The organism is Bacillus mexicanus (genome assembly GCF_050445615.1).
GTDB classification, from domain to species: Bacteria; Bacillota; Bacilli; order Bacillales; family Bacillaceae; genus Bacillus; species Bacillus mexicanus.
The window spans coordinates 287333-395700 of record NZ_JBCEYV010000004.1 but is presented as its reverse complement, the minus strand read 5'-3'; the positions used below and the strand labels follow the sequence as shown (position 1 = coordinate 395700).

Sequence of the window (108368 nt, the reverse complement as noted above, 5' to 3'; positions counted from 1 at the left end):
GCCGCCAGCGTTCGTCCTGAGCCAGGATCAAACTCTCCATGAAGTAATGGAGCGCAGATTAAGTTCATCACATCCTGTGAGAACATCTGCATGACCTGCATCGTGCAGGCCCCTGACTACGCACATCACTGTGCGATTTTTTTAAAACTGAATTAACAGGTACGTTTTGTCTTGTTTAGTTTTCAAAGATCATTTCATAAATAATGGAGCGGGTGATGAGAATCGAACTCACGACATCAGCTTGGAAGGCTGAGGTTTTACCACTAAACTACACCCGCGTGGTATCTTTATAATGGCGCGCCCGAGAGGAGTCGAACCCCTAACCTTTTGATCCGTAGTCAAACGCTCTATCCAATTGAGCTACGGGCGCTTATCAAGCGACTCAACTATCATACTATCATTTGATGATGGAGTCAAGAAGTTTTTTTAGATATTTTTTCAGAAGATCAGTGTCTTTCTTTTCGACCTTTCTTATTATACACGTTTTTTAAAACTTGTAAACACCTTAGAAAAACTTTTTGTTTTTCGTTTTGTTTCGTGCTGTTCATCAGCGACGTTTAATAATATACCATGTGCAATTTACTCAGTCAACACTTTTCTATTCTTTTATTTTATTCATTTATGCTTTGCCCCATGCCTATGTACAAATGAGATAAAAATAAAGCATTCGAAAAGAAATACGGCATGCTATGTATGAAGAATTGATCAAATCATTAAGACAGGTCCGGCAGCTGCTAAGATTCTGCCGGAAATACCGAATAAGTACAATCCTTGGTTAGGCGATGTAAATGCTTGAGAAAACTTCTGATAGTTAAAGAAGTCCCATTCCATATCTCTCTAGTCGAGTTTCCAGCTAAAGTGAAGCCCACTTGTTTGCAGCTAGACCTCACAACAAGAAGCTGTTTGCTGATCGCAACTCACAACGGAAATATATGTAAGGTAGGGTGCACCCCTTGTATCAATCGTATAATGTAGAAACTGCTGTTTATAGAGAGATTCTGTCGTCACTCTTTAGATTACATGATGTAAGTATCCATTAAAACCATTCATTAAGGATGACTTATCAACAATTCACATGTTCCTTCTATTAAAAACTCACCAAGATGTGCAGACAAAATAAAGTGTGAGCCTTTATTGCATTTATACCATTATTTATCATCCGTCTTGATTCGCTCAGAACACTCCCAAGCAAATAAGTTTGATGAGAAGGAAACATAGCTTGGCGCTAATCTTCCATTTACAGACTGTGAAGTAGTCCGATTGTACATATACAGTGATCACCGCGTTATCGACTTCATTCACTGCCGGTGCAGGCACTTTATCGATATGTTGCAGGGATCTCTAGTCGGTCAATGATCGTTCCATCTTCATTACCGACGGCACAAACAAACTTTGTGCCGCCTGCCTCAATTCCGCCAAGCATGCAGATGGCCTCCTTGTTATCTCCGCGATCAACGCCGTATGTTTACTGAAGTCACGACAAACTTGTCATGCCGATGACGTGAAAAGGAATATTCAAATGGAATACCGTTATCTAAGAAGCCCACATGTTCGACTTCCAAAATAGGATCATCCTGTTTGCAACCTAAATATTCCTGGTCAATATAATCAGATTTACAGGCCCTGATTTTCCGATGTGATCCGGCAATTTTGAGGTGCAGCACGTTTGAGATGTGGCTGTAGATCGAATCATGAAGAACACTATCATTAATGCCTGATATTAAATGGGTCGGCATATATGTTTTCTCCAATACATAAGGCTCCCCCTCTACAATCCGCAGCCGTACAACATAATAAACCGGTGTTTTCTGATCAATGGACAAATGGGCAGCTACATCCTCTGTGGGGAATTGCACTTCAAACTGTATGACCTTGCTTTTGATATTCTTATCTTTCAGCAGGTTGGTTAATCCGAGAATTTCATTACTCACCACATGGACATGGTCATCCTGTATCGCTGATTTAATAATAAACGTGCCGTGGCCTCGCTTTCTGAACAGCAGCCCTTCGGCAACTAAATTATCCAGAGCCCTTTTCATCGTCATGCGGCTGGAGTCGAACTCTTTTGCGAGCGATACTTCATCAGGAATAGGCTGATCGATCGGATATACGTTATTTTTGATTCTATCTCTCATTTCATTTGCAATGATTTCGTATTTATTCATTAGTATCCTCCGGCAGCTGTTAGAGTTTGATATCGCATAAGCTTCTTTACGGATATCATAAGTGCTTTTCCCTATTTCATCAATATCGCGGCTGATTATCATCTTGTTCACCTTGGTGATTGCCGGAAGATTATGCAGCTTTCGAAAATCTAGAAACCGTATTGTTCAGCAACCTTTTTAAACCATTTGCCGCTCTTTTTAACAGTTCTTTCTCCGTCTTTTTCAAGATTGACTGATACAAATCCGTAGCGGTTTTTATAAGCATTTGTCCAAGACCAGTTGTCCATAAACGTCCATAAGTGATAGCCTTTCACATTAGAGCCTTCCTGTATGGCGCGGTGAATCCATTTGAGATGTTCCCTTATAAACTCGATCCGATAGTCATCTTGAATGATGCCATGATCATCTCTGAAGCGCTCCTCGCCTTCTACCCCCATACCGTTTTCCGAAATGAAGCACTCGATGTTCCCGTAGTTCTCTTTTACGTTGATCAAAATATCATAAACACCTTTTTCGTAAATCTCCCAGCCGCGATGTGGATTCATTTTGCGGCCTGGCATGACGTAAGGATCAAAATACCTATCCGGCAAAAAAGGAGCGTCGGGATTCGGAAGATGTTCTTTTGCTTTTACACGTCTTGGCTGATAATAATTTACTCCCAATAGGTCAACCGTGTTGTGTTTGATGATATCAAGATCTTCTTTTTTATAGTCAGGCATAAAGCCTTCGTTCTTCAAAATGGCAACCAGCTCTTTCGGAAACTCACCTTTGACAGATGGATCTAAAAAGGACCTGTTAAAAAAAGCGTCGGCTATTTCCCCTGCTTTGACATCCGCCGGGTGGCTGCTTCTGGGATACGAAGGTGTCAAATTTAAGATAATGCCGATTTTTCCGTCCTGCTTCATCTCTCTGTAAGCTTGAATGGCTCTGGAACTTGAGAGCATCGTATAAAATCCGACCTGGACAGCCTCTTGAAAATCGAGCTTGTTTGGATAGTGAAAATCATATAAATATCCGCCTTCTATAGGGACGATCGGTTCATTATGCGTGAACCACTTTTTCACCCGATCGCCGAACAAACGGAAGCATGTTTTCGCATAGTTTTCATAAGCGGCAACTGTTTCTCTGTTTACCCAGCCGCCGGTTTTTTGAAGTTCTATCGGCATATCAAAATGAAACAAATTGACAAAAGGCTCAATATCATTCGCGATCAACTCATCAATGACATCGTTATAAAATTCCGTTGCTTTGGCATTAATCTCGCCTGTTCCTCCCGGTATTAAACGCGACCAGGAAATTGACATCCGAAATGAATTGTGCCCAAGCTCCTTCATCAGCCTGATATCTTCTTTATATTTGTCGTAAAATTGAGATGTCGCAGCGGGCCCGACATGATCAAAAAACCGATGCGGCTCTTTTTCAAACCAGTAATCCCATATATTCTGCCCTTTTCCATCTCTATCGGCAGCACCCTCGGTTTGTGTTGCTGAAGCGGATGATCCCCACCAAAAATCTTTTGGAAAGCGATATTGTTCTGCTTGTGCCATGTCTCTCTCTCCTTATCACATTTTGATATTGTTATCGTTTTGCTGTGCAGCCTTTTCCTGAACTGCCTGTTCTTTTTCTTTTGCCAGATTTAATTTATCCATTGCTTTTAGGAATGGAAACCATATCACAAAGACAATCAGCAGATTGACAAGCTGCATGATGCCCCCCATGATTGAGTTCGTCGCCATTATGCCGTTAATAAATAATGGAACCGTCCACGGTACCGTGACACCAGTCGGAGGCGGAACGAACCCTGCTGACATGGCTAGATAGGTGACAAGCGTAACAATCATCGGCGCCAATACCCAAGGCACAAGAATGATTGGATTCATGACAATCGGAAGCCCGAAGATAATTGGTTCGTTTACATTAAAGATACCGGGAGCGAGACCAAGCTTGGATACTTGCTTCATCTGCCTGCTCTTCATGAATATGAGAATTGTCAATACGATCGCAAGCGTCATCCCCGTTCCGCCCATCCCAACTGTATAAATCTCCATAAACGGTTTTGAGATGATATGAGGAACTTCTTTTCCAGCCGTGTAGGCTGAAAGGTTTTCGACCTGCAGTGTATTCCAAATCGGGTCCATCACAGAGTTGATAATGATCTGTCCGTGCAGTCCGAAAAACCAAAGGATTTGAATGAAAAACACGGCAATCAGCGTCGGTATGATACCGCTTCCAAGTCCGACAAGCGGAGCCTGTATCGCATGGTAAATCACGTCATGCATATTTGTTTTAAAAAGCTGTGCCACTAAAACATTAATCAGCAAAAACACAGTCAATGTAATAAATGCCGGAATAAGTGCGGCGAATGATTTTGCTACGGCAGGCGGAACCCCGGCAGGCATTTTGATCGTCAAGTTTTTTTGAACAATTCTTCTGTAAATTTCGCCGGAAAGAAATGCCGTAATCATGCCAAGAAACATGCCTTTTGCACCGAGACGGTCGACCGGGATAACACCTGTGATGGCATCTCCTGTTTCGGGCTGGACGATAAATGGCGTTAAGAGCAAAAAGGAAACCAATGCGATTGCGCCGCCAAATATAGCTTCGACCTGATAGCTTTTTGAGAGGTAGTAGCCTATCCCGAACACAACAAAGACAGACATGATGCCCATTGTCGCCGTGGACGCTATGCCGAACTGAGACTGAAACGACGTAATCATTGTTGCGCTCATCATATTGTTTAAAAACGGCAGGTTCGTTAACACGACAAAAACAGACCCGAATATCGTAAGCGGGAAAGCCAGCATAAATGCATCACGCAGCACTTGCAAATAGCGGTTATTGTTTAACCTCCCTGCAATTGGAACAAGAAATTGGCTGATTTTCTCGAACACCCTATTCACCCCGATTTTTATAGATTCTTTGTTTCAAAGAGATCAAGCAGCTCTTTCACTAATTCTTTCATCGTCAATGTCGACATCAGATGATCCTCGGCATGCATGAGGAGCAAAGAAAAAGCAGCTGCTTCTCCCCCTGATTCTTTCTGTATCATTTGAAAGTGAATGTCATGGGCTGCGGATAAATCTTCATCAGCCTTAGAAATAAGGGCATCCGCCTTCTCCTTGTTCTCTTCCTTGTAGGCGCGCAATGATTGTACGACGCAGCTGCGGGCATTGCCGCTGTGCAGGATAAGCTGAAAACTGATTTGTTCATCTGTTAAATTTGCGATATTGTTCTGTTCCATTATTGATTCTCCATTAAGGACAATGCTTGCTCATATGCTTTTTTGCCATCTGCCATTCCGTAGGCCATCATGTCAATGACCTCCACTCGAATGCTGTATTGATCTGCCTCTTTTTGGAGTTCACTTTTTAAAAAGCTCATTTGTGGGCCGATCAAAACGGCATCCGCTTTTTTCATGTCTTCTTTTGCCTTATCCTGACCGACTGCCCAAATCTCTGTTTCCTCTCCGATGGATTGTGCGTATTCCTTCATTTTCGTCACCAATAAGCTGGTGGACATTCCTGAACTGCACGCAAGTAATATTTTTTTCAACTGATATCCCCCCTTATAATTAAAACGCTTACAAATATTATTATAGACATTAATAATTAAATGTCTATACTTTTAAAATATATATATAATCATATTTTCGTTCTGTTCATTTCTTTGTAAATTTTTCTATGGAAGATTCATTTATAATGTGTTACACTCTTCAACGGAAACTCACCAATTAAATAGCTATTATCTCTTGTATAACCTCAATAATATGGTTTGAGGGTGTCTACCAGGAACCGTAAAATCCTGATTACAAAATTTGTTTATCACATTTTTTGTAATCAGGATTTTTTTATTTGTCAAAACATTTCAGTAAAGGAGTTTGTTATGAATTTTAAAGTTTTCCTGCTTGCAGCTTCGACGATTGCAGTCGGGTTAGTTGAGCTAATTGTGGGAGGAATTCTTCCTCAGATCGCAAATGATTTAGATATTTCTATAGTCTCGGCCGGACAGCTGATCAGTGTGTTTGCGCTGGGGTATGCAGTGTCAGGGCCGCTGCTTTTGGCATTAACTGCGAAGATTGAGCGAAAGCGTTTATATTTAATTGCCTTATTTATTTTCTTCCTAAGTAATCTTGTGGCCTATTTCAGCCCTAATTTTGCAACACTGATGGTATCGCGTGTATTGGCAGCGATGAGTACAGGGCTGATTGTGGTGCTTTCTTTAACGATTGCCCCGAAAATTGTAGCGCCTGAATACAGAGCGCGCGCCATCGGAATTATTTTTATGGGATTCAGTTCTGCTATCGCATTAGGCGTGCCGCTCGGAATCCTAATCAGCAATTCCTTCGGATGGCGGATTTTGTTCCTTGGCATCGGCCTTTTGGCACTCGTCTCCATGCTGATTATCTCAATCTTTTTTGAACAGATACCGACAGAGAAGATGATTCCTTTCCGGGATCAAATCAAGACGATTGGCAACCTGAAAATCGCGAGTTCACATCTTGTCACGATGTTTACTTTAGCGGGGCACTACACGCTGTACGCTTACTTTGCGCCATTTTTGGAAGAAACTCTGCACTTGAACTCTTTCTGGGTCAGCATTTGTTATTTCCTTTTCGGCATCTCCGCTGTATGCGGGGGTCCTTTCGGCGGAGCGCTTTCTGACCGGCTTGGTTCCTTTAAGAGCATTTTGCTGGTGACCGGTTCCTTCGCCATCATTATGTTCTTACTGCCGCTGTCAACATCGTCTATGATTTTCTTTTTGCCTGTCATGGTGATTTGGGGACTTCTGAGCTGGAGCCTCGCCCCTGCTCAGCAAAGCTATTTAATCGAAATTGCGCCAGAATCGTCTGACATTCAGCAAAGCTTTAATACATCTGCCCTCCAAGTCGGAATTGCACTTGGCTCAGCTATCGGCGGTGTCGTTTTGGATCAGACGGGCACTGTAGTCTCGACAGCATGGTGCGGCGGATCAATTGTGATTATCGCGGTTCTCTTTGCCCTCATTTCTTTAACAAGACCTGTTCAGAAAGCAAAAAAATCCTCCTTGTAAAGGAGGATTTTTTGTTATTTAGCTGAAAGCTCGTCTTCGGTAACCCATTTGTGGTTTTTCACTTTTTCACCGGTTGTTGTCGATGTATAGTCAACCATGTATACGGTTGTTTTTTCTGCTGAGTCGATCTCTGCTGTCGCGCCCTTCATGCCTTTCATATGAGCAGCCTCTAAAATCACTTGGTCTCCAGGATTTAATGTTTTGTCTCCTGCATCCTTGATCTCTTCTTGGATCACCCATTTGTGATGATCCACCCGCTGTCCTCCGTTTGTCGGCGTGTATGAGACTTCATACGCGGTTGTATCATAGGCGCCAGTCACTGTAGCTTCGGCGCCTTTCATGCCTTTCATATGAGAAGCATTAATGATGACTTGGCTTCCTACTTTATATTTTGGTTTTTTAGATTCCTGTAATTCCTTTGGAACGTCAGCTGATCCGGAATGTTCCATTTCTTCATGTGATGAGGAACCTGAATGTTTTTCAGGTTTGCTTTCTTTCGCGCTATTGTCAGCGCCGCATGCTGATAACACAAAAACCAGAGATAACATCAGAATTCCCAGTGCTTTTTTAGAGATTTTCATGTTCATTCTCCTTTGCTTCATTTTTTAGTGTAATGTTCACCCGCAGACAGTTAAAGCGGATAACTGCTAGCAATATAACATCTTAATAATACTATACCCCCGAACGGTATGTAAATACGCTGATATTCTCATAAAATGTTCCCGCAATCGTCCTATTCCCCTTGGTTTGTTTAGACAAACATGAAAAAAGCCGCTCTTACGCGGCAATTAATGATGCAACACTTTTATATACACACCTTTTTTTGCTTTTCGATAAGCGATATCCCCCCATTTTCTGACGTTTTCAGATATAGCTGAGGCTTTCATCCATTTGCCATGATGCAAAATGGATGGATCAATGAGACGCATTTTCTTCTTTTGATAGAAATCGTAGTGGATATTGTCCTCTTTTACTTGTATATCGGGATGAATAAATTTAAGCAAGCCCAGCACTTCTTCATTTTTTGATGAATGTAAGATGTCGAGTACCTCTTGATCGGTTTTCAGCAGATCTTCTGTAGAGAGGACATGATACTCCAGCGCTGCCTTCAATGCCCGCGCTACATATACATATCCATATACATTTACAGGATGCAAAAAGAAATCTATCACTTCCTTATAGTACACCTTGACAAACCATTCAGCGGATTCGATATCACCCGGAAACAGCCTTCCGTCACTCACAATGAGATGCTCCAAAAAGGTTTGCGCCTCGTGCAGACTAATATGTCCATATTTATACATGTCACGCAGCGTATAATCTATACGATCAGCACAGAGCTCCGGCGCAGACTGTTCCAGCATTGTCCATCTCGTATCATCCGCTAAAAGTTCTTCAGCATTATAGCCATGTTTTTTTAAGATTCCCGGAATCTTAGAGTGAGCAATGACTTGATGAAAAATGTTTTCATGGTAGTCTTCCGCTTCATTTTCAAAGACAATATCAATGACATGGGAAAAGGCTGTATGGGACACGTCGTGGAGGAGGCCAGCAATCTGCTCTTCTATCGTTCCTCCAAGCTTTTTGATGAGAAGCATCACGCCGATGGAGTGATCATACCGGGTCACATTCCACTTTCGATTGACTAAAAAACTCGCTCCGCCTTGATAGATTCCTTTTAATCTTTGTACAGGCGCACTCTTGATAAGCTCTTCCAGCACCCCATCTATATGGTGCTTCCCGTAAATGTCATCATTGATTTCCATGCTGTCACCCTCTACATCTATTTTCTTTTTATTATAAATTGTATATATTGATAGTACACATTTTCTAGGAGTAGGAACAAGCTGAAAACAGCATTTTGAATCAAAGGTAATCAATGAAGCGAATAGGAGTTTTTTTATGTTCAGTCATTATAAATATCCCCTCATTTACACGGGATCCCTATTATTGGCTTTTTGCTTGATCTTTTTTTCCTATCAGCTGATTCATCATCTGCGATTGGAGTATCCGAACTGGCAGGGAGAAAGCAAGGATCAGAAATGGGAAGCAGTTTTCACAAAAAATGAAGATGCACCGAATGAATACAGCGGCAATCTTTATTGGATCGGTGATACGGACGAAACAGACAATATTTATGTGGAAGCATTAACGATCAAAAAAGATGATGAGATTCTGTTGAGTTCTAACACAGAAACCCCTATGCGCGATTATTCCGGCGGCACGTCTCGCGATGGCAGCGCAAAAGAGAAGTCCGTTTCTTTTTTAGAGCGGTTAGATAAACATGAGCTTGAAGGCCATGATATGACGGTTGAGGTGAAATGGATGCAAGGTAATCATTCTGCTTCCAGTCAGTTTGCCATTCAAGAGAAGACATTATTTGATCATTGAAAAATCAGGGATTTTCGCAAAGATCCCTGATTCCCTGATTTCCCCTTACAAATTGTCCGGTAAATGACATAGATACATCTTTAAGGCGTCTGTATGTTCACTTAATACTGATAATATTTTTAAGTGGGGATTTGTGTAGATCAGCGGCTTATCTTGTTCTCCCAATCTCTCGTTTATCTGAAAAGCCAGCCGCTCTCTCTCAATTGAAAATTGTGCATTGACTCCCTCCTTGTTCCCACGGGCATCCAACCTTATCCATTTTCTAACAGAAGTAAGATATACCGCATTTAACGCATGAATACAATAACCTTTGTCCGATGTATCAAATAGCATTAATCTTTGATAACAGAAGCCTGTTGGGATTCCTTCTCCGCGCAGTAAGGCAGCTAAAAGATTTGATTTGGCATAGCAAATCCCCTCCTTGAATATCAGAACTTTTGAAGCATGGCAAGTAACTCGTTTGCTTTGAATATCCCATGAGTGTGCTATGTCATCCCTGACGAACTCAAAAGCAATTTTTGCTTTTTCTATGTCTGTTTGGGATGAATGAAAAAGTTCATCTGCCTTCTTCTATATTAGCGGGTGAGAATCATCAACTTCTTTCAACTCACAAACATAATCACTCAGCCGATCTGATTCACAAATCATCTTCATATGACTCTCTCCCTTTCCCCACAATTTCTGCAACTCTCTTAATCTTGTAAATCCAATCTTTAAAATCGATTAATACCAGCTTAACAGTTTAAAAATATAATGAGGTTGTCATTCTAGACTTTAGGAGGTTATCCAGTTGAAAAAATTCCCGAAGAAATTACTGTCTATTGCGGTTTTATCATCTATTGCATTCAGCAGCTTCGTCAGCGGAGGTGTGCCTGAAGCCAGCGCCAAGGAGAATCCAGACGAAATTAAGAATGTGATCGTTCTGATTGGTGATGGAATGGGTGTATCTTATACGTCCGCTTATCGCTACTTAAAGGATAATAAAAAGACAAAAACTGTAGAGCCTACGGCATTTGACCAATACCTTGTCGGCCAGCAAATGACTTATCCCGATGATCCTGAGCAAAATGTGACAGACTCTGCAGCTGCAGCAACGGCCATGTCTGCGGGAATCAAAACATACAACAATGCGATTGCAGTGGATAACGGCGGGTCAGAGGTCAAAACGGTGCTTGAAGCGGCGAAAGAAAAAGGGAAATCAACAGGGCTTGTGGCCACGTCAGAAATCACGCACGCCACTCCGGCCTCTTTCGGTGCACATAATCACAGCCGGAAAAATATGAACTCGATCGCCAATGATTATTTTGATGAAATGGTAAACGGCAAACATAAAATCGATGTTCTGCTTGGCGGAGGAAAAAGCAATTTTGATCGTAAGGACCGCAATTTGATTAAGGAATTCAAGAAATCGGGATACAGCTATGTGGATAACAGCAAGGACTTGATGAAAAATAAAGACAGTCAAATTCTCGGCCTATTTGCTGACGGCGGGCTTCCTAAAATGATTGACCGCACGAAGGATATTCCTTCATTAAAAGAGATGACCAACACAGCGATTAAAAAATTAAGCAAAGATAAAGACGGGTTTTTTCTTATGGTTGAAGGGAGCCAGATTGACTGGGCGGGGCATGACAATGATATCGTCGGAGCCATGAGTGAGATGGAGGACTTCGAACACGCTTTTAAGGCGGCAATTGATTTCGCCAAAAAAGACAAACACACATTGGTTGTCGCAACGGCTGATCACTCCACCGGCGGGTATTCTATCGGTGCGGACGGCAACTACAACTGGTTCAGTGAACCAATAAAAGCGGCAAAGCGCACACCTGACTTTATGGCAGAAAAAATCGCTGGCGGTGCGGATGTTGAAAAAACGTTAAAAACATATATTGACCAAAAGAAATTGGCTTTAACCAAAGCAGAAATTCAATCTGTTAAAAAAGCCGCAAAAACGAAAGAAGTGCTTGAAATCGACCATGCGATCGAGGAGATATTCGATAAACGCTCACACACCGGCTGGACAACAGGCGGACATACTGGTGAAGATGTCCCCGTATATGCGTATGGTCCGTCTAGTGAGACATTTGCCGGCCAAATCGATAATACGGAAATCGCCAAAAATATCTTCAAAGCTTTACAATACAATCTGAAAATTATCGATAAATAAAAGAATACAGGGTGTCCCGTTGCTCGTATGAAGTAGCGGGATCTCTTTTTAATGGAGGAATCATAATGAGAAAAATTCTTTCAATTTTCGTTTTCGCTATCATGCTCGCGGGCTGTTCATCGAATGCCAGTTCAGAAAAACCAAGTGCGCGCGGAGAGCAAGGGATAAAAGCCGTACCGCAAAGCACGTCATCGCAAAAAGACAGTTTAGATGAGTATCAGCCTAATTCCCAAGTAACCGATGACCGGTCATTGCTGAAGGTTGGCCAAATGTTTTCTAATGATAAGGGAAAAGCTGTTTTAAAGGATATCAAGCAAGTGAATCAAACTTATAAGATTGGCGACGTCGAGTTAACCGTAAAAGAAATGAAGCTCATCCATTTGCGCCCGGACTACAGCATGATTGATTATTTTCATGTGTTAACACATGATGAAGAGTTTGATTTCGTTAAGGTTTTCGTTGACATCAAAAACACCTCTTCAAAGAAAGTACATGCTGCGCCGATTGCCTTGATGAAAACAAATACAGGGGAAACCTTTGATTGGAACAAAGATATTTATCTTGAAGAGTTGAATGGTGAGTTGGAAAGCGGTGCGGAAAAGTCCGGAAATCTCGGCTTTATTTTGGACGCATCAAGCGACGATGCTGATAAGAAAAAAGCAGAAATCAAGTGGGTCGAAATCACGACAAGTGACGTATTTGACCATAACGATAAAAAAATCAGTGATGCCCAAAAGATCAAAATTAAATTTTAAAAGATGAACTCCCGTATGAAGTACGGGAGTCTTTGCTTATTTGGTTTTTTGATGAATCAATTCATCAATCCGCTTCATCACTTCATCCATATCCATACACTCTTGGAAGCTTTGATTGATTTTTTTTATGCCTGCCGTATACTGATCATTGTGCAAAACCTCATCTGCGGCCTGTTTTAATAGTTGGACATTGACTTCATCTTTAGAGATGACATAGCCCGCATGGAGTTCAGAGAGACGCTGCGCCACCATCGGTTGATCCTTGTCATGAGGCATGACCACCAGCGGCACACTGAAATGAATGCCTTCGTTTACACTGTTCATTCCGCCGTGAGTAATAAAAACATCAGCTTGCTCGAGCACTTCCAGCTGAGGGACATACGGGGTGATGATAAAGTGTTCCGGCGCCTGTTTTAGTTTTGTGAAATCTGCTTTTTCCCCGGCAGCGATGACGACTATTCCGTTAAAGCCGGAAAAGGCATCAATACAAAGGTTGAAGAAATCCTCCGTATGATCCAAAACAGTCCCCATTGAAATATAAATGACCTTTTCATCTATTAACTGTTCAATTGGGAAATCTGTTTTTTCTGCTCTCTTCGGAAAGCTTGGACCGATAAACAGACATTCATCTCCGAAACGATCGCTTTCTGGCTGAAAATAACGGCTTGTATATACTACATTCAATTCCCCTTGGTTATTCATGAATTGAACCAAGTTTTTCGGAGCGACACCGTACGTTTCTTTCATTTTTGCCAAAAGGTCTTCGCACTCTTGATCCAATTCTAGCGGCACTCCTGAATCCGGGTGCAGCGGCAGGATTTTCAGATGTTCTTGACCAAACAGGAAGGACGCTGATGAAGAGACTCCTGGAATATCTAAATAGTCCCTCACCAATTCTCCCGCGCCGAATTTATCATAATACACAAAATCAAATTGAATACTCTTTGATAAGTCTTTGACAATATGTAAAATGTCCAGCGAGGTTTTGATATGAATTTTCAAAAAATCAAGAATGCCAGTGGGCGAGCCGATATGAATCGGTGTTGTTCGCAGTAAATCCCGGTGAAGATGGACGGTTGCTCCCGCCGCTTCTAATCGTTTTTTGTATTTTTCAGTAGAAATGTAATGGACATCATACCCCTTATCGGAAAACGCATTTGTGATGCCTAATGTAGGATTCACATGACCTTCCGCAGGAAAATTCAAAATTAATACTGATTTCATTTTGACAGCTCCCTCTCACATCGAATTCTAATATTTGTTTGGTCAGACTACTACTAATCGTAAAATGGGAACGCACCCCTATGCAAGGAACAAATGATTGAATGATTCTGTTCTGCTGGGAACTGAATCAAAAAAAGACACCGGGCTCTAGTGCCTTTTTTATAGCTTTCTGATCGTAAAAAATTTCCGTAGTAGCCATGGGCCTGGCGTAAATCCCAAGGTTAACTGCCAAGCGCCTATGGCTTGCAATCTATATTCGCGGACGATCTGCATCTTCCGGCTCATACTCCTGACATCTTCAAACCATACCTCATGCGTCCGCCCCTGCTGATCAGTATAGCGGAAAAATGGGGATTGGAACTCGGCTGAATATTGGATCGGAGCTTGATGCCTCATCGCTCTTTCGATTGCGTTTTGATTTGAAATCGCTGAAGCAACTGTCCCCGGCTGGTAAGGGATAATCCAATCGTACCCGTAGAGCGGGACTCCGATAATAATTTTTCTGCTTGGCACCTGCGCAATCGCGAACTCAATGGTTCTCCTAATCTCAGGAATAGGTGCTACGGGTCCCGGTTCACTTCCGGCATGATGCCAATCATAAGCCATGATAAACATATAATTGACAACCGCTCCTATTCCCCCGTAATCATAGCCTCTCAGCCAAGATATGTTATCGCTTGTTTTTGCCGGAACAGCTATCGTCAGCACATACCCTCCCGGCTGAAGACGATCTCTCAGCTGACGCAAAAAACCAGTGAAAAGATCACGATCCGCGGCGCCCACCTGTTCAAAATCGATTGTCACACCGCCATATCCCCTTGTAGAAACTAAGTAATAAATATTGTTGACCAGATTGGTTCTTGCTGTCGGGCTGTTCAGGACTTGGTGAACAAGTGCTGTGCTGAATCCTGTTGATGTAAGGTTTGTAATCGTCGCAAGCGGTGTCACCCGCCTTCGCCATGTTGCCTCAATAGCGGCCGTATCATTCAACTGGTTTGCAATGTCGCCGTTAGGTGCAAAACGGTATTCAAAAATCGAAATCGAAGACGAGTATGGCGCATAATCACTGATCAATTCCCGATCGAGGTCAGGGGTTCGAAGCACGTAAAAACTTAACGTTCCCGCAATGTAATTTGAAATAGAAGGAATCGTTATTTTTGCCCCTGCTTGTAAAGCATTTGGGCTGATGCCCGGGTTTGCTGCCCGCAGACGCTCTATAGGGACAAAGGTTTTCGCTGCAATGGCGTCCAGCGTGTCCCCTGGCTGAACTGTATATACATAAAGAGGGATAAGCAGAGCCTGCCCCGGTACGATATTCGTTTCATCTAATCCATTCACACCCCGGATTTGATCAACTGAAGCACCGTATCTTCTGCCTATAGAAAATAAAGAATCACCAGGCCGGACAATATGGATAAACATGTTTAACCCCCATCATTCGTTAGTCAATCCATCATAAAATGTTATGAACGAAGGCTCTTTTATATGTTTGTGAATACAAAAATACCAAGGGCTGTTCCCCTTGGTACCGAATTATTCCGACTCATTTTCTTTTCCTGCATCAAGCACATGCTTCAAATGCTCACAGTCATGATGAAAATGGGCCATCACATACTGTTTGGCCGCTTCTTTGTTTTTCTTTTTCACTTCTTCAAATATCTTGCGGTGTTCACTCAGTATGGTTTCTGCCCGATGGTCACCAGTATAATTAAGAATTCTGCAAAAGTGAATCAGATCACTGACATGCTCAAGCAAATTCTTCAAATGTCTGTTATGGCTAAAAACTACAAGCAGCTCATGAAACTTTTGGTTCAAATGAATGATTTTCGTATCTTCCATGCCGTTGTGAATGGCTTTTTCTGTTTCTTCAAGCTGCTTTTCAAGTATGGCGAGCTCTTTTTCATCAGCTTCTTCTATGACTAACTCGACTGCCAGCTGCTCCAGCGGTATTCTGATTTTATAAATCTCATCTACATCTTTTGCCGTTAACGATGTGATCGAAAATCCATTTCGGTCATCCGCCTTTAATAAACCATCTTTCTCAAGCAGCCGCATGGCTTCCCTTATCGGAGAGCGGCTGACACCGAAGCTTTTCGCCAGCTGAGTTTCGTTTATCCGTTCCCCCGGCTTAAACGTTCCGTTGAAGATCATTTTTTTCAGCTGGTTATAAAACTGCAGATAGTACGGAGTCGGTTTGTCTAATTTAAAATCGTCCATATATAATACCTCTTTTAAAATATTCAAGGGATTTTCTTTATCAAAATCATATAACAGATGGTATTAGGAAGCAACAAACTGTCTTGTCAGATCCCAAAATTTGAGGTACGATATGTTTACTGAACGACGGTCGACGGACTACTGACAACTAAAAAACGGGATGTTTTTTTATCATCATTAGGACGCTATCCCTCCGCCTATCGCGCACTTATCATTTTTAGATCTTTTTAATGGAGGAAAAAATATGCTTATTGTTTTTGTTATGTTTCTTCTCGGTATTATCTTAGGCTTTATTGGTGCCGGAGGAGCAGGCTTTGTCATTGCTCTTTTAACTCTTCTTTTCCATGTCCCGATTCATACAGCTTTAGGCACTTCTCTCGCCGGCATGGCTTTCACCAGCTTATCTGGAGCGTACAGCCACTATCGTGAAGGCAATATTCAAATGAAAATCGGCTTAACAGTAGGCTGCTTTGCTGCGGTTGGCTCATTTTTCGGCGCAAAGCTGACATCGTTCATTCCGGCTGACTTGCTTCATTACTTGACGGCTGGCATGTTGTTTTTATCAGCGATTCTCATTTTAATCAGATTGTTTATTTTAAAAGAGAAAGCTCAAATGGATCAAAGCTCTCTTTCAACGTATACGAGAGCTGTTATCTTAGGAATTATAGCTGGTATTCTTTCCGGCACATTCGGCATCGGATCAGCGCCTTTTATTCAAATCGGTTTAATGATCATGCTGAACCTGTCGATCCGCCATTCTGTCGGAACGACAATGCTTGTCATCATCCCGCTAGCTGTAGGCGGAGGCATCGGATATATCACAGAAGGATTTGTCGATTATGTCTTGCTGCTCAAAGTTCTGATCGGCACAATGTGCGGTGCCTATGTAGGCGCGAAGTTCACCAATCTTATGCCAAAGGTGGTTTTAAAATCGGCCATCTTCTTGACTCCTGCAATTGCGGGCTTGCTGTTGTTATTCTAAATAAAACAAAAAAACCTGACTCGCGTCAGGTTTTTTTATAAGTTTTTCTCTGCTCGTTCTTTCGTTAATCCAAAAAACGCCAGTGAGCCGATGACCGCTGTCACAAACATAATCGCCCCCATCGGAACGGCTGTTGTCTCATTAATGCCAACAAGCGGCGACACGATCGAACCGAGGAGCAGCGGCAGCATGCCGAGCAGCGCGCTAGCACTTCCGGCACGATGCCCCTGCCTTTGCATCGCCAGCGTAAACGTGCTGGTCAAAACCATACCAATCGTAATCATGTACACAAAAATGGATATGACTAATGTGGCAAGAGGTCCATGAAGAATGGTCATCGTCAAAAGGACAGCAGTCGCAATCATAGCAGTGATAACCGCCATGCGAAGCAGGCTTTTTTCAGGGATGATTCCGCCAAAACGCCCGATGATAAAGCTGCCTGATATAATCGCCAGACCGTTAATGCCGAAAAGAATACTAAACACCTGTGGAGATACACCGTAAATATCCTGGTATACAAAGGGAGTACCGGACACATAGGCGAAGCTTCCCCCATGAATAAATCCGACTGTTAACGCGTACCCCATAAAGGATCGATCCTTCAGCAGGCTGCCCATCGTTTTGACAGAGGTCCCGATTGAGCTTGGAATCCGGTTTTCCGGCGGCAGCGTTTCTTTTAATTTAAAGGCAATCAAAAGAACAAGTAAAAATCCAATGATTGTTAGGACATAAAAAATGGTATGCCACGTTGCAAATGGCAAAAGCAAAATAGCCCCGCCTGTCATCGGCGCAACCATTGGCGCAACAGCGGTAATGACCATTAACAGTGAGAAAAATTTAGAAAGCTCTCGTCCGGTAAACACATCGCGGACAATGGCACGAGACAACACAAGCCCTGCGGAAGCGGTAAATCCCTGCAAGAAACGCGCAGCCACTAATGTTGTAATATTAGGCGACAGCGCACAAAACAGAGACGATAACGCAAATAAAAAAATACAGATTAATAGCGGTTTCCGTCTTCCCTGCGCGTCACTGACCGGTCCGACAATCAGCTGCCCGATCGTAAGCCCGACCAGACAGGCTGTTAAACTTAACTGTACAAGTGAAGCACTTGCTGATAAGTCACCCGCAATGTCAGGAAAACTTGGCAAATACATATCTATATTAAGCGGGCCTAATATGGCAAGCATGCCGAGCAGAAATGCCAATGCCAAGCGCTCTTTTCCAGTTGGATTGTGCAGCATGTTATCAACCCTTCCCTTCAACCTATTGATGCTAACTCCAACGATAAATTGAAGCTGTAAAACATTTGTATATTGTATCATAACTTTCAGGCTGTGAAAGCCGTTTGATGCTCGAACGAAAGACACAAAAATCAGGGTCTGCTGACTTGATTCAGCAAGTGCCGAATCCCTTGTTCTATGCCCGTAATCGCAAATCCGATATAAAAAGAATATCGCTCAACACTGTAATGATAAGCTTTTTGTTTTCATCGTAATGAAAAGAGCCAAAATTAAAATGACATTCACTCGCAGAGTTTTTTCAAATATGCATATGTCTTGCAAGATAAAATCAATCGTAGTATATTAATTGATGTGTCAATCATTGATAAGTCAATTAATTGTGTTGGCAAGAAGGAAGGGATGGGTTTTGGCGTCATTTTGTTCAGAGGAAGCCGAGATTTTATATCAGCTGCAAAGCGTGAACAAGGTGATTGGCATGAAGTTCGAGGCATGCACGGGCATCAGCCAATCTCGCTTGGAATTGCTGACATTGCTATATCATGCAGATGAGATCAGTCAAAGCGATCTTCAAAAGAACGTAAATATAGACAGCGCAGCCGTCACCAGACACCTGAAACAACTGGAAGCCAAAGGCATGGTATCAAGACGGCGCAAACCTGAAGACAACCGCATCACTCTTGTTCGATTAACAGACCAAGGAAGAGAGCGAATCGAGTCTTCCAAGAAAGAAAAAGAGCGTTTCATGAAAGAAATGCTCGCAAATGTAAGTGCAGAAGAACGCAGCCAGCTGATTGATGTACTAGCGCGCATGCGGGACAACATAAACAATATTAAAGCATAAGAGGAGTGTATCAACATGATCAAAACAAATGATTTTATGGAGATTATGAAAGGACGCCGTTCCATTCGCAACTATGATCAGACAGTAAAAATCAGCAAAGAAGAGATGGCAGAAATCTTAGAGGAAGCAACGACAGCGCCATCTTCTGTCAATGCGCAGCCATGGCGTTTTCTCGTCATTGACAGCCCGGAAGGAAAAGAAAAGCTCGCACCGCTTGCAAGCTTTAACCAAACACAGGTTGCAACATCATCTGCCGTCATCGCTGTATTTGCAGACATGAACAATGCAGACTATTTAGAAGAAATCTATTCAAAAGCCGTGGAACTCGGTTACATGCCGCAGGAGGTCAAAGACAGACAAATCGCTGCGCTAACCGCCCATTTTGAAAAGCTTCCGGCACAAGCGAACCGCGAAACAATCCTGATTGACGGTGGCCTTGTTTCCATGCAGCTCATGCTGACTGCACGCGCGCACGGCTACGATACAAACCCGATCGGCGGTTATGATAAAGAAAATATCGCGGAAACGTTTGGACTAGATAAAGAACGTTATGTACCAGTCATGCTTCTTTCTATCGGAAAAGCAGCAGACGAAGGCTATGCTTCCTACCGCCTGCCGATTGATACAATTGCAGAATGGAAATAAAAGAAAAGAGCCTGGGGATATCCCCAGGCTCTTTGTTTTACATAAAGCCGCCGTTTGATCGTCTGGCCTGTTTTTTCGTTAACACGTCTGATGAGATTATTCTTTGACTTTCTTTTTGCCAAACGGCCACCAGTTTCCTTCGCCAAAGGTCGCAATGATTGCCGGAATGAACAGCGGAAGAATGACAAGACCGTAAAGCAGCAGCCCGATAATAATAACACTTGCCACCTGCATCAGCGTATTGACGCCTGAAGGCATCATCGCCGCGAACGTGCCGGCCAAAATAATGGCAGCCGTTATAATGACAGACCCCATTTTGCTCATTGATCGGATGACTCCCTGCTCAATGCCCATGTGCACCTCTTCTTTAAACCGGTCCAGCAGAAAGATCGAATAATCCACGCCTAACGCGATCAAGATAACAAAGCTGAAGAACGGTACTGCCCAGCTGATGCCGGCGTTTCCTAAGCCGTTTACAAAAATTAATTCTGTGATCGATATCGACGTATAGTACGTCAGCAGCAGTGACGCAATCATATAAATCGGCATGATCATGGAGCGGAACAAAATGGTTAACACGATAAACAGGCCAATAATCATGATCATCATTGTTCTAGAGAAGTCCGTTGTGGACAGCTCCTTTAAATCCGCATTCATGCTTGTGACCCCGCCGTATACGATCTGAGCGTCCTTCAGAGGAGTGCCGTCAACTTCGTTTGCTACAGCTTTTTTGATTTGATTTATTGTCGTAATCGCTTGTTCTGAATAAGGGTTGGAATCTAAGACGACGCTTAATTGCACACCTTTTCCGTCTGCGAAGGAATACTGGTCAATGGACTTCTTAAAGTCTTTATCCTTCATGACTTGATCAGGAAGGAATATCCCTGTATCCCTTACAGTTGAGCTTTTGCTCATATCCTCTAGCATATCGCTGGAAACTGTTATTCCGTCAGAGATTTTCGTCAAACCGTTATTTGCACTCTTTACACCATCGGCAAGCTTCTTCAGGTTTTCTGACAAGGTTCCGGCTTGGGCTTGCTGGCCTGAAAGCTGCTGGTTCGCTTGTTCAAGCCCGGTTTGAATCTGGCCTAGCTGTCCGCTGATTGCTGTAAGCTGCTGTGCGGTCTGAGCGGTATTACCGGTTTGAGAAACCTGTTTGCTCACGAGCTGCAGCTGCTGATTGATTTTGCCCAATCCTTCGGCCGCATCGCCCAGTGAACCGCCGGAGCTGCTATTAGAGGCCGTACCGGTTTGCCCTGCGATCTGATTCAATCCGTTTTCAATATCCGTTAAACCGCTTTGGACATCGGCGATTCCTTTTACCGTTTTATCCAGCCCGTCTGAAACTGAGCCCAGCTGCTTATCAATATATAAATCTTTGATTTTTTCACCGGTCGGCTGTGTAATGGTCATGACAGAGTCAACATGATCGACTTTCTCGATCGCTTTGCTGATATTTCCGAGATAAGGAATTGTATCAGCTGTTGTGAGGTCTTTGTCTCCTTTTACGACAACATTGATCGGGAACGCTTTCCCTTCACCGAATCCATCTTTGATGGCCTCGAGCGCTTTTACTGATTTATACTCGCTACTGATTTCCGCAGTCGAATCGAACGAAATCTGGTCATCATAAGTTAAGATGAACGGAAGCGTAATTATGACCGTGATGACAATAAACAGAAACGGACGTGCAACGGAGTGTTTGCCAAGAAACGCCCATAATTTATTGTCACTATGTGATAATACTTTTCTAGAAGGCCAGAATAATTTTTCACCCAGTGTCACCATAAATAATGGCAGCAATGTGTAGAGGATGATCATTAAAATTCCGACACCTACTGCGACTCCCACTGCAGATTGGAAAATCGCAAACTTCGCAAACCCTAAGGCGGAAAATCCGATCAATACCGCAAATCCGCTGATAAATAAGGTTTTTCCCCCTGTACGGTAAGCAATAAGCGCAGCTTCTTTTTTGTCATGCCCGTTTGCCAATTCTTCACGGAATCGAGTAAGAAGCAGGATGCAGTAATCTGTTCCGATACCGAACAAAATGGCGACTAAGAAGGTTTGCGTAAACGTCGAGATCGGAAAATCAACATTGTACACAAGGATCCCCAATATGGATTGACTGATCAAATAAGAAAAACCGACAACCACAATCGGGATAAAAGGCGTCACAACAGATCGGAACACGATCAGCAGTAAACCGATGATTAAGCAGACTGTGATCACTTCCGTCTTCTTAAGCCCTTCCTCTGAGCTGTGGGCGAAATCCTGATTGATGAGAGAAGCTCCCGTAATATATGCCGTCAAATCCTCAGGGACAATTTTATAAATGTCATCCGCGATTTTTTCCGCTTTTTTATCAGAACCTGTGATCGTGACAGGAATAAGGACGGTTTTCTTGTCTTTTGATATCAATTGGTCTCTGACTTCTTTTTCCGCAGTCAGAGGAGACGTGACCTCATCCACACCGTCGATCTTTTTGATTTTACTGATTATTGTGCGGAGCTCGCCCTCTGTTTCTTTCTTCAACGCGTGGTCTAATGTAAAGACTGCACTGATTGAATGATTGTCTTCACCCGCTTGCTTTAAAATGGCATTTGCTCTTTCTGATACAGCATCAGCCGGAAGCTGGGCCTGCCCCTTTTGATTGGCAAGCTCCGTCAAGTTCGGAGAAAACAAACTTAATACGACGGTAAGTGCTAATATAACGGCAAAAATGGCCCATTTAAATGTAATGATCGCTCTCATTTGGCTGGATCTCCTCCTTTAAATTTATTTTTTAGAATTGTAAATATCTCTATGATAGAGTTTAAGTGTTCCTCATCTATATCATCGATCAGCTCTTTAAGAGCGTTAAAGATGGCTGCATCTAATTCTTCTAGTATGTTTTCACCGCTGGCTGTGATGCTAATCAGCTTCGAGCGCTTATCACTTTTTACCTGACAGTCATCCCATTCCACCAATCCCTTATCAAGCAGCTTTTTCAGTCTGTTTGAAATTGCACTCTTATGTACATTTTGATACATGGCGAGGCTGCCGGGAGAGGTTGGGCCCTTAACTTTTAAGATTTTCAACAGGTCAGCCTGTTCCCTTGAGATATGCTTGAAGACATCCTGATTGATTTCATGATGTACAAACTCTGTTCCTTCAAGTAACACTTCCACAAACAGGTTGATCGCCTGACATAGCTTTTGTTCATTCAACATCTTCCCCTCCTCCCTATAGTTTACCCCTCTAAACTTTATGATCAACGTTCATTAGTTTATTCCCCTAAACTATGCCTGTCAACATATTTTATTTATGATCCCCAAAAGAAAGTTTGTTTGTGTAAACTAGGAGTTATAAACGCGAAAGGGGAAATTTACGTGACAGATTTTTTATTAACTTTGTATGAATATAACGTATGGGCCAATCAGCAAATATTCAATCGATTAAAAGAGCTTCCGAAAGAGGTGTACCGTCAAGACATTCAAAGTGTGTTTCCATCGATATCCCATGTACTGTCTCATGTCTACCTTTCTGATCTGGGCTGGATTGAAGTATTTTCCGGCAAAAATATGAGCGATGCTTTGGCTTTAGCTGAACAGCTTAAAGAACAGACAGCCGCAAAAGAAATGGAGGAAATGGAAGCTCTGTTTTTGACGTTATCTAAACGATATACAATATGTTTACAGCAAGAAGAACAGCTTAATAAGCCTCTACAGATTCAAAACCCCTCAGGCGGGATAATGAAAACAGCTGTTTCTGAGCTCGTTCCCCACGTTGTCAATCACGGGACTTATCACCGAGGCAATATCACGGCAATGTTGAGGCAGATCGGATACGCATCCACTTCGACAGATTACGGACTCTACCTATACATGAAAAAAACAGAAATGGCATAAAAACGAAACGGCTCCTAGATTGAGCCGCTTCGTTTTATGATAGATCATTTAAAAAACCTTAAATTTTCTTTTCATATTTCCTATATAGTAAAAAAGATAGAAATTTTAGTGTTATAATAATCATTAAAATATATTGCTGACTCATTAAACAATTTTCAATGGAGGAACACACAAAGTGACAGATGACATGACGAAAAACAATATAAATCAGCAAAAACTGGAGAGAGGCTTGAAAAACAGGCACATTCAGCTCATCGCCATCGGCGGGGCTATTGGGACAGGCTTATTTCTCGGCTCAGGAAAATCAATTCATTTTGCCGGACCGTCGATTCTATTTGCTTACATGTTCACAGGGCTCATTTGCTTCTTAATTATGAGGTCTCTGGGTGAACTGCTGTTATCGAATTTGAACTATCACTCTTTTGTTGATTTTGTACAAGATTATTTAGGAGACATGGCAGCCTTTATCACCGGCTGGACCTATTGGTTCTGCTGGATTTCGATTGCGATGGCTGATCTGACAGCTGTCGGGCTCTACACTCAATATTGGCTCCCGGGTGTGCCGCAATGGGTGCCCGGCTTAATCGCTTTGATTATTTTACTGATCATGAACTTGGCAACCGTCAAGCTTTTTGGAGAATTAGAATTTTGGTTTGCTTTAATCAAAGTTATTGCTATTCTGGCGCTGATCGTCATTGGCCTTGTGATGATTTTCAAAGGTTTTTCCACAAGCTCAGGAGTCTCCAGCTTCTCAAATCTCTGGAGTCACGGGGGGATGTTCCCGAATGGCATACACGGGTTTATCCTCTCATTCCAGATGGTTGTGTTTGCCTTTGTCGGCATTGAGCTGGTCGGACTGACGGCCGGTGAAACAGAAAACCCTGAAAAAGTAATCCCTAAGGCGATCAACAATATCCCTGTCCGGGTACTGCTTTTCTATATCGGGGCACTTCTCGTGATTATGAGCATCTATCCTTGGAATGTCATTAATCCTAACGAGAGCCCGTTCGTGCAGGTGTTTGTCGCGGTTGGCATCGTCGGGGCAGCAAGCATCATCAACTTTGTTGTATTGACATCCGCTGCTTCAGCCTGCAATAGTGCTGTATTCAGTACAAGCCGTATGGTCTATTCCCTTGCAAAAGATCATAATGCGCCTGAATCAATGGCGAAACTGACTCCGCGTAAAGTACCTAGAAATGCGTTGTTCTTTTCAGCTATCGTGATTTTAATCGGTGTTACGTTAAACTACATCATGCCCGAAGGCGTATTCACACTGATTACAAGCATTTCAACCGTCTGCTTTATCTATATTTGGGGGATTACGGTCATTTGTCATTTGAAATACCGTAAAACAAGACCTGAATTAGCAAAGACAAACAAGTTTAAACTTCCGCTTTACCCGTTTACAAATTACCTGATTCTTGCGTTCCTGGCGTTTATCCTTGTTGTGCTGGCATTGGCACAGGATACTCGTGTTTCCTTATTTGTTACACCGGTTTGGTTTATTTTGCTGATTGTGATTTATAAGGTGAGAAAAGCGAAGCTGCAATAAAATCAAAGCTCCTGCCTCAGAAATGAGAGCAGGAGTTTTTTGATGAAAATGACCTTTGCTTTTAAATTTGAAGATATGCTATAGTGTTTGTAATCAAAACAAGAAGGGATGATGGGCGGACAATGATTAACTAATCTTATTTTTACCGTTTGAAATCAATATTTCAAATCAGAAAAAATAGGATTAGTCTGCCCATTTTCTATATATACGATATGGCTATTTATAAAGAATAGCTTATTTGTTCATGCAAGGCGCGGCTAATCCTTCCAACACATTTGGGAGGATTTTTTTGATTCTCCCATTAAAGCGAGGGATATGGATGAAAGAAATCGTAACAGTAACAAACGTCAGCTATGAAGTGAAGGATTTGACTGTTTTTAAAAACGCAAACGCAAGTGTTCAGCAAGGAGATATCATTGGCATTATCGGCAAAAATGGCGCCGGGAAATCCACCCTGCTGCACCTCATATACAATGACTTAGCCCCTGCACACGGGCAAATCGTTCGGCAGGATACAAAGATGACATTGGTTGAACAGGAAACAGCGTCATATTCCTTTACGGATCAGACGCCTGCCGAGAAGAAATTACTGAAGAAATGGCGTGTGCCCGTGCGGGATTTCCAGCAGTTAAGCGGCGGTGAAAAATTGAAAGCGCGTCTGGCGAAAGGACTGTCAGAGGATGCTGATCTTTTACTGTTAGATGAGCCGACAAACCACCTTGATGAAGAAAGCCTCCAGCTTCTCATTCAAGAGCTGAAACATTATAGAGGCACTGTGATCCTTGTTTCCCACGACCGATATTTCTTAGACGAAGTCGCGACAAAGATATGGTCGCTTGAGGATCAAACGCTAATTGAATTCAAGGGGAATTACTCTGGTTATATGAAGCTCCGGGAAAAGAAAAGACTCGCCCAGCAGCGTGCATATGAAAAGCAGCAAAAAACGGTTGAACGGATCGAAGCACAAATGACAGAACTTGCTTCATGGTCGAAAAAAGCCCACGCCCAATCGACGAAACAGGAAGGATTTAAAGAATATCACCGTGTAAAAGCGAAGCGTACGGATGCCCAGATTACATCTAAGCGAAAGCGGCTTGAACAAGAGTTGGAAAAAGCAAAGGCGGAAGCCGTTAAGCCAGAGTATACTGTCCGCTTTTCAATTGATACAACCAAAAAAACAGGAAAACGTTTTTTAGACGTTCAGCATATAACGAAGGCTTTCGGTGAAAGGACTCTCTTTAAAAACGCGCATTTTACGATTCAGCACGGTGAAAAGATTGCGCTCATAGGTCCAAATGGCAGCGGAAAAACGACATTACTGAAAATCATTCTAGGACAGGAAACAGCGGATGGAAGTGTATGGGTGTCGCCGTCTGCACATATCGGTTATTTAACGCAGGAAGTGTTTGATTTACCTTTAGAGCAAACACCGGAAAAGTTATTTGATAATGAAACATACAAAGCTAGAGGACACGTTCAAAGTCTGATGAGGCACTTAGGTTTTACCGCTTCCCAATGGACTGAGCCGATCAAATATATGAGTATGGGTGAGCGTGTAAAGATCAAGCTGATGGCATATATTCTCGAGGAAAAAGACGTGCTCATTTTAGATGAGCCGACAAATCACCTCGACCTGCCGTCACGCGAACAGCTGGAAGAAACACTGGCACAATACAGCGGAACATTGCTGGCGGTGTCACATGACCGCTACTTTCTCGAAAAAACAACCAACAGTAAACTCGTCATCTCGGGCAATGGCATCAAAAAGCAACTGAATGACGTTCCAACAGAAAGAAATGACCAGGAGGACCTTCGCTTAAAGCTTGAGACAGAAAGACAGGAAGTGCTTGGAAAGCTCAGTTTGATGACGCCAAAAGATACCGGGTACAAGGACCTCGATCAAGCTTTCATTAAGCTTACGAAACAGATGAAAGAGCTGGACCAATCATAATTAAGGCATACCAAGGGCTGTTCGTCCTTGGTATTTTTTAAATTCACCAAAATTGGCTATTATCAGCACAGCTGCTTTCGCATACGAATATTAGTCATGGCATAGCCCATCTTCTGATAAAGATGGACGGCCGTCTCGTTGTGTGCAAACACATGAAGCGCAAGCCTTTCCGCGCCAAGTTCCTTTGCTTTTTCATCCAGCGTTTTCAGTGCTAATTGAGCAAGTCCTTTTCTGCGAAAGGCTTCATATATTCCAAAGGAGTAGATAAACGCTTCCTTTTGCGGGTGAAGCGGGTCAGCATACATCCAGAGCCAGCCCATCCTTTCCCCTTGTTCATTTATAATGTTCCAAAAATAATGATTGCTGCTGTTTCGTCCTTCCGGTACCATGTTTCGATAGGCCTGCTCTGATTTTTCCAACGCTTCATCCTTCGTCCACGTTCCCGAGGTAATGTTTTGTTTCGCATAATTTTGCACGGACATCCTGCGAAATGCTTCAAACTCTTCCACAGTCATGTCTTCCAAGGTTAATGTCATCTTGTATCCCTCCTTATAAAAAAGCCCGGCCGGTGCCGGAAAGTCGTTGCGTATAAAAAAGCCGGTTTAAGCCTCTGACTCTCTATCATTCGCTAAGAGAAATAGATTTCCTGCAAATCAAAATAAAACTTATGCGGCGAGGCTTGCCGCATCTTTGCTGGTTAATAAAAACGGCTACATGTCCAATCATGACAAACAAAGCGACGGTATCCATGTCGATGACGGAGTCAAAACAGTCGAGCCGCTGTTCTGCTCTTTCAATGCTAAGGACAATGTAGGAAAAATCGGTTTTTCTGAGCCTAGAAGCAAAAAAATAAAAGCCGACAGCACCCGTTTTGACATATTCCCCGTAGTTTCATCATTTTCTAGAAGAAGTGACTCAGTCAGCAGTGAAAACCGTCTTAAGGATAGCTTCTTTACTTTGAAAGTATGAATACTAGTTCTTTGCACCATTTCACTTTCATGATCAGCAGCTTTTGAATAATCACTCCCATTGTCAATACAGAGACTTTTCCGCCTGTGTGATCCCTTACATCATTCATACGTTCCCAAGGAACAATTGGGTGCCCCGGCGCATACTGTAACTGTACAGAATCATGGAAGGGTGTGATGGGATGCCGTCTACAGTAATCAACCTATATTATTTGAAGATCAACAGCGTTTCGGGCAATGGTTCAATTACAATAGGTGAAGCCGCGCATAACAGCCATACCGCCAATAATAAATCTCAAGGGATTAACTCCTCTTTCGGTGATACATCACCTGCAGAATCAATCATGGAAAACTTCTTAAATGATCCTGATGTAAATGATCAGACAGAAATCGGAAACTCTGATAATTCTTATGTAAATGCTCCTCCGCTTCCAGTACCGCCAATATTAGATTAAAGGGGTTTCGTTTATGCCATACCAAATTAACATCGCAAATATTAAGATAAACGGCGTCACGCAAAACGGAAATATTGATGTCGGTCCAACTGTACACAACAGCCATACAGCAAACAGCAAATACTTTGGGGCAAACTTTTCTCTAGGAGATTTTTCACCTTCTTCTTCTCTATTAAACACTGGAAATCTTGATTCAGACGTTAGTGACCAAGACCAAATTGGCAACCCTTCTGCACCAATTTCAAATCAAATTTAAGGAGGATCTCAGATGGATTTCGAAAAAATCCGAAAGTGGCTTGAGATTACAAATGAATATAAGCAAAGTGACTTTTGGACAAATGTGCTCAAGTATAAAACCCCTGAACAGTTTTTTGATTCCGATGCTTTTACGCTTGTTTATGACTTTTATCAAGATGACGAGTATAATTTTATCATTGTGGAAATGCCCGGTGTATATGAGGAGGAATTAACGATCCGTTTACAATCTAAAACCCAGCTGTTCATCAAAGGAACGATCATGCCTGTTTTCCCCTCTGAAATGGAGGTGCTGCGTAAACGGTATTACGGCGATTTTGAGCAAACCATTCAGCTTCCTGAAGCCGCCGAATCCCATTTACTGCAGGTTCAGCTGTTAAACGGGATTCTTCACATTTCATACCCAAGACAGATTGAAACCATTGCATTCGGTAAAGGAATTTAAAATGGTTCTATTCATTCCTTATCTATAGGAACTGATATATAGTCTTTATATTGATCCACACAAATCTCCCCATTGCCCAGCAGCACTGCGTACACAGTCTCTTCCACCTTTATGTCTCTTTTTTTCAATTCGGCCAGAAGCCAAGATTCCGTCAAACGATTCTGCTTTACATTATTCTCAATGATTTCTCCGTCCATAATAAGCTCGATTGGAAGCCTGTTTTCGCGATGTACCGCAATCATTAAATCCTGTCTGGTGACCTGCCGGAATTGCGGTTTTTTTAACACAGTCAGCTGCCCATTCGTCTCAAGGATCGCATACAAAACTTCTTCAATATTGAGATATCTTTTTCACGTAATTGCTGATTTAAATACTCAAGTGTATAACGCATTTTCCTCATATTTGATTCCAGTATCTTACCGTTCTGAATAAGGACTGTAGGATCTCCGGCAAAAAATTTTCTCAGCTTTCTGTTTTTAATCGACAGAAACGAAATCAGAAAAATGGTTAACACAAAAATGCCAAAGGAAATGGCCATATTGTGTGGTTTTAATGACGTATTGTATGCTAATCCGGCAGCAATCGCTCCTAGTGTGATCGCTGCAATAAAATCAAAAATCGTCATCTGGGAAATCGTCTGCTTCCCCAAAATCCGTTCTGCAATTAACAGTAAGACAACGCTGACAATTGTTCTCATGACAACTTCAATTTCAATCATCTTAAGGCGCTCCCCGCTAAAAAATCTCTGCTCCTGTCATTGTTTAACTTATGGTATCCATTTATACCAGAAACATTTGGTCAGACCAGAATGATCGTGTACATAACAGAATGAACCGTCAGTCTTTCGGATATATTAAATCACGAATGGCTGCAAAGCCGCTTCATGACAAATCCATTACTCATTGGTCAGGTGGTCGCATGAATTTTACTTGGGAAGCTTTTGTTCTCATTATAGCCGGAGTCATTTTATTAAGAATTTCAGGAAGAAAATCAATCGCACAAATGACTTCAACTCAAACCGTTGTCATGATTTCAATCGGAACAATTATCGTTCAGCCGATTATCGAATACAGTCTTTTTAAAACCTTGATCGCTGCCGCTATCTTTACAATGACACTAATTATGATGGAATGGATTCAAATGAGATCGAACATTGCTGAAAAGATGTTAACGGGAAAAGCAAAGATCGTGATTGAAAATGGACAGCTTCATATCGAAAACTTAAAAAAATGAGACTCACAGTTGATCAGCTTGAAATGCAGTTAAGGCTTCATGGGGCGTCATCTATACAAGATGTTAAAAGTGCGACATTAGAAGCAAACGGACAACTGGGAATAGAATTAACTGAGGATGCAAAGCCTTTAACTGTAAGGGACTTAAAAAAACTCATTCACCCGGACTTCATCAGGAAAGATGGACAAGCCCAGCAATCAAGCAATGAAAATATTTTTGATGAAATCGGTAAAAAGAATAAAAAAAATACGCCTAAAAGGCTGTACTAAAAACATGATGTGGTTTTTTGTCTACCATTGTATATTTTTGCCGCTTTGTTTACGCAATTGCTGTCCGCATGCCATATTGTATAAATAATCATGGAGTGAGAGGAGAGATGAATGATGAAATGCCCTGTAAATATTCATTCGTTATCCGGAAACAGCGTTTTCAATAATGGGTCTGCAATTTCGATCAGTCCGTTCTCTGTGACTAAAACAACAGAGGGTGCTGGGGGAAACAATACAGGAATGGTTTTTGAACGCACCTTATTCAGTCAAACAAGCTCCAATCAAGCCCGCAGTCAAAACATCACAAATGCGATACAAGAACTGCTCAACCAGATTTTTGCGTAAACGAACTTTTATTATTTTATGTACTGAGGTGCCGTATGAACTTTCCAATTATTCACACAAACTTTTGGGATGCTGTGATAGCTATTCCGACCATCATCTTCATTACCCAAATCCTCAAAATATTGTTTAAGATTCCCAAAACATTTGTCCCGTCAGCCGCCCTGATGACAGGCCTTATCATATCGGTTTTCATTAGTCATCGACACAGCCTCTTTTCCGGCGTATTTATGGGATGGTTTTACGGCTACGCCGCTATCGGCTCCTATTCCTCATTAAAAACCACAATCATATCCTTTAGGCAAAATCAACATGATACACCAAATTCTTAGATGACAATCATGAGCTGCCGCCTGAACGAATCAGGCGGTTTTTCCAGCGGAATCTAACTGTTCATAAGATATGTTCCCTTTCATCATGATTTTGAGATAATCTATCATTTTTACCGTTAAGTTTATGCTAATACTCAAAATCAAAATATCCTATTTATACCAGATGATAGATTGCCCCCAGCCTCAATGTCATCTACTTTAGAATGAAAGGAGCTTTTAGAGCATGCGTTCTCAAATCAACATCTCGAATTTTACCATAAACGGAATCACACAAAACGCCAATGCCGATATAGGAAAAAACTTACAAAACAGCCATACGGCGAACAGCAAGAATTACGGAGTGAATTTCACATTAGGAGACTGCTCCCCTTCTACTTCGATTATCATTTCGACAAGCTCTGATAATGATATCAGTGATCAAGGGCAGACAGATAATCCATCTTCACCTATTGAAGAATAAAGTGACTATACAAAAAAGAATACATGTATGTTCTCATGCTGCCGGAATTTTCTCGGCAGCATGAACCCTTTAAGGGAGGCTTTTTATTTGAAAGCTGTATCACTTTATTTATCTTCATATAACCGATAAACTCTTTTCAGCTTTTCTTCGAGCTGTTCAAAATGGACAAAACGGGCTTCTCTCAGAAACTCAGTTCCATCAATGAACAAAAGAAGCACAGGAACAGTGAAGACTGAAAATCTGCCGGCAACCTCTCCTACCTCGTCAGCATTGATATGCCCCAATTTAATGTTTGGAAACTGATCCAATACGATTCTAAGCTGCGGCAGAACAGCATGACATACTGTACAGCCGGGTCTTGATATATAGATAAAGCTGAATTGGTGCTGCTTAATAAAATTCTCTATGGCATCTAATGAGTGTAATTCTTCCATCTCTTTCATCAAATTCCTCCTTCAATGGACCCGTCTTTCATGACTTTCAATATGCATATCATTCACTATACACATTTATATTGAACATATCCGCTTTTTTGCTATTCAGAGCATCTGATCGTTGTGCTTGAAAAATAAAAGAACAGTTACCGCTTTGCAGTAACTGTTCTTAAATACTTATATTAAAAATGCAAGGCGTAAGCTCCTGAACCGATGAGTGCAACTCCGATGGAGACTACAATCAGCACCAAGTTATATTCAAAACCGCCAGCGCCGTTGGCAAACCCTTTCGCTCCATGAACTTTTACAATAGCACCTAACATAATGATCGTTATGATTGCAGCTCCGAGCGGCAGGAATACACCTAAAATAAACAGAATTCCGCTTGCCAATTCCCCAAGGCCTGATAAAGCGGCCGCGGCGCTTCCTGGTTTAATCCCAATTGACTCAAACCATTGGCCTGTTCCTTTAATGCCGTATCCTCCAAACCAGCCAAATAATTTTTGTGATCCATAAAACAGAAACACCACACCGATCATGATTCGAATAAGTAATAGTCCTGCATCTTCCATTTTTATCTCTCCTTATTTTTCATATTATATGATGTGCTGCAAAGAGCTTCTTTCCCGACAGCCGCTTCCAGCGATCATCTGTTAAATGTATGTCTTTTTATTTTTCTTCATGCTTCACGTTCATCTATAAATCAATCTAATTCTCTCACTTCAAACGGCAGCAGCCCTTGTTCAATTTGAGCCCGATGTGGTTCATACTGCTCAGGGAGCATCAGTTTGCCGCCCATCGTTTCTTGTGATTCATCATGGGCAAAGCCCGGCGGATCAGTTGCGATCTCAAATAAGATTTCCCCATGTTCTCTGAAGTAAACCGCATTAAAATAGTTTCTATCCTGCACAGGAGTCACACCATATCCGTGCGCAGCAATGAATCTTTGCCAATCTAATTGATCTTCGTCATCCTGAGCCCTCCAAGCGATGTGATGCACTGTGCCAACTCCCATTTGCCCGCGTCCAATAGGCATTAATTTAAGATCAATCACATTTCCAATATCACCGGCAGAACGATAACGAACAAAGTCTCCTTCTTTACCGACTCGCTCAAGCCCCATGATGTTTTCTAGCAGTTCACCTGTTTTTTCAGGCTGAGCTGATAACAATGTGGCGCCTCCAAAACCTTTGATGGCTACGTCAGGTGTGACATCTCCGAACGTCCACGTATTGGCTTCTCCTTCTTCTCTCTCCACGATTTCTAAGTGCAGACCGTGCGGATCATCAAACTCTACATATTGTTCTCCAAAACGCTCGATTTTGGTGTATGGAATGTTGAACTTTTCAAGTCTCTTTTCCCAAAACGCCATGGCACCCTTCGGCACGACGTAAGATGTCACGCCAACCTGTCCGTCTCCAATGATGCCTTGACGGGCGCCCGCCCACGGAAAGAATGTAATGATTGTTCCCGGCTTCCCGCCTTCATCCCCAAAATAAAGGTGATACGTACCCGGATCATCAAAATTGACCGTTTGCTTGACCAATCGGAGTCCCAGCACTCCTGCGTAAAAATCTGTATTCTCTTGAGGGTGACCGACAATTGCTGTAATATGATGGATTCCCATCGTTTTTTTCGCCATTTTTATTCGCTCCTTTACACGTTTACTTAGATATACTCAACAAACTCATTCACAGGCTTTCGGTAGCCGCGCGGCCTTCTGCTCTCTGTTTTTTCTTTACCGATTGTAATCATCATGACAACCTCAAATTGGTCATCTATATTCAAAACCTGCTTTACGGCTTCAGTATCAAAACCGATCATTGGACAAGTGTCCCAGCCTTTTTCTTTAGCGCTAAGCATAAACATCATCGCAGAAAGGGAAGCGTTTCTTATCGCCTCATCTCTCATAAAATGTTCTCCCCTGTTTTCATAAAATGAAACAGTGTCTTGAACCATATGATCATATTCTTGTTTATTGAGTATCCCCAACGCCTTTAACCCTTCATAGATGTCAGCTGCTTGCTGATACGCCTGCTTATCCCCTAAAACCAAAAGAACCGCAGATGAGCTAAACACTTTATATTGTCCGTTTGCGGCCTGCTTCAACTTTTCTTTTACATCCGGATCTAGAACTGTCACATATTTTGTATGCTGCAAATTAAAAGCTGATGGAGCCAATGCAACCAATTCAAATATGTCGTTGAGCTCATCCTTCATGATTGGATGATTTGAAAGGAAGTTGCTTGCAGATCTTCTATCATTCACTAACTGTACAAATTCAGCCATTTCTCATGCACTTCCTTTTTATCTCGAATTCGAGATATTATATTAAAAAAAATCAATTCTCATATGAACAAAAAGTGAAGCCGTCCTCTTCTTTGATCTTTTCCTTGCTCAACAATCAGGTTTGGTTAATTATCTCGAATTAAAATATCTTTAATATGAGATAATCATAAAACATAAATACTTTAATGTCAACAGTTCATTTCAAAATTGTTTTCTTTTTTCTGTTTGTTTAGCCTGGCTCCAACTTTTTTTCTGTCACCTTATTTATTAGTAAATAGGAAACAACGTTGCTATAGACCCACTCGAAATGGAATTGGTATGATAAGCAAAGTGATGACACAAGAAAAAATACGGAGAGCGAATAAGAAGCACTCCTATTTTTTTGTACAATTTTACAGGAGGAAAAAATGGCAAGTGAAAGAGAACAAATAAGCAAAAAGGTCGCTTTGATTGCATTAATAGCGAATCTGATCTTAATGGCAGGAAAGATCTTTTTTGGGCTGATCGGCGATAGTGAAGCCGTTTTTGCAGATGGAATACACTCCGCAGCGGATGTCGTTGCTTCGATTGCTGTTCTGGCGGTGATCGGCATTTCCAATAAACCGCCTGATCAGGATCATCCTTTTGGGCATGGAAAAGCTGAAGTCATTAGTGAAGCAATTGTAGGACTGATCTTAGTGATCGTATCCGTTTATATCCTAATAGAAGCGATTCTGTCCTTTGTTGAAGGACCGAGCGTTCCACAATACAGCGCATTATTTGCCGCTCTCATTTCCTACGTGGCGAAGCAGATCCTATATCGTTATTCCATAAAACAAGGGGAAAAATGGAACAGCAAAGCGATTATAGCGATTGCATACGATCATAAAGGCGATATCGTTGCCTCACTTGCCGCTTTTATCGGCGTCCTATTAGCAATTATCGGAAACTCCCGCGGCTGGTCCTATCTGTTGTACACCGATGCAATTGCCAGCGCCATCGTGGCTTACCTCATTTTTAAGATTTCAATGGAATTAATCAAGCCATCTGTTGATGTGTTGATGGAGAAAAGTGTTGATCCCGAGCTGATCGAGGAATATAAGGCTATTATTTTGCATTTTCCTCAAGTAAAAAGGCTCGATAAAATTCGAGCGAGAGAACATGGCCACTATAAATTGCTTGATGTCCGTTTATCATTAGATCATGATTTAACAATTAAGCAGGGACATGACATTGCCCGCGAAATCCGAAATGAAATCAAAAGACAGTTTGCAGACGTGGAAGAAGTGCTTATTCATGTGAATCCTTATTTTGAAGAATAGAAAGCTCCTTTTTAAGGGAGCTTTTGCTTTATGCTGCAAACTTTACTCTTATAACTCACCGTACTATATAATGCGGATGTATCAAATCATAAGGACAGAAAGGTTGTTAGAATGAAGGGGTTTTTTTCGATCGGAGAAGTTTCAAAGCTATTCAATGTGAAAACCTCAGCACTTAGGTATTATGATGAGATTGGTCTTTTGAAACCGGAATATAAAGACAGGAAAAACAACTATAGATATTATTCTACCCAGCAGTTTGAACGGTAGATACCATCAAATATTTGAGGGCTCTAGGTCTGCCAATTAATAAACTCCTTGATTTTTATAACTCTCAAAATACAAACACGCTGATTGATTTACTAAAAAGCCAGCAAACTGAAATTGATCGCAAAAGGAGAGAATTAGAACGTTTTGAAAAAAAGATCTCCCGCCGGATCATCCAGATAGAAGATGCCGTTCACACGCCATTACATCACATTTCAAAAATCAAACCTCCCGCAATCCGTGTGGCTTTATTTACAGCATGAATATATTCTCGGCCATGATATCGAACATTCATTAGCACAGTTGAGAACTCATCTGAATGTGAACGAAGACATATTCATAGGCAAGATAGGTTTGTCCATTTCAGCCGCAAATGTAAAAGCAAATCAGTTCGACAAATATTCCAGTATATTATGATACTTGAAGATGAAACTGAAAAAACCTCATCAGAAATCACTTTTCCTTCAAGAGAATATCTTCAAATTAGGTTTAGCGGGTCGCATCCGGAAGCCGAACCATTTTACAAACAGCTGCTGGCCTATATAAAAGAACAAAATTATGAAGTAGCCGGGGACTCAATTGAAGTCACACTCATTGATTATGGGATTACGAATAATCCAGAAACTCGTCAGTTTGAAACAAGGTTCCATCCCTATCGAAAATAAGTGATTGCGCCATAAGTTGTCTCCTTTTTCAACTGCCGACTGCAGCTTCTACACACTACACAATGGAAAGGCTATAGAATTCAAGAAATAACTGTTAAGCAAAAAAGCAGATCATGAAAGATCTGCTTTTTCTATTACACACTGATTTGTTTCTGTTGGTTATGTTCGATCTCTGGCTGTATTTCCTGCGTGAGTTGATGCCCTTCTATGTCGACATTCGGAATGATCTTGTCTAGCCATTTCGGTAAATACCAGGCTGCATTCCCCATCAGTTTCATCACACTTGGAATCAGTGTCATTCGCACAATAAATGCGTCAAAGAGCACACCAAAGGAAAGAGCCAATCCATTGGCTTTCACAGTAGCTTCTCCGGCAAAGATAAACCCTGCGAAAACGAATATCATGATCAAACCGGCCGCGGTGACAACAGGCCCGCTGTGTTTTAATCCAGCTTGTATCGCTTGTACTGGGTTCTTTGTTTTCACATATTCTTCTCGCATTCTGCTTACAAGGAATACTTGATAATCCATTGCTAATCCAAACAGAATCCCAATAGATAAAATTGGCAGGAACGCGAGTATCGGCCCTTTTTCAGGTATTTTGAAAAAGTCGATGAGATTCCCGTCTTGTAAAACAAATACACACATTCCAAGAGTGGCTGTCATTGTTAGTACAAAACCAGCAACTGCAATAAGAGGCACCAGCAGCGAACGGAATACGATTGTCAGCAGCACAAATGCAAAACCGACAATGAGTGCAGCAAATACCGGTATCGCATCATTAAGGCGATCTGAGATATCAATATTCACTGCAGTCGATCCAGTCACGAGCAAATCTACTCCGTTTTTATCTGATAAGCTTCGTACTTCCTTTACCAAATCCTTCGTTGCCACATCATTTGGCCCTGTTGCAGGAACTACTGTAATGATAGCAAAGTTCCCTTCTTTATTAGGCATTGCAGGAGTGACACTCGCTACATGGTCTAAGCCCTTTATCTCTTGCACTGCGTCCGCGAAGGCTTCCGCTTTATTTCCTGTGACACTTGCGGCATCCGCTACGATAGTTAATTGGCCATTAAATCCTTCTCCGAAACCTTCGGCCAGCAAGTCATAAGCCCGGCGGTCAGGATTATCCTTCGCTTTCATTCCTGCATCAGGCAAGCCCAGTTCCAAATGCATAGATGGAATACTAATAACGATCAAAATGAGAATGCTGCATACACTTAGCAAGATTGGATGTTTTGTGACAAACCGGCCCCAGACATTTGTGTCAGAGCTTTGGTTTCCTTTTTTCTCGTTTGCTTTCGGAATCATCCGTTTCCCTGCTATTGATATGACGGCAGGCACAAGCGTGATTGAAGCGAGAACAGCCATCAGCACACTTAGCCCTGCTGTCAGCCCCATGGCGGACATAAATGGAATGTTAACGACAGTCAATCCGCAAAGGGCGACGATCACGGTTACTCCGGCAAAAACAACTGCACTCCCTGCTGTTCCTATAGCTCTCGCAATCGATTCATTTTTTTGTATGCCTTCACTTAAAAACTGACGGTGTTTCGTGAAAATAAATAAAGCATAATCAATCCCAACAGCAAGACCAATCATCCCGGCTAATGAAAGACTGACGGAAGCAATATCGAAAACTTGTGTTCCGATCAACACCAGTCCAATGCTTACACCTAAACCAATGAGCGCAGTTATAATCGGCAAACCCGCTATTAATAAAGAGCCAAACGTAATGGCTAACACAACAAAGGCCAAGATGATGCCGACAATTTCAGACACTCCGCCTATCTCCAGCTCGGCACCCGGTATATCACCGCTCAGCTCCGTTTGTAATCCTTCATCATCAGCGATTTTCAAACTGTCTTTTAAGCGTTTGATAGAGTAATCTTTTATATCATCCGCTGAAGATTTATACTTGATATCTGCATAGGCAACTGTGCCATCTTTTGCGATTGTTCCTGTCCCAAAAGGACTCGCGATCGAGTCAACGGAATCATCTTTATTGATTTCCTTCAACGTATTTTCTATTGCTTTTTTCGCTGAATTTGCAGTCAGTTTCCCCCCATCTTCAGCACCGAAAATCACCCGTATACTCCCTTTATCAGGGCCGTGCGGAAATTCTTTTTGAATCACATCCATTGCTTTTTCCGAAGGTGTGTCAGGTATGGACATATCCTCAGAAAAACTTGGTTTTAATGTGATTGCCAGCCCTATCGAAGCAACTAACACAACGATCCACGCATATATGACTTTTAGGCGATGGCGAGCGACCCACCCTCCTAATTTATATAACATTCTTGACATGATAATCTCCTTTCAACACATTGCTTGATCACATTCTTTCTCATTGTAGTTGACATTGAAATAAAAAAAACGTACATGCGGGCATGTACGTTTGGGCAAATTTCAAATATGAAGTTATTTGTCTAATGTCAAAATGCCTCTTTGCATGGCAATCGTCACGGCTTCAGTTCTTGAATTCGCGCCTAATTTATTGTAAATGGACGTTAACCTGGACTTTACTGTTCTCTCTGAGACGCCCAAATCAAAGGCGATCGCTTTGCTTTTAAGGCCCTTGGCAATTGCTTTTAGAACAATGACTTCCTTTTCTGTCAGCTGCGTATCACTTCTCTGCTTTTTCATCCGCTCCAGTTGGATTTCTTGCAGACGTTTTAAGATATCAGGCTGCAGCAGCACATTTCCTCTTATTGCTGCATCCATTGTATGAAAAAGGGTTTCTGAACTCGTATCCTTCAACAGATATCCTTTCGCACCTAATTCAATTCCTTCAATCATTAAGTGATCTTCATTATACGTAGTCAAAATAATGATAGGGATGTCGTGTTTTTCTTTTATTTGTTTAATGGCTTCTAATCCGCTCATCTCCGGCATATACAAATCCATGAGAATGATATCCGGTTTTAATTCATCTGCAAGCCGGACTGCCGTTTTGCCATTTTCGGCCTCTCCTATGATGGTGTAGTGATCATTCGTTTCAATTAAAAGCTTCAGACCTTCCCGCACGACAAGATGGTCATCAACGATTAAAACCTTATTCATCTTGCATCTCTCCCTGAATTGGTACAGTGATCTCAATTTGTGTTCCTTTCAATTTTGTGCTCTTTATATTGAATTGGCCATTCATTGCCCTGACGCGTTCTTGTATGCCAAGAAGCCCATAATGTCCTCTCTTTTTCTTGCTCTTTTCAACATCAAATCCTTTGCCATTGTCTTTGACAGTTAAATGGAGCCTCCCCTTATCATCATCCCAAATGGATACCGAGATCGATTCTGCTTCAGCATGCTTTGCTGCATTCGTTATACATTCTCCAATAATGTAATAACAGCTTTCAGCTGTACGAACGTCTAACACCTGCTGTAATCTGTAATCTAAAAAACCACCCATGCCTGTCGACTCTTGAAAATGATCCATCAGGGAGGTAATTCTTTCTTTTAAAAAACCGATTTCTTCTGATTTGCTGCGCAGATCATCAATCGCTGAACGAGCATCAGCTAATGTGCCTTTCACTCTTTTCATCGATTGTTGAATGATTTCTTTTGCTCTCTCTGTGTTGCCTTTCGTAAGATGAACATGAATAGCATCCAGCTGCATATTTAAACTGACCAGCCCTTGAGCAAGCGTATCGTGTAAGTCCCGGGCCATACGCTGTCTTTCGTTTTGCAGCGTCAGCTGTTCGACCTGCTGATGAGCCAGCTCCAACCTTTCAAGAGTCAGCTGCGCTTTTATCTTTTCATCGACTTGGGCAAATAATGTTGCAGCATAGGTGATGATAACAATCATGATAGGTGCAGCAATAACAATAAAATGCAAATATTCACCTTTTTGAATCTGATGCGGCACATTGATTGACAGCAGAAGCAATAAATAAAGGATGAGGAAAGTCCTTCTTCTGTCGGCCATTCCTGCAATCTGTCCAATCAAAAATGCATAAAGGCCAATGATGACCAGCACTAAGAAGCCAGTCATGACATTAGCAAGTGTAAAAGTGATCAAACCTTGCAGTGCAAAGTATAAAATGACGCTTTTCTTAACCCAGCGATATGAATGCCAGTGCAGAAAAGAAAAAACAGCCATCAATATCGTAAACACATTAAACAATAAAATGGACCAGCTCGCAGTAATAAATTGCAGCACGACAGAGGCTACATAGATCATGAGAATAAAAGCCAGCCCCGGTACTCTGAGCGCAAGCATGTTTAATGCCCGTCTATCATGTGAGTAGTATTTTTCTTTGAATGGATTCCTTATAAGCAAACCCCATCCACTTCCTTTCCATTGGCAGAAGCGATATACACTCGAACCACATACACATGTATCCCATCATTCTATAGGAAGAGAAGGTACTCAACAATACAAAGATACAGTAAAGCATTAGCGTTTCCAACATGTGATGATTGCCCAAACGTACATAAGCGTTCTGCCTTTATGTACGTTTTATCTTTCCGAGCTTATATTTACAATAATGGGTAAGTCACTATTTTGAAGGAATGATCATCATTGAAATCGATTGATCTCACCATTTTATCATTAAAAAGAAAAGGAATCTGGACTGAAAAAGTGTTGAAAAATCAGTGCCCTGATAGATTAAGCAATGAGAAAGACAAAAATACTCAATCAAAAATCACATTTAAGGAAAAAGAGGAATGAACATGTATTGGTTTTTAGGTGCTTTATTATATTTTCTCATCGGGACTTGTATATTCATTGGAATCATTAGAGAGAGTCACTCAGACTCATGGATCCTGCTTGCATTAGCAGCTCCGCTCATCATTGTTGGCTATCCCTATTTTTATTCAAAGCAGTTTATTTCCAAAAGATGGTAAATGTAATACCGTGAAGAGAAAGCTGCGCTCGTACTGTCTGAACACATCACGCTGATCCCAACTAAAAGGATTCCCAACGAGCTATATCATCGAGTGCGAAAACATGATGATGAAAAACGATATGTTGATCTTGTGCTCATCATCAATCAAATAAACAAATGGAGTCAGCTTATCTATAATTTCAGACATTATTTTGGTTTAGGAAGAGAAAGAGGAAAAACCTTTCGTTCAGAAACATAACCTTTCTTACCTTTTCAAAACCAAGCCATCATCAGGCTTGGTCTCTTTTTTAGAACATCTAATTAAGGATAGAGTTACTTACTTGCCAATTCTTTTATCATCAAGCCCAATTCATAAATCCCCTTTTGAAGGTCTTCAAGTGATGCATAGGCATATGATAAGCGAACATAATTCCCTTTTTCCTGAGCATAGATACTGCCTAGATTGAGAAGAATCCCTTTTGACAAAGCTTTCGCATAAAGTAATTTCATTGATATTGAAGGCAATACCTTTATCCAGATAAAGAATCCCCCCTTTGGGATATTCCATGTCGCAACATTCTTCAAATGGGTTTCTACCGCACTCAAGGCCAATTCCCTTCTTACCTTTAATTGCTGTCTAACCTTTTCCACATGCAGCTGGTATTGGCCCGTTGTAAACCACTCTGCCGCTACTCTCTGGGATAACGAACTGGATCCGTAATCTGTTTGCATTTTAATATCGGATAAACGTTCTATCACTGGTTCCGGACCGACGATCCATCCAATCCTCAAGCCCGGGCTTAATGTTTTCGATAAACTGCCTATGTAAAGCACATGCCCATTTTTATCGATTGTTTTAATAGGAAATGGCGGAATTTCATCGATCCATAACTCACGATAAATGTCATCTTCAATAATGGGAAGCTGTGTGTTCTCACTTGCTGCAAGGATTTCTTCCCGCCGCTTTCTTGACATTAAAATACCGGTCGGATTATGAAAACAAGGATTGGTATATAAGATAGACCTTCCCCGTTCCCCTCTTGGCATGTGAATATTTTCCGGCAAAAGCCCGTCCTGATCCATAGGAAGGCCCGTTAGTTTCATATCGGCAGATTGAAACACGTGCAATGAATAAAGGTAGGAAGGCTGATCAAGATATACGGTTGATCCTCTTTGCAAAAGCCCCATTGATATCAGCTGCAGAGCTTGCAACGCTCCCGACACAATCAGAATGGAAGATGGGGAGGCATTGACCCCAATGGTTCTCAAATAGCTGCTTAGTGCCTCTCTTAATGGAAAATAACCTTTTGGTTCCTCATATCCGAATGCTTCCATGTTTTGAGAAACCTGCCCCATCATCTTTTTCATAACATCCAAAGGAAAAATCTCAGCTGAAAGTTCGCCTTTGCTGAGCTGTATAAGATCTGTATTTGATTCTGATTGATTGATCTCTTGAACGATTTTTTGGCTGGGCCGCTGGATTCCTGAGGTTACATATTGATCCCAATTAGGCGCAGAATTCTTAGCCAAAAGTGTCCATGTATTGTTGATAACAACTGTCCCTTTCCCCATTCTGCCTTCTATTAACCCATCTGCCATTAATTCCTCTAAGGCCGTAATGACTGTGCTTCGATTTACCTGAAAGTCTTTTGCAAGCGTGCGCTGGCTTGGAATCTTGCTTCCAATCGGCCACTCTCCATTTCCTATTTTCTCCTTAATAAAATGAACGATTTGTCTGTATTTAGGAAGATTTTTCATCTTTTTTTCTTCTGGGTCGTTCATGAAAGCAGTCTCCTTCAAACTAAATTGGTTGGGTCAAAATCTATTGAACTGGTTGAAGCCATATCACCAAATCTTTATTAGTATAGAAACACATTAAATAACCGGTTGGTTTTTGTAAAGAGGAGAGAGCAAGATGAAAAAGAAAACAGTTCAAATTATCATATCTTACAGTCTGATGATCGGTTTGTGGGCATCAGCTTTTCCGGGAATTCATGCAGGTCTGGAAGGTTATACACCAGAACACCTTGCTTTATTTCGTTTGTTAATCGCATCTATGGCATTATTCCTTTTTGCTGTTTTGACTCAGATGCGCTTACCTGACATGAAAGACATTCCTGCCATTTTTCTTTTAGGGTTTTTAGGTTTTGCACTCTATCACATGTTGCTGAACATCGGTGAAAAAACAGTGAGTGCCGGGGTTGCAAGCTTGCTCGTCACCATGGCACCGATCTTTTCAGCCATGCTATCCCGCCTGTTTTTCAGAGAGCATTTTGGATTTACGAAATGGCTTGGTTCTATGATCAGTTTATTGGGTGTATTATTGATTGCATTTGGGGCAGGAGGCTATACGTATTCAATGAGTGGTATCTTATTCATCCTGCTGGCAGCATTTTCGGAGAGTTTTTATTTCGTTTTTCAAGCCCGCTATATAGAAAAATATGGTTTTATCCCATTTGTTACATTCTCCATTTGGGGTGGAACAATACCTATGCTTGTGTTTCTGCCAGGCTTAGGCGGAGAGATGATAAACGCTTCAACAAGCGCAACTTTGTCTATCGTTTACTTGGGTTTATTGCCCACGGTTATTCCTTACTTCGCACTAGCATATGTCACTTCGCTCGTCGGCGCTTCAGAAGCAACTCTTTCTCTTTATGTAACACCGGCTTTGGCCTTGGTCATTTCATGGGTATGGATAGGCGAAATACCTGCATTTCTTTCTCTGCTGGGCGGGATGGTTACAGTCAGCGGTGTGTGTTTTACCTACCTAAAAGGAAATAAAATGAATAAGATTTCCTTCACCCATTTTTCTGCTAAAAGGGTAAAAAAAATCTAAAACAAAAAAAGATACCAACATCGTTTGGTATCTCCTTTAAGGTTCTTTCATTAAGATTAGCCAGAGTAGTAAATAGAGTATTCAGCTACTGGCTTAAATCCTAGTTTAACTGCTAGTGTCATGGACGAATTGTTGCAAACATCACAATCCCAACTAGGGGTCATCCCATTTTCCAGACAAAATTCGATAAATTTACTTCCCACACAATAAGCTAACCCCATGCCTCTATATTCCTCAAGTGTGTAGATATCCATTTCTGCTCGATTGTTCCCTAAAAAGATAGAAGTACACTCACTCAAAACATGATTGCCATGTAATACAGCAAATCCGAATCCTTTTCCTAAAAAATGCGAGGCAGAATTCCAATACTCCTTGTAGTAAGCGCTGTTAAACTCTGTACTGTTTGCAATAATGTCTTCATCTATTCTTTTTAATGCAAACCCCTTCGGAAGTTCTAAAGCCCTTTTAGAAGGTTTTTGCTGAAAAGAAAACGCCACTCTTTTCATTTGATTCAAATCGTCTTTCAGTATTGTTTTCAATATTTGATCCCATGTATCGTTAGCAGAAAACAGAGTAAATCTTTTTGTTGATTTCGCTTGCTTTTCATAATATTCAGCAATGAAATCATTAAAAACTTGATTCTCTTCTTCTCCCGCAATAAAATAAATTCCTGATTCAGTCCCTATAAAAAACGATCTAGGGGATGTTTGGTCATCTGTATAAACAACTCCCGGAATGGTTTGTTCTAATATTGCATAGACAAATGTGGGACAAAATGATTCAACAAACAATGTTTTTATGCTGTTATATTTTTCTTTTGTTAATTCCCGCAAACCGACAACTCCTCTCAAACAACGTCTCCTTCATCATTCTGTTAACAAAATCAATTTTCCTTTTTCTCAGCTTTTAAGCGGCGGTTCAGAACTCAGGCAAGTAAAATAAAAAACAGGTGCCTGCACTGAGCCCACCTGTTGAACAATAATTGATGGAATCACCAATTTTTTCACAAATACTGAGTATATCTAATATTTTTATTCCCCAGTTTCAGCAAATTGTTTTAAGCGTTCTCCAATTTCATCACGCACTCTTTGGAAAAACGCCCACTTTTCTTCGTCGGTTCCTTTTGCTTTTGCCGGATCATCAAATCCCCAATGCTCGCGTTTTACGTGCGGCGGGGTCACTGGACATTTATCTGCGGCATCACCACAAAGCGTAACGACTAAATCAGCATTGTTTAAAATGCTCGGATCAATGATATCTGAGGTTTGATTGGAAATATCAATCCCCGCTTCTTTCATTGCTTTTACAGCTCGAGGATTTAACCCATGAGCTTCGATTCCTGCGCTGTATACGTTCCACTGATCTCCAAGGCAGTTTTTCCCCCACCCTTCAGCCATTTGACTGCGGCAAGAGTTTCCCGTGCATAAAAAGTAGATTGTCTTCTTTGACATGTGTACCTCCTCCTTTAATGGATGATGATCAGCCAAATATACAAGCCGACAAGTGTAATCAATAATGTTGGGATTGTAAGTACGATTCCAGTTTTAAAATAAGTGCCCCAAGAAATCTTCACACCTTTTTGTGAAAGGACATGTAGCCATAACAATGTCGCCAAGGAACCGATCGGCGTGATTTTAGGCCCTAAATCTGAGCCGATCACATTTGCATAAATGAGCGCTTCTCTCATCGCCCCATGTGTATCTGTGCCGGCAATAGCCAATGCATCAATCATCACAGTCGGCAAATTATTCATAACGGAAGAAAGAATCGCCGCGATAAAGCCCATTCCAATCGTACCGGCAAACAATCCTTGATCGGCCACCGCTTGTATCACACCTGAAAGGACATCTGTCAATCCTGCATTACGGACGCCGTACACAACAACGTACATGCCAATTGAAAAGAACACGATAGCCCATGGTGCTTCTTTTAATACTTTTTTCGTATGAACGGCTGGACTCTTTTGTGCGGCAATTAAGAAAAAGATTGCGATGATACCCGCTACCACTGATACAGGGATCGATAAAAATTCACTTACGAAGTATCCAACTAACAACAGCCCCAAGATATACCATGATAGTTTGAACATGTTTCGATCTTTGATCGCCTCCATAGGCTTTTTCACCTCAGTCAGCTCATAACGTTTTGGTATGCTTTTTCTGAAGAAAAGATAAAGGACAGTGATGCTCGCCAGTAATGAGAACAAGTTCGGCACAATCATCCTGGATGCATAATCAATAAACGTAATATGAAAATAATCTGCCGAAACGATGTTGACCAAATTGCTCACGACTAATGGAAGCGAAGTTGTATCTGCAATAAACCCGCTCGCTATAATAAAAGGAAATACTAATTTTTCATTGAAATGTAATGCCCTGACCATCGCTAATACAATGGGTGTCATGATAAGAGCCGCACCGTCATTTGCAAATAATGCCGCGACGATAGCTCCTAATATAGACACATACACAAACATGCGCACACCGTTTCCTTTTGCAGCCTTAGCCATATGAAGCGCCGCCCATTCAAAGAAACCAATGTTATCAAGGATTAACGAGATAATAATGATAGCTACAAAAGCCAATGTCGCATTCCAGACAATCCCTGTCACGGTTAACACATCATGAAACGTAACAACTCCGGCAATTAGCGCCAAAACTGCGCCACCACAGGCTGACCATCCTATAGACAAGTTTTTCGGCTGCCATATGACTAATACTAACGTTAATAAAAATATAAATACTGCCAAAATGACTGAAGTCATCTTATACCTCCTTACTGCAAGACGTTTGAGTTTCCTTTTGTTTTATGTGCAGAAACAATTCATCCTCCTGATCGATTTGATATAAGAGAAATTGTAGTGCACCAAATTCGGCACATGATTTATTGATAGAATAATAACGCCATTGCCCTCTTCTGTCTTCATTCACAAACCCTGCATTTTTTAATTTTCGTAAATGCTGGCTGATGGCTGGCTGGCTCATGGCGAACATATCAACTAACTGACAAACACAATATTCTTTTTCAAGAAATAATTTCATCATCATGAGCCTTGTTTGGTCACTAAGTGTTTTTAAACAGCGAGTCATCGTTTCAATTCCAATTTTTGAATCAACAGTCAAATGAACTCCTCCAATTCATATATAATTAAATCCTTATATATCGGCTAATTTATGCCGCATTCTCCTTTAGATAGATCAGTTGCTGACGTTTTCATCAAGAAAATAAAACCGCATGTGATTTTATTATATAAGCTTTTGTTTATATAATCCATCCTTTATATGAAGGACATCTAAAAAAAGGATTGAAGAATACAAAAGAAAAAGATGCCCGCGGGCATCGTAAATAGCATGTGAAACAAGATCCTTACTAATTGACAGTTATGTAGGAACGGACACGATTTAAAGCATTCAGATTCAAGTAGCTTGAACCCCTTTAAACGCATTCATCACCAAATCATGCACATAGGAATCATTTACTTCGTCTCCTGTTATAAGCAGCCGATAGAATATCGGTCCGTAAATGAGATCAATGCTTACTCCAATATCAAGATTCTCTCTCAATTCACCTTTCTGAATTCCTTTTTCTAGAAGGCCTTTCGCTTGAAGGCGGCGCGGCTGGAAAAATCGTGTGCGATATTCTTCTGCCAATTTTGCATCCAACTGCCCTGCACCTATTAATTCCTTAATAACGCTTCCTTCCCGGCTTGTCAAAAACCGTGCTAAATTCGTGGCATGGGTTACGATATCATGTATTGACGATCCTGTATCAGGCACAGGTAGTCTGTCCGTAGCAGTCGAAAGAAAGCTGTCCATGATAACGGCAGCTTTGTTAGACCACCATTTATAAATCGTTGCTTTACTCACTTTCGCATGCTCTGCAATTTTATCAACTGTCACCGCATCAAAGCCTTTTTCCAACAATAGCTCATAGGCTGCAGCAAGAATTGCCTTATGCGTTCCTTCATCACGCGGCCGTCCTCGTTTACTCTGCATATGAATCATTCCTTCCCGAAATATAAACGATACGTTCAGTATACGTAACATGATGAAAAAAATAAAACAGAACCTATTTACAAAACTGAACGTTTAGTATATTATTCGCTTATAAATAAAACTAAACGTTTAGTTTACAAAATACCTATAACTTCACAAATCATGAAACAACTATGCAAAGGAGATGAATCAGCCAATCATTGATCAAACATCATAAAACTAATGAAAAAGGAGTTCATTTTTATGTCTACATTAAACAAACAAAAAGCAGATCAAAGAATTTCGCCTAGCTTCACTCTTCTTCTCGCAACTGCATGCGGTATCATTGTCGCTAATCTTTACTATGCACAACCCTTGGTCGGATTAATTAGTGCAGCAATTGGAATTTCTCCAAGCAGTGCTGGATTGATTGTCACACTAACACAAATCGGATATGTTGCCGGCTTACTATTCCTTGTCCCTCTAGGAGATATGATTGAAAACAAGAAACTGGTCGTTGTATCGCTCCTGCTAAGCGCCGCGGCGTTGATTGCCACAGTGTTCGCGAAGGATGGAACACTATTTTTAGCAGCTGCGTTTTTCATCGGATTAGGATCGGTCGCAGCCCAAGTGCTTGTTCCATTTGCATCATACCTTGCATCAGATGCGGAGCGCGGCCGGGTTGTCGGCAATGTCATGAGCGGCCTATTGCTCGGTATCATGCTTGCCCGGCCGATCTCCAGTCTAGTCGCTGATATTTGGGGATGGAATGCAATATTTGCTTTATCCGCCGCGGTAAGTGTTGTCCTGGCAATCGTATTAGCCAAAGTGCTCCCTGCCAGAAAACCAGCAGCTCATACAAACTATACTGCCTTACTCAGTTCAATGTGGAGCCTGCTGCGCACGACTCCAATCTTACGCCGCCGTGCCATTTATCATGCGTTTGTATTTGGAGCTTTCAGCTTGTTCTGGACGACTGTTCCTTTATTATTGTCCGGTCCTGCTTTTCATTTTTCTCAGAAAGCAATAGCACTATACGCATTAGTGGGCATTGCGGGTGCAGCCGCTGCTCCCATTGGCGGCCGTTTAGCTGATCGCGGCTTGACCCGGGTTGCCACTGGAATCGCTCTCGGTGTTGTCATCGTTTCTTTATTGCTGCCGCTCATGATTCAGAGCAACTCCCCCTTCGGAATAGCAGTTCTAGTGGCCGCAGCTATTTTGTTAGATATGGGCGTATCTGCAAATCTTGTGCTCAGTCAACGTGCCATTTTTTCGTTGGCGCCTGACATTCGCAGTCGATTAAACGGATTATTCATGGCGATCTTTTTTCTAGGCGGAGCTATAGGGTCATCTATTGGAGGATGGGCATATGCCTCAGGCGGATGGAGTACAGCATTATGGATTGGAATTGCTTTTCCGGTCATCGCTTTTCTTTATTACACCACAGAAAAATAAGTCGTTCAGCAATATACAAAGGAAACAAAAATACCAAGGGCCTTAAAACCCTTGGTATTTCTATATCTGGTCGACCCTCACTAATGGAAAAAGCCTTTTTTGAGAGTTGCTGTAACTTTTCTCTAATGAGTATTGTGCTTTCTAAAATTGCTGCCTTTCACTTCAGCTACGTCATAGACGGTAACGAAGGCATCTTTGTCAATATCATTAATAATTTCCTTTAGTTTGGTTTCTTCTAATCGGTTGATGACACAAGTGATTTCTTGAAATTTCTCATGGGAAAATCCCCCGTATGCTTCTTTGTATGTGGCGCTTCGCCCTAATTGATCACGTATGGTCTCTACCATTAATGCAGGTTCGGCAGTAATAATTTGAAACGTTTTAGAACCGCTTAAGCCTTCCTCAACGACATGAATGACTTTGGATGCGATGTAGTAAGCAATGACTGAAAGCAATGCCCCTTGCAAACCAAATACGGTAGAAACAAAAATAAATACAAAAAGGTTTAAGAATAGAATAAGATCGCTCGTTCCAAATGGCAGTTTTCGGGATAGCAGCACAGCAAGCATATCAATTCCATCTAACGCGCCGCCATTGCGCAGCGCCAAGCCCATTCCGAATCCGAGGATAATCCCGCCGACAACGGTAATTAACAAGGTATCTCCCTCTAGAATAGCCGGAGTGTGGTGAAAAAAACTTGTCCCCGCGGCTAGCGATATGATCCCGATAATGGATAATAACGCAAACCCCTTCCCAAGTTGTTTATATCCTAACCAGACAAATGGAATATTGATAACGGCAATCAGAATCCCCAGCGGCAAATTAAAAAGCTGTGAACCAACAATGCTGAGGCCTGTCACCCCTCCATCAGAGACACTATTTGGAATAAGCACTGTTTCTAGTCCATATGCTGCTATAATTCCTCCGATAATGACCATGATGACTTGCAGGATCATTTTAGCCTTAGATTTCTTGCGTTTTTTGATTGTATTCATCTCATTCCCCATTCCTTGAATGTTTCGTTATATTTAACTATACCATAATACATTTTTTCAGTTAAAAAGATGCTTATAAAAAGAGCCAGCAAATATTAATGATGCCTTACTCCCCCTTTTTAAAATCAGCTCACATCTTTTACTGCATTGACTAATTATTGAGTGGAAATCAAAACCGACAGCTCTCCTTCATCCACAGATTATTTATCAGCCCGTCCCAAACATACTCGCATTTTCGTGGTACCTTCTTCTACTTCCTTTTCTCTATTACACACATGCAGGAAAAAGAGACAATTTGTGAAACTAACCAAAAATCATTTCCTCTTTTAAACAAATTTCAAACCATCACGTCTATCTCATGGTAATATTTAGATGAACAAATGTTTATATGTTCAGTAACCGAGTTAATGGAGAGGATTGAAAGAATGAAGAAATGTAGCAAGATATGTTATTGGAGTGCCGTCCTGCTGCTTGCCTTATCGCTTGCTGGGTGTACGGACGGTAAGAACGAAGAATCGAAGCAGCCTTCAAACCATGATGCCGCTGCAAAATCAGACGAACATCATGAAGCCAATAAAACAAGCAAGGCTGAAACGGAGCCGGCAACAGGATCAGACGAATCCGAATCAAAAGCTTCAACTGAAAAGTCTTCAAAAGAAACTTCCACGGCCGCATCAAGTGAAGCCTCTTCAGGGGAAGTAAAAAAAGAGAAGAAAAGTGAAGGCAATGGATTGACCTCGTATTCTTCCGAGAAAATCGAATATGCCCGCGTTTGGCTCCAGCTTGCGCCAAATCAAGAAATAGATGAATTGAATGTTCGCCATATTTCAGCCGGCGAACCGATCAATCCTAATGATGACACCAGTGCCAGCTATCCAGAAGATGTGATCCAGCTGGCAGGTTCCCGGTTAGTGGATGGATCTGTAACTTACAGCGGCAATGGAGATGGCACGATCAATGTATACAATGTTCCTTTACGCTGGGATTCCGCTGATGATTTAGATCCGGGCGTCATGCGGAAAGAGACTGAGAAGATCATAAAAAACAAAGAAAAAGTGTACGTTAATACAGGCGATGACAAAAAAATCAAGCACCTCATTGACCTAATGATTATTCATTAATCAGAAGAAAAACAAGCAAGTAACATCATGCTTGTTTTTCTTCTATAATTAACAGTTCCCTCCAATCACTATCCTTTTTCCCACAGTTAAGATTGAATGTGGCAACGTGTCATCACATAAAAGAAAACCAACGATTGCTGATACTTCCCCTGACTAACTTCAAAGGAACCCTAACCAAATTTTAATGGCGGTCGCTGCTATTAATAGCGCTAAAATCCATTGAAGAATTGTTGTATTTACCTTTTGTCCAACTTTTGCGCCAATAGGCGAAGCAATTAAACTAGCGATCATCAGAACGAGAGCTGGTCCAAAAAGCACCTGGCCTGTGATTACCTTTCCAACTGTTGCGCCAATAGAGGATAGAAATGTAATCGCAAGAGATGAGGCGACAGTGATTCTCACCGGAATATTTAAAATCGACAACATAATAGGAACAAGGATAAAGGCTCCGCCAGCTCCTAAAATGCCTGATACACCGCCAATGATAAAGGCTAAGGATGAGGCTAACCACTTATGAAATATGACCTCCTCGCCTTCCCTATGTTCTCGCCCTTTTTTAGGGATAAACATTAAAATAACAGCTATAATGGCTAGTATTCCGTATATGAAGTTAATCCCTTTTTCAGATATGAAATGAGAAAAGTAACTCCCCAATACACTCCCTATCAGAATACTGCTTCCCATATAAATGATTAATGCCTTATTTAATAACCCGCTTTTGCGATAAGCCCACACACCGCCAAGTGTCGCAAAAAAAACTTGAATCGCTCCTATCCCAGAAACTTGATGGGCTGTTAATGACATCACTCCTACTAAAGAAGGAATGTACAATAGCATTGGATAATTAATAACAGATCCGCCAATACCAATCATTCCGGAAATAAAAGCACCAATACACCCTATAATGAAAAGAGTGATCATAAAGGCAAGATCCATTTCGGTTTCCTCCTTTTCAAAGGAAAAGGGTATCTTTTTTATTCGATACCCTTTCACATCTATTAGCCTTTTTTAATCCAGAATTTCAGTACATCGCCTTCTTCAATTTGCTCTAAAAGGTCATGCCCGCCTGATTTTGACCAAGCCGCAAGATCACTTTTAGCTCCTTTATCTGTTGCATGCACTTCTAATACTTGGCCTGATTCCAGTTCATTCATCGCTTTCTTCGTTCTCACGATTGGCATAGGGCATGCCAGCCCTTTTGCGTCTAATACTTTATCTGATTTCATGTTCATCTCTCCTCTTTTTAATAGAAACTCTTGTGTTACCGAATTGCGCAACGGTTTGGCCCAATCTCCATTTCACGCTGTTTCTCTTCATCCGGACTGATTTTCCCCATGTTTGTTTCACGAATCTCTTGATAGGCATTTGGCTGCGGAGGCAAATGATCTGTCACTAAGTGTCTGAATTCTGTTTCATCCGTAATGTTCAAACCATGGTTTTCGGTAAATAATGTACTTAGTTTTTTACCAACACTTCCATCCTCATTTAGCTCATCAATGATCATAAAGTGTGCTGGTAATACAATTAAATCCTTTGATAACGCTTTGTAACGGCTATAAAGAGTTTTTCTTAAATCTCCCACCCAATCTTCTGCCATGCCGGCTAAGTCTGGTCTGCCAATTGAATCAATAAACAAGATATCACCTGAAAGAAGATACTGATCATCGACAATAAAAGAAGTGGAGCCAATGGTATGCCCCGGTGAATAAATCGGTTGAATTTTTATCTTTATATTTCCAATGATAATATCGTTGCCTTCTTCCAGCGGCTGATAATCAAATACCACTTCTTCTGCATCCTTCGGCGGTAACCAGTAGGTTGCTTTTGTTTTTTCAGCTATGACTCTGCCGCCTGAGATATGGTCTGCGTGAAGATGTGTATCAAATACGTGAGTAATCTCCGCACCCTTCTCCCTCGCAAAATCGATAAAGATATCTGCCATACGTGTTGCATCAATAATCGCCGCTTCACCATTGGAAATGACCATATATGACAGGCAGCCTTTCCCGATGCGAACAAACTGATACATCTCGCCGCCATCTTTTAAATCCCCGACTTTTACTGGCTCTAAATGTTCGCTCCACGCTTTCATCCCACCTTTAAGGTAGGATACAGAAAGACCTGCTTCAGAAAGCATTTCGGATACCATGACAGATGAACCTTCTTTGGCACAAACGACCAGCACTTCTTTATCAGACGGAATTTTCTCCAAGATATCTTCTACGCCATCTAAAAGATCGAAATACGGTACATTTAAATGGTCAAAATAATGCCCTTCAATCTTCCAATCGCTAAAATCATTTTCATTACGTACATCCAAAACAAATAAAGGTTCTTTGTTAAAGATTTTTTGTGTGACTTCTTTTGCGGTAAGTGCTTGCAAGGTCATGTTTACATACCTCCTTTTTCTGTTTTACCTGTCCAATCACGCATACCGGGGATGACATTGATTACTTTTTGAAACCCTTGTTTTTTCATAGTGCGAGCTGCCATTTCACTTCTTCTTCCTGAATGGCAAATAATATAAATGTCATCATCTTTGTTTAACTCGTTAGAGCGCTTTTCTACTTCGCCAAGAGGGATATGCACCACTCCGGGGATATGAGCTTCTTCATACTCCTCTATCTCGCGGACATCTAAAATGTGAAGAGACTCGTCATGATCCACTTTCTGTTTGAAAGCTTCTAAGGAAATCTCAGGAATTGAAGATGCATTTTCTGATGAATGCTCTCCTCCTTTTCGAAGAAAGTGACGAAGGACTTCTCCTTCTGTTTCAGTACCTAAATATTCATGGCCTGTGCTCTTGGCCCATGCTTGCAGATCTGCTGTAGAACCTTTGTCTGTCGCTTGAATCTCCAATACTTCACCAGCTTTTATATCCTTCATTCTCTTCTTTGTTTTTACGATAGGCATTGGGCACGCCAAGCCTTTAGCGTCTAGGACAATATTTGCTTTCATCATTTTTCCTCCTTTTCTTACATAGGGGTGGGGGTATATGAACAGATAAAAATCGGTGTTAATGCCATGTATTCATTCCCCCCTTTATATTTGTGATATGTTTAAATCCTTGTTTCTTCAATACTTTACTTGCCTTTACACTTCTCATTCCACTTTGACAGATCACAAAGACGTCTTTGTCTTTCGAAAGCTGATGTGTTTGACGAGGCAAGTTAGACAAGGGAATATTGTTGAACTCTTTAATATGTCTTGTACGGAACTCATGGGGGGTTCGTACATCAATAAACTGTTTATCCTTATTTTTCAGCTCTGACTTTAATTCAGCAGTTGTTATTTGTTTAACGCCCTGCAGTGGTAAAAAACGTCGAAATACGACCCAAAGTAAAAATAAAATGAGTAAAGTATTGATCATCACGCCACTACCCATAGTGATTCATAGCCTCCCTTGCAATGAATAACATTAGATAAATAAGTTGACATTGCCTTCTTCAGCATCTGCCAAATAAGCTGCTACACCAGCATAGTCGATATCGTCTAATAATTCTTTTTCTTGTAAACCAAGAAGATCCATTGTCATCGTACAAGCTACAAGCTTTACATCCTGTTCTTGAGCCATCTCAATTAACTGAGGCAATGTCAGTGCATTATGCTTTTTCATCACATTTTTAATCATTTTGGGTCCCATACCTGCAAAGTTCATTTTAGATAAACCCATCTTATCAGCGCCGCGAGGCATCATCTTTCCGAACATGTTTTCAAGGAACCCTTTTTTCACTGGAACAAGCTCTTCTTTACGCAAAGCGTTTAAACCCCAAAAGGTGTGAAAAATCGTCACTTCATGGTCGTAAGCAGCAGCACCGTTTGCAATAATATAGGCTGCCATTGCTTTATCGTAATCTCCGCTAAATAAAACAATTGTTGTACGTTTGGTTTGTTCTGTCATGGTAACCTCCTATCCTAATTACCCTATGGGGTATATCGGAAACAAAAATTTTTAATGTTATGAATCAAATTGTAAATACCAGCAGGGGTATATTATAACGCAGATAAAAATTCGTCAACCTTAAAGTGATAGGCTGATGAATATTTTATCGGCTTTTGACCAATAAGTCGACCGCTTCTTTCACTAAGCTGGATGTGTCTTCCCCCTGTTCCAAGCTTTCTCGAACACAATGTTCAAGGTTTGTACTCACAATAACACCTAATGCTCTATCCATTGCATTACGAGATGCAGCCAATTGAGTGACAACTTCTCTACAGTCTTTTCCTTGCTCCATCATCGTCAATACACCTTTAATCTGTCCTTCTATTCGGCGCAAGCGATTTTTAACCTTTTGATCATACTCCATATGAGTAATCTCCTTTCTTTTATTAATTGGTGCATTTGCAAGCTGCCAATTCATAACTATTCACAAGAATACCTTTTTGTGCTTTAGAAAGCGCACGCCTAAATGCAGCTCTACTCGATCACGAGCTATTATGTGTATTCTATCACGGGGAATCTCTAAATAAAAACGTTTTAAATACGCATATGGGATGTGTAAAGTCATGTCATCTGAGCGATTGGTTACATCGTTATAATGACGAATATCTAGTATTGTCATGTCTAATGCTTCTATTTCCTCTTTATTGACACAAAAAATACCTTTTACAGGATAATAACGTCTGTATATGGTATAAATCAATATTAGAACAAGCAGGATTGCGACTACCAAATAAGAAATTTGTTCACACCGCCTTTTTAACTGTTTCTGATTCTTATGTTATACCCCCACCGGTATAATGTCAAGTGCATGAGAATTTGTTTGGGCGCTATTTGGAAACTGTACATTGACGAGCCGCAAAAAAACAAGCCGATTTTACATATCGACTTGTTTCATCAAACACTTTAGCTCTTTTCTTTAGAACAATTGAGTTCCAAGCCTTCGTTTTTCATCGTACTTGACCGGGTTTTCCCTAGCTTAAAAAGTTTGTTTTATCTATGCTCCTCTTTCGCAGCATCCGCTTTTGTCACATGAACTGTGCCAAATGGATGGTTGGGAGGAGCATAAATAGAGTAAAGCTTTAACGGCGTATGGCCTGTATTGATTATATTGTGCCACGTGCCCGCAGGTATCATAATAGCCGAATCATCATAAACGTTTCTTTGAAACTGTAATAGATTTTTGCTTTTGCCCATTTTAACAATTCCTCGTCCCTGCTCAATTCGTAAGAACTGATCGACATGAGGATGAATTTCAAGACCGATATCCTCTCCAACATTGAGGCTCATTAACGTAACTTGTAAATGTTTCCCTGTCCATAGCGCAGTACGGAACGTATTGTTTTGTTTTGCTGCTTGATTAATATTTACCACAAATGGTTTTGGTCCATAATCAGTTAAGGAAAGCTGACGGTTTTCACATGAAGATCGCAAGTCTTCAGACCTGTTTACATAGCTTACCTCTTGCGGGTAAGCCGGATAAACAGACCTTACGTCGTAATACATCGGCACAGTAACAAAATAAGGATATTGTAAATAGTACATTTCTCGTCCCCACAATTTTAATTTTATGAAATATCCTATGCAAATGCTGTGGGAATGTGCCATCATTTCAGTAGCAACAATCTAGGACTTCCCCATTAAAATTGATAGACAATGATCGTTCAGGAAAAGCAACAATTTTATGATGGTGTGACTCCTCGATTCTTACCAATTAATAAGGTTATTGCAATACTTGTTATACTGACTAAAGTTCCTGCAACAGAAACAAAGATGATCAAAAACCCATCGGGAATAAGAAAACCAATTGGTATAAGCCACAAAAAAGCGAAAACGATAAAGCATTGATATATTCCAGATATTATCCTCACAATCCAATTGCCAAAAAAGGACATGGCTAGCGGAGGAATGAATAAAAACACAATGATTCCAATTGATATCAATAAGATAGCAGGCTCATCAAATGAAATAGCGTTATCCCCAAGGGAATCTTTAGCAGCTACTAGTACAGCAACAATAGACATCATTAGCGTAAGAAAAACCAAAGAAAATCTTTTTAACAATGTGATAGCTCCTTTTTAAATATTCCGTCATTTCAACAATCAACTTATATTATTCAACGACAAGGTGCTACGTGATATAACACCCTCTTTACCAATTTTTATTAAGTTTTTTTCATTTTATAACTTTTCATTTGCTTGCTGTGTTTGTTTTGCTGGTTCTTTGCTAAAAAGTCCAATAATGTTCCATAAAACAATGGCAGAAGCTATGATGAAACGAGCAGTACTGACTTCTTGGTTAGTAAATAATTTATAACCATATATTGATCCCAATGCTGCTATGCAAAAAATATTAAACCCTTTACTCCAACGCAATTAGAAAACCCCTTTTACCTTCATTACAATTTTCAAACAATCTATTCACGTATACAATATTATCAGTATTTTATTGAAAATATATAAATTTTTTCAATTTTCGACCTTAAATCTTTCTTAACTGGTTATTTCAAGAAACAAAAAAGGATGCTACACGATGTAACATCCTTTTCATGCTTTGATTCTCCATATAAACTAGTCTCAGTACCTTGTTAATCCGCTTTGTCCTGATTCTTAGGTGTAGTGAACGTTGTGGAATACCCAGCAGCTAATAAAAAGATAATAGCAAAACCATACGCTAATATACCTTGATGAAACATGAATATAAAAACCAAATGAAACGCTGCAGAAAGAATGATCAAAATAATTGTATACATGTTTAATCGCAAAGGGAAACCTCCCATACGAATTATTTACTTAATTTTACCATTCGCAATGATAAAATCCAATCAGATGAGGAATTTTGATAACTCTGTGATTTCTAATGCCTTACAATGTTCTTTCTAATTCCCAAAAACCATCCAATAACCCGCAAGAACAAAAAGTTAGTTAAAAAAGAAAGAAAAACAAATAATTTATATACATTCCGCCTATTGTTAATCCATTATGTTATACTGTAAACAAACCTTTGAAGTTTTAACCTTTTTCTATACCTTGTATCATCTCCCTACTCGAACGTTGAGTAGGGTTTTTTGTTGACGAAAACAAAGTAAAAAAAACAGGCCCTCTATAAAGAGCCTGTTTTTATATATACGATCAAAGATTAAGCATCTTTTTGAACGTTAGCAGCTTGAGGTCCGCGAGCACCTTGCTCAACGTCAAATGTTACTTTTTGACCTTCGTCTAAAGATTTGAATCCGTCACCTTGGATAGCAGAGAAGTGTACGAATACGTCGTCTCCGTTTTCACGTTCGATAAATCCAAAACCTTTTTCTGCATTAAACCATTTAACTGTACCTTGTTCCATGTTTGTTGCCTCCTAGTGCGTTTGCACACAATGTATTACTATCCTTGCCCCAAGTATCATCAAGACGAAAAGTTAATATTCATACTATCCTTTACACGAACAAAAATAATTCTTCTTTATCATAGCACGCCTCGTAAATAATTGCAAAGTAATATTGCGTTTTTCACGCTCCAATATTTGTTAAAATCAAAAAATGCCCAGTCGGACTTTACACTGATTTAAAACTTTTCATTTATTCTGGGCATTAGATGGGCACTGCTACCGCGGCCATCACATTCCACTCTCCCATTTTCTTTTGTCATGCGACAACTACATTCCACGTTCTAAATCTGCTATTTCAAAACGTATGAAGACTTGGAGCATCTCTACAAGACCATTACTTCATTAAAACGCTTTTCCAGCTCCTCCTAAAAGCATCTATGTTTAGTAAGTGAAATCTTAATATATCATTGCTGGTCTTTTCGTTTGTAAAAAAACTCCATATCTATTACAGTAAACTTAAGTAGATTTTTATACTAAAGTTATTAAACCCTTCCTAAAATATCCACATCTTGTTTCAAAAAGGATATTTCATTTCACAATCTTGATTTAAATATGTTAATAACCAATTTATCCAACTGGTACTTAAAGGAACTAAGGTGACAAAAAGTAACTAAAAAAATCGATATCAACCTTTTTAATTCAAAGGACCCAAATAATTTTTCGTTTTTTTTGTTACAATAAATGCATAAGTTATTTTTCATCCATATTGAATGAAGGAGGACATATCATATGGGCGAGTCAAAAGATTTACAACCTAAAGTAGAAAAAAGCTTCGAGATAATTGGGAAAAAGTGGACCGGATTAATTATTTATGTGCTAATGAGTGGGCCTAAGCGCTTCAGTCAGTTAAGCGAGAGCATGCCTTCCTTAAGTAGAAGGATATTAACTGAACGGATTAAAGAATTAGAAGAACAGGGAATTATTGTACGAAATGTAATCCCCGATCGTCCGATACGTTCTGAGTACTCTTTAACCCAAAAAGGAACAGAATTAGGTAAAATACTAGGACCGATTAGTCAATGGGCGGAAAGCTGGGTCAAGGATTGACCGTTCTTTTAGTACCTGCTATGCCAATAAATAAAACACTATTTCACATTATCTAATAAGGAAGGAAGATCTCCATGTCTAATGTTCTCTATATAACAGCACATCCTCTATCTGAAAATGAATCACTCAGCCTGACCGTAGGAAAAGAATTCATTGAAAGTTATAAACAAACACATCCTGAAGATGATGTAGTCCATTTAGATTTATATAAAGCTGATATTCCTTATCTAGACGCAGATGTATTTAATGGTTGGAAAAAACTTCGCTCTCAATCTTCACTTCAAGATTTATCAACGGATGAACGATTAAAAGTAGCCCGTTTAGTTGAATTAGGCGGACAGTTTTTGTTAGCTGATAAATATATTTTTGTAACCCCTATGTGGAATTTATCCGTTCCAGCTATCATGAAGACCTATATTGATGCAATCGCGGTGTCAGGCAAAACCTTCACGTATACAAAAGAAGGCTTAAAAGGCTTACTAAAAGGAAAAAAAGCTCTCCATATACAATCACGGGGAGACATCTACTCACATGGACCTGAAATGGAAAGAGAGATGGGAAACCGGTACTTAGAAGTTATGATGGATTTTTTCGGTATAAAATCTTTTGAAAATATTATTATTGAAGGACAAATGAAATTTCCAGAACAAACTCCTCAAATTAAAGATAAAGCAATTCAACAAGCCAAAGAGCTGGCTAAACAATTCTAATCCCAAACATCACAAGGCCTTGAACCCTATCAAGGCCTTTTTGTTTTACACATCTTCATATACTTAGCTCCCTCATAACTCTAACCTGCTTGATTGATACGACCCTATATCATCTTTTGGTTTTACTTCATTTATATATTAGTTGAAAAGCATCCATAACTTGTGCGATAAACAAACCTAAGTTACTATTAATAACTTAGGTTTGTTTTTTTTATTGCGACTACTTTTTCTTTTAAAATCAGATTTCACGGGGTAAACCCTTATTATAAAGGGCTATCTTAATATGATAGAGAAAGATCGTTTCAAAGAACTAACCAAAAAAAGAAATACAAAATAAAACCGTTGACTATTTTAGTTACCTAGGTTACTATTAGTAACGTAAAGTGACGAAATAAAACTAGCCACTTTAATTAAAATACATCAAGGGTTTGGGAAAGAAGGTTTGGATCAAATGGATATTTTCTTAGCCATTCTTCCTGCAATATTTTGGGGAAGTATTGTCCTCTTCAATGTCAAGTTAGGCGGAGGACCTTATAGTCAAACACTTGGAACAACAATTGGAGCACTGATCTTTTCAGCTGTTATCTATCTTGTTATTCATCCAGTTTTGACGCCTGTTATCTTTATTGTAGGAATCGTTTCAGGTTTGTTTTGGGCTGTTGGGCAAAGCAATCAGTTAAAAACCATTGAATATATTGGTGTTTCTAAAACGATGCCTATTTCAACAGGTATGCAGCTCGTATCAACAGCTTTGTTTGGGGTGATTGTTTTTCATGAGTGGTCAACAGTCACTACAGTTATATTGGGAATACTAGCCCTCATTTTTATCGTGATCGGGATTGTGTTAACCTCTCTTGAAAGCAAAAAAAGCAAAGAACAATCTGGGCAATTTAAGAAGGGCATTGTCACACTGATTATATCCACGATTGGATATTTAGTATATGTTGTCGTTGCACGTTTGTTTAACGTCGATGGTTGGGTAGCTTTATTCCCTCAAGCTATCGGTATGTTTATTGGCGGACTCATTCTCACTTATAAACATAAACCTTTTAATAAATACGCAATCCGCAACATTATCCCTGGTCTTATATGGGCTGCGGGTAACATGTTCTTATTTATTTCCCAACCTAAGGTAGGGGTAGCGACAAGTTTTTCACTATCACAAATGGGAATCGTCGTTTCAACGCTTGGAGGTATCTTCTTACTAGGCGAAAAGAAAACAAAGCGTCAGCTTATTTCGATTTCAATTGGCATTGTGCTCATTATTTTGGGCGGAGTGCTGCTAGGGATAGCAAAAAGCTAAAATACATTTCAAAACTAACAGTAAGAATATCTATAAAAAAATAATTGTGAGAACTAGGAGGAACTTATCATGTACACAGATTTAAAAGATAAAGTAGTCGTAATTACAGGCGGATCAACAGGTCTAGGACGTGCAATGGCTGTTCGCTTCGGTCAAGAACAAGCAAAAGTGGTCATTAACTATCGCAATAATGAAAATGAAGCGCTAGAAGCTAAAAAAGAAGTTGAAGAAGCAGGCGGACAAGCTATTATTGTAAATGGTGATGTAACAGTAGAAGAAGATGTCATCAACCTTGTACAAACAGCTGTAAAAGAATTTGGCACATTGAATGTAATGATTAACAATGCAGGTGTTGAAAACCCTGTACCATCTCATGAACTTTCTTTAGACAATTGGAACAAGGTAATCGACACAAACTTAACAGGAGCATTCCTTGGCAGCCGTGAAGCGATTAAATACTTTGTAGAAAATGATATTAAAGGAAATGTCATTAACATGTCTAGTGTACATGAAATGATTCCTTGGCCGCTATTTGTTCACTATGCAGCTAGTAAAGGTGGTATGAAGCTAATGACAGAAACATTGGCGCTTGAATATGCACCAAAAGGAATTCGTGTGAACAATATTGGACCAGGAGCAATGAACACACCAATCAACGCTGAAAAGTTTGCAGATCCAGTACAACGTGCAGATGTTGAAAGCATGATTCCAATGGGCTACATCGGTAAACCAGAAGAAGTAGCGTCTGTAGCAGCATTCTTAGCATCTTCTGAAGCGAGTTATGTAACAGGTATTACACTCTTTGCAGATGGCGGTATGACGAAATACCCTTCTTTCCAAGCTGGAAGAGGTTAATAAGAATAAGGCCTTAAGGCTTTAGAGAAATAAAAAATAGAAGTCTGCGGACACCGAACTTATAGCACTAGTGCTGTTTGTTTGGTGTCCTTTTTCTTTTTTATTTTCAGCTATTTCATACGATTATAACCCTCTTCGGCAAGAAAACTGGTTCCTCCTAGAGAGATTTTATGCTAATTGGATTGAACAAATAAGTTCATTATATCCGTCTTTACGTTTTTGGTTATAGCAATACTCTGGTGACTTGACGTCAAATTCATGACGAGCTCCAAAATATCCTTTCCTCAATGGCAGGTGAAATTACTGTAAGAAGCGGACAGTGATTGCAAAAAAAGTGCTAAGAGCGTCAAAACCCTTGGTATCATTGATGCGGCCAGATTGTTTTAATGTTGTTTTTTACTTGATTTGTTTTTTCAAAAAAGTTATTGACAATTAAAAAAGGCTCATGTTATCATTAAAATTTTGACATTCCCTCCATGTATGGTAATCTTAAGTTAAGTTACCATACATGGAGGTGGATAATATGTTTCAAATCGGCGATAACATTGTTTATCCAATGCACGGAGCAGGTATAATTGAAGCCATAGAAGAAAAAGAATTTTTAGAGAAAAAACAACACTATTATGTCATAAAAATGTCAATCAATAATATGACAGTAATGATTCCAACGGGTAAAATATTGAGTTTAAATATACGACCAGTTACTGACATACTTGCGTTAAAACACATTATACACATTTTTCAGCATGGAGAATCAGATAGCTTACTGCCGTGGAAACAAAGGTATAAAGTAAACACAGACAAAATAAAAACGGGTAAAATCCAAGAAGGTGCGGAAGTTGTACGTGATTTAATGCGTATGAAGAAAGAAAAAGCACTCAATACAAGCGAAAAAAAAATGTTGGATAATGCATATGAATTTTTGATTAGTGAACTGGAAGTTATTAAAGGGATCACTGAAAATCAAATCAAAAGTTTCTGTTAAGATTAATGTTTTGCTTTCCAAAAAGCTTCCTTAAACTTTCGGAATATTACGATCAAACGCAAACTATTTCAAAATCGTATAACTTCTTCAACTTACTTTTAGAACATTAACCTCTTTATTATTCCTACACTCTAATCTATTTTTATTATTTAAATTTCTTCAACGAACATTTGGAGTTTTATCAAAAAACTCAATGAGATAGTCACTTGACTTTTGTACCTGATTCACACTGGCACGGACAAGGAACCGTAAGGATGAAAGAGAGGCAGGGCTTTCATCGTTTTAGGTCTAAGTACCAGAGAAAAACAATCAATCGCCTCTCTATCTTTAAAAAGTTTCTTACATCTGCTGCGGCAGTGAATAGCAGTCGTTTACTTCTTTTCATAACAGAGATATGTGAGTTGTACCGTCTAAATATATGGTCAACAATTAAAAAATGACGGAATTTCCAGATGCAATTGATCTAACCTTGTGTTTAAATGAACGGTCAGGTTAGTGAAAGAAGACAGAATAACATGCAGTTGTATTGAGAACAGAAAAAACAAATAATTTGTATACATTCCGCATATTGTAAACCCAGTATGTTATACTGTAAACAAACCTTTAAAGTTTTAAACCTTTTTCCATTACCTTGTACCATATCTCCCTACTCGAACGTTGAGTAGGGTTTTTTTGTTGACAAAAATATAGTGAACATAAAAAAACAGGCCCTCTATAAAGAGCCTGTTTTTATAAACGATTGAAAATTAAGCATCTTTTTGAACGTTAGCAGCTTGAGCTCCACGAGAACCTTGCTCAACGTCAAACGTTACTTTTTGACCTTCGTCTAAAGATTTGAAGCCATCACTTTGGATAGCAGAGAAGTGTACGAATACATCGTCTCCATTTTCACGTTCGATAAATCCAAAACCTTTTTCTGCATTAAACCATTTAACTGTACCTTGTTCCATGTTTGTTGCCTCCTAGTGCGTTTGCACACATTCTATTACTATCCTTGCCCCAAGTATCATCAAGACGAAAAGTCAATATTCATACTATCCTTTACACGAACAAAAATAATTCTCCTTTATCATAGCACGAAACGGAAATAACTGCAAATTATTTTTATTAGTGGTATTATTTGTTAAATACGTGAATGTCAATGCCAAATAAGATGTCTCTTGAAAACACCGTGAAAATGAATCACGAGTGTCTTCAAACCTTTTTCACTATTGATTGTTAAAGATTTATTAAAAAAAGCTTTATCCTGCATTTCTAAACGGGCACTCATGATATCCCCGTTTTCAAAGGTACTCATAAAAAATAGAACTTGAACATAAATATCCTCTTTCTAAAGCCTTTTTCATTAAGAAACGAGGAAATTCAAGCTGAACAGTAAATGTGCTTCTAGCCCTCTTTATCTTGCCCCTCAAAAAGCAATCAATATTTTCGGTAGTTGTCGCTCCTCAAACAATCAATGTTCACAGTCTCATTCAACCTCCCATAGAGATCAAGGAGAGAGTTTAACCCGATAAAAAGCTGGGTATAATTTTCGTACGCTTTGTATTCCGGTTGACCCTGATTTGAGCTGGGAATCAGTTTTGCAGTTCCAATCATTTTTATAGAGAGATTGGAAAACCGATTCATTTAACAGCTTTTAAAAAGGATCCAGAACAGGAAATTATAAAAAAAACCATGATACTTATCATATATGAAGTATGGCAACTGGGACTTCAAAGGCAATAAAACGTTTTCTATACTTAAATTAAGAACAGCAAGGAAGGGAAAGCTCTTAAAAATGCATACTAAACAAAACCTGAGGACTTTGAGAAAACTGGTTATCCCTTATGAAAAGTCCGATTTACAAAAAAGTATTTATCAAATCGTTAACACATTAGTGCCATTTTTCTTGTTATGGTGTTTGGCATATAAGAGCTTATCGATTTCTTATATCCTTACATTAGCGATTTCTATCGTTGCGGCAGGTTTCTTAGTGAGAACCTTTATTATCTTTCATGATTGCTGCCACTATTCCTTTTTTAAGAACAGAAAGGCGAATCGAATTCTTGGAACAATAACAGGAATTCTTACTCTGCATCCTTTTGATCATTGGGCACACGATCATTCTGTCCATCATGCGACAAGCAGCAACCTGGACAAACGCGGTACAGGTGACATTTGGGTACTGACCGTTCAAGAATATAAGGAAGCCTCAACTAAGACAAAAATAATGTACCGATTGTATAGAAATCCGTTTGTTATGTTTATTATCGGACCGATTTATGTCTTTGGGATTACCAATCGTTTTAATCGTAAAGGGGCAAAACGCAAAGAACGGATGAATACGTATGTAACGAACCTTGGGATCGTTGCTTTGGCAGCACTTTTATGTTGGGCGATCGGCTGGAAAAACTTTCTGCTGGTCCAGACGCCAATTTTTATGATATCGGGATCCCTCGGAATTTGGATGTTTTATATTCAGCATACATTTGAAGATTCATATTTTGAAGAAGATGAGCAGTGGGAATATGTAAAAGCAGCAGTTGAAGGAAGCTCTTTTTATAAGCTTCCAAAAGTCATGCAATGGGTAACAGGCAATATCGGTTTTCATCATGTTCATCATTTAAGCCCAAGAGTCCCAAACTATAAGCTTGAAATCGTACATAACAATACTGAACCATTGCAAAACGTTCCGACCATCACACTGGCAACAAGTCTTAAGTCGTTAAAGTTCCGCCTATGGGATGAAGAAAGCAAAAAGTTTGTTGGTTTTAAACACTTAAAAAAAACTTCTAAAAGCCAAGTATCAGATCGGCTAAGAACGGATTAAATAAACTCCATAATCGATGATAATAGGCAATGTACCTTACAGAATAAAAGTGCAGACTCGCGCAAAGGTTTTGTGCAGAGGTCAGCACTTTTTTTATGCCACATTCACCTGCAACAATTAATAATACAAAAGGTGGTTGAACCCTTGTATCATTGATGCGGCCGAGAGGACTTGAACCTCCACGGGTTATTCACCCACTAGGCCCTCAACATAGTAAATCCTTATTATTGGTTATGAAAGCTTATTTTCATTACACTATCTAACTTCACTTTACTTCATTTCTATAGGTTTGTATGAATTATGGTTAATATTTGGTGAGCAAAAAACACCCTATACTCCCCCACTTCTTCAATCTCACTAGGATCAAATGTTTTAACACTCGTTACTTCTTCTTAAACAACAATTTTTAAAACTTTCACATCCATTCCATGGTAATATTTAGATATAAAATCACTGAAAGGACTGGACAATGAAGGTATTTGAAGCTAAGTCTTTGTTATCTGAAGCTGAAAACCGAGCAAAAGATTATAAAGAATTGAAAAATCAATTGATTAAGCTAAGAAAAGCATTTAAGGCTGTTGCTGATCTTGATGATAGTGAGTTCTCTGGCAAGGGAGCAAACAATATCAAAGCATTTTATCACGATCATGTGAGTGTCACTGATCAATGGATTGATTTAATTGAAATGAAAATCGCTTTCCTTACTAGTATCTCCGGTGTTTTAGAAGATGCCAGCTTATCTGATGCATATATCGAGGAATCCTTCTTAGAACATGAATTAGCAAACGCATATAAAAAATCAAAATCAATTATGTCTGAGCAGAAGAAAGCAATGAAAGATATTCTGAATGACATCGATGACATTCTTCCACTTGATTTATTTTCAACTGAGACTTTTAAGGATGAGCTCTCTTCTGCCGAAAACAAACGGAAAAAGACTGTTGATAAAATAGGCGATGTGGACGAAAACTTAAAAACTGAATATGCAATAACTGAACCTAACGAACAATTCATTAAAGCAGATTTTCAAAAGTTACAGGAATCAACAGGTAAAGGCAAGAATGCTACACCCCTTCACTATAATGCCAAGGCATATCGTGAGAGCGATATACATAAGAAAAAAGGCGATATCGAAAAGCAATCTGAAGCATATTTAAAGATCAAAAAAGAGGAAGCTAACAAACGTGAAATAAAAGATTTGAAAAAGCAGCTTGTAAAGGTAACAGATCCAGACGAGTATTTAAAAATTGCGAAGAAAATAGGATACGAGAATTTGGAACCTGAGCAGCAAGTTTATTTCCGCCAACTCGAAGAACTCCAACAAAAAGCTGAAATTGGAAAAGGTATTGCAGTGGGAATATATGAAGCAGGTAAAGATACAGTGATGGGTCTCTATCAACTTGCAAGACACCCGATTGAATCGCTTTCTGGAACTGTGAACGCAGCCTTACATCCAATCGATACTTATAAGATCATAGCAAAAGACATAGAAGACACATTTCAACGTGATATGATTAATGGAGATAGCTACAGCAGAGCAAAATGGGTTTCCTATGTAGGCAGTACTGTTGTTCTTGCAATAGTTGGTCCGAAGGGTATTGATAAAGTATCCAAAGTTGCAAAAGCCGGTTCAAAAGTTGCTGCAATTAAGACACTTGAAGCTTCAAAAGCAGGAATAAAAAAAGGTATTGAATATGTTAAAATACCAAATGTTTTTGAACAACAGTATGCAATGGCTGGTGATTCAGGGACTTTTCCATTTAACACAATAGATGGGGAGAGTTATAAAAAATCATTTCATCAGTTTTCCGAGAAGGTAGCTGATGTAACTCGAAAGCCTTTTACGGGGAAATACATTGATGTTCCTTGGTTAAATAAAGAAAAATATACTGCTGCTGAAATAGAAGGAAAAGTGAAAGCTAAAGGAAATATAAAAGACGTAAGCCGAAAAGTGTATATGTTAAAAGATATAGACCTAAATCAAAAAAATCGTAAAGGCCAAACAAATTTTCAATTAATGAAACTTGGCAATGCACCTTTTGCAAAGGATGGAACACAAATAAACCTACACCATTTAATCCAAGAAGAACCTGGTACAATGGTTGAAGTTCCTGAAAGCCTGCACAAAAAATATCACAATATTCTCCATGGTTTAAAGGAAAACGGGCAAAGTTTTAGAAACAATCCCGAACTTTCTGCTCAATACGACAGTTTTAGAAAGAGATATTGGAAATGGAGAGCACAACAATTTGAAAAACAACAGTAAGAGGTGAATTTTATGGATTACTCAACAATACAAAAGTTTTTAGAAGAAAACAAAGAATTCTCTATTATCACTGGAGGAGTTAGCGAGAAAGAGATTCATGAGATAGAAGAAGAGCTTGAAGTTTCTCTCCCCGAAAGTTATAAATGGTTTTTGAAAGAGTATGGTTCTGGTGGTGCATACGGAACAATGATCCTTGGCTATGACTCTGAAGGCGCTGAAGTTGTAGAGCAAACAAAAGAATACAGAACATTTTACGATCTTATACCAGGTCTTGTTGTTATTGAGTATATTGATGAATTCTCTTATTGTCTTGATACAAACAGAATGGTAGATGGAGAGTGTCCGGTTATTCTTTGGGATAACCATGAAGGATATGGTTATACTGCTGCAAGTAATTTTCTTGAATTTTTTCTTCAGCGACTTGAAAAAGGTAAAGAGGACTTAGATGAAGATGAAGATGAGGATTGGGAAGATTAATTTATGATTATCAATAAAGATGTTTATCAAAATTAAATAATCCAACATAATAAACCATACCAAAACATTTTGGTATGGTTTTCTTATGTAGACCCTATTAACAATGGATAAAAATTTATAGACATTCAATTGACTAAATATAAAAATTCAGATTCTTTTGCTGTTGTTATACCATATTTATTTGTCCTTAGTGTACTTGTACATAGGATACAAACCTCTTTTGCACGTGTTACACCTACATAATGTAGATTTAAACACTGACTATAATCAACAAATTCCCAAACACCGTTAGTTTTCCTTTGCTGTGGCATAACGTAAGAATATAAGTCTAAATGAAAAACAATATCAAATTCTAACCCTTTAGATTTATGCAAAGTCATTATTTGTATTTGATCTTTTTTAGCTGGAACATATGATTCAATGTATGATTTTACACTTAATACATTTTGAAGTTTTTGAACCGCTCTATCATTTTTTGCTTTGGGATAAATTAAATTAGCTATTTTAATAAATAGATTTAAATCTAAACTTCCTAATTGCTCTTTCAGGGTATTTAAAGTTTTTATAACTTCTTCGGCCTTATTCACATCATTATCGATATCAAAATACTCTTCTGCAAACTCATAAGCAGTTTGACTAGGATCGAATAAATTATGTAAGGTCTTCTTAAAAACACCTGCCCATAAACTTGAATCAGAATCTAAAGGCGTACTCCTAAAAAACTTATGTCCTAACATCATGTTTTGATCTATTATACTTCCGGTTCTTTCAGACCTTACAAGTACTCCTATAGAATTTAGATTTAAAATATTATATTTCTTTAATATGATCTTTGCTTTTGCATCAATAAATTTAGCTATATCACTCTCAGATCCATTTACCTTTTTTTTGAATACTCTCTTCTCGATACTACTATCCCTTTGAACATTATAAGAAGATTCGAACAGAGAAAGTGAATAATTAGTTATATCTTCATGACATCTATAATTTTTTGTTAAATTAAATGTCCTAAACTCCTTATTACTAACTAGTTCTAATAAATATTTTGCACTTTTATTTGAAAAACCAAATATTGATTGATTAGGATCTCCTACAGCCACTCCATTCAATCCTAGTTTCTGTAAATTGATAAAAATCTCATGTTGTTCCTCTCCACAATCCTGATATTCATCAATAAAAATATGTGTGTATTTAGCTTTCATATATTTTTGACAAACAATTGAATTTTGCAAAACATAAACAGCGAATGAACCGATAGTATCGATTAAAATTTCTCCTCTTTCATAAAAATACCTTAATTTTTCAATATATTCCTTCTTCTTCAAGCGTTGTTTTAAACCTATATCTTTGAATTTTTCTTTAAATTTGGTTATTTTATGTTCATTCGAGTCATCTATAATTTCAAAATCATTAGTATTTTTAGTGAATAAATGGCTTGCAAATGGGTAAATTATTTCATTTAGAAAAAACTTATCAATTGTTCCAAAAAATGAGCTTTTTTTATTCATTGTGTTGCTTTTTAGTGTCCTACTTTTTAATTCATCACTAGCTTTGTTCGTATACGAAATTGCTATTATACCTTGGTATTCTGGTAATTCAGGTAGTATACTTCTTATCTTACTTGATATGGTAAATGTCTTTCCGCTCCCTGGATTGGCCAAAACAACTAAACTATCCGGACAGGATAGTATATCGACCTGCTCTTCACTATACTTCAACATTACTCACCTGCTAATTCAATGCATTTTTGCAATGGTTTTGCTAGCGAATCTCCATCTAGACAATTAAGACCTGTGGATTTTTCTTTTAAAAAACTATACATAAACAGAGCTTTTCTATTCTGCATTTTATTTATTATTTCCTCTTTATCATCTGTGTTATTAAAGTATTCGGTCAATATTTCAAATAAAGGTGAATCAGCTAAATCGGTTTCTAAATCAACCTTTGATATAAAAATCCCAATAGTTTCAAACTCTTTTTTAAAATCATTAATTAGTTTCGATATTTCAGGAGATAGACTAATACTAGGCATTCCAATTAGATCTGATTCTTTTTCCAAAAGATTTTCTATACTAGGTAATTCATTAAAAAATGACCTGTATAAATTAATACATCTACGAACCCCAGCACACTGGTAATAAGACTTTTTTGGAACTTTACTAATATCATTATCAGTTCTTACTACACTTGGTATATTCAACTCTTTAAATATTGCCATATATACATCAAAACCCACGCCATCAACCATTAGTATACTTATATTATGCTTATCTATATCTAGATCTAACGCTTTTGCTAGTGACTTATAGAACAAAAGTTCAGAAGGCCCTTCTACTAATAAAACAGCTTTTGCAAAATAGGCCTCTGCTGGTATTATATTAAGCCTATAAGCAAAATCGTCTACAACATCAGCAAACCTAGTAGAGCAACCATTGTTTGCTGCTTTAGTATCAGGGGTATTGTTATACAATCTAACTATAGAGTCAGGCTTGAACTCACAAGCTATTTGTGGAGAGTGAGAAGTAATTATTACTTGGCTATCCAAGTTATTTATTAAATACTCAGCTAATTTTCTTTGCTGTTGGGGATGCAAATGGATTTCAGGCTCCTCTATACAGTATAAAGTTACCCGTGTAGTAGGACTATCTATACTTTTACTATTGGCTTGTGCCCATAATGATAAAAATATTTGATTATTTCGACCATCACCACCTACTTTTAAACCTTTCCCATTAACTTCTGAAAATAGCTCTAGACTATTTATAAAGTCATCAGAAGAAACCGGGCCAACATTAAAAGCTAGCTTATTACTTTCATGATGAGTAGACAACTTCCCCAATTCATTGTTTATAGAGCTAGTTGCATTTTTCACAAAATGCAGATTTCTTATTTGCTCATTCGTAAACTCCAAGTTACTATTTATTTCTTTAAGATTTTTTTCATCACTTTCTTCCTCGCTTAGTTTTCTAGATGCTTTCGATTCTTTAATTAAGTTTAATTTTTCTTTTTTTATATAATTCTTCAAATCCCTTTTGGTACTTACATAAAGTAAGTTTATAACACGTAGGTAATACCTTCCTTCAAATTCCTCTAAAGAATCCTCATCTTTCCCTTGTTTTAGAATATAGTTTTTAGTTTCCTTATCTGCTTCATATTGAAGAATAAGTTCATTTTCCGAACTTATATTCCCTTTGAATTTTGATCTAATGCAATCTTCTGTTACATCCGAAAACTTTATTTGTACAACAATTTTTGTTACCTCTTCGTGAACATAGAAATCACTATCTTTAGGTTCCAAATCGTTTTCAGATAGACTTTTATCCAACAATAATCTTAAAGCATGTATTAAATTGGATTTACCAATATCGTTTTGACCTATTATAAGTGTTTTGTCATTAAAGTTTATAGTATCAGATTTAAAGTTTCTAAAGCCCTGTAATTTTACCTGACTTATCCTCATTTATACTCCTCCTATGTAATAAAGTTCCAACTTTAATATAACATAAGATAATGAAGTTGAATAAAAAGAATAAAAAAAGGTTTGAAGCTACTTGGCCTCTAACCTTTCATTCGCATTAAGCTGCAACTCTGTCTGAAGCAAGCCTTATTTGTGACCAAGATAAATCTTCACTTTGTGAACAAGCACAAGTTACAAGCCCACTCAACAAAATCACTGTCAACAGAACCCGACTAATTTTCACTAATTATCTCTCCTTTTTTATTTTTCGTCTCGCCTCAATGCTCATACGATAATATTCATTAGAAAGCAATAAATTTCCTTGTTCATGAAAATAATCACCAACTTCAATTGCATAATTTTCAACATCAGCAAACATCTTTCTAGATTCAAGATAAGCAAATGCATCTTTTATGAGTTGATATTCACCATTAGAAAAGTAAAGTCCTTCTAAGATTTGAAATTTTGCAGTGTATTCATAATCATTATTTATCCTAGAAAAATTTTGACCTTTTTTAAAAAGTGATAAGGCTGAATTAATATCGTGCTGTTTTGCCTTCACATGTGTCAAAATAAACAATGCCTTAGATAAAAATGAATTATTTGTCTTTTCAAGGTATTCTAAGGATCTTTCTAAATGGGTCGCTGCATCTTCATATAGCTTTAACTCATCAAAACAGATACCAATATTTATATGAGACATTCCAATTAGATGATCACTCTTTATGCTTCTTGCAATGTCGAGGGAATTAAAAAATACATCGAGTGCCTTTTCAAATTCCAATGAATCAATATAATTGCCTGCAACAATAAACTGACACCGAATTGTTTGAACAGCATATTCATCATAGTCTTTAAATATGTTAAGTGCTCGATTTGCATAATTCATTGAGAAGTATGTTTGCTTCATATAATAGTAAACATAAGACACTTTGAAGAAAAATTCAGCTTTCTCTATTTCATCCTCTATCTCAGATAATTTAGATTCAGCTACTCTGTAAGCACTAATCGCTGTAGTTAACTCTTTTCTCCTGAACTCATACATCCCCTTAAAAAAATAAAAATAATATTCAAGCATACCGGTTAATTGCCCTTGCTCTTCTATCTCTTTAATCGTTTCATAAGTACTTGTCAGATTTTCAATTCCTTTTGACTCCATATAACTCAACATTATTTCATGTCTAAATTCTAATAACCGATAGTACAAAAAAACATCTTGATTTTCTTCCATATTTTCGAGTTCCATTTCTACTTCTTGTTTAATATTCTCCGCTTGTTCTACACAATCATTTTTGATAGCTGTATACCAAGCATTTAATTTTTTAGTAACAAGATCATATGGAATTTTCCCCTTCATCAAGAAAACCGGATCCACTTGTACAATTCCCCCATCTTTATTTGAATTATATGAATATTTACATTAATTATGTCAGAACATCCTTTATTTTACAAAGGTGATTTACAAAAAGGTACATCTTATCTAGTCTTTTGCGGTTTTTTTGCGGTTATAGCAATACTTTTGCGACTTGACGCCAACCACGCACCCATCAAATACAAAAAGAGGAGTAAACACAATGTGTTTATTCCTCTAATTTTGTCTCTTGACCTTTTACTTCTTCATAATCTGGTGTTTTCTTTGATAAACCTAGTCTATCATTCTCTCCGTTTCCAGGCATGCTATCCATTTCTTCATATTTATCACCTAGTTTTTCAAAGTAATCATATGGTGAAAGTTCACGGGAATGATCTTTTGGAAGATAAAAAGCAACTTGAATATACTTTCCCCCATCATACAAACGTATTAAAGCATTTTCTCTTGTATATATACTGGTATCAGCGCCCGATTCTTTTGCGCTTTTTTTGTCTAGATCAATAACTTCATTAATCGCATCATCATACTTATTGCCACCACATGCAGTTAAAACGAACATCATCATCAAACTAAGAAAAATAAAAAGGTTTTTCAAAATAAACATTCCCTCCTTTTTCAATTTTTAGTATAAACAAACAATTTAATCTTTTCCACCTTTTATCCATTTCCCTTTACCTGTACATTATCGACTAACCAACCATCTTTTTCTTTTTTCATAGTCGTTTGAACAATCAACACTTGATTCGTAGTAACTGAATTCGCAGTTGTGGCAATTTCAACAACGTTTAAAAACAATTCATGGGATTCATCTAACGGTTTTGAATAACTCTCTAGTGAAAGTAATTCACTTTGCACGCTGACTGTGTGCTTTTCATCTGAACGTAAAGGGAATGCATAATCAAACCCTTTTTCGGTTGTATACTTCTTAACTGTTTCATATCGCTTATCTATGTCCGAGTAATTAAAAAATGCTTCAAAAAATGCTTTATTTTCCGAAGCGCTGCTTGTTGATTCTATATGGTTCAATTCCTTGATTTTTTCTGTCAGAACTTCATTTTTATCCTTTAACTTTTCAATCTTATACGTTTGCTGTCCATTCGTAAAAAATCCGGTCAGCAATATCAATAATAAACAAGCTGAAGCCCATGCAATATGTGTTTTCATGTTTTCACTCCTAGTTATTTAATTCGCCCAAAAGATACAAGGTGATCTCTCCAATAACCTGATTTCAGATCAGAATATTCGATTCCACTGTCATTTGAATTAAACATTCTGCCATTGCCTACATAGATGCCGACGTGAGTAATGGCTTTCCCTTCATATGTGCCACCAAAGAACACTAAGTCACCCGCAGTCGCTTCTTTTTCACTTATTTTCTTTGTTGCCCCATGTTGTTCTTGCGCTGTTCTAGGAAGAGTGATTCCAGCTTTCGCAAAAGACCACTGAACAAGGCCCGAACAATCAAATCCAGTTTTCGGGTTTGAACCACCCCAGGCATACGGTTGCCCTTCATATTTCAAAGCTTCCTTCATGACCGTTTCATAGAAATCCATAGAGCCATTCACTGGCTTTACATTTTTATCTGAGCCTTTTACATACCTCATGACATGATCCACATAACTAGGGTCACCATAGCTTTTCCAGCCCATTTTAAAAGCTTGCAAACGGCTGAAATCAAGTGCCATTTTCTTTGTGTACTTCCCGCCATTTTTTTTGACATAGTCTATAAATCCAGAACCAAAGTTGTATGCCTGTAAGGTTAAACGAACATCACCGCCAGCCTGTTTAAAAACCTTTTTAAAATGTTTAATGCCGACTTCAATCGAACGTTCTGGGTCAGTTATGGAGTTGGGAGGTAAGCCGATACTTTCGGAGCTTTGCATGATATCTAAAGAACGCCCACCACTTTCTTGCATGGTGAGCGCCATAATAATATTCACTTGATCGAAAACGCCTTCTTGACGGGCGTACTTTTCAAATACAGCCCTAAATCGTTCGACCTCCGGTGCAATGCCAACCGTTTCATATTCGCCATCCCCACCGCCTATAAAATCGTCCCCGACTGAATTTTCTCTTGAAATCGTCATAATCACTGCGATACATAAAACAAAAAAGAAGATAAAAGGAGCCGAGAACACCAAAGGAAGAACTACCTTTTTACTTATCATCTTGTTCTTTCATCCCTTCTCAGTCGATCTTCTACTTTTGATGTAGTGCGTCTTGCAATTTCATTTAACGAGACTTGTTCAAATGTATTAACGTTTTGTTCAGTTCGCTTAATGGTTTGTGATGAAGGCTGTTTCTCTCTTAATACAGTCTTACTTTCAGCAGGTGCATCCGTCTGTTTTTTCTCAGCACGAATACCATCTGAATGAACTTTTGCGGGTTCAGATGGTCTGATTATTCGTTCATTATTGGCAATAGGTTGATTTTCTACTTTTGTAGATTGGGGACTTTCAATACCGAGCTGTGGTTCAGGTTGATTCGTCATGACTTTTTGGTCAGATCGTTTGAGGTCTGCTGTTTTCTCTTGTGCTACAGACTCACTCTTTGAAACAGAATCATCTTTCTGGACTTCAAAATCTTGTTGCTGATCTGTTTCAGGATTCTGATTTTGTTCTTCATAAACATACGCTTTCTGATCAGTACGTTCTGTATCTTTTTCATTCTCTTGTAAGACTGGTGCTCTATTAGAAGTAGTTTCATCTTCAAGTTGTAATGATGCATCGTCAGTTTGTTGCTGATTATCTGGCTGTTTAAGAAGCTGTTCAACATATTCTTTTTGATCTGTTCTAGCTGATTCATCCTTTTTATCCTGCAAGATAGGTGCTCGTTTGGATAAATCCTCATTTCCTTCATTCAAAACATCTTTCAGCATAGGAGAGTTTATTCCTTCTTTTCTCAATCTGTCTAAATGGGATTGCTGTTTATTTTCTTTTGCATTTGCAAAGGCTTCTTTTTGTTTTTGTTGTTCTTTCAATAGAGTTTGAGGATTTCGCTTCAAGTTACGGTTGTTATGGCTAGATATTCCGTTAGCAGTCTCTTTTTGCGGTGTTCTGGAAATAGCATGAGTATTATCATATCCCATAGCAGCCCCACTCGGAGAATTACCGCCGCCACTTGGAGCACCAGTTACGCCATCAGTATTTGAACTATCTTTCCTCCCCCTAAAATTCTTAGCAAAGTCAGTAAATACGCCCCCTCCGTTACCCAATGTGCTTCCTATTTTCTTAGCATTTTCCCAAGCTGGTTGAACAACATTTTGTCTCATGTTTTCCATCAAATTATTATCAACTGAAACAACTTTTCCAGCAGTCACAAACTTGATAATGGCATCCCTCTTGTAAAAAGCAATCCACAAGATTGAGGCAAGGACAGCAACATTTAAAAGATACATTCCAAAACCATTTGGCGGTATTAACTTGTCAACGATAAAACAAGTCACGTACACAAACAAAACGATTACCCCTAACATTGCTTTCAGCAGGTAAACACTCCCTAAGCGTCCAAGCGTAACAAATCCCGAATAAGCTAATTGGGGAACATACGCTAAGATGAAAGCAAATGGCACAAAGAATACAATCACTAAAGCGATAATTTGAAGCAAGAAATTAAAGAACGCTAATGCTAAAAATGGTATCCCAATGACAATAGAAGCGACTACAGCGATAAAAGACTCTCCAAGTTGAGTAAAAGCACTTCCAGCAGTCATAGGCTCATTATCATATTTTTCAATTTCAGTGTCCTTTATATATTTCTTTTTTGCTTTTTCTCCGTCTTCTGACAGCTTGTATGAAAGCAATTTATCGACCCTTGATAATTTCTCTTTCGAATCACCTCTTTCATTAATTTTTGCTTCACTTGTTTCTCCAAAGTTCACGATTAGAAATGGCTTCATCAAAGCAATGTCAAAGTAAAGATTACGCATAACCGCAACTGTGCCTTCCATTTCTTTTCCTTTTTCAATTGCAGAACTGTCTGCAAAATTGCCTTCATCATGCACAATGCCAACCAAACCATTTCCCGCAGTTAAAAGTTTTCCTTGTACTTCAACAGACAAAGCATTCAACGCTTTCATGTAATAACCAGCGTTTGACATCCAAAGCCCGCCGATCACCATGACACAAATAAATAGAATACTTCGCCGCATTGCTTCTTTTACGCTACCTCTCACACAGAACAGGTAGACAACATAGGCACACGTGAAAATAAATAAAGCTTCACCGAAATTCTTTTTCAGTGTTTTATAAACTGTTTTAGAGACGTTTGTAATAGAATTTGCGAACTCGTCAATTGGTTGCAAGTTATACAAAATATCCATTCCCGCATCAACCACACGGACAAAGTTTCCCGCAAAAGAAAAAGTGACGTTTGCCATCCCCACAAACGCCCCCTTGATTAAATCGTCAGATGCTTCATTATTCGCTTGATAACGTGATATAGGAAATCTTTTCACCTTCAATTCCACACCACCAGCCTTTTCGACTTTTGGCTGCGTTGTGGTATCTCCGTCAGCCGAAAATACTGTTATAGCTGATGCGACAGTTAAAAACAGCAACACGATAGCCGATACAATCAGAATCCTTTTTTTCTTCATCACAGCCACCTCCTAATCTAATCGAGTTAATAAATAAAATTGGTATCTAGCTTTCTCTAAATCTTTTTTCGATAGCACAACATTTTCAGGATAACGTTCATTCAGAGAAAAACAGATTGCCTTCTGATACTTCATATGTCTAAAAATCTTTCGATTCTGTTCAACTTTAATGCCTAATAATTCTTGAAGAAACTGTGCCGTTGATTTATGACCTATAAAGCTTTTGTATCGTCCTTCATAACACTTAAGCCACTGCTGTGCGTCTTCTAATGTGATTTTCTCAGCTTTATAAAATCCTGGAACTGTTACGACAAGAGAATTTAATAAAGCAATTTCCATGTACGTCTTAACCCCTTTTACAAATATTTTTCTTCCGCATATGCGACAGCTTTTTTCTCAACCGTTTTCAGAGCACCTTGCCATTCTTCGAATAAGCATTCAATCGAAATTTTGGAGGTACGGCCATAGTAATCTTTAAATAGACATTGACCTTGAAACATGGATTCCATCATTTTTTTGTTTTCTTTTGTGACCTCCATGTTCATCCATTTCAACACTTCTTCACGTTCGTTTGGTTCATCAAAGGCGAAGGCAACGCCAAAGTTTCCGGAATCCTCTTCTTTCAAAGCGTCTTTTGTGGATTGGGAAATGAAGTATTCCGCATTGTTGTATGAGCGACCAATCCGGCGCATTTGTCTTTCTACTTTTTTTCCTTGTTGTGACGTGGTAAATATCCACGCTTCATCTATAAATTCAACAGTCTGTTCATCTTGATTCATGCCGAATAGTTCGCAGAACTTACCGAGTGCAAACATGACCGCACTAGACTTTAGTTGTGATATGGTGTAGTTTTCAAGTCGCTCAGCATGATCAGGCAAATCCATATTTTCAACCTCTAAAATGGTGATTCGTTTTTCAAGTGACAATGCAGGGTTTGAACCATCATGAATACAAAGTTTCAAAATAGAATCTGACACAACCTCATTTAAATAGTCGCCAGCTTTTTGTACAGCTTCTTCCGGATGGTTCTGCATCCTCCGAATAATATCAAGTGAGCCGACCTGTTCACCTTTTTGTTTCAACTCAATTACTTCTGACGTAGCACGAAGGAAGGCTGTGTTCACATCGTCTTTCCCTTTAAAGTCATATACTTGTTCAAAAATGACTTGAACCAGCTCTTTTGCTTTCATAGGAGGGAGGAAGGAAATAGGATCAAGCGCTCCCCAGTTGTGCGTGTTTTCATGATCTAACGTGATATAGTTGTATTTCTCTAAATGAGCAATATATAAGGGGAAATTCTCTCTAATGTACTCATCATTCAAGACTCTTTGAATCCACTTTCTCATTTCCTTTTTAGGGTCTATATACAGAGATTTGATGTTTAACATGCTGATATAGTTAAAGATCAATTTCGCTAGATATGACTTGCCGTTTCCTGTGTCTCCTGTGATTAAGCAGTGAGGAGAACGTGTCTTTGAACCTTTTAACTGCTGATTCGCTAAGAAAGGGTGGAATAAGACAAAATCACGGCTGGACATAATGGCACTTTCTAAGTCGGTGTGCTCTTGGAAACGATCAACCCAACCGAGAAAGAACCCGATTTTCGAACCAATATCAGAGTTAACAGCAAACAGACTTTCTGCCACACCGTCTTGCGTTGTTTTTTGAATCCAGTTCTTATCGGTTATGTCTAACTTTTCACCAGGAAGCATTTTATAAAAAAGGTTCAGTTGATCAGCCACCGGAAGCCGACAAGTAATGCCAGCGCCTTTTAAATGCCTTTTCACAATCGTTGCTTTTCCCACACATTCTTTTTTTGTCTTTCCATGAACGACTATCACTGACAGCCAGTTCATCACATGCACATCTTCTTTCTTTATTTCATCTTGTAAATGCCTTATCATTGTGGCACTTGTGACAGTTGAAACATCACTTCGATCGCCTGTGCTTTGTTGTTCTTTTTGTTCTTCTTTCAATTGCTGTCTTTTGAGGTTGAGGGCAGGCTTGGTAATGGACTTTGATTCCGTTTGAATTTTCATCTGAACTTCAACAGGGAAGGGAAGAGACTGTGCTTCATAAAACAAATCACTTTCCGACATATTGTGAAGAAATTCGTCAATCACGACAAAAGCTGAATAGCCTTCATCTTGGTCACTATGCAGATGTAAAACTGATGGGTCAGTGGGGTCTATGATCGTGTTTGTAATAGAGCGAACATCCTTTATCTCACTTTCTTCATTCGTTTGGTGCTTTAACCCACGTACAAAGTGATAACGGTTAATGTATGTCATTTCTGTTTCTGAAAGCCGTTCTCCGCGAACAGAAGCCATGATATTCGCTAGTGTTTCTTCGACTTCCTCATATTTTTCAAAAAAAGAGGTGGAAACATTTTGTTCCCACCCGAGCATTTTCACGACTGTATCAGTCGCCGTATTGAAAAAAGATAGGATATTGTCTTTAAGTTCGACACTAATATTTACAAGACTGCTTTTCAGTTTTACACCTAATATGAAGTCATACTTTGTCAGCCTTCCTAATCGCTGTTCTAACAGCCTTACCGTTTCTTCATTGTAGTAACGTGCCACATCCATTGCATCTGCCGCAATATCTGTTTCTAAATCCTTAAATCGTTTTTCTAATTCATACTCACTTGGATACATCATCAAGTGAAAATCCTCATAAGATGTAATTTCTTCAAAAAGATGCTGCCACTTCTTCTTATACGATTCAACTTTTTCTCTATTTTGCATAGGAATCGAATTGCTTTTTATTCGGTAGTACGCCCACACGTCGCCCGTTCTTGTTAACAGTAAATTCTTGTGTATTGCCTTCATAGGCGTTTTTAATCTCATTTGAATAATCCACCACCTTCACAAGTTTTTGAAACTCAATTTGTTTTTCGTTACTTAAATCAACCTTTCGGTCATTGCAATACTTCTTTTGTGGAAGCTTTATGAAGAAGTAATATTTTGCGAAATCAAAGAAATATAAATAGATGTTTTTTCCTTCCGGCTTTATTTTCGTCACAAGCATCGTTAAAAAAAATGGTATTCCAAAAATCACGATGACGTAACTATTATCAAAAGCGTGAGGAAAAATCATCCTCACGCCGTACCAGAACCCAAAGCATAGGCCAACAAAAATGAAATAGTTAATAGCCGGTATTAACTCAACTGCAAAGGGTAACGAATAATTTTCGGTTAATTGCTGAATTTTTTTCGGCTCTCTCATTGCTTTCCGGTAGTTGAACACCAGACGCCCCATTCAGATGCCCCCTTACAATTTTTCCATTAGCGCATTGATCCAGCCGGAGAATTCTGACCAATGTTTAATAACCCACGTTACCGCACTGCCAATACAGCAAACAAAGATGATGCCGCCCATTTTTAATTTCATCAGATTTTTTGCGGCTATGAACATGACCACGATCGTAATGAATTGGATAACAACATCTGATGCCCAACCTTTTACCCCTCCAAGCGTTGGAAGGTCTGCGCCAAGAATAAAGAAATTCATGAAATCCATATTTAAACCTCCTATTGATGTTTGAGTTTATTTACATAAAACTGACCGCTGTTTTCCGTAATCTCTAAACTAAATTTTTCATTTACGGGAATATCATTTTCTTTTTCCTTAAATCGAACAGCACAAAAAACCTCGAAACCTTTTTTCGTCTCGAAGATTTTCATTGACTGCACTTCCCCAAATAACAAGTTTCCTTCCAACGCTTCCGGCTTTTTCATCATATAAACCATTTCTTCTTTCTTTTCAGAAGCGTATTTCTCGAAGAAAGTATGAAGAAATGATTCGATAGATTCTTTTTTCTCGCCTGCATATTCGTCTCTAGTGTCTTCTTTGCCCTCAGAAGCAATATTGCCTTTCAGATCATAAATCTGTGTAAAGTAAGGAACAGCAGACACCGCAAAGGAATCACCTTTATTTGTGACTGGAATATTCAGCAACATTTGTTTTTCAGATTTCTCGTTTGTTTTAACCTTTTCTTTTACCTTCTTTTTTTTCTTTCCGTCTTTAACTTCTTTTTCAACTTCCTTCTCTACAGGGTAGAAATTTTCATATGTGACCTTATATTGAAAAAGGCTGTTTTTATCACCTTCTTTCACGTTATATAAGCTGTAACCCTTTAACTCTCGATCACCTTTTAAGCCATCCACATTAAAACGATCTTCATCCTCAAAATGGTTATCTTCCTGTTTCACCATGTAGCTTTCAAGGCTCTGCATGCGTTTTTCAATAGATTCTTGATCGTTCTTCACATTCACATATTCATTGATGAACCCTGACAGAAAGTTTTCAGCAGCAGCCACCGAAATTTTTTGTTTATCTTCATTTGTTGGCTTATTCGCTTCGTCTTTCATGTCATTAAGTTGGGATCGAGTATTAATTGAAAGGAGCACAGCAAGCATACAGATAAACAGCAAGCCCCCAACACAAGACCATAATGTAACTGCGATCAGCTTTGACCTGTCACGAGGTACTTTTTGTTTGTCTTTTTCCGGTCTTTCAATTCGTTTCAGCTTTTGAAAAGCAGACCGAAAAAAGGATTCTTCTTTTTTATCCAAGTCAATTTCTTTATGAAGCAATTCGATTCACTCTCCTTTCATAGATTTCTAAGCACTTTCCTCCTGGTTAACTTTGATGTTTTTTGTCATTTTCAAAATGGCTCTCGCCATTTTTTCATAGTTTGGTTCGTTTAACTCCGTCACGATCACTTCCACTGGTTTACCTTTAATCTCAACGACCTCAACACTCTGTTTCATGAAAGACCTCGCTTTCTTCAAACCTGTTTTGTTTTTTTAAGGAATAATAAAAAGGATGCTACACGATGTAACACCCTTTTTATGCTTTGATTCTCTATATAAACTTTTAAACTAGTCATTCGACCGTCCGGCAAATATTTTGTTTTATAAAATGTATAACGGTATTCAGCAAACCCTTTTACTCGTTCTCCTTCAACAACCAACATGCAATCTCTGCTTAAACTCCTTACAAAAACTAAAGAGGGAATACCAACATTAAAGCCCATTCTTTTGAAGTGATTATCTACCGCTGACATCCAACCACCTCATTTTGGAAAGCTATCATAAGACCTCAAAATTTCAAACTCAACATTAACTTCCTCTGTTTCTTCCTCTTCATCTTCACTTTCAGGAATGAAAAAGACAGCAGATACAAAACGTATAATATCATCCTTTAAAGGAGATTCAGATTCAAGTAAAATCCTTTGACCTTGTTCATAATAAGGTACTGTTTCTAGCAATTTTTCAATAAATGTCTCAGCTAATCGCAATAAACCAACCTTCTCTAACTCACTTTCTAAATATGCACGATTTAACAAATTTACGTTCAACATTTAAGCACCTCTTTTTAAATTTCTTGGGCTTTGCCCAAACCCACCAACGTATGCACGTTGGATTGCTGTTAATCTAGCCCCCTATTCCCCCGAATCATCGGGGGACTCCCTCGCCGGTAGGCAGGAACAAACGGTTGTTTGTTCAATGCCAAGAGGGTTTGGTTGGCGCTGAATATGTCAACTCCTTATCCTCACTTTGTTCCGGTACCGTTGACACATACGTTTAATCGCATCACTTATGTTCATAAAGGTTTAGCAGCTTGTTTTTTCAAACGACCATATCAGCAACATCAGCTATAAACACATTCAACATTTGTTCATGTTTTTTCGCCAGTTCAGCTTCTACGATCATATCTGACAGATCAGTTTGCCCTAGATGCTTATCAGCTTCAAGCACCATTTTCATAGTGGGCGCGCAAGAGTTACGAAGCCAGTTTCTTGATTTTTGGTAGAAGTCTTTTTGTGGTTTGACGTACAAATGGAGTCTCCCAACATCACCTATAAATTCAGACCAAAAAAGGCTCGTTTTCCAATGCTCTCTAGTGATGTTTTCATCAGCATCAACGAACCTTACATAGTTATTAATAATTTGCATTGCGATTAAGGTTAAATCCTTTGTTTTCAATAAAGCATCTATGGCAACTTGTGCACGTTCATTTTTAAGCCGCAGTTCATAACGATTCCAATCGCCTAGTTCTTTCAACGGAATGTTATACTTTTCTGCTTGTTCATAATTTTTTTCGTAAAAGCAAAGGTACGCTTCTGACTTTTTAGAACCAAAATATATTGTCGTTCCACCTGTATTGCCATCAGATAGATCAAAGGAGCCATTGAAATCCGATTTTCTAAATCGTGAAATACATTCGCCCTTTTGGGCTTTCTTCAATAATTCCGGTATAGAGAAGTACGTCTTTTTATCATCAATCGCCAAATCAAAGCGAGTAAATGAACCACCTTGCGCCATGCAATCTTGAAAGAAGTCATACCATGTTTTCTTCCGACATTCCAAGAAGGATTCAAACTGACGACAACCTTGACCGGACATTTCTATCAAAACACCTCTGTTATCATCCGGCGCAGAATAAAAGACTTTGATATAGTCCAGTTCGTACGTACCAACGTAGCCATAGAAACCAGACGATTTTTCAGTCATAAAGTCTTTGTTAAGGTGAAGAATTCCTTCAATAATTCGGTCAACATCATGAGTTTTAAAAGAGACTCGAATATAGTCAACCATTGATACCAAAGGACTTTCAACGGTTTCATTTTCTTCTTTTACGATTACTACCCCCCTGTTAGCGTGGGGGGGTTGTTTTAGCTCATCCATTCGCTTCGCTCACTCCTTCGCCGCTGGCCGTCTGGTCGCTTACGCTGCCGCTGGCCGTCTGGTCGCTTACGCTGCCGCTGGCGACTGCCGTCGCCTGCGCTCCCGCGACTCCAACTAGCGCATTTTTAATAGATGACATAAAATCATATCTTTTCGGCACGATAGGGCTGTAAAACTCCAACACTGAACCTGTGCCCACATCGGCATAGCCTCGCCCTGTCTCTTTTTTATTTACGTATGCTTTATCAACATCGCCAAACATCATTCCGTAACCCGTATCAGACATTAAACCTAATGACACACGGAAGCTAAACTGATCACGAATACCGTCAGCTAAATATTTTGCATCTGGACGTTGTGCGCCTAAAACGAGAAAATACCCCGCCTGTCTCCCCAACATGACCAACTGTTTCATGTAAGAAAGGGCTTCGTTTCTTTCTTTCATATCTAATAAATCCATAAACGCCACATATTCATCAAAGAAGATAAAAACAGGTTTTAAGCCTAAATAGGCATAATTTTCACCTGTCTTATAGTTAGACATTCGCTTCATTTCATCCATTCGTTCCATCATGCCATCTACAGACTTTCTCAGGCACATAAGAATACCGTTCTTTTGGGAATAGACCTTTTTCGGAAGTATTTCTTCCAAGTCTGCTAAATCTGCATTTTTAGGGTCTAGTATTCTTACATCTGCCCCCAGTCCAACACATGCCTTAATGATCGTTAGCATGAAGTATGTTTTCCCTCCACCTGTACCACCCGCAATAAGCATGTGCGGCAACTTATCAAATTGCCATGAGATATGCTTCATTAACGGAAGGACTCCATTCTCAGCTACTGCATCATCAATGGAAATACGATTCTTTTTGACATCGTAAAGAAGTTTAAAGCATACAAAACCTTCTTCCATTTGTTTATCAACCAAGTCACAAAATAAGCCGTTTTCCAAATCCTTTCCTAAGTCTAGGAAGCGATTCTGAAAACGGCTCATGTCCATAGCAATACGAATATAAATGTGGTTGTTTTTGACCTGATAATACATTCTAGGAAAATAAGTGATCTTTTCCTTTGTGTCAGTTTCATTTGAGAAGAGTTTTCTTACTTTCACATTTTCTTTCTCGTAATACTTATTGGAGAAAATCATTTTTGCGATCTTTTGTCTGTGAAGGATTTTCTTATAACTATCAAAGAAAAGAAAATAGGTTGCAGCTATGCTTCCAACAGCAATTAACACAGAGCATAAAACGCTTTTAATGATTAAAGGCACAGTCCATTCAAAGTGTTTTATCACTTGAGATAGATCAAAATGAATGAGTTGTTCTCTCCAAAAGAGGAACATAGACAATAAAAAAACAAGCACAAAGATAATTGCGCCTGCTAATTTTACGTTATTTCTCATGTGCGGGCGGATTCTTTTCCCCCTATTTTTCCAAAACATCGTCTTAAGTTTAGAAATGATAACACACTCCTAACGTTTAGTTTGATTTCTTTTTTTCTCACGCCACAAGTTCATTATGTCTATGATTAAAAACTGACCACCAAACATAACAAATATACAAATTGATAGAAAAATAGTGATGAAAATATCAAAAGGCAACCACCCCACAGGTTTACGATACCAGGTGTAAAACAAGAAAAATAAAACCCACAAAACAACACGAACAATTATTGACAGTGTTGGTTTTGTTTTGAATTTCCCTAGAAATTTTTTTATAATTTTCAAATCCCCCTTCAATTTATAGTCACTGAACATCTTTTCACCACGTTTACCACCCATCCAATAAATGATAAAATATACACATTTAGTATTTTAAATTAATAATTTTGAAAGGAAATATTATATGTTTGACAAACTCATAGGATACTATTTCAAATTATCAATATACTTAACTTATCTTCTTTTATTTAGTATTATCTTGGCTTCATTTCATCCGCAAGTCTTCACACACTTTTTTACTGCAATTTTAAAATTTATTCCAGTATCAATTATTAACTATTTTACAGAAAAGAATATAAACCGGACTGATGTATTTTATATTTTCACCGTTATTTCAGCTATTTCAGGGATAGCAATAATATGGAATTATTTTTTTCCTAGAAATTATATTGGAAAGATGCTCGAAAAGGGCATAGACATAAAAAATTATCCATCATTCCATATGGCTTCTATCCATAATAAAAGTTCTGAGTTAACTACACTTGCTCTACTCAGTATTATTTTGTTTTTACAAACAAATGTTACATCATTCTCAACATTTAAAAGCTTAGTATTGAGTTTACTAATGAATGCTCCATTTGTTTTTCTTTTTTGTTGCATTGGTACAGCAGGAGCTATGCTTGAATGCGTAATTTTAATCATGTCTGGTTTTGGAACTACTATAAATGAGAAGAAGGATCAAATTGAAAAATAGCGTGCCATTTTATACTATAGGCACGCTATTCTTTTTATTTACTTCTTATCATTCCCACTAGTTGCCGCCGCAGGTTTCACAGAAGAACCGCCTTTTACCACAATATCATCAGCTTCAAGTTTCCACATCACATTGGCAAAGGTTGAATCCCTTTGACTAGTCGCCATAGCGCTAATTTTTGGGTTTTTCAACTCAATATCTGCAAAAGGAGGAATTTCTTTTGCCCCAGCATACTCGGGAATAGTTACCTCAATTTGACCACCTTGCACAGCACTAGCAATGTTATAAACCCTAGATTCCAGCACGTCAGTACGCTTATTGTTTTCCCGATCATAAACATATCTTTCTTTGTTAAGTCCCATGAATTTCATGTCTCCAAAAGTCATATTGATATCCGGTACAATAAAGTTTAAGTTCATTTTTCATATCCCCATTTCATTTTTTTATTATTTATTTTCAAAAGAACATTAAATTTCTATTTTATATTTTGAATTCGCTCCGGTTCTGTATCCATCCTGGCGCTTATCAGTTGCTAACGGCTTAATGCCCTCATAGCAACCTAGTAGGCTAATTATAGCCATCAAGCTGACTACAGCTATTCCGCACGCTTATTCTAGCCTGCTACAGCATTTAAAGTGATTGCTGTTCATCACTCAAATACTCACGCATGACTTTTCATCAAGAATGCCGTATAATAAAAGTGTCTAGTTTTTATTGCCGGCGTTCTTGATGATTATTCGTCAAGGCGCTTTTTTTGTCTGTATGTAGTTTTCAAAGAACAAACACTCCTAGCGACATAAGTTATACAGATCATCGTTATATAAAGTAAACACCTGGTTTTCCTTCTTACTCATTGGTCGAGTAGACCAGATACACCACCAATTCCAGCCTTTTAACAGCTCAGATACTTCTTTATTAGCCTTCAAATAATTATCAGCTTCAACAACGAATGTTTCACAAGTGGCATAGTCTTTAAAATGATTCAAATCCTTATCAGCCTTTAAAGCTTCAACATCAGTAATGATTGTTGCATTCACCCTTATTTTCATTGCATCTCCCCTTTCAAAGGATGCTTAACGGCTCCCTATAGTGGTATATAACGTCACACTATGGATGATTGCCGCAGCTTTTCAATGTCTTTTCTTCCAATGCCGTAATGCTTACATATCCTGCGATATGAAACGCCTTTTCGCAGTAATTCATTAACATTTTCATTTGTTAAGGGTAGGTTTAAATAATGATTTATGATGACGGAATTCAGAGCAATTTTTATTCTTACTATCCAATCACCTTCCATTTGTCTGGCCAACGGAATCGCTTTACGCATAAATGAATGAGTTTGGCTTTGGTTCATAATGATCATCCTGTTCCTGTTTTCTGCTTTTATAACAATACCGTTCTTCAAATTTTGCACGATTAACTTTACCTTGAATGACCATATAGCCGTCATTCTCCATTTCTTTATTAAGTATTCGAATTATTTCATACGCCTTTGCTTGCTTCACACCTAAAATATTTTGAATATCCTTTGCAGTCAAAAACTCATTCAAATTTACCACCTCCAAAAAATGCGTATAATCATTAACTACCCCTATAATAAATGACTATACGCATAATGTCAACACAAAAAATGCAAAATACGCATATTTTCTTTTAAAAAAATATGACTAATTGTAATATAAAAATAAAAATGAGGTCTTAAAAATGAGTTTTGGTCATAAATTAAAAACTTTGAGAAAACAAAGAGGATTAACCCAAAAAGAATTAGCTGAAAAATTATTCTTAAGTCAAAGTTCCATAACAAGGTTTGAGAAAGACGAAATCCTACCTACAAGTGAAACATTAAGTAAGATTGCAAATTATTTTGATGTATCTATTGATTTCTTATTAGATAGAGATAGACCTCAACCTCCTCAAAAGAAAAACTCTAATCTAGAAAAAGCATTTAATGAAGCAATTGAGGAACTTAAAGACGAAGAAACACTTCTCTTTATGAAAAATGGTGATATTGACGAAGAAACAGCTGAATTAATAAAAAAAGCATTAAAGAATGGAGTCCGGTTTGTTAACGAAATGAAGCGCAAAGACAAATAATAAACATTGAAAGAGTGATGAACATTTACACTTCAAAAAGTATAAAACACAAAGCACAAGAAATTATTAAAAAAAATAAAACAAACAATGTAAGTATCATTTGTAACAATTTAAGAATTTTTCATTTAGAAAGTAACTTAGGCAACGTAAATGGCTTCCTTCAATACTGTGAAGAGGAAGATGAGTACATAATTCACATCAATGAAAATGCCAGTTACAGAAATTTTGTTATTGCCCATGAACTTGGGCACTTTTTCCTCCATAAGAAATTGAATTCTTTTAAATTATCAAATTGTTCACTCATCTTGGAAGAAAAGTTAGAACATCAGGCCAACTTATTCGCTTCTGAACTTTTGGTCACTGATAAAATGATTCAAGATGCAAATATCAACTTCAATGAATATACGTTAAACGACATTGCAACTTATTTTAAAGTCCCTACTTTTGTAATCAAACATAAAATTGAGCAGCTGAAATTTTCTTCAAAAGGTTTCAACGTTTTCGATAATAAACTAATAGCACAATTCTAAGGAGCAAAGTAATGTCTATAAGGAAAACTAAAGATGGGAGATATAGAATCGACGTTAGTCTTGGTTTTGATCCAGTAACAGGAAAACGCAAAAGAAAAACAATGACCTTAAAAACGAAAAAGCATGCTGAAGAAATGTATCATGCAATAAAAAAAGCACACAGTGATGGTTTGCTAATAAGCAATAAGGAAATCAGTTTCTCTACACTAGTAAGTATTTATTTGGAGCAATGTAAGCTTCACCATAAGCCTAATTATTATAATATTGAAAAATATACAATAGAAAAACATATCATCCCACATTTTGAAAATTGTATCGTCAAAAAGGTTACTCATAATGAAATTCAAGACTTTCAAAAATTACTAATTGATAAAGGACTTGAAAACAAGACAATAAACAACACAATGATCATTCTCAGCAAAATTTTTGATATAGGTATCGTAGAAGATGTTTTAATCAAAAACCCATGTGCAAAGGTGAAAAATTTAAGTGTTGTCAAAAAACAGATGAAGTTTTGGACTCCTGATCAGTTCAAAGAATTTATTAGTCTCATAGAAAAAGACGAATTTATTTTTAAGGTGTTCTATACGACCGATTATCTGACTGGAATGCGCTTAGGAGAAATTTTAGCACTTCAATGGAAGGATTTAGACAAGTTTAGAAGAGAAATCAATGTATACAAAGCTTTAACATATATAAACCAAGAATATATAATTACATCTCCAAAAACTAAAAATTCTATTCGCCGTATAAGTATCAATTCAAAACTTATAACATTGCTTGATGAATGGAGACGACATCAGAAGGAAATCTTTGATGAATTAGGAATTCATCAATCAGAAGAAACTTATATGTTCCAATACAAAGACAGACCACCTACCAAAGATATCTTCAGTCGAAAAATAAAACAGATTTGTCAAAGAGGAAATGTTGAGCCTATCCGTTTCCATGATTTGAGGCATTCACATGTAGCCTTGCTCATCCATCAAGGGGAAGATTATTTAGTAATAAAAGAGCGATTAGGACATAGTTCCGTTTCTTTTACAATGAATACTTACGGACATCTTTTTCCTAACAAACAGAAGGAAACTGCAGATCGTTTTGGATGACTTACTTTAATTAAGTAACTGATAAATTTGATGAACAAGCCTCTCTTATTTTTTGTAAAACAAATTAAAAATATCTATCGCTTGAGAAATGTCCCTTTACGAAAAAATTTAAGCATTTAATCAAGAAATACAAGTTAGATATCTTAATTTTTAGACACTTTAACACAATTTCTTTAAAGCAAGATATTTACAAAATAAATAATTAGAATACGTATATTTAATTTATACTGACTAGTTTTTTCTAAGTTATAGTGAATAAAAATTAAAAAAGGATTGATACTATGTGAGATAAACTTATTAGGAGTGATATTCATGAAGAAAGCAATTATAAGACGTTTAAATGCTGAAGAATGGAAAGGTAATGATCAAAGCCTAGATACCTTTCGAAGTAAAGAAAATTTTAATGAAAAGGTAATACTAAGTAGTACTGATGAAAAAATTATTGATATTAATAATTTAATGAGTATTGCTTGGCTTACTCGTGGTCTTGAACTAGCTAAAACAGTGGGGCGAGTTAATGTACCAGGAAGTGGATACGGAACTGGTTTTTTAATATCACCTGATTTATTGATCACAAATAACCATGTCATTTCCAGTGTAGAAGAAGCTTCTCGATCTTTCGTAGAATTTAATTACGAATTAGATTGGAATGGAAACCTTAAACCCAGTAGGCGATTCGAAGTTGATAGCACTGTCTTTCGAACTAATCCAGAACTGGACTACACAATAGTAAAAATAAAAGGTAATCCGGGACAAGAATTTGGATATATTGACCTTAAAGATATAGCAACTCCAAACATTAACGAAAATGTTGTTATTATTCAACATCCCGCAGCAAGAACAAAAGAAATTGCTTTGACAGATAATATAGTAAAAGATATTGTAGGTAACAAATTTCTTCAATATACTACTGATACTGAAAATGGTTCTTCAGGATCTGGTGTATTTGATACAAACTGGAAACTGGTTGCACTTCATCATAAAGGGGGGCAACTACCAAATTCATCTGGTGGAACACACTTTATAAATCAAGGTATATTAATATCACGTATATTACAAGATGCCCGAGAATTCCTCGGTTTACATGATGAACTCTTAGAATTGGCCTTTGGTCAAATGAAGGCTACCCTTGTAATAGCGATAAATGAAATAACTAAGCCTGAAGAAATAGGGAGTTGGAGTAAAAAATTAGATAGCAGCTACTCTCAACTAACTCCTATACTTAATAATTGGGTTCAAACTCATAACAATAAATATGAATTAGAGCCACTAACTGTAGCAGCTGCTGGTGTTGCTATTGGCGCAGCCATACGCCATTGGGGGAACAAAAACGAATCAGCAATAACTAAGTCATTTGAATCGATTATCCCTAAAGAATTAGAAACATTGGTAAGTCCTTATCGTGATAGTCAATTAATGCCGAGTGAAATATATGAAAAAGTATCCGGGAAAATTCTTAATAATTTAGAAATGTTATTACCAATACTTAATATCAATGCAAGAGAAGATTTTGGACTGGCGACTGTATTTTTAACTGGTGTTGTTGTCGGAGCAAGTGCTTATGACGGGAAAAAGTTATTTTAACCAATGCTACAGTAAATCAGTAAGCTTACTTTAAGTAACTGGTGAGTTTTGGTGAGAAAGTCTTCTCTCATGGCCGTATTTTCCACATAAAAAAATAATACCAAAGGTGGTTAAACCCTTGGTATTATTGGGATGCGGCCGAGAGGACTTGAACCTCCACGGGTTATTCACCCACTAGGCCCTCAACCTAGCGCGTCTGCCATTCCGCCACGACCGCGTGATCATTAAATTGTTTGTGCTGGTTTAGCAGGCTCTTAACCTAGCAAAACCGATTTGTGTGCACTTTGTAAAAATAAAGTGCGGGTGAAGGGACTCGAACCCCCACGTCGTAAGACACTAGATCCTAAGTCTAGCGCGTCTGCCAATTCCGCCACACCCGCAAAAAGATAAATGGTGAGCCATGAAGGACTCGAACCTTCGACCCTCTGATTAAAAGTCAGATGCTCTACCAACTGAGCTAATGGCTCTTGCTATTCAATTTCAAAAAATAAAAATGGCTGGGCTAGCTGGATTCGAACCAACGCATGACGGAGTCAAAGTCCGTTGCCTTACCGCTTGGCTATAGCCCAACGAATATGGAATGACCCGTACGGGATTCGAACCCGTGTTACCGCCGTGAAAGGGCGGTGTCTTAACCGCTTGACCAACGGGCCGATGGTTGAGAACTTATATCGAGATTTTATGGCGGAGAAGGAGGGATTTGAACCCTCGCGCCGCTTATGCGACCTACACCCTTAGCAGGGGCGCCTCTTCAGCCACTTGAGTACTTCTCCAATATGGCTCCACAGGCAGGATTCGAACCTGCGACCGATCGGTTAACAGCCGATAGCTCTACCACTGAGCTACTGTGGAATAATGAGACAAGACTTATTTTATCAGCCTTGATTTACAGTGTCAAGAGGTTAATGTTTTTTCATCTCTCGTAACGACTTTTATAATGTAACATAGACTTGCTGTAAACGTCAACCTTTTTCACGAAAAAATTCTTTTTATTTTGCCTCGGCATGTTCCGCACCTGTATCGGTCAGGGTTCATGGCACGTTTCTTTATATACTGTTGGCCGCACGCCGTACAGATATACATATAAGTTTTTTTGTTTTCTGTTTTTTTCTTAAGAGGTGTACAGAATCTTGGGGCATTGACCTGCTGCATCAGCATTCGAAAATCTCTGTCTCTGTGCTTGTACCCTTTCCCTTCAAGGTGAAGATGATAATGACAGAGCTCATGCTTGATGATGCCGATCAGTTCCTCCCTGCCATGTTCAATCAGATATTTTTTATTCAATTCAATGTTGTGGGAAGTTAACAGATACCTTCCGCCCGTCGTTTTAAGCCTATTATTAAAAAGCGCCTCATGGCGGAACGGCTTTTTAAAATACGTTTCTGAAATATCCTCAGTCAGCTTTTGAAGCTCTTTATTATCCATCGTGCACCTCACTTAAAAAACATTGAACGGGACAATTCACCGTCCGCATACAATATGGTAATCACTGTCCCTCTTATGATAAAAGCTGAGGAGGAATGAGCCTATGCCAAATTGGCTTAAAAAACAGATGCAAAAAGCATTCCTTGAGAAAGACAATTACCAAATTAAACTGCTGAATCAATGCTGGTATTTCTATAGGAAAAAACACTGCTCGTAAGCAGTGCTTTTATTTTATCATAGACAGCGATACTCTGCCTTTTTGTACATCTACGCCGTCAACCCAAACTGTGACAATATCGCCAACCGATACGACATCAAGAGGATGCTTGACGAATTGATTGCTGAGTTTGGAGATATGCACTAATCCGTCTTGTTTGACTCCGATATCAACAAACGCTCCGAAGTCCACTACATTGCGTACGGTGCCTTGGAGCTCCATTCCCTCTTTCAAATCTTCCAGTTGAAGGACGTCTGTTTTCAGCAAAGGCTTTGGCACCTCATCGCGGGGATCGCGTTCCGGCCTTGTCAGCTGTTCACAAATGTCTTTCAGAGTGATTTCTCCGATTCCCAGCTCTTGTGCCGTTTCAGAAAGCGCGAGCTGATTGATTTTATCCTTCAATTCCGCTGTACCGATTTGTTCTGTTGAAAGGCTGAGCTTTTTCAATAACGCTTTCGTTTCTTTATAGCTTTCCGGGTGGATGCCCGTTCTGTCCAAAGGCTCTGTCCCTTCCTGTACCCTTAAGAAGCCAATACATTGTTCATAGGTTTTCGCACCGAGCCTTGGAATATCCTTTAGTTCTTTTCGATTGGAGAACTTTCCGATTTCATCGCGTTTTTTGACAACATTGCCTGCAACAGACTTTGATAATCCCGCTACATATTGAAGCAGCGCGGCTGATGCTGTGTTGACGTTTACTCCCACTTTGTTTACGACCGTTTCAACAACGAACCGCAGAGATTCATTTAATCGTTTTTGACTGACGTCATGCTGATACTGTCCGACGCCAACAGATTTCGGATCGATTTTCACGAGTTCAGCAAGCGGGTCTTGAAGTCTTCGCGCGATAGATACAGCACTGCGCTCTTCAACCTGAAGCTTTGGAAATTCTTCTCTGGCAAGCTCAGAAGCTGAATACACGCTTGCACCTGCTTCATTGACGATCACATAATAAATTTTGCGGGGCATGTCCTTCAGTACATTGACAATGAACTGCTCCGTTTCTCTGGATGCCGTCCCGTTTCCGATTGCCACCATCTCGACTTGATGCTGCTCAAGAATCTTTTTCACTTTTTCATGGGCTTCTTTTGTTTTGTTGACTGGCGCATGCGGATAGATGACATCAATCTCCAAAACTTTTCCGGTCTCATCAGACACAGCGAGCTTGCATCCAGTTCGGAAGGCTGGGTCAACACCGAGAACGGTTTTGCCTTTCATCGGCGGCTGAAGAAGAAGTTTTCTTAAGTTTTCAGAGAAAATATGAATCGCCTGCTCATCCGCTTTTTCTGACAGCTCTTTCCTGATTTCACGTTCGACTGCCGGCTGAATCAGTCTTTTATAGCTGTCTTCAATCGTTTCCTGCAAGATTTCTTTTACAGGCGTCGAGCGGTTTTTGATGATTTGTTTTTCTAAATACGCCTTAATCTGGTCCGCTGGCGGTTCGATAGACACCTTTAAAATGTCTTCTTTTTCGCCGCGGTTCATCGCCAGCACTCTGTGCGGAACGACTTTTGCGATTGGCTCTTCATACTCATAATACATTTCATATACATTTTTCTCGTCGGCGTCTGCCGATTTTCCGGCTGCAGACTTCATGATTCCTTTTTTAAAGGTTTCCTGGCGAATCCACTTTCTGAAACTCGGCTCGTCTGAAATTTGTTCCGCAATAATATGCTTGGCGCCTTCAATTGCTTCCTCTTGTGTGAATACTTCTTTTTCTTCACTGATGTATCGGTCTGCCGTTTCTGAGAGACGGTCATCCTGCGGAAGTGTCAGGATATAGTCGGCAAGCGGTTCGAGGCCTTTGCTTTTCGCGACTGTTGCCTTCGTTTTTCGTTTTTGTTTATACGGGCGGTAAAGGTCTTCGACTTCCTGAAGCTTCACTGACTGCTCAATTTTTCGTTTTACGTCATCTGTCAGTTTATCCTGCTCTGCAATGAGTCTGATGACCTCTTCTTTTCGCTGAGTCAGGTGTTGTATGTATTGCCAGCGTTCAGAAATCGTCTGAATCTGAACCTCATCCATTGAACCTGTCTGCTCTTTACGGTATCGGGCGATAAATGGAACTGTGTTGCCGTCCTCAAGCAGATGGATGACACTTTCAACATGTTTTTGTGATAATCCTATTTCTTTCGCAATTTGCTGTTTTAAAAGGGCTGACGTTTCCATGTAACCAAAGCCTCCAATTTTGTCGTTCTTTCTCTAGTGTATCAAAAACCGAAAAAAACACATAAAAAAAGACAGTCAGCGCTGCCGGTTTTTATGCTCATATGTCTGTTTGATGGCCAATCGAAAAAAAAAGAAGCCGACGTTCCGGCTTCTCATTTTCTGTTCTCCTAGGACAGTTGTCCAAGAATATAGGTCAGATCATCTTTTCTTGATGTCGTATACATTTTCAGCGAATTCGATATATCTTCTACCGACTGGCCTTTTTTCAAGTGGGAGCGGATGTCGGGTACGTCAAGCCCATCTGTATGTATAATGAACTTTGAACCCTTTTCATAAGTGGCGGTGTGCGTTTTGTATTTTTGCGGCTTGCCTGATAAATAGCCTGATATCGGCAGAGGATAAAAGCTGTCACCAGACGGAGAATGCAGAATAAACCGTACGTTTCCGACAGAGCAGTACGTAAACTGTCTTTGTTCAAAATTAATCTTCAGAATAGATGCTGTAGCGCCTCTTTTGTTTTTCATCGCCTGATTACAGCGTTCGATAATGCTTTGTACGTCTTCATTCGCATAATCTTCCACTAAGTCTTTGATGGCTGCAGAAGATTCGTTGGCAAGCGATCCGCTTCCAAGTCCGTCAGCTACCGCACAAATTAACTCCTTATCATCAGCTTTCATAAAAAAGCTGTCGCCGCAGATTGATTTTCCTTCTTTATTCAGTTGGTATACAAGTGTTTGAATGTGCTCGTTTTCTTCAACCTGAATCATTACATTAACTCCATCGAGGGATCTTCAATCAAGGCCTCTCTGAGCTTCTTCACAGCTTTTCGCTGCAGACGCGAGACGTGCATTTGAGATATACCGAGAATGTCCCCAGTTTCTTTTTGGCTTTTGTTTTGAATATACGTTAGATCAATAATTTGTTTTTCGCGGTCTGAGAGGACGTGAAGCACGCTTTGCAGCATCATTTGCTGGTTGACCCGCTCATATCCGTCCTCCTGAGATCCGACGATATCAAGAATCGTGACAGTGCTTCCGTCCGCATCCGCTTCAATGCTGTGGTCAACGGATAATGCTTGATAGCTTTTACCCATTTCCATCGTCTCAAGAACCTCTTCTTCTGAAACATCGAGGAATTCAGCAATCTCTTCTACTTTCGGAGACCTTTGTGTTTCAGTTGTCAGCTGATCAACCGCCATTTTGATTCTTGGACCCAGCTCTTTAATCCGTCTCGGCACGTGAACACTCCACGTTTTGTCTCTAAGGAAACGTTTAATTTCCCCGATAATTGTCGGAATGGCAAAAGCCTCAAACGATTTGCCGACGACGGGATCGTATCGCTTAATGGCACCGAGCAGACCGATCATGCCGACCTGGCGGAGATCCTCATGGAAGCTTTTGCCCTTTGAATATTTTTTCGCAAGCATATCAACCAAATTTGTATATACTTGCACAAGCGTTTCTTGCGCCTGTTCATCTTGATTTGTTTGGTAATCGCTTATGAGCCGATCGACTTCATCTTTAGTTAGTTTCGTAGTTTTTGATGGTTGTGTCATGATCAACTCGCTCCCCATTTAAATACTTTGTCATCGCTACGGTGACGCCGGAGTTGTTTTGCACTCTGACTTCATCCATGAGCGTTTCCATTAAATATAGACCGAGCCCTCCTTCTGATAATTGATCAACTGTGTGAGAAGGAGTGTACGGCCCTAAATCTTGCTGCTTTTGATCAAAATCAAAGCTGTCTCCTTCATCTGCCACAATGACCTCTAAACGGTCTTCAAACACACCGAATCGGATTGACACTTCTCCGCTTTTATCTTCTTTGTAAGCGTGTTGAACCGCATTTGTACACGCTTCACTGACTGCGATTTTGAGATCTTCAATTTCATCGTACGTATAACCCATTCTGCTCGCGATGCCTGACAGTGTCAGCCTGATAATTCCTACATATTCAGGCTGGGCCGGCACTTTCATTTCGATGTAATCAGCGTTATTCTTCATTGTACTCCACCTTCTGACTTTGCAGAAATATCAATAATGTCCTTTAAGCCTGTAATCTCAAACAGACGGATCAACCGATCAGAAAGATTTTCAAGTTTCAGCGAACCGCCTTGTTTCTTGACTGTTTTAAAGACGCCTACAAAAACGCCGAGTCCGGTACTGTCCATGTAGCTGACATCTTTCAGGCAAATTCTTAAATCAGCGCCTTGTTCTGCCAGAGGAACGAGTTTCTCTCTGAGCACCGGAGCTGAATATACATCTATTTCTCCTGCAATATTTACTTGCGTATCATTCTGACTTTGCTTTACATCAACATTTATATTCATGCATATCACCTCAAATTATCCTTCAAATCATTAATTGTCTTATACCCTCGGCTGATTGATGCTAAACCTTTCTTCGCAAAACAATTAACGTAAAATCATCATGAAGCTGAAAATCCTGCAATTTGAGGAGGCTGTCATAAATGTTTTTGACCATTTCCTGCGCGGAAGAACACATATGTTCCTCAATAAGCTTCTGCAGATCAGGACGCTCCAAGAAACCGTTTTCCGTTCTGCATTCTGTGACACCGTCAGAAAATAAGACAATCATATCGCCCGTTTCGAGGTGCTGATCGAATTGTTTGTAGTCATAATCCTGCGAAATGCCGAGAACAAGTCCTTTGGCTTCTAAATCGTAAAACGTGTTGTCTTTTTGAGAATAGTAAAATCCCGGTTCATGTCCCGCTGAAGCATATGTAATTTGATGTTTATCCATATTGTAATTTGCATAAAACATCGTAATAAACATACTCGCATCAACGTTTTGTTCAACAACTCGGTTTAAGTTTTTCAACACCTGAGAAGGGTGTATGCCCGTTTCCGGTAAAGAATCCATCGCATATTTAATCATGGACATACAAAGAGCAGCCGGAATGCCTTTTCCGATCACGTCCGCGATTGCGATATTAATCGATTCCTTGTCTTTTACAAAATGGTAATAATCACCGCTCATCTGTTTAGCGGGCACACTGATGGCCCCGATATCCAGCGCTTCTTCCATCGGGATCTTTGTTCCGAGCAGAGTCTGCTGGACATTGGCCGCGATTTCAATTTCTGATTTGATTTCCTGCTGTATTCCCCTTAGTGTTTGATGCTCCTGATAAGCCATTCCATATCCAATCATGACTTCTATTAAAAAATCCAGCGAATGAAAAACATCTTCCGGGAGACTTGGATACAGCTCCTTCAGCACTTTTCTGTGAATACTGATGATTTCTTCCGGAGGAATTTGATGCTCGATTGTTTTTCGGCTGAATTTTTGGGCTTGATATAAAGATGTTTCTGTTAATTCGGCGATATATCGGCTAAGCAGCTGATGATACCGCTGCTCAATAACCTCCCTGAAATCCACTTTCTTACCTCCTACCGAAGCCACTTAATGGCTTGTATCTCTGTTCCTTCCCCCGCTACGGAATTTAAACTGAATTCATCCATCAGCCTTTTCACGCCGGGAAGTCCCGCTCCGAGTCCGCCAGACGTTGAAAATCCGTCTTCCATGACTTTGCGGATATCAGGAATTCCCGGCCCTTGGTCTTCCGCTATGATTTTTAAACCCTTTTTTCCTCTGTCTAAGACTTGTTCAATTCCGATCTGGCCTTTGCCGGCATATAAATAAATGTTCCTGGCTAATTCTGAAATAGCCGTCGTAATCCTAGCCTGGTCTACCGTGCCGAAACCCAGTTCTTTGGCAACGTTTCGCCCCAGTTGTCTAGCAGCCACGATATCCCATTCTGTCATGATTTTCACACAGGATTGGTCGTTCATTCGCTATTCCCCCAATTCCCGCTTCAATGTATCAAGCCCTTGCTCTAAGTCGAGCGCAGTTTCAATTTCCTCAAGTGCGATTCCGAGTTCAATCAGCGTCACTGCTACCGCAGGCTGTATTCCTGTCAAAACCACTTTTGCGCCCATTAATTTAGACATCGTGATTACATCGCCAAGCACTTTAGCGATAAAAGAATCAATCATGTCGACAGAAGTCAGGTCAATCACAACTCCGTTAGCACCTGTTTCGTATATTTTATTTAATAAGTCTTCTTGAAAGGTTAATGCAGTTTGGTCATCTAGTTCCCATTGAATGGACACTAATAAGCAATTATACAGTTTCAAGATCGGGATTTTCGGATGTCTCAAAATGTTATTCCCCCAATGAAACGATTTTTCGATCTGTCATTTCCAAAGCTGTTTGAATTCCTTTTTGCAGGGTATTCTTAGTTATAACTTGGGATAAATCAATGCCCAGATTAACGATGGTTTGAGCAATTTCCGGACGGATTCCGGCGAGCAGGCATTTTGCTCCGACAAGCCTTACCGCTTCAGATGCCTGAATAATATGATGGGCAACCATCGTATCGACGACAGGGACACCTGTAATGTCAATCAGCACAACTTGGGAACGGTGTTTGACGACGCCGTTAAGCAGGTTTTCCATAATGCGCTTTGCGCGTTCGGTATCAATGGTTCCGACAAGCGGCATTACGGTGATATTTTCAAATACCGGGATGAGCGGCGCCGATAGCTCCTGGAGCGCGATTTTTTGCAGTGATACTGTTTTTTCCCATGAGATTGAGTATTGATTTAAGATTTCTGTATTAATCGGGCTGAAAAAGCGCTCCATTCGCCAAATTAATTCCGTACTTTCTTGATCTGGCAATCTGTTATCATTCATTTTCATATAGAGACGCTTCCAAAATTCAGTCAGCGCCGTAGCCAGAAACTTCAAAGAAAGTCCGATTTGAACGGCTCTCAGCGCCAGTTCGCTGATTTGGTCTTCAGCAGTGCTGTCATCCTTAACAGATGAAAGCAGAATGTCGATATACTCTTTAGATATATTTTCATACACTTGGTCAGTCAGCTGATATGATTCTTGCTCGCTTAATTCTTTTAGTGTGTCAGTCCACAGTTGGAGCAGTTCATTTTGATTCTCGGCAATGAACTGGTGTACAGTCTGATTCGACATCAAATTCGCTTACCTCCCGATAAAAAACAACATATTTTTTTCGTTATTCCACTATTATATCGCTTATGTTTTTTGAAAACAAAAAAAGTTGCTCTATTTGAGCAACCTGTACATATGTCTAAAAATCAATGAGTGCCAGACTGATTTGTAAGGCTTCATCAACCTTATCCATCATTTCATCATCCAGATGAGTAATCTTATCCGTTAATCTTTGCTTGTCAATCGTCCGAATTTGCTCCAGCAAAATAACGGAATCTCTTTCAAAGCCGTAGCGTTTTGCATCGATTTCGACGTGGGTTGGTAATTTCGCTTTCTGTATTTGGGCTGTTATGGCTGCAACAATAGCAGTTGGGCTGAAGCGATTTCCGATGTCATTTTGGATCACTAAAACCGGGCGCACTCCGCCTTGTTCTGAGCCAACAACAGGAGATAAATCAGCAAAATAAACATCGCCGCGTTTCACAATCAAATGATTATCCTCCGCTGACTAAGCGCTCAACTGTCGTTTCAGCCTCGCACTCCGCAAAGTGAGCCTCAGAAGAAATATTCAGGTTGATTTTCGCCATTTCCATATAGCCGCGTCTCATCAAATCACGATTGTGACGAGTTGTTCGTTCGCTGACATACGCTCTCACTGCTTGTGATATCAGTTCATTTCTGCTTCGTTTCTCCCGCATCGCTACACCATCCAATTCAGCTACTAGGTTTTCAGGCAGGCTGATTTTCATTTCGGTTCTTGCGCTGGATTCAGACAAAAAACATACACCTCCACCAAACTTACGGATACGACTCTTTATCCATCCAGTGATAATGATACCATTATTCACTCATCAAGCAAAGCTGTTTTATGAATTCTTCATTGGGGTGAGCTATTTGCTTGCATTTTCCTGCAATAAAGGATTTCTCACTTCCATTATACTCTCATTTTCCAAAAACATACGGGGAACACGGGAACTTATTGTACAAGACACCTCGTAGTTAATGGTTTCAAGCCTGTCTGCAATTTCATCCATGGAAATATATTCATTTGCCTGCCTGCCAATCAACGTGACTTTTGTGCCTGGCGGATATTCCTGATCCAGTTCCACCATAAATTGGTCCATGCAAATTCGCCCGGCGATTCTCAAGCGTTTTCCCTTCACAAGAATCTCGGTTCCTTGCAATTTTCGTAGCCACCCGTCCGCATATCCGACAGGCACCGTTCCGATCCATGTGTCTTTTTCCGCTGTGTATTCCGCTCCATAGCTGACGCTTTCGCCTTTTTTGATCAATTTGACATGAGACAACGTTGAATGCAGGGTAAATGCAGGGCGCAGCTCAAACGGTATTTCATCCGTAATGTCGGCTGACGGACGGAGACCGTACATGCCGATACCGAAGCGGACCGCGTTGAAAAAGCCTTTTTTCAGCCGGAGGCCGGCGGCGCTGTTCGCGCAGTGCACCATCATTTTCTTTAACGGGAGCGGAGCAATCAGTTCTTTAAAACGCTCAAATTGCATGAAAAAATAGTCTCTTTCTTTTTCATCCGCTGTCGCAAAATGAGTAAATACCCCTTTGCATTTTAAACGGGGATTGCGGTCAAGGACCGCCATCACGTGACGAACTTCTTCTTCAGTTTTTACCCCAAGCCTGTTCATCCCCGTATCGACCTTCAAATGAAAACGAAGAGAGTCCTTTTTCAAGTGGCGGGCTGCCTCCTGAAGCCATTCAACAGAATAACCTGTTAATGTCACGTCATATTGGGCCGCAATTTCCGCATATTGCGGAGGAACCGCTCCAAGCACCAATATAGGTGCCTTCAGACCTTTCTTACGTAATGAAATCGCTTCATCGAGAATGGCCACGGCCAAGCATGAAGCACCTGCGTCAAGAGCCGCCTGCGCTGTTTCTGCGTCACCATGCCCATAGGCGTTCGCTTTTACAACTGCCATCAGATGGACATGTTCGCCGATATGTTTTTTCATATTACTGACATTTTCCTTTATCGCAGACAAGTCGATTTCCGCCCACGTATCTCTGTAAAAAGGTTTTGTGCTCATTATGACACTTCCTAGCTTTTATTCATTATTATTTACATATCATACTAAAATTAAAGGGCAAAGGGAAACGATGCCAAACGAAAAAAAGGCCAAGTGTTTGGCCTTCAGCTTTTATTTAGATGATTGACCTTGCATGCTTTTCGCGACTGTCACCATTTCCTCTTTCGAAAGGTTTTCAGAGGAGAGAAGGTAATCTACGCCGGCATATGTCCATGATAATGAAGCATCCGACAAGGCGCCGATAGTGTAGCCAAGGTTTACCGGCTCGCCGTTCATTGTGATTGAGGAAGAAGCTTTGGCAATTTGGGCTTTTTCCTGAATTAAGGTAAATGATTTTTCTCCTCCGAAAGTCATGATGATCCGCTTTCCATCCTCAGTAGAAATATCTTTTTCTTCAAGAAGTTTTACGCCAAGCGGCAGTTCAAGAGGTGTTTTGACCGCGAATGTCTCGGATGGCTTCGCACTTGTAGCGACATCCATTTGGGAAAGAGTCATATTTTTCTTTTCATCAAATGATTCTTTGTCAAATTGTTTATTAAATTCGAAACTGCTGAATTCTACTTTTACCATGACTTTCCGGTCAGTATCCATGACTTTGACAGAGGATGGGCTCATATCTTTTTTGTTAAATGTGATTTCTTGTGTTGGCAGCATTTTATTATGCTGATAGTTCGTTTTTGTTTCGAATACGTATTTCTTTTCTTTCGCAGTAAAGACCGCATCCGAATCGTTTTGAACATCCTTTACGAGCGATTCAAACAGGTAGACCTGGCTGCTGTTGTTCGGCCAGTCGCTTTGAAACCTGAAGCTCTTATTTAAAGACGGCGTGAGAACAAATACTCCGTTTTCGTTTCGTAAAATGACTTGATTTTGGTCCTTTTTGGGATTTTCTAAATAAACCCTGTACAGAGATGGCTTTTTGTGCCAGATTTCCACATTGTATACTTGAGGCTCACTCCCTGTCTCGATGGTCATTTTCGCTTTTGCTTTGTACGAGGTGTATTCTTTCGCCTTTTCATCTAAACCGGTCACAATATCTTGCTGTGTTTTTTGCCCGCAGGCAGAAAGAATAAGGACAGCAAGCAGTCCCGTTAAAAGCAAAACAAAGCTTTTTCTCACCTTTTTCAACCCCTTTTTCTCAATTGATGTAAAAGGAAGAAATCGCTTGTTTGGCTTTAACGGTACGCTCGGTACACGTTAGACAGAACGAATGCGTACCATAAAAGCCTCAAACAACTTGTCTCCCTTAATGCACTATCAAATATATGAGTGGGGTTTCCCTAATATGCAGACTAGCTTGACAACCTTTCAATGACAACCTGCGCGGCTGCGTATTCTTTTGTATGAGTGATGGATACGTGGACAGCGGCTTGGCTCAGCTTCGCACAAGTGATATAAGGCTTGCCATTAGGATCTTTCTTAATTTCAATGTCTTGAAAACTGAGCCGCTTCCCTATACCAGTGCCATACGCTTTCGAGAATGCTTCCTTTGCCGCAAATCTGCCCGCGAGAAATTCGATTTTTCTGCTCTCTGAAAGCCCTTGGTATTGGTCCAGCTCGCTCTGCATCAACACACGCTCTGCAAACCTTTTCTGGCGGCCGGCCATCGAAGCGACTCGATTAAGCTCGATGATGTCTATTCCAATGCCATAAATCATGTATAATAACCTCCTTTGCGTATGTACTATTCGAATGGTTTGTCTCATAAACGTGTTACGATAGAAATATCAAAATAAGAAAAGGGGCTCGGAATGTTTATACGGACGGAAAATGTACAAACGTTTATCAGACTTTATCCCATTGTCACCTTTATATTGGCCTTACAAGCCGTTCTCTGGCTACTTTTTTCACTTCCTGTCCATTCAGTTGCGTTATGGAGAGATGCAGTCACAGGCTATAATCTAGGCGTCGCAAACGGTGAATGGTGGCGGCTGATCACCCCAGTTTTGCTGCACGCCGGTTTTACCCATCTGCTGTTTAATTCCATGTCCATCTTTTTATTTGCCCCGGCTTTGGAACGTATGCTGGGAAAAGCGCGTTTCCTGCTTGTGTACGCCGGCTCCGGCATCATCGGCAACATCGGCACATATGTCGCAGAGCCGCTTGATTACGTGCATGTCGGGGCTTCAGGCGCGATTTTCGGACTGTTCGGGGTGTATTTGTTTATGGTTCTTTTTCGCAAAGAGCTGATCGGGCAAGAGCATTCTAAAATGATTCTCACACTGCTCGCATTTGCCGTGCTCATGTCGTTTATCAACTCCAATATTAACATGACGGCCCATCTGTTTGGACTTTGCGGCGGATTTCTCCTCTCGTTTTTATGTGTGCAAAAAAAAGAGCGGCGGTTTTAATCGTCCGCTCTTTCATATGAGTACCAGTTTAAAATGAAGTCTGCATCCTCTTCCCCTATATCCCTCACCGTTAACTCTTCCATATGGCTCGATGATTTTACCGAGGTCGAAATGGTGTACAAGCGGCCCTTCTTTTGAAAATAGGATTGGCTGACCTTACAAACCTGCATTCGTCTTTTTAACACAATGGCGGTTGTTCTGCTGATAAATCTGGACGTCAATTGAAGGCGGTCTCCACTGATCGTCCATGATGCATCTTTATACGCGAGGTAGCCGAGGATCAATTCAATCGGAAGTAAGATAATCGTCAGATAACCCCATGGCTGAAAGAAGATGCATATTGGAATGATCAAAAAGAGTGAAAAGATGACGGAACGGAACAGATATCGTTTCAACGCGCGGCGCGGCAGACGACAGACGGTTTCTTCCAGCGTATATTCCGGTGTAAACGTCCGGAGCATGTGAGGAAGCTTTTTCTTATGAATCAACGGAAAAAGAATAGTCAATGCGCCTTCTTCTTTTTCTCTGTCGCCTCCTCCCGCGCTGACGATAGATACCGTCACAAAGCCGAAAAGCTGGCGTATGATGTTTTCTTTTATTTTAATGGCTTGTATTTTTCGAAGCGGAACGGTGACTTGGTGTTTTTCAATAATCCCTCTTGAAATCACCAATTCCTGCTCTTTTTTTATGATTTGAAAATTCGCGTATTTAAACATCATACCGGCGATGCTGAACACCCAGGCGATCAATAAACCAATAAAAATAAGGACAGCGTAAATGCCGATGCTTGCGTGATGAAGAAAGGAAAATTTATCGAAAAACCAATCCATCGGCAGTACTTCGTCAAGCTGTGTAAAAAGCGCAAATACAGCAGAGATGATCACTCCGATTCCGCCGGACGTGGAAGCGGCCATAAGCAGCTCTTTTACGTTCATCCGATAATGTTCTTGCTGCTCAACAGCCGGAATGAACTCCTGCTCAGCTTCAGGTGATTCTTCATCTTGTTCGCTTTTGTGCTTTTGGGCTTTCCGCTTAAAGACGGCTTCCTTGATGTGTTCGGCTTCTTCAACAGAAATAGCAGAAAGTACAGCTTCCGCTTCCTTGCCTCCGCCTGCTGTTTCAATTTGCAGCTTCACAAGCTTAAAGATTTGCTGGACCACTCCTGCGCTCGTATTCATTGTTTGAATACGCTCGATCGATATGTATCGCTTTTTCGTGACAAACAAACCTTCTTCGATTCTAAATTCATCATCTTCAATTCGATAGGTAAACCTTCTCCAATTGATGATGCTTGCTATTATTAGCCAGATAAACAGTACACCAAGCGCAATAGCTCCGTAAAAACGGACAGTATTGTTCGAATTGACGATATACACAAAAAAGAATGGCAGAATGATATTTTTTATCGTTTGAATGATGGTATGGCATAAATTCAAAATAACTGCCGCCGGGTGCAGGCGTTTCGGTTCAGACATCATCGTCAGTCACCCTTGCCAGGCGAGAAATGGAGTCTCTCAGCCGATCCGCTTCCTC

116 protein-coding genes, 9 tRNA genes, 10 pseudogenes and 1 riboswitch (1 of these 136 cut by a window edge) are annotated in these 108368 nt (G+C 39.5%); of the genes and pseudogenes, 41 read left to right on the top strand and 94 right to left on the bottom strand.

All coding sequences use genetic code 11. The annotated features are described in order from the left end of the window. Positions 1–204 precede the first annotated feature (204 nt). The 9 genes and pseudogenes from AAGG74_RS21350 to AAGG74_RS21310 all read right to left on the bottom strand — a co-directional run bounded on the left by AAGG74_RS21350 (position 205) and on the right by AAGG74_RS21310 (position 5717). Positions 205–278 (bottom strand) — tRNA-Gly (locus AAGG74_RS21350). A gap of 15 nt (positions 279–293) precedes the next feature. Beyond that, positions 294–370, bottom strand: a tRNA-Arg gene (locus tag AAGG74_RS21345). A gap of 679 nt (positions 371–1049) precedes the next feature. Further along, positions 1050–1338, bottom strand: a pseudogene (locus AAGG74_RS21340) (mannose-6-phosphate isomerase); the annotation flags it as partial. Beyond that, a pseudogene (locus AAGG74_RS21335) lies at positions 1334–1423 on the bottom strand (fructokinase); the annotation flags it as partial. The pseudogenes AAGG74_RS21340 and AAGG74_RS21335, both read right to left, overlap by 5 nt. Positions 1424–1451: 28 nt before the next feature. Beyond that, positions 1452–2165: a GntR family transcriptional regulator gene (locus AAGG74_RS21330; protein WP_162104166.1), complete on the bottom strand. Its 714-nt coding sequence runs from the start codon at positions 2163–2165 to the stop codon at positions 1452–1454. Positions 2166–2314: 149 nt separating this feature from the next. After that, positions 2315–3712 carry a glycoside hydrolase family 1 protein gene (locus AAGG74_RS21325; protein WP_429677131.1) on the bottom strand — a complete coding sequence of 466 codons (1398 nt, stop codon included), beginning with the start codon at positions 3710–3712 and terminating at the stop codon, positions 2315–2317. Positions 3713–3727: 15 nt separating this feature from the next. Then, a complete protein-coding gene (celB, locus tag AAGG74_RS21320; RefSeq protein WP_162104164.1) occupies positions 3728–5056 on the bottom strand; it encodes a PTS cellobiose transporter subunit IIC in 1329 nt (442 codons plus the stop codon). A 17-nt stretch (positions 5057–5073) separates the two neighbouring features. Next, the gene (locus tag AAGG74_RS21315) at positions 5074–5406 is read right to left on the bottom strand and encodes a PTS sugar transporter subunit IIA (RefSeq protein WP_429677129.1); all 333 of its coding nucleotides are present in this window, start codon (positions 5404–5406) and stop codon (positions 5074–5076) included. Further along, complete coding sequence (locus AAGG74_RS21310) at positions 5406–5717, bottom strand: PTS sugar transporter subunit IIB (RefSeq protein ID WP_162104162.1); 312 nt, start codon at positions 5715–5717, stop codon at positions 5406–5408. Before AAGG74_RS21310 ends, AAGG74_RS21315 begins: the two co-directional genes overlap by 1 nt. A gap of 176 nt (positions 5718–5893) precedes the next feature. Further along, a riboswitch (purine riboswitch) is annotated at positions 5894–5993 on the top strand. 54 nt (positions 5994–6047) lie between these two features. Here AAGG74_RS21310 and pbuE point away from each other — a divergent pair. After that, positions 6048–7214, top strand: coding sequence for a purine transporter PbuE (gene pbuE, locus AAGG74_RS21305; RefSeq protein ID WP_225493536.1), 1167 nt, complete (start codon positions 6048–6050; stop codon positions 7212–7214). Between the two features lie 14 nt (positions 7215–7228). On the opposite strand, the pseudogene AAGG74_RS21300 reads toward pbuE, so the two are convergent. Beyond that, a pseudogene (locus AAGG74_RS21300) lies at positions 7229–7845 on the bottom strand (YdhK family protein). Between the two features lie 157 nt (positions 7846–8002). Further along, a complete protein-coding gene (locus AAGG74_RS21295) occupies positions 8003–8980 on the bottom strand; it encodes an HD domain-containing protein (protein ID WP_429677127.1) in 978 nt (325 codons plus the stop codon). A gap of 136 nt (positions 8981–9116) precedes the next feature. Here AAGG74_RS21295 and AAGG74_RS21290 point away from each other — a divergent pair, with 136 nt between their 5' ends. After that, positions 9117–9605 carry a DUF4944 domain-containing protein gene (locus AAGG74_RS21290; protein WP_429677125.1) on the top strand — a complete coding sequence of 163 codons (489 nt, stop codon included), beginning with the start codon at positions 9117–9119 and terminating at the stop codon, positions 9603–9605. 45 nt (positions 9606–9650) lie between these two features. Here the strand turns inward: AAGG74_RS21290 and AAGG74_RS21285 are convergent. Beyond that, positions 9651–10259: pseudogene (locus AAGG74_RS21285) on the bottom strand (transglutaminase-like domain-containing protein). 136 nt (positions 10260–10395) lie between these two features. Here AAGG74_RS21285 and AAGG74_RS21280 point away from each other — a divergent pair. Continuing rightward, positions 10396–11772 carry an alkaline phosphatase family protein gene (locus tag AAGG74_RS21280; protein ID WP_429677123.1) on the top strand — a complete coding sequence of 459 codons (1377 nt, stop codon included), beginning with the start codon at positions 10396–10398 and terminating at the stop codon, positions 11770–11772. A gap of 65 nt (positions 11773–11837) precedes the next feature. Beyond that, complete coding sequence (locus AAGG74_RS21275; protein ID WP_429677122.1) at positions 11838–12527, top strand: membrane lipoprotein lipid attachment site-containing protein; 690 nt, start codon at positions 11838–11840, stop codon at positions 12525–12527. 36 nt (positions 12528–12563) lie between these two features. On the opposite strand, the gene AAGG74_RS21270 is transcribed toward AAGG74_RS21275, so the two are convergent. The 3 genes from AAGG74_RS21270 to AAGG74_RS21260 form a co-directional block, all read right to left on the bottom strand. Further along, positions 12564–13751: a macrolide family glycosyltransferase gene (locus AAGG74_RS21270; protein ID WP_429677121.1), complete on the bottom strand. Its 1188-nt coding sequence runs from the start codon at positions 13749–13751 to the stop codon at positions 12564–12566. Positions 13752–13910: 159 nt separating this feature from the next. Further along, positions 13911–15173, bottom strand: a complete 1263-nt coding sequence (locus AAGG74_RS21265; RefSeq protein ID WP_429677120.1) for a glycosyl hydrolase family 18 protein — start codon at positions 15171–15173, stop codon at positions 13911–13913. A gap of 111 nt (positions 15174–15284) precedes the next feature. Next, positions 15285–15968, bottom strand: a complete 684-nt coding sequence (locus tag AAGG74_RS21260; protein WP_429677119.1) for a GntR family transcriptional regulator — start codon at positions 15966–15968, stop codon at positions 15285–15287. Between the two features lie 244 nt (positions 15969–16212). Between AAGG74_RS21260 and AAGG74_RS21255 the strand changes: the two genes are divergently transcribed. Beyond that, a complete protein-coding gene (locus tag AAGG74_RS21255) occupies positions 16213–16950 on the top strand; it encodes a sulfite exporter TauE/SafE family protein (protein WP_162104151.1) in 738 nt (245 codons plus the stop codon). 35 nt (positions 16951–16985) lie between these two features. Here AAGG74_RS21255 and AAGG74_RS21250 read toward each other — a convergent pair whose 3' ends face one another. Beyond that, positions 16986–18194, bottom strand: coding sequence for a Bcr/CflA family efflux MFS transporter (locus AAGG74_RS21250; RefSeq protein WP_162104150.1), 1209 nt, complete (start codon positions 18192–18194; stop codon positions 16986–16988). Between the two features lie 346 nt (positions 18195–18540). Here AAGG74_RS21250 and AAGG74_RS21245 point away from each other — a divergent pair, with 346 nt between their 5' ends. Next, positions 18541–19035, top strand: a complete 495-nt coding sequence (locus AAGG74_RS21245) for a MarR family transcriptional regulator (protein WP_429677118.1) — start codon at positions 18541–18543, stop codon at positions 19033–19035. A gap of 15 nt (positions 19036–19050) precedes the next feature. After that, a complete protein-coding gene (locus AAGG74_RS21240) occupies positions 19051–19680 on the top strand; it encodes a nitroreductase family protein (RefSeq protein ID WP_429677117.1) in 630 nt (209 codons plus the stop codon). A 96-nt stretch (positions 19681–19776) separates the two neighbouring features. Here the strand turns inward: AAGG74_RS21240 and AAGG74_RS21235 are convergent, their stop codons facing one another. Together AAGG74_RS21235 and AAGG74_RS21230 are read right to left on the bottom strand one after the other, a co-directional pair. Continuing rightward, entirely contained in the window at positions 19777–22434 is a 2658-nt protein-coding gene (locus AAGG74_RS21235) for an MMPL family transporter (protein ID WP_429677116.1), read from the bottom strand. Continuing rightward, positions 22431–22889, bottom strand: a complete 459-nt coding sequence (locus AAGG74_RS21230; RefSeq protein WP_162104174.1) for a MarR family transcriptional regulator — start codon at positions 22887–22889, stop codon at positions 22431–22433. Before AAGG74_RS21230 ends, AAGG74_RS21235 begins: the two co-directional genes overlap by 4 nt. A gap of 162 nt (positions 22890–23051) precedes the next feature. Here AAGG74_RS21230 and dinB point away from each other — a divergent pair, with 162 nt between their 5' ends. The 3 genes from dinB to abc-f all read left to right on the top strand — a co-directional run bounded on the left by dinB (position 23052) and on the right by abc-f (position 27073). After that, the gene (gene dinB / locus AAGG74_RS21225; protein ID WP_162104146.1) at positions 23052–23570 is read left to right on the top strand and encodes a damage-inducible protein DinB; all 519 of its coding nucleotides are present in this window, start codon (positions 23052–23054) and stop codon (positions 23568–23570) included. Positions 23571–23745: 175 nt separating this feature from the next. Beyond that, positions 23746–25122, top strand: a complete 1377-nt coding sequence (locus AAGG74_RS21220) for an amino acid permease (RefSeq protein WP_162104145.1) — start codon at positions 23746–23748, stop codon at positions 25120–25122. 319 nt (positions 25123–25441) lie between these two features. Beyond that, positions 25442–27073, top strand: coding sequence for a ribosomal protection-like ABC-F family protein (gene abc-f / locus AAGG74_RS21215; RefSeq protein ID WP_429677148.1), 1632 nt, complete (start codon positions 25442–25444; stop codon positions 27071–27073). Positions 27074–27135: 62 nt separating this feature from the next. On the opposite strand, the gene AAGG74_RS21210 is transcribed toward abc-f, so the two are convergent. Next, positions 27136–27609 carry a GNAT family N-acetyltransferase gene (locus AAGG74_RS21210; RefSeq protein WP_429677115.1) on the bottom strand — a complete coding sequence of 158 codons (474 nt, stop codon included), beginning with the start codon at positions 27607–27609 and terminating at the stop codon, positions 27136–27138. Between the two features lie 154 nt (positions 27610–27763). Between AAGG74_RS21210 and AAGG74_RS21205 the strand changes: the two genes are divergently transcribed. The 4 genes from AAGG74_RS21205 to AAGG74_RS21190 all read left to right on the top strand — a co-directional run bounded on the left by AAGG74_RS21205 (position 27764) and on the right by AAGG74_RS21190 (position 29196). Then, positions 27764–28042 (top strand): hypothetical protein, encoded by a 279-nt coding sequence (locus AAGG74_RS21205; protein ID WP_429677114.1) that lies wholly within the window; start codon positions 27764–27766, stop codon positions 28040–28042. A 181-nt stretch (positions 28043–28223) separates the two neighbouring features. Then, positions 28224–28496 (top strand): spore germination protein, encoded by a 273-nt coding sequence (locus AAGG74_RS21200; protein WP_162104143.1) that lies wholly within the window; start codon positions 28224–28226, stop codon positions 28494–28496. 13 nt (positions 28497–28509) lie between these two features. After that, on the top strand, positions 28510–28752 hold the full coding sequence (locus AAGG74_RS21195) for a spore germination protein (protein WP_162104142.1): 243 nt from the start codon (positions 28510–28512) through the stop codon (positions 28750–28752). Positions 28753–28764: 12 nt separating this feature from the next. Next, positions 28765–29196: an Hsp20/alpha crystallin family protein gene (locus tag AAGG74_RS21190; protein ID WP_429677113.1), complete on the top strand. Its 432-nt coding sequence runs from the start codon at positions 28765–28767 to the stop codon at positions 29194–29196. 11 nt (positions 29197–29207) lie between these two features. Here AAGG74_RS21190 and AAGG74_RS21185 read toward each other — a convergent pair. Continuing rightward, positions 29208–29914: pseudogene (locus tag AAGG74_RS21185) on the bottom strand (DUF421 domain-containing protein). Positions 29915–30114: 200 nt separating this feature from the next. On the opposite strand from AAGG74_RS21185, the pseudogene AAGG74_RS21180 reads away from it, so the two are divergent. The 4 genes and pseudogenes from AAGG74_RS21180 to AAGG74_RS21165 all read left to right on the top strand — a co-directional run bounded on the left by AAGG74_RS21180 (position 30115) and on the right by AAGG74_RS21165 (position 31832). After that, a pseudogene (locus AAGG74_RS21180) lies at positions 30115–30698 on the top strand (DUF421 domain-containing protein). Between the two features lie 111 nt (positions 30699–30809). After that, entirely contained in the window at positions 30810–31043 is a 234-nt protein-coding gene (locus AAGG74_RS21175) for a spore germination protein (protein ID WP_429677112.1), read from the top strand. Between the two features lie 35 nt (positions 31044–31078). Beyond that, on the top strand, positions 31079–31372 hold the full coding sequence (locus AAGG74_RS21170) for a hypothetical protein (protein WP_429677111.1): 294 nt from the start codon (positions 31079–31081) through the stop codon (positions 31370–31372). A 223-nt stretch (positions 31373–31595) separates the two neighbouring features. Further along, positions 31596–31832 (top strand): spore germination protein, encoded by a 237-nt coding sequence (locus AAGG74_RS21165; protein ID WP_429677110.1) that lies wholly within the window; start codon positions 31596–31598, stop codon positions 31830–31832. Positions 31833–31936: 104 nt separating this feature from the next. Here the strand turns inward: AAGG74_RS21165 and AAGG74_RS21160 are convergent, their stop codons facing one another. The 4 genes from AAGG74_RS21160 to AAGG74_RS21145 form a co-directional block, all read right to left on the bottom strand. Next, positions 31937–32275, bottom strand: coding sequence for a thioredoxin family protein (locus AAGG74_RS21160; protein WP_429677109.1), 339 nt, complete (start codon positions 32273–32275; stop codon positions 31937–31939). Positions 32276–32448: 173 nt separating this feature from the next. Beyond that, positions 32449–32838: a DoxX family protein gene (locus tag AAGG74_RS21155; protein ID WP_162104135.1), complete on the bottom strand. Its 390-nt coding sequence runs from the start codon at positions 32836–32838 to the stop codon at positions 32449–32451. A gap of 131 nt (positions 32839–32969) precedes the next feature. Next, complete coding sequence (locus AAGG74_RS21150; protein ID WP_162104134.1) at positions 32970–33908, bottom strand: ring-cleaving dioxygenase; 939 nt, start codon at positions 33906–33908, stop codon at positions 32970–32972. Between the two features lie 26 nt (positions 33909–33934). Continuing rightward, positions 33935–34555, bottom strand: coding sequence for a nitroreductase family protein (locus tag AAGG74_RS21145; protein WP_162104133.1), 621 nt, complete (start codon positions 34553–34555; stop codon positions 33935–33937). Positions 34556–34962: 407 nt separating this feature from the next. Between AAGG74_RS21145 and mneP the strand changes: the two genes are divergently transcribed. Continuing rightward, positions 34963–35856: a manganese transporter MneP gene (gene mneP / locus AAGG74_RS21140; RefSeq protein WP_162104132.1), complete on the top strand. Its 894-nt coding sequence runs from the start codon at positions 34963–34965 to the stop codon at positions 35854–35856. A 111-nt stretch (positions 35857–35967) separates the two neighbouring features. Beyond that, a pseudogene (locus AAGG74_RS21135) lies at positions 35968–36785 on the top strand (MerR family transcriptional regulator). A 134-nt stretch (positions 36786–36919) separates the two neighbouring features. Here AAGG74_RS21135 and AAGG74_RS21130 read toward each other — a convergent pair. The 3 genes from AAGG74_RS21130 to ydfH all read right to left on the bottom strand — a co-directional run bounded on the left by AAGG74_RS21130 (position 36920) and on the right by ydfH (position 41066). Then, the gene (locus AAGG74_RS21130) at positions 36920–39094 is read right to left on the bottom strand and encodes an MMPL family transporter (RefSeq protein ID WP_429677108.1); all 2175 of its coding nucleotides are present in this window, start codon (positions 39092–39094) and stop codon (positions 36920–36922) included. 114 nt (positions 39095–39208) lie between these two features. Then, entirely contained in the window at positions 39209–39850 is a 642-nt protein-coding gene (gene ydfI, locus AAGG74_RS21125; RefSeq protein WP_429677106.1) for a two-component system response regulator YdfI, read from the bottom strand. Beyond that, on the bottom strand, positions 39843–41066 hold the full coding sequence (gene ydfH / locus AAGG74_RS21120; protein WP_429677105.1) for a two-component system sensor histidine kinase YdfH: 1224 nt from the start codon (positions 41064–41066) through the stop codon (positions 39843–39845). Before ydfH ends, ydfI begins: the two co-directional genes overlap by 8 nt. 243 nt (positions 41067–41309) lie before the next feature. Here ydfH and AAGG74_RS21115 point away from each other — a divergent pair, with 243 nt between their 5' ends. The 3 genes and pseudogenes from AAGG74_RS21115 to AAGG74_RS21105 form a co-directional block, all read left to right on the top strand. Continuing rightward, on the top strand, positions 41310–41459 hold the full coding sequence (locus AAGG74_RS21115) for a hypothetical protein (protein ID WP_429677103.1): 150 nt from the start codon (positions 41310–41312) through the stop codon (positions 41457–41459). Further along, positions 41456–41635, top strand: coding sequence for a hypothetical protein (locus AAGG74_RS21110; RefSeq protein ID WP_429677102.1), 180 nt, complete (start codon positions 41456–41458; stop codon positions 41633–41635). Before AAGG74_RS21115 ends, AAGG74_RS21110 begins: the two co-directional genes overlap by 4 nt. 141 nt (positions 41636–41776) lie before the next feature. Next, positions 41777–41875: pseudogene (locus AAGG74_RS21105) on the top strand (flavin reductase family protein); the annotation flags it as partial. A gap of 74 nt (positions 41876–41949) precedes the next feature. On the opposite strand, the gene AAGG74_RS21100 reads toward AAGG74_RS21105, so the two are convergent. Then, positions 41950–43398, bottom strand: a complete 1449-nt coding sequence (locus AAGG74_RS21100) for an aminotransferase-like domain-containing protein (RefSeq protein ID WP_429677101.1) — start codon at positions 43396–43398, stop codon at positions 41950–41952. Positions 43399–43531: 133 nt separating this feature from the next. Between AAGG74_RS21100 and AAGG74_RS21095 the strand changes: the two genes are divergently transcribed. Continuing rightward, positions 43532–44452, top strand: a complete 921-nt coding sequence (locus AAGG74_RS21095; RefSeq protein WP_429677100.1) for a DMT family transporter — start codon at positions 43532–43534, stop codon at positions 44450–44452. A 56-nt stretch (positions 44453–44508) separates the two neighbouring features. Here the strand turns inward: AAGG74_RS21095 and AAGG74_RS21090 are convergent, their stop codons facing one another. The 5 genes from AAGG74_RS21090 to AAGG74_RS21070 all read right to left on the bottom strand — a co-directional run bounded on the left by AAGG74_RS21090 (position 44509) and on the right by AAGG74_RS21070 (position 48447). Next, a complete protein-coding gene (locus tag AAGG74_RS21090; RefSeq protein WP_429677146.1) occupies positions 44509–45285 on the bottom strand; it encodes a GNAT family N-acetyltransferase in 777 nt (258 codons plus the stop codon). A gap of 198 nt (positions 45286–45483) precedes the next feature. Next, a complete protein-coding gene (gene arsC / locus AAGG74_RS21085; RefSeq protein WP_162104130.1) occupies positions 45484–45903 on the bottom strand; it encodes an arsenate reductase (thioredoxin) in 420 nt (139 codons plus the stop codon). 14 nt (positions 45904–45917) lie between these two features. Beyond that, positions 45918–47216: an arsenic transporter gene (locus AAGG74_RS21080; protein WP_429677098.1), complete on the bottom strand. Its 1299-nt coding sequence runs from the start codon at positions 47214–47216 to the stop codon at positions 45918–45920. A gap of 1 nt (position 47217) precedes the next feature. Next, complete coding sequence (aseR, locus tag AAGG74_RS21075) at positions 47218–47541, bottom strand: metal-responsive transcriptional regulator AseR (RefSeq protein WP_429677145.1); 324 nt, start codon at positions 47539–47541, stop codon at positions 47218–47220. A 327-nt stretch (positions 47542–47868) separates the two neighbouring features. Beyond that, positions 47869–48447: a TetR/AcrR family transcriptional regulator gene (locus tag AAGG74_RS21070; protein WP_429677097.1), complete on the bottom strand. Its 579-nt coding sequence runs from the start codon at positions 48445–48447 to the stop codon at positions 47869–47871. Positions 48448–48690: 243 nt separating this feature from the next. On the opposite strand from AAGG74_RS21070, the gene AAGG74_RS21065 reads away from it, so the two are divergent. Beyond that, entirely contained in the window at positions 48691–49881 is a 1191-nt protein-coding gene (locus tag AAGG74_RS21065; RefSeq protein ID WP_429677096.1) for an MFS transporter, read from the top strand. A 122-nt stretch (positions 49882–50003) separates the two neighbouring features. Here the strand turns inward: AAGG74_RS21065 and AAGG74_RS21060 are convergent, their stop codons facing one another. After that, the gene (locus AAGG74_RS21060) at positions 50004–50876 is read right to left on the bottom strand and encodes a YitT family protein (RefSeq protein ID WP_162104126.1); all 873 of its coding nucleotides are present in this window, start codon (positions 50874–50876) and stop codon (positions 50004–50006) included. Positions 50877–51301: 425 nt separating this feature from the next. On the opposite strand from AAGG74_RS21060, the gene AAGG74_RS21055 reads away from it, so the two are divergent. Then, positions 51302–51997: a hypothetical protein gene (locus tag AAGG74_RS21055; RefSeq protein ID WP_429677095.1), complete on the top strand. Its 696-nt coding sequence runs from the start codon at positions 51302–51304 to the stop codon at positions 51995–51997. A 159-nt stretch (positions 51998–52156) separates the two neighbouring features. On the opposite strand, the gene AAGG74_RS21050 is transcribed toward AAGG74_RS21055, so the two are convergent. The 13 genes and pseudogenes from AAGG74_RS21050 to cspC (AAGG74_RS20990) form a co-directional block, all read right to left on the bottom strand. After that, the gene (locus AAGG74_RS21050) at positions 52157–52933 is read right to left on the bottom strand and encodes a sulfite exporter TauE/SafE family protein (RefSeq protein WP_225493546.1); all 777 of its coding nucleotides are present in this window, start codon (positions 52931–52933) and stop codon (positions 52157–52159) included. A gap of 62 nt (positions 52934–52995) precedes the next feature. Beyond that, entirely contained in the window at positions 52996–53223 is a 228-nt protein-coding gene (locus tag AAGG74_RS21045; protein WP_162104123.1) for a sulfurtransferase TusA family protein, read from the bottom strand. 35 nt (positions 53224–53258) lie between these two features. Continuing rightward, positions 53259–54386, bottom strand: a complete 1128-nt coding sequence (locus AAGG74_RS21040; protein WP_429677093.1) for an MBL fold metallo-hydrolase — start codon at positions 54384–54386, stop codon at positions 53259–53261. 2 nt (positions 54387–54388) lie between these two features. After that, positions 54389–54958 carry a sulfurtransferase TusA family protein gene (locus tag AAGG74_RS21035; protein WP_162104121.1) on the bottom strand — a complete coding sequence of 190 codons (570 nt, stop codon included), beginning with the start codon at positions 54956–54958 and terminating at the stop codon, positions 54389–54391. 55 nt (positions 54959–55013) lie between these two features. Next, on the bottom strand, positions 55014–55382 hold the full coding sequence (locus tag AAGG74_RS21030) for a rhodanese-like domain-containing protein (RefSeq protein WP_429677092.1): 369 nt from the start codon (positions 55380–55382) through the stop codon (positions 55014–55016). 33 nt (positions 55383–55415) lie between these two features. Then, positions 55416–55898, bottom strand: coding sequence for a DsrE/DsrF/DrsH-like family protein (locus tag AAGG74_RS21025; RefSeq protein ID WP_162104119.1), 483 nt, complete (start codon positions 55896–55898; stop codon positions 55416–55418). Between the two features lie 145 nt (positions 55899–56043). Next, a complete protein-coding gene (locus tag AAGG74_RS21020) occupies positions 56044–56304 on the bottom strand; it encodes a metal-sensitive transcriptional regulator (protein ID WP_162104118.1) in 261 nt (86 codons plus the stop codon). Positions 56305–56326: 22 nt separating this feature from the next. Beyond that, positions 56327–56670 (bottom strand): annotated as a pseudogene (locus AAGG74_RS21015) (sulfurtransferase). 260 nt (positions 56671–56930) lie between these two features. Further along, positions 56931–57482 (bottom strand): cupin domain-containing protein, encoded by a 552-nt coding sequence (locus tag AAGG74_RS21010; RefSeq protein ID WP_429677091.1) that lies wholly within the window; start codon positions 57480–57482, stop codon positions 56931–56933. Positions 57483–57619: 137 nt separating this feature from the next. Further along, complete coding sequence (locus AAGG74_RS21005) at positions 57620–58000, bottom strand: hypothetical protein (protein ID WP_429677090.1); 381 nt, start codon at positions 57998–58000, stop codon at positions 57620–57622. A gap of 117 nt (positions 58001–58117) precedes the next feature. After that, positions 58118–58312, bottom strand: coding sequence for a hypothetical protein (locus AAGG74_RS21000; protein WP_429677089.1), 195 nt, complete (start codon positions 58310–58312; stop codon positions 58118–58120). 212 nt (positions 58313–58524) lie between these two features. Beyond that, positions 58525–58701: a hypothetical protein gene (locus tag AAGG74_RS20995; RefSeq protein WP_429677088.1), complete on the bottom strand. Its 177-nt coding sequence runs from the start codon at positions 58699–58701 to the stop codon at positions 58525–58527. Positions 58702–59075: 374 nt separating this feature from the next. Then, a complete protein-coding gene (cspC, locus tag AAGG74_RS20990) occupies positions 59076–59279 on the bottom strand; it encodes a cold shock protein CspC (protein ID WP_162104114.1) in 204 nt (67 codons plus the stop codon). A 771-nt stretch (positions 59280–60050) separates the two neighbouring features. Between cspC (AAGG74_RS20990) and AAGG74_RS20985 the strand changes: the two genes are divergently transcribed. The 5 genes from AAGG74_RS20985 to AAGG74_RS20965 all read left to right on the top strand — a co-directional run bounded on the left by AAGG74_RS20985 (position 60051) and on the right by AAGG74_RS20965 (position 64221). Then, positions 60051–60368 carry a winged helix-turn-helix transcriptional regulator gene (locus AAGG74_RS20985; RefSeq protein ID WP_162104113.1) on the top strand — a complete coding sequence of 106 codons (318 nt, stop codon included), beginning with the start codon at positions 60051–60053 and terminating at the stop codon, positions 60366–60368. A gap of 74 nt (positions 60369–60442) precedes the next feature. Further along, positions 60443–61078, top strand: coding sequence for an FMN-dependent NADH-azoreductase (locus AAGG74_RS20980; protein ID WP_162104112.1), 636 nt, complete (start codon positions 60443–60445; stop codon positions 61076–61078). A 451-nt stretch (positions 61079–61529) separates the two neighbouring features. Then, entirely contained in the window at positions 61530–62381 is an 852-nt protein-coding gene (locus AAGG74_RS20975; protein ID WP_162104111.1) for a RhaT/GlcU family sugar-proton symporter, read from the top strand. A gap of 69 nt (positions 62382–62450) precedes the next feature. Beyond that, on the top strand, positions 62451–63236 hold the full coding sequence (gene gdh / locus AAGG74_RS20970; protein ID WP_162104110.1) for a glucose 1-dehydrogenase: 786 nt from the start codon (positions 62451–62453) through the stop codon (positions 63234–63236). 523 nt (positions 63237–63759) lie between these two features. Continuing rightward, on the top strand, positions 63760–64221 hold the full coding sequence (locus AAGG74_RS20965; RefSeq protein ID WP_429677087.1) for a CarD family transcriptional regulator: 462 nt from the start codon (positions 63760–63762) through the stop codon (positions 64219–64221). A gap of 746 nt (positions 64222–64967) precedes the next feature. On the opposite strand, the gene cspC (AAGG74_RS20960) is transcribed toward AAGG74_RS20965, so the two are convergent. Next, complete coding sequence (cspC, locus tag AAGG74_RS20960) at positions 64968–65171, bottom strand: cold shock protein CspC (protein ID WP_162104108.1); 204 nt, start codon at positions 65169–65171, stop codon at positions 64968–64970. An 827-nt stretch (positions 65172–65998) separates the two neighbouring features. Between cspC (AAGG74_RS20960) and desA the strand changes: the two genes are divergently transcribed. The 3 genes from desA (at position 65999) to AAGG74_RS20945 (ending at position 69773) form a co-directional block, all read left to right on the top strand. Continuing rightward, the gene (gene desA / locus AAGG74_RS20955) at positions 65999–67030 is read left to right on the top strand and encodes a Delta(5) desaturase DesA (protein ID WP_429677086.1); all 1032 of its coding nucleotides are present in this window, start codon (positions 65999–66001) and stop codon (positions 67028–67030) included. A 469-nt stretch (positions 67031–67499) separates the two neighbouring features. Then, positions 67500–69296 (top strand): T7SS effector LXG polymorphic toxin, encoded by a 1797-nt coding sequence (locus tag AAGG74_RS20950; protein WP_429677085.1) that lies wholly within the window; start codon positions 67500–67502, stop codon positions 69294–69296. Positions 69297–69308: 12 nt separating this feature from the next. Further along, positions 69309–69773, top strand: coding sequence for an SMI1/KNR4 family protein (locus AAGG74_RS20945; protein WP_429677084.1), 465 nt, complete (start codon positions 69309–69311; stop codon positions 69771–69773). Between the two features lie 125 nt (positions 69774–69898). On the opposite strand, the gene AAGG74_RS20940 is transcribed toward AAGG74_RS20945, so the two are convergent. The 17 genes from AAGG74_RS20940 to conQ all read right to left on the bottom strand — a co-directional run bounded on the left by AAGG74_RS20940 (position 69899) and on the right by conQ (position 87338). Further along, positions 69899–71494 (bottom strand): UvrD-helicase domain-containing protein, encoded by a 1596-nt coding sequence (locus AAGG74_RS20940; RefSeq protein WP_429677083.1) that lies wholly within the window; start codon positions 71492–71494, stop codon positions 69899–69901. Next, on the bottom strand, positions 71494–73233 hold the full coding sequence (locus tag AAGG74_RS20935) for an ATP-dependent nuclease (protein WP_429677082.1): 1740 nt from the start codon (positions 73231–73233) through the stop codon (positions 71494–71496). Before AAGG74_RS20935 ends, AAGG74_RS20940 begins: the two co-directional genes overlap by 1 nt. Before the next feature lie 244 nt (positions 73234–73477). After that, positions 73478–74605 (bottom strand): response regulator aspartate phosphatase, encoded by a 1128-nt coding sequence (locus AAGG74_RS20930; protein WP_429677081.1) that lies wholly within the window; start codon positions 74603–74605, stop codon positions 73478–73480. A gap of 205 nt (positions 74606–74810) precedes the next feature. Continuing rightward, positions 74811–75197 (bottom strand): cystatin-like fold lipoprotein, encoded by a 387-nt coding sequence (locus AAGG74_RS20925; protein ID WP_429677144.1) that lies wholly within the window; start codon positions 75195–75197, stop codon positions 74811–74813. A gap of 62 nt (positions 75198–75259) precedes the next feature. Further along, the gene (locus AAGG74_RS20920; protein WP_429677080.1) at positions 75260–75766 is read right to left on the bottom strand and encodes a hypothetical protein; all 507 of its coding nucleotides are present in this window, start codon (positions 75764–75766) and stop codon (positions 75260–75262) included. A gap of 14 nt (positions 75767–75780) precedes the next feature. Beyond that, on the bottom strand, positions 75781–76770 hold the full coding sequence (locus tag AAGG74_RS20915) for a bifunctional lytic transglycosylase/C40 family peptidase (protein ID WP_429677079.1): 990 nt from the start codon (positions 76768–76770) through the stop codon (positions 75781–75783). After that, on the bottom strand, positions 76767–79208 hold the full coding sequence (locus AAGG74_RS20910) for a CD3337/EF1877 family mobilome membrane protein (RefSeq protein WP_429677077.1): 2442 nt from the start codon (positions 79206–79208) through the stop codon (positions 76767–76769). Before AAGG74_RS20910 ends, AAGG74_RS20915 begins: the two co-directional genes overlap by 4 nt. Before the next feature lie 3 nt (positions 79209–79211). After that, a complete protein-coding gene (locus tag AAGG74_RS20905) occupies positions 79212–79538 on the bottom strand; it encodes a YddF family protein (RefSeq protein WP_429677075.1) in 327 nt (108 codons plus the stop codon). Positions 79539–79555: 17 nt separating this feature from the next. Next, a complete protein-coding gene (gene conE / locus AAGG74_RS20900; protein ID WP_429677073.1) occupies positions 79556–82051 on the bottom strand; it encodes a VirB4-like ATPase ConE in 2496 nt (831 codons plus the stop codon). Continuing rightward, complete coding sequence (locus AAGG74_RS20895) at positions 81939–82463, bottom strand: conjugal transfer protein (protein ID WP_429677071.1); 525 nt, start codon at positions 82461–82463, stop codon at positions 81939–81941. The genes conE and AAGG74_RS20895 overlap by 113 nt, the downstream gene beginning before the upstream one ends. 12 nt (positions 82464–82475) lie before the next feature. Beyond that, a complete protein-coding gene (gene conC / locus AAGG74_RS20890) occupies positions 82476–82724 on the bottom strand; it encodes a transposon conjugation system subunit ConC (protein ID WP_003328173.1) in 249 nt (82 codons plus the stop codon). Positions 82725–82735: 11 nt separating this feature from the next. Beyond that, positions 82736–83800 carry a conjugal transfer protein gene (locus tag AAGG74_RS20885; protein ID WP_429677070.1) on the bottom strand — a complete coding sequence of 355 codons (1065 nt, stop codon included), beginning with the start codon at positions 83798–83800 and terminating at the stop codon, positions 82736–82738. A 27-nt stretch (positions 83801–83827) separates the two neighbouring features. Beyond that, on the bottom strand, positions 83828–83977 hold the full coding sequence (locus AAGG74_RS20880; protein WP_429677068.1) for a hypothetical protein: 150 nt from the start codon (positions 83975–83977) through the stop codon (positions 83828–83830). A 17-nt stretch (positions 83978–83994) separates the two neighbouring features. After that, positions 83995–84273 carry a hypothetical protein gene (locus tag AAGG74_RS20875; protein ID WP_429677066.1) on the bottom strand — a complete coding sequence of 93 codons (279 nt, stop codon included), beginning with the start codon at positions 84271–84273 and terminating at the stop codon, positions 83995–83997. Between the two features lie 9 nt (positions 84274–84282). Continuing rightward, positions 84283–84570 carry a hypothetical protein gene (locus AAGG74_RS20870; RefSeq protein ID WP_072183618.1) on the bottom strand — a complete coding sequence of 96 codons (288 nt, stop codon included), beginning with the start codon at positions 84568–84570 and terminating at the stop codon, positions 84283–84285. 268 nt (positions 84571–84838) lie between these two features. After that, positions 84839–85897 (bottom strand): DNA relaxase NicK, encoded by a 1059-nt coding sequence (gene nicK, locus AAGG74_RS20865; protein WP_429677065.1) that lies wholly within the window; start codon positions 85895–85897, stop codon positions 84839–84841. Then, entirely contained in the window at positions 85890–87338 is a 1449-nt protein-coding gene (gene conQ, locus AAGG74_RS20860; RefSeq protein ID WP_429677063.1) for a coupling conjugation protein ConQ, read from the bottom strand. The genes nicK and conQ overlap by 8 nt, the downstream gene beginning before the upstream one ends. Positions 87339–87741: 403 nt before the next feature. Here conQ and AAGG74_RS20855 point away from each other — a divergent pair, with 403 nt between their 5' ends. Further along, positions 87742–88311 (top strand): hypothetical protein, encoded by a 570-nt coding sequence (locus AAGG74_RS20855; protein ID WP_429677062.1) that lies wholly within the window; start codon positions 87742–87744, stop codon positions 88309–88311. Between the two features lie 38 nt (positions 88312–88349). Here AAGG74_RS20855 and helP read toward each other — a convergent pair whose 3' ends face one another. From helP to xis, 5 genes are all read right to left on the bottom strand, one after another. Further along, a complete protein-coding gene (helP, locus tag AAGG74_RS20850) occupies positions 88350–88730 on the bottom strand; it encodes a helicase processivity factor HelP (RefSeq protein ID WP_087614343.1) in 381 nt (126 codons plus the stop codon). 48 nt (positions 88731–88778) lie between these two features. Continuing rightward, positions 88779–88895 carry a hypothetical protein gene (locus tag AAGG74_RS20845; protein WP_429677060.1) on the bottom strand — a complete coding sequence of 39 codons (117 nt, stop codon included), beginning with the start codon at positions 88893–88895 and terminating at the stop codon, positions 88779–88781. A gap of 204 nt (positions 88896–89099) precedes the next feature. Next, a complete protein-coding gene (locus AAGG74_RS20840) occupies positions 89100–89360 on the bottom strand; it encodes a hypothetical protein (protein WP_429677059.1) in 261 nt (86 codons plus the stop codon). A gap of 53 nt (positions 89361–89413) precedes the next feature. After that, on the bottom strand, positions 89414–89665 hold the full coding sequence (locus AAGG74_RS20835) for a hypothetical protein (protein WP_429677058.1): 252 nt from the start codon (positions 89663–89665) through the stop codon (positions 89414–89416). Continuing rightward, on the bottom strand, positions 89631–89861 hold the full coding sequence (xis, locus tag AAGG74_RS20830) for an ICEBs1 excisionase (RefSeq protein ID WP_429677057.1): 231 nt from the start codon (positions 89859–89861) through the stop codon (positions 89631–89633). Before xis ends, AAGG74_RS20835 begins: the two co-directional genes overlap by 35 nt. Before the next feature lie 154 nt (positions 89862–90015). Between xis and AAGG74_RS20825 the strand changes: the two genes are divergently transcribed. The 4 genes and pseudogenes from AAGG74_RS20825 (at position 90016) to AAGG74_RS20810 (ending at position 93628) form a co-directional block, all read left to right on the top strand. Next, complete coding sequence (locus tag AAGG74_RS20825; protein WP_429677056.1) at positions 90016–90405, top strand: helix-turn-helix domain-containing protein; 390 nt, start codon at positions 90016–90018, stop codon at positions 90403–90405. A 17-nt stretch (positions 90406–90422) separates the two neighbouring features. Beyond that, positions 90423–90935: an ImmA/IrrE family metallo-endopeptidase gene (locus AAGG74_RS20820; RefSeq protein ID WP_429677054.1), complete on the top strand. Its 513-nt coding sequence runs from the start codon at positions 90423–90425 to the stop codon at positions 90933–90935. An 11-nt stretch (positions 90936–90946) separates the two neighbouring features. Then, positions 90947–92054 (top strand): annotated as a pseudogene (locus AAGG74_RS20815) (tyrosine-type recombinase/integrase). A gap of 302 nt (positions 92055–92356) precedes the next feature. After that, positions 92357–93628: a trypsin-like serine peptidase gene (locus tag AAGG74_RS20810; RefSeq protein ID WP_429677052.1), complete on the top strand. Its 1272-nt coding sequence runs from the start codon at positions 92357–92359 to the stop codon at positions 93626–93628. A 133-nt stretch (positions 93629–93761) separates the two neighbouring features. Here AAGG74_RS20810 and AAGG74_RS20805 read toward each other — a convergent pair. The 8 genes from AAGG74_RS20805 to AAGG74_RS20770 all read right to left on the bottom strand — a co-directional run bounded on the left by AAGG74_RS20805 (position 93762) and on the right by AAGG74_RS20770 (position 95053). Further along, a tRNA-Leu gene (locus AAGG74_RS20805) sits at positions 93762–93845 on the bottom strand. A gap of 81 nt (positions 93846–93926) precedes the next feature. Continuing rightward, positions 93927–94008, bottom strand: a tRNA-Leu gene (locus AAGG74_RS20800). A gap of 11 nt (positions 94009–94019) precedes the next feature. Beyond that, positions 94020–94095 (bottom strand) — tRNA-Lys (locus tag AAGG74_RS20795). A gap of 27 nt (positions 94096–94122) precedes the next feature. Next, positions 94123–94197 (bottom strand) — tRNA-Gln (locus tag AAGG74_RS20790). A gap of 12 nt (positions 94198–94209) precedes the next feature. Continuing rightward, positions 94210–94281 (bottom strand) — tRNA-Glu (locus tag AAGG74_RS20785). Positions 94282–94310: 29 nt separating this feature from the next. After that, positions 94311–94401: transfer RNA gene (locus tag AAGG74_RS20780), tRNA-Ser, on the bottom strand. Positions 94402–94405: 4 nt separating this feature from the next. Further along, positions 94406–94480: transfer RNA gene (locus tag AAGG74_RS20775), tRNA-Asn, on the bottom strand. 120 nt (positions 94481–94600) lie between these two features. Continuing rightward, the gene (locus AAGG74_RS20770; protein ID WP_162104104.1) at positions 94601–95053 is read right to left on the bottom strand and encodes a SprT family protein; all 453 of its coding nucleotides are present in this window, start codon (positions 95051–95053) and stop codon (positions 94601–94603) included. A 103-nt stretch (positions 95054–95156) separates the two neighbouring features. Between AAGG74_RS20770 and cmpA the strand changes: the two genes are divergently transcribed. After that, positions 95157–95270 (top strand): cortex morphogenetic protein CmpA, encoded by a 114-nt coding sequence (gene cmpA, locus AAGG74_RS20765; protein ID WP_003225207.1) that lies wholly within the window; start codon positions 95157–95159, stop codon positions 95268–95270. Positions 95271–95279: 9 nt separating this feature from the next. On the opposite strand, the gene AAGG74_RS20760 is transcribed toward cmpA, so the two are convergent. From AAGG74_RS20760 to acpS, 14 genes are all read right to left on the bottom strand, one after another. Beyond that, the gene (locus AAGG74_RS20760) at positions 95280–97439 is read right to left on the bottom strand and encodes a Tex family protein (RefSeq protein ID WP_429677050.1); all 2160 of its coding nucleotides are present in this window, start codon (positions 97437–97439) and stop codon (positions 95280–95282) included. 167 nt (positions 97440–97606) lie between these two features. Beyond that, complete coding sequence (gene rsbX, locus AAGG74_RS20755; protein WP_162104102.1) at positions 97607–98206, bottom strand: phosphoserine phosphatase RsbX; 600 nt, start codon at positions 98204–98206, stop codon at positions 97607–97609. Next, positions 98206–98994: an RNA polymerase sigma factor SigB gene (gene sigB, locus AAGG74_RS20750; RefSeq protein WP_003240361.1), complete on the bottom strand. Its 789-nt coding sequence runs from the start codon at positions 98992–98994 to the stop codon at positions 98206–98208. Before sigB ends, rsbX begins: the two co-directional genes overlap by 1 nt. Beyond that, positions 98960–99442, bottom strand: a complete 483-nt coding sequence (gene rsbW / locus AAGG74_RS20745) for an anti-sigma B factor RsbW (RefSeq protein WP_162104101.1) — start codon at positions 99440–99442, stop codon at positions 98960–98962. Before rsbW ends, sigB begins: the two co-directional genes overlap by 35 nt. Then, positions 99439–99768 (bottom strand): anti-sigma factor antagonist RsbV, encoded by a 330-nt coding sequence (rsbV, locus tag AAGG74_RS20740; protein ID WP_162104100.1) that lies wholly within the window; start codon positions 99766–99768, stop codon positions 99439–99441. Before rsbV ends, rsbW begins: the two co-directional genes overlap by 4 nt. Positions 99769–99829: 61 nt before the next feature. Then, on the bottom strand, positions 99830–100837 hold the full coding sequence (rsbU, locus tag AAGG74_RS20735; RefSeq protein WP_162104099.1) for a phosphoserine phosphatase RsbU: 1008 nt from the start codon (positions 100835–100837) through the stop codon (positions 99830–99832). 11 nt (positions 100838–100848) lie between these two features. Beyond that, positions 100849–101250 (bottom strand): serine/threonine-protein kinase RsbT, encoded by a 402-nt coding sequence (gene rsbT, locus AAGG74_RS20730; RefSeq protein WP_162104098.1) that lies wholly within the window; start codon positions 101248–101250, stop codon positions 100849–100851. 3 nt (positions 101251–101253) lie between these two features. Then, positions 101254–101619: an RsbT antagonist protein RsbS gene (gene rsbS / locus AAGG74_RS20725; protein ID WP_162104097.1), complete on the bottom strand. Its 366-nt coding sequence runs from the start codon at positions 101617–101619 to the stop codon at positions 101254–101256. 4 nt (positions 101620–101623) lie between these two features. Then, positions 101624–102448 (bottom strand): RsbT co-antagonist protein RsbRA, encoded by an 825-nt coding sequence (gene rsbRA / locus AAGG74_RS20720; protein WP_429677046.1) that lies wholly within the window; start codon positions 102446–102448, stop codon positions 101624–101626. A 115-nt stretch (positions 102449–102563) separates the two neighbouring features. After that, a complete protein-coding gene (ndoA, locus tag AAGG74_RS20715) occupies positions 102564–102914 on the bottom strand; it encodes a type II toxin-antitoxin system endoribonuclease NdoA (RefSeq protein ID WP_003156187.1) in 351 nt (116 codons plus the stop codon). Between the two features lie 4 nt (positions 102915–102918). After that, positions 102919–103200: a type II toxin-antitoxin system antitoxin EndoAI gene (gene endB / locus AAGG74_RS20710; protein ID WP_003225183.1), complete on the bottom strand. Its 282-nt coding sequence runs from the start codon at positions 103198–103200 to the stop codon at positions 102919–102921. Positions 103201–103314: 114 nt separating this feature from the next. Continuing rightward, a complete protein-coding gene (gene alr, locus AAGG74_RS20705; RefSeq protein WP_429677042.1) occupies positions 103315–104484 on the bottom strand; it encodes an alanine racemase in 1170 nt (389 codons plus the stop codon). 111 nt (positions 104485–104595) lie between these two features. After that, positions 104596–105612: a LolA family protein gene (locus AAGG74_RS20700; protein WP_225493552.1), complete on the bottom strand. Its 1017-nt coding sequence runs from the start codon at positions 105610–105612 to the stop codon at positions 104596–104598. Positions 105613–105776: 164 nt separating this feature from the next. Next, positions 105777–106142, bottom strand: coding sequence for a holo-ACP synthase (acpS, locus tag AAGG74_RS20695; RefSeq protein ID WP_225493553.1), 366 nt, complete (start codon positions 106140–106142; stop codon positions 105777–105779). Positions 106143–106235: 93 nt separating this feature from the next. Between acpS and AAGG74_RS20690 the strand changes: the two genes are divergently transcribed. Continuing rightward, positions 106236–106835, top strand: a complete 600-nt coding sequence (locus tag AAGG74_RS20690) for a rhomboid family intramembrane serine protease (RefSeq protein WP_162104092.1) — start codon at positions 106236–106238, stop codon at positions 106833–106835. On the opposite strand, the gene AAGG74_RS20685 is transcribed toward AAGG74_RS20690, so the two are convergent. Both AAGG74_RS20685 and AAGG74_RS20680 read right to left on the bottom strand, forming a co-directional pair. Beyond that, complete coding sequence (locus AAGG74_RS20685) at positions 106832–108313, bottom strand: PH domain-containing protein (RefSeq protein WP_429677039.1); 1482 nt, start codon at positions 108311–108313, stop codon at positions 106832–106834. The genes AAGG74_RS20690 and AAGG74_RS20685 overlap by 4 nt on opposite strands. Continuing rightward, on the bottom strand, positions 108303–108368 hold the final stretch of the coding sequence (locus AAGG74_RS20680) for a PH domain-containing protein (RefSeq protein ID WP_429677037.1). It continues 414 nt past the right edge of the window; the window shows 66 of its 480 coding nt (coding positions 415–480); the start codon falls outside the window, past its right edge; it ends in the stop codon at positions 108303–108305. Before AAGG74_RS20680 ends, AAGG74_RS20685 begins: the two co-directional genes overlap by 11 nt.

What these genes read in the sequence shown, in the direction of transcription:
- AAGG74_RS21330 (WP_162104166.1), bottom strand. Translation starts at nt 2,165, where the DNA reads ATGAATAAATACGAAATCATTGCAAATGAAATGAGAGATAGAATCAAA.
- AAGG74_RS21325 (WP_429677131.1), bottom strand. Translation starts at nt 3,712, where the DNA reads ATGGCACAAGCAGAACAATATCGCTTTCCAAAAGATTTTTGGTGGGGA.
- AAGG74_RS21315 (WP_429677129.1), bottom strand. Translation starts at nt 5,406, where the DNA reads ATGGAACAGAACAATATCGCAAATTTAACAGATGAACAAATCAGTTTT.
- pbuE (WP_225493536.1), top strand. Translation starts at nt 6,048, where the DNA reads ATGAATTTTAAAGTTTTCCTGCTTGCAGCTTCGACGATTGCAGTCGGG.
- AAGG74_RS21295 (WP_429677127.1), bottom strand. Translation starts at nt 8,980, where the DNA reads ATGGAAATCAATGATGACATTTACGGGAAGCACCATATAGATGGGGTG.
- AAGG74_RS21290 (WP_429677125.1), top strand. Translation starts at nt 9,117, where the DNA reads ATGTTCAGTCATTATAAATATCCCCTCATTTACACGGGATCCCTATTA.
- AAGG74_RS21275 (WP_429677122.1), top strand. Translation starts at nt 11,838, where the DNA reads ATGAGAAAAATTCTTTCAATTTTCGTTTTCGCTATCATGCTCGCGGGC.
- AAGG74_RS21270 (WP_429677121.1), bottom strand. Translation starts at nt 13,751, where the DNA reads ATGAAATCAGTATTAATTTTGAATTTTCCTGCGGAAGGTCATGTGAAT.
- AAGG74_RS21265 (WP_429677120.1), bottom strand. Translation starts at nt 15,173, where the DNA reads ATGTTTATCCATATTGTCCGGCCTGGTGATTCTTTATTTTCTATAGGC.
- AAGG74_RS21260 (WP_429677119.1), bottom strand. Translation starts at nt 15,968, where the DNA reads ATGGACGATTTTAAATTAGACAAACCGACTCCGTACTATCTGCAGTTT.
- AAGG74_RS21255 (WP_162104151.1), top strand. Translation starts at nt 16,213, where the DNA reads ATGCTTATTGTTTTTGTTATGTTTCTTCTCGGTATTATCTTAGGCTTT.
- AAGG74_RS21250 (WP_162104150.1), bottom strand. Translation starts at nt 18,194, where the DNA reads ATGCTGCACAATCCAACTGGAAAAGAGCGCTTGGCATTGGCATTTCTG.
- AAGG74_RS21240 (WP_429677117.1), top strand. Translation starts at nt 19,051, where the DNA reads ATGATCAAAACAAATGATTTTATGGAGATTATGAAAGGACGCCGTTCC.
- AAGG74_RS21235 (WP_429677116.1), bottom strand. Translation starts at nt 22,434, where the DNA reads ATGAGAGCGATCATTACATTTAAATGGGCCATTTTTGCCGTTATATTA.
- abc-f (WP_429677148.1), top strand. Translation starts at nt 25,442, where the DNA reads ATGAAAGAAATCGTAACAGTAACAAACGTCAGCTATGAAGTGAAGGAT.
- AAGG74_RS21210 (WP_429677115.1), bottom strand. Translation starts at nt 27,609, where the DNA reads ATGACATTAACCTTGGAAGACATGACTGTGGAAGAGTTTGAAGCATTT.
- AAGG74_RS21200 (WP_162104143.1), top strand. Translation starts at nt 28,224, where the DNA reads ATGCCGTCTACAGTAATCAACCTATATTATTTGAAGATCAACAGCGTT.
- AAGG74_RS21195 (WP_162104142.1), top strand. Translation starts at nt 28,510, where the DNA reads ATGCCATACCAAATTAACATCGCAAATATTAAGATAAACGGCGTCACG.
- AAGG74_RS21190 (WP_429677113.1), top strand. Translation starts at nt 28,765, where the DNA reads ATGGATTTCGAAAAAATCCGAAAGTGGCTTGAGATTACAAATGAATAT.
- AAGG74_RS21175 (WP_429677112.1), top strand. Translation starts at nt 30,810, where the DNA reads ATGATGAAATGCCCTGTAAATATTCATTCGTTATCCGGAAACAGCGTT.
- AAGG74_RS21170 (WP_429677111.1), top strand. Translation starts at nt 31,079, where the DNA reads ATGAACTTTCCAATTATTCACACAAACTTTTGGGATGCTGTGATAGCT.
- AAGG74_RS21165 (WP_429677110.1), top strand. Translation starts at nt 31,596, where the DNA reads ATGCGTTCTCAAATCAACATCTCGAATTTTACCATAAACGGAATCACA.
- AAGG74_RS21160 (WP_429677109.1), bottom strand. Translation starts at nt 32,275, where the DNA reads ATGAAAGAGATGGAAGAATTACACTCATTAGATGCCATAGAGAATTTT.
- AAGG74_RS21155 (WP_162104135.1), bottom strand. Translation starts at nt 32,838, where the DNA reads ATGGAAGATGCAGGACTATTACTTATTCGAATCATGATCGGTGTGGTG.
- AAGG74_RS21150 (WP_162104134.1), bottom strand. Translation starts at nt 33,908, where the DNA reads ATGGCGAAAAAAACGATGGGAATCCATCATATTACAGCAATTGTCGGT.
- AAGG74_RS21145 (WP_162104133.1), bottom strand. Translation starts at nt 34,555, where the DNA reads ATGGCTGAATTTGTACAGTTAGTGAATGATAGAAGATCTGCAAGCAAC.
- mneP (WP_162104132.1), top strand. Translation starts at nt 34,963, where the DNA reads ATGGCAAGTGAAAGAGAACAAATAAGCAAAAAGGTCGCTTTGATTGCA.
- AAGG74_RS21130 (WP_429677108.1), bottom strand. Translation starts at nt 39,094, where the DNA reads ATGTCAAGAATGTTATATAAATTAGGAGGGTGGGTCGCTCGCCATCGC.
- ydfI (WP_429677106.1), bottom strand. Translation starts at nt 39,850, where the DNA reads ATGAATAAGGTTTTAATCGTTGATGACCATCTTGTCGTGCGGGAAGGT.
- AAGG74_RS21110 (WP_429677102.1), top strand. Translation starts at nt 41,456, where the DNA reads ATGAACATGTATTGGTTTTTAGGTGCTTTATTATATTTTCTCATCGGG.
- AAGG74_RS21100 (WP_429677101.1), bottom strand. Translation starts at nt 43,398, where the DNA reads ATGAACGACCCAGAAGAAAAAAAGATGAAAAATCTTCCTAAATACAGA.
- AAGG74_RS21095 (WP_429677100.1), top strand. Translation starts at nt 43,532, where the DNA reads ATGAAAAAGAAAACAGTTCAAATTATCATATCTTACAGTCTGATGATC.
- arsC (WP_162104130.1), bottom strand. Translation starts at nt 45,903, where the DNA reads ATGTCAAAGAAGACAATCTACTTTTTATGCACGGGAAACTCTTGCCGC.
- AAGG74_RS21080 (WP_429677098.1), bottom strand. Translation starts at nt 47,216, where the DNA reads ATGACTTCAGTCATTTTGGCAGTATTTATATTTTTATTAACGTTAGTA.
- aseR (WP_429677145.1), bottom strand. Translation starts at nt 47,541, where the DNA reads ATGACTCGCTGTTTAAAAACACTTAGTGACCAAACAAGGCTCATGATG.
- AAGG74_RS21070 (WP_429677097.1), bottom strand. Translation starts at nt 48,447, where the DNA reads ATGCAGAGTAAACGAGGACGGCCGCGTGATGAAGGAACGCATAAGGCA.
- AAGG74_RS21065 (WP_429677096.1), top strand. Translation starts at nt 48,691, where the DNA reads ATGTCTACATTAAACAAACAAAAAGCAGATCAAAGAATTTCGCCTAGC.
- AAGG74_RS21060 (WP_162104126.1), bottom strand. Translation starts at nt 50,876, where the DNA reads ATGAATACAATCAAAAAACGCAAGAAATCTAAGGCTAAAATGATCCTG.
- AAGG74_RS21055 (WP_429677095.1), top strand. Translation starts at nt 51,302, where the DNA reads ATGAAGAAATGTAGCAAGATATGTTATTGGAGTGCCGTCCTGCTGCTT.
- AAGG74_RS21050 (WP_225493546.1), bottom strand. Translation starts at nt 52,933, where the DNA reads ATGGATCTTGCCTTTATGATCACTCTTTTCATTATAGGGTGTATTGGT.
- AAGG74_RS21045 (WP_162104123.1), bottom strand. Translation starts at nt 53,223, where the DNA reads ATGAAATCAGATAAAGTATTAGACGCAAAAGGGCTGGCATGCCCTATG.
- AAGG74_RS21040 (WP_429677093.1), bottom strand. Translation starts at nt 54,386, where the DNA reads ATGACCTTGCAAGCACTTACCGCAAAAGAAGTCACACAAAAAATCTTT.
- AAGG74_RS21035 (WP_162104121.1), bottom strand. Translation starts at nt 54,958, where the DNA reads ATGATGAAAGCAAATATTGTCCTAGACGCTAAAGGCTTGGCGTGCCCA.
- AAGG74_RS21030 (WP_429677092.1), bottom strand. Translation starts at nt 55,382, where the DNA reads ATGGGTAGTGGCGTGATGATCAATACTTTACTCATTTTATTTTTACTT.
- AAGG74_RS21025 (WP_162104119.1), bottom strand. Translation starts at nt 55,898, where the DNA reads ATGACAGAACAAACCAAACGTACAACAATTGTTTTATTTAGCGGAGAT.
- AAGG74_RS21020 (WP_162104118.1), bottom strand. Translation starts at nt 56,304, where the DNA reads ATGGAGTATGATCAAAAGGTTAAAAATCGCTTGCGCCGAATAGAAGGA.
- AAGG74_RS21010 (WP_429677091.1), bottom strand. Translation starts at nt 57,482, where the DNA reads ATGTACTATTTACAATATCCTTATTTTGTTACTGTGCCGATGTATTAC.
- cspC (WP_162104114.1), bottom strand. Translation starts at nt 59,279, where the DNA reads ATGGAACAAGGTACAGTTAAATGGTTTAATGCAGAAAAAGGTTTTGGA.
- AAGG74_RS20985 (WP_162104113.1), top strand. Translation starts at nt 60,051, where the DNA reads ATGGGCGAGTCAAAAGATTTACAACCTAAAGTAGAAAAAAGCTTCGAG.
- AAGG74_RS20980 (WP_162104112.1), top strand. Translation starts at nt 60,443, where the DNA reads ATGTCTAATGTTCTCTATATAACAGCACATCCTCTATCTGAAAATGAA.
- AAGG74_RS20975 (WP_162104111.1), top strand. Translation starts at nt 61,530, where the DNA reads ATGGATATTTTCTTAGCCATTCTTCCTGCAATATTTTGGGGAAGTATT.
- gdh (WP_162104110.1), top strand. Translation starts at nt 62,451, where the DNA reads ATGTACACAGATTTAAAAGATAAAGTAGTCGTAATTACAGGCGGATCA.
- AAGG74_RS20965 (WP_429677087.1), top strand. Translation starts at nt 63,760, where the DNA reads ATGTTTCAAATCGGCGATAACATTGTTTATCCAATGCACGGAGCAGGT.
- cspC (WP_162104108.1), bottom strand. Translation starts at nt 65,171, where the DNA reads ATGGAACAAGGTACAGTTAAATGGTTTAATGCAGAAAAAGGTTTTGGA.
- desA (WP_429677086.1), top strand. Translation starts at nt 65,999, where the DNA reads ATGCATACTAAACAAAACCTGAGGACTTTGAGAAAACTGGTTATCCCT.
- AAGG74_RS20950 (WP_429677085.1), top strand. Translation starts at nt 67,500, where the DNA reads ATGAAGGTATTTGAAGCTAAGTCTTTGTTATCTGAAGCTGAAAACCGA.
- AAGG74_RS20945 (WP_429677084.1), top strand. Translation starts at nt 69,309, where the DNA reads ATGGATTACTCAACAATACAAAAGTTTTTAGAAGAAAACAAAGAATTC.
- AAGG74_RS20940 (WP_429677083.1), bottom strand. Translation starts at nt 71,494, where the DNA reads ATGTTGAAGTATAGTGAAGAGCAGGTCGATATACTATCCTGTCCGGAT.
- AAGG74_RS20935 (WP_429677082.1), bottom strand. Translation starts at nt 73,233, where the DNA reads ATGAGGATAAGTCAGGTAAAATTACAGGGCTTTAGAAACTTTAAATCT.
- AAGG74_RS20920 (WP_429677080.1), bottom strand. Translation starts at nt 75,766, where the DNA reads ATGAAAACACATATTGCATGGGCTTCAGCTTGTTTATTATTGATATTG.
- AAGG74_RS20915 (WP_429677079.1), bottom strand. Translation starts at nt 76,770, where the DNA reads ATGATAAGTAAAAAGGTAGTTCTTCCTTTGGTGTTCTCGGCTCCTTTT.
- AAGG74_RS20905 (WP_429677075.1), bottom strand. Translation starts at nt 79,538, where the DNA reads ATGGAAATTGCTTTATTAAATTCTCTTGTCGTAACAGTTCCAGGATTT.
- conE (WP_429677073.1), bottom strand. Translation starts at nt 82,051, where the DNA reads ATGAGATTAAAAACGCCTATGAAGGCAATACACAAGAATTTACTGTTA.
- AAGG74_RS20895 (WP_429677071.1), bottom strand. Translation starts at nt 82,463, where the DNA reads ATGGGGCGTCTGGTGTTCAACTACCGGAAAGCAATGAGAGAGCCGAAA.
- conC (WP_003328173.1), bottom strand. Translation starts at nt 82,724, where the DNA reads ATGGATTTCATGAATTTCTTTATTCTTGGCGCAGACCTTCCAACGCTT.
- AAGG74_RS20880 (WP_429677068.1), bottom strand. Translation starts at nt 83,977, where the DNA reads ATGAAACAGAGTGTTGAGGTCGTTGAGATTAAAGGTAAACCAGTGGAA.
- AAGG74_RS20875 (WP_429677066.1), bottom strand. Translation starts at nt 84,273, where the DNA reads ATGTCAGCGGTAGATAATCACTTCAAAAGAATGGGCTTTAATGTTGGT.
- AAGG74_RS20870 (WP_072183618.1), bottom strand. Translation starts at nt 84,570, where the DNA reads ATGTTGAACGTAAATTTGTTAAATCGTGCATATTTAGAAAGTGAGTTA.
- nicK (WP_429677065.1), bottom strand. Translation starts at nt 85,897, where the DNA reads ATGGATGAGCTAAAACAACCCCCCCACGCTAACAGGGGGGTAGTAATC.
- conQ (WP_429677063.1), bottom strand. Translation starts at nt 87,338, where the DNA reads ATGTTTTGGAAAAATAGGGGGAAAAGAATCCGCCCGCACATGAGAAAT.
- AAGG74_RS20855 (WP_429677062.1), top strand. Translation starts at nt 87,742, where the DNA reads ATGTTTGACAAACTCATAGGATACTATTTCAAATTATCAATATACTTA.
- helP (WP_087614343.1), bottom strand. Translation starts at nt 88,730, where the DNA reads ATGAACTTAAACTTTATTGTACCGGATATCAATATGACTTTTGGAGAC.
- AAGG74_RS20840 (WP_429677059.1), bottom strand. Translation starts at nt 89,360, where the DNA reads ATGAAAATAAGGGTGAATGCAACAATCATTACTGATGTTGAAGCTTTA.
- AAGG74_RS20835 (WP_429677058.1), bottom strand. Translation starts at nt 89,665, where the DNA reads ATGAACCAAAGCCAAACTCATTCATTTATGCGTAAAGCGATTCCGTTG.
- AAGG74_RS20825 (WP_429677056.1), top strand. Translation starts at nt 90,016, where the DNA reads ATGAGTTTTGGTCATAAATTAAAAACTTTGAGAAAACAAAGAGGATTA.
- AAGG74_RS20820 (WP_429677054.1), top strand. Translation starts at nt 90,423, where the DNA reads ATGAACATTTACACTTCAAAAAGTATAAAACACAAAGCACAAGAAATT.
- AAGG74_RS20810 (WP_429677052.1), top strand. Translation starts at nt 92,357, where the DNA reads ATGAAGAAAGCAATTATAAGACGTTTAAATGCTGAAGAATGGAAAGGT.
- AAGG74_RS20770 (WP_162104104.1), bottom strand. Translation starts at nt 95,053, where the DNA reads ATGGATAATAAAGAGCTTCAAAAGCTGACTGAGGATATTTCAGAAACG.
- cmpA (WP_003225207.1), top strand. Translation starts at nt 95,157, where the DNA reads ATGCCAAATTGGCTTAAAAAACAGATGCAAAAAGCATTCCTTGAGAAA.
- AAGG74_RS20760 (WP_429677050.1), bottom strand. Translation starts at nt 97,439, where the DNA reads ATGGAAACGTCAGCCCTTTTAAAACAGCAAATTGCGAAAGAAATAGGA.
- rsbX (WP_162104102.1), bottom strand. Translation starts at nt 98,206, where the DNA reads ATGATTCAGGTTGAAGAAAACGAGCACATTCAAACACTTGTATACCAA.
- sigB (WP_003240361.1), bottom strand. Translation starts at nt 98,994, where the DNA reads ATGACACAACCATCAAAAACTACGAAACTAACTAAAGATGAAGTCGAT.
- rsbW (WP_162104101.1), bottom strand. Translation starts at nt 99,442, where the DNA reads ATGAAGAATAACGCTGATTACATCGAAATGAAAGTGCCGGCCCAGCCT.
- rsbV (WP_162104100.1), bottom strand. Translation starts at nt 99,768, where the DNA reads ATGAATATAAATGTTGATGTAAAGCAAAGTCAGAATGATACGCAAGTA.
- rsbT (WP_162104098.1), bottom strand. Translation starts at nt 101,250, where the DNA reads ATGAACGACCAATCCTGTGTGAAAATCATGACAGAATGGGATATCGTG.
- alr (WP_429677042.1), bottom strand. Translation starts at nt 104,484, where the DNA reads ATGAGCACAAAACCTTTTTACAGAGATACGTGGGCGGAAATCGACTTG.
- acpS (WP_225493553.1), bottom strand. Translation starts at nt 106,142, where the DNA reads ATGATTTATGGCATTGGAATAGACATCATCGAGCTTAATCGAGTCGCT.
- AAGG74_RS20690 (WP_162104092.1), top strand. Translation starts at nt 106,236, where the DNA reads ATGTTTATACGGACGGAAAATGTACAAACGTTTATCAGACTTTATCCC.
- AAGG74_RS20685 (WP_429677039.1), bottom strand. Translation starts at nt 108,313, where the DNA reads ATGATGTCTGAACCGAAACGCCTGCACCCGGCGGCAGTTATTTTGAAT.